92 protein-coding genes are annotated in these 91,887 nt (G+C 66.9%); 42 read left to right on the plus strand and 50 right to left on the minus strand.

What is annotated here, in order from left to right; genetic code table 11:
* Positions 1-87 precede the first annotated feature (87 nt).
* The 8 genes from mgtE (at position 88) to C6W92_RS03620 (ending at position 7,013) form a co-directional block, all read left to right on the plus strand.
* Positions 88-1,485 (plus strand): magnesium transporter, encoded by a 1,398-nt coding sequence (gene mgtE / locus C6W92_RS03585; protein ID WP_129431690.1) that lies wholly within the window; start codon positions 88-90, stop codon positions 1,483-1,485.
* A complete protein-coding gene (locus C6W92_RS03590) occupies positions 1,482-2,039 on the plus strand; it encodes a 5-formyltetrahydrofolate cyclo-ligase (protein WP_104018050.1) in 558 nt (185 codons plus the stop codon). Before mgtE ends, C6W92_RS03590 begins: the two co-directional genes overlap by 4 nt.
* Positions 2,040-2,077: 38 nt before the next feature.
* A complete protein-coding gene (locus C6W92_RS03595; protein ID WP_129431691.1) occupies positions 2,078-2,614 on the plus strand; it encodes an OsmC family protein in 537 nt (178 codons plus the stop codon).
* Between the two features lie 9 nt (positions 2,615-2,623).
* Complete coding sequence (locus C6W92_RS03600) at positions 2,624-3,436, plus strand: TIGR00282 family metallophosphoesterase (RefSeq protein ID WP_129431692.1); 813 nt, start codon at positions 2,624-2,626, stop codon at positions 3,434-3,436.
* A 155-nt stretch (positions 3,437-3,591) separates the two neighbouring features.
* Positions 3,592-4,332 carry a YebC/PmpR family DNA-binding transcriptional regulator gene (locus tag C6W92_RS03605; RefSeq protein ID WP_129431693.1) on the plus strand — a complete coding sequence of 247 codons (741 nt, stop codon included), beginning with the start codon at positions 3,592-3,594 and terminating at the stop codon, positions 4,330-4,332.
* Between the two features lie 55 nt (positions 4,333-4,387).
* Complete coding sequence (locus C6W92_RS03610; RefSeq protein ID WP_104018046.1) at positions 4,388-4,981, plus strand: LysE/ArgO family amino acid transporter; 594 nt, start codon at positions 4,388-4,390, stop codon at positions 4,979-4,981.
* 87 nt (positions 4,982-5,068) lie between these two features.
* On the plus strand, positions 5,069-5,995 hold the full coding sequence (locus tag C6W92_RS03615; RefSeq protein WP_129431694.1) for a pirin family protein: 927 nt from the start codon (positions 5,069-5,071) through the stop codon (positions 5,993-5,995).
* A gap of 97 nt (positions 5,996-6,092) precedes the next feature.
* Positions 6,093-7,013: a DMT family transporter gene (locus C6W92_RS03620; protein ID WP_129431764.1), complete on the plus strand. Its 921-nt coding sequence runs from the start codon at positions 6,093-6,095 to the stop codon at positions 7,011-7,013.
* A 297-nt stretch (positions 7,014-7,310) separates the two neighbouring features.
* Here the strand turns inward: C6W92_RS03620 and C6W92_RS03625 are convergent, their stop codons facing one another.
* From C6W92_RS03625 to C6W92_RS03660, 8 genes are all read right to left on the minus strand, one after another.
* Positions 7,311-7,649: a TfoX/Sxy family DNA transformation protein gene (locus tag C6W92_RS03625; RefSeq protein WP_129431695.1), complete on the minus strand. Its 339-nt coding sequence runs from the start codon at positions 7,647-7,649 to the stop codon at positions 7,311-7,313.
* A 3-nt stretch (positions 7,650-7,652) separates the two neighbouring features.
* Positions 7,653-9,242 (minus strand): FMN-binding glutamate synthase family protein, encoded by a 1,590-nt coding sequence (locus C6W92_RS03630; RefSeq protein WP_129431696.1) that lies wholly within the window; start codon positions 9,240-9,242, stop codon positions 7,653-7,655.
* A 108-nt stretch (positions 9,243-9,350) separates the two neighbouring features.
* A complete protein-coding gene (locus tag C6W92_RS03635) occupies positions 9,351-13,079 on the minus strand; it encodes a translocation/assembly module TamB domain-containing protein (protein ID WP_241691057.1) in 3,729 nt (1,242 codons plus the stop codon).
* The gene (locus C6W92_RS03640) at positions 13,079-14,884 is read right to left on the minus strand and encodes a BamA/TamA family outer membrane protein (protein ID WP_241691058.1); all 1,806 of its coding nucleotides are present in this window, start codon (positions 14,882-14,884) and stop codon (positions 13,079-13,081) included. The genes C6W92_RS03635 and C6W92_RS03640 overlap by 1 nt, the downstream gene beginning before the upstream one ends.
* Positions 14,885-14,970: 86 nt before the next feature.
* Entirely contained in the window at positions 14,971-18,069 is a 3,099-nt protein-coding gene (locus tag C6W92_RS03645) for an efflux RND transporter permease subunit (RefSeq protein WP_129431699.1), read from the minus strand.
* The gene (locus tag C6W92_RS03650; protein ID WP_129431700.1) at positions 18,066-19,178 is read right to left on the minus strand and encodes an efflux RND transporter periplasmic adaptor subunit; all 1,113 of its coding nucleotides are present in this window, start codon (positions 19,176-19,178) and stop codon (positions 18,066-18,068) included. Before C6W92_RS03650 ends, C6W92_RS03645 begins: the two co-directional genes overlap by 4 nt.
* An 89-nt stretch (positions 19,179-19,267) precedes the next feature.
* Positions 19,268-21,397 (minus strand): ATP-binding protein, encoded by a 2,130-nt coding sequence (locus tag C6W92_RS03655; protein WP_129431701.1) that lies wholly within the window; start codon positions 21,395-21,397, stop codon positions 19,268-19,270.
* Positions 21,398-21,411: 14 nt separating this feature from the next.
* Complete coding sequence (locus C6W92_RS03660) at positions 21,412-21,930, minus strand: oxidoreductase (protein WP_129431702.1); 519 nt, start codon at positions 21,928-21,930, stop codon at positions 21,412-21,414.
* Between the two features lie 181 nt (positions 21,931-22,111).
* On the opposite strand from C6W92_RS03660, the gene C6W92_RS03665 reads away from it, so the two are divergent.
* On the plus strand, positions 22,112-22,723 hold the full coding sequence (locus tag C6W92_RS03665; protein WP_104018036.1) for a response regulator transcription factor: 612 nt from the start codon (positions 22,112-22,114) through the stop codon (positions 22,721-22,723).
* A 64-nt stretch (positions 22,724-22,787) separates the two neighbouring features.
* On the opposite strand, the gene trpA is transcribed toward C6W92_RS03665, so the two are convergent.
* Positions 22,788-23,579, minus strand: a complete 792-nt coding sequence (gene trpA / locus C6W92_RS03670; protein WP_129431703.1) for a tryptophan synthase subunit alpha — start codon at positions 23,577-23,579, stop codon at positions 22,788-22,790.
* A 130-nt stretch (positions 23,580-23,709) separates the two neighbouring features.
* On the opposite strand from trpA, the gene ychF reads away from it, so the two are divergent.
* Positions 23,710-24,807, plus strand: a complete 1,098-nt coding sequence (ychF, locus tag C6W92_RS03675; protein ID WP_129431704.1) for a redox-regulated ATPase YchF — start codon at positions 23,710-23,712, stop codon at positions 24,805-24,807.
* A 48-nt stretch (positions 24,808-24,855) separates the two neighbouring features.
* Here the strand turns inward: ychF and mazG are convergent, their stop codons facing one another.
* A complete protein-coding gene (mazG, locus tag C6W92_RS03680) occupies positions 24,856-25,671 on the minus strand; it encodes a nucleoside triphosphate pyrophosphohydrolase (RefSeq protein WP_129431705.1) in 816 nt (271 codons plus the stop codon).
* Positions 25,672-25,734: 63 nt separating this feature from the next.
* Between mazG and C6W92_RS03685 the strand changes: the two genes are divergently transcribed.
* The 4 genes from C6W92_RS03685 (at position 25,735) to C6W92_RS17610 (ending at position 29,281) form a co-directional block, all read left to right on the plus strand.
* Entirely contained in the window at positions 25,735-26,901 is a 1,167-nt protein-coding gene (locus C6W92_RS03685; protein ID WP_129431706.1) for a M20 aminoacylase family protein, read from the plus strand.
* 163 nt (positions 26,902-27,064) lie between these two features.
* Complete coding sequence (locus C6W92_RS03690) at positions 27,065-27,970, plus strand: rhodanese-like domain-containing protein (RefSeq protein WP_164989165.1); 906 nt, start codon at positions 27,065-27,067, stop codon at positions 27,968-27,970.
* Between the two features lie 7 nt (positions 27,971-27,977).
* Positions 27,978-29,108: a YeeE/YedE thiosulfate transporter family protein gene (locus C6W92_RS03695; RefSeq protein WP_129431708.1), complete on the plus strand. Its 1,131-nt coding sequence runs from the start codon at positions 27,978-27,980 to the stop codon at positions 29,106-29,108.
* Positions 29,105-29,281 (plus strand): hypothetical protein, encoded by a 177-nt coding sequence (locus tag C6W92_RS17610; protein WP_164989161.1) that lies wholly within the window; start codon positions 29,105-29,107, stop codon positions 29,279-29,281. Before C6W92_RS03695 ends, C6W92_RS17610 begins: the two co-directional genes overlap by 4 nt.
* A gap of 54 nt (positions 29,282-29,335) precedes the next feature.
* Here C6W92_RS17610 and C6W92_RS03700 read toward each other — a convergent pair whose 3' ends face one another.
* From C6W92_RS03700 to C6W92_RS03715, 4 genes are all read right to left on the minus strand, one after another.
* On the minus strand, positions 29,336-30,517 hold the full coding sequence (locus C6W92_RS03700; RefSeq protein WP_129431709.1) for a LysM peptidoglycan-binding domain-containing M23 family metallopeptidase: 1,182 nt from the start codon (positions 30,515-30,517) through the stop codon (positions 29,336-29,338).
* A gap of 49 nt (positions 30,518-30,566) precedes the next feature.
* Positions 30,567-31,223 (minus strand): protein-L-isoaspartate(D-aspartate) O-methyltransferase, encoded by a 657-nt coding sequence (locus C6W92_RS03705; RefSeq protein WP_104018028.1) that lies wholly within the window; start codon positions 31,221-31,223, stop codon positions 30,567-30,569.
* A complete protein-coding gene (gene surE / locus C6W92_RS03710; protein WP_129431710.1) occupies positions 31,220-32,002 on the minus strand; it encodes a 5'/3'-nucleotidase SurE in 783 nt (260 codons plus the stop codon). The genes C6W92_RS03705 and surE overlap by 4 nt, the downstream gene beginning before the upstream one ends.
* 82 nt (positions 32,003-32,084) lie before the next feature.
* The gene (locus C6W92_RS03715; RefSeq protein ID WP_129431711.1) at positions 32,085-32,738 is read right to left on the minus strand and encodes an SDR family NAD(P)-dependent oxidoreductase; all 654 of its coding nucleotides are present in this window, start codon (positions 32,736-32,738) and stop codon (positions 32,085-32,087) included.
* A gap of 106 nt (positions 32,739-32,844) precedes the next feature.
* Here C6W92_RS03715 and C6W92_RS03720 point away from each other — a divergent pair, with 106 nt between their 5' ends.
* Complete coding sequence (locus C6W92_RS03720) at positions 32,845-33,411, plus strand: biotin transporter BioY (RefSeq protein WP_129431712.1); 567 nt, start codon at positions 32,845-32,847, stop codon at positions 33,409-33,411.
* 55 nt (positions 33,412-33,466) lie between these two features.
* On the opposite strand, the gene C6W92_RS03725 is transcribed toward C6W92_RS03720, so the two are convergent.
* From C6W92_RS03725 to hpt, 8 genes are all read right to left on the minus strand, one after another.
* Entirely contained in the window at positions 33,467-33,889 is a 423-nt protein-coding gene (locus C6W92_RS03725) for a DUF1284 domain-containing protein (RefSeq protein ID WP_129431713.1), read from the minus strand.
* Positions 33,890-33,920: 31 nt separating this feature from the next.
* Positions 33,921-34,181, minus strand: a complete 261-nt coding sequence (locus C6W92_RS03730; RefSeq protein ID WP_129431714.1) for a hypothetical protein — start codon at positions 34,179-34,181, stop codon at positions 33,921-33,923.
* Between the two features lie 102 nt (positions 34,182-34,283).
* Positions 34,284-35,738: an amidophosphoribosyltransferase gene (gene purF, locus C6W92_RS03735; RefSeq protein WP_129431715.1), complete on the minus strand. Its 1,455-nt coding sequence runs from the start codon at positions 35,736-35,738 to the stop codon at positions 34,284-34,286.
* Positions 35,739-35,876: 138 nt separating this feature from the next.
* Positions 35,877-36,434 carry a CvpA family protein gene (locus tag C6W92_RS03740; RefSeq protein ID WP_104018021.1) on the minus strand — a complete coding sequence of 186 codons (558 nt, stop codon included), beginning with the start codon at positions 36,432-36,434 and terminating at the stop codon, positions 35,877-35,879.
* Between the two features lie 24 nt (positions 36,435-36,458).
* Complete coding sequence (radA, locus tag C6W92_RS03745; protein ID WP_129431716.1) at positions 36,459-37,826, minus strand: DNA repair protein RadA; 1,368 nt, start codon at positions 37,824-37,826, stop codon at positions 36,459-36,461.
* 59 nt (positions 37,827-37,885) lie between these two features.
* Positions 37,886-38,650 (minus strand): DNA repair protein, encoded by a 765-nt coding sequence (locus C6W92_RS03750; protein WP_129431717.1) that lies wholly within the window; start codon positions 38,648-38,650, stop codon positions 37,886-37,888.
* Between the two features lie 137 nt (positions 38,651-38,787).
* The gene (locus tag C6W92_RS03755; RefSeq protein ID WP_129431718.1) at positions 38,788-38,967 is read right to left on the minus strand and encodes a hypothetical protein; all 180 of its coding nucleotides are present in this window, start codon (positions 38,965-38,967) and stop codon (positions 38,788-38,790) included.
* Positions 38,964-39,506: a hypoxanthine phosphoribosyltransferase gene (gene hpt / locus C6W92_RS03760; protein ID WP_129431719.1), complete on the minus strand. Its 543-nt coding sequence runs from the start codon at positions 39,504-39,506 to the stop codon at positions 38,964-38,966. Before hpt ends, C6W92_RS03755 begins: the two co-directional genes overlap by 4 nt.
* Positions 39,507-39,578: 72 nt before the next feature.
* Between hpt and C6W92_RS03765 the strand changes: the two genes are divergently transcribed.
* Positions 39,579-40,025: a type II toxin-antitoxin system RatA family toxin gene (locus tag C6W92_RS03765; RefSeq protein ID WP_104018017.1), complete on the plus strand. Its 447-nt coding sequence runs from the start codon at positions 39,579-39,581 to the stop codon at positions 40,023-40,025.
* 34 nt (positions 40,026-40,059) lie between these two features.
* Here C6W92_RS03765 and C6W92_RS03770 read toward each other — a convergent pair whose 3' ends face one another.
* The 4 genes from C6W92_RS03770 to C6W92_RS03785 form a co-directional block, all read right to left on the minus strand.
* A complete protein-coding gene (locus C6W92_RS03770) occupies positions 40,060-41,238 on the minus strand; it encodes an ammonium transporter (protein ID WP_129431720.1) in 1,179 nt (392 codons plus the stop codon).
* A 163-nt stretch (positions 41,239-41,401) separates the two neighbouring features.
* Positions 41,402-41,872 carry a CinA family protein gene (locus C6W92_RS03775; protein WP_129431721.1) on the minus strand — a complete coding sequence of 157 codons (471 nt, stop codon included), beginning with the start codon at positions 41,870-41,872 and terminating at the stop codon, positions 41,402-41,404.
* The gene (locus C6W92_RS03780; RefSeq protein ID WP_129431722.1) at positions 41,869-42,357 is read right to left on the minus strand and encodes a phosphatidylglycerophosphatase A; all 489 of its coding nucleotides are present in this window, start codon (positions 42,355-42,357) and stop codon (positions 41,869-41,871) included. The genes C6W92_RS03775 and C6W92_RS03780 overlap by 4 nt, the downstream gene beginning before the upstream one ends.
* Positions 42,354-43,487, minus strand: coding sequence for a bifunctional 2-C-methyl-D-erythritol 4-phosphate cytidylyltransferase/2-C-methyl-D-erythritol 2,4-cyclodiphosphate synthase (locus tag C6W92_RS03785; RefSeq protein WP_129431723.1), 1,134 nt, complete (start codon positions 43,485-43,487; stop codon positions 42,354-42,356). Before C6W92_RS03785 ends, C6W92_RS03780 begins: the two co-directional genes overlap by 4 nt.
* A gap of 160 nt (positions 43,488-43,647) precedes the next feature.
* Between C6W92_RS03785 and dusB the strand changes: the two genes are divergently transcribed.
* From dusB to C6W92_RS03810, 5 genes are all read left to right on the plus strand, one after another.
* Positions 43,648-44,631: a tRNA dihydrouridine synthase DusB gene (dusB, locus tag C6W92_RS03790; RefSeq protein ID WP_129431765.1), complete on the plus strand. Its 984-nt coding sequence runs from the start codon at positions 43,648-43,650 to the stop codon at positions 44,629-44,631.
* Positions 44,628-45,710, plus strand: a complete 1,083-nt coding sequence (locus C6W92_RS03795) for an ATP-binding protein (protein ID WP_129431724.1) — start codon at positions 44,628-44,630, stop codon at positions 45,708-45,710. Before dusB ends, C6W92_RS03795 begins: the two co-directional genes overlap by 4 nt.
* A gap of 3 nt (positions 45,711-45,713) precedes the next feature.
* Entirely contained in the window at positions 45,714-47,075 is a 1,362-nt protein-coding gene (locus C6W92_RS03800) for a response regulator (protein ID WP_129431725.1), read from the plus strand.
* Between the two features lie 98 nt (positions 47,076-47,173).
* Positions 47,174-49,438: a PAS domain-containing sensor histidine kinase gene (locus C6W92_RS03805; RefSeq protein WP_347232781.1), complete on the plus strand. Its 2,265-nt coding sequence runs from the start codon at positions 47,174-47,176 to the stop codon at positions 49,436-49,438.
* Positions 49,439-49,445: 7 nt separating this feature from the next.
* On the plus strand, positions 49,446-50,840 hold the full coding sequence (locus tag C6W92_RS03810) for a sigma-54 dependent transcriptional regulator (protein ID WP_129431726.1): 1,395 nt from the start codon (positions 49,446-49,448) through the stop codon (positions 50,838-50,840).
* Between the two features lie 16 nt (positions 50,841-50,856).
* On the opposite strand, the gene C6W92_RS03815 is transcribed toward C6W92_RS03810, so the two are convergent.
* Positions 50,857-51,243 carry a hypothetical protein gene (locus tag C6W92_RS03815; protein WP_129431727.1) on the minus strand — a complete coding sequence of 129 codons (387 nt, stop codon included), beginning with the start codon at positions 51,241-51,243 and terminating at the stop codon, positions 50,857-50,859.
* 55 nt (positions 51,244-51,298) lie between these two features.
* The gene (locus C6W92_RS03820) at positions 51,299-52,210 is read right to left on the minus strand and encodes a LysR family transcriptional regulator (RefSeq protein WP_129431728.1); all 912 of its coding nucleotides are present in this window, start codon (positions 52,208-52,210) and stop codon (positions 51,299-51,301) included.
* A 297-nt stretch (positions 52,211-52,507) separates the two neighbouring features.
* Between C6W92_RS03820 and trkA the strand changes: the two genes are divergently transcribed.
* From trkA to C6W92_RS03850, 6 genes are all read left to right on the plus strand, one after another.
* Entirely contained in the window at positions 52,508-53,887 is a 1,380-nt protein-coding gene (gene trkA / locus C6W92_RS03825) for a Trk system potassium transporter TrkA (RefSeq protein ID WP_129431729.1), read from the plus strand.
* A 4-nt stretch (positions 53,888-53,891) separates the two neighbouring features.
* On the plus strand, positions 53,892-55,415 hold the full coding sequence (locus C6W92_RS03830) for a potassium transporter TrkG (protein WP_129431730.1): 1,524 nt from the start codon (positions 53,892-53,894) through the stop codon (positions 55,413-55,415).
* Positions 55,416-55,531: 116 nt separating this feature from the next.
* The gene (gene hfq / locus C6W92_RS03835; RefSeq protein ID WP_104018005.1) at positions 55,532-55,771 is read left to right on the plus strand and encodes an RNA chaperone Hfq; all 240 of its coding nucleotides are present in this window, start codon (positions 55,532-55,534) and stop codon (positions 55,769-55,771) included.
* A gap of 17 nt (positions 55,772-55,788) precedes the next feature.
* Positions 55,789-57,051 (plus strand): GTPase HflX, encoded by a 1,263-nt coding sequence (gene hflX, locus C6W92_RS03840; RefSeq protein WP_241691060.1) that lies wholly within the window; start codon positions 55,789-55,791, stop codon positions 57,049-57,051.
* A 159-nt stretch (positions 57,052-57,210) separates the two neighbouring features.
* Positions 57,211-57,669 (plus strand): cytochrome c, encoded by a 459-nt coding sequence (locus C6W92_RS03845; protein ID WP_129431731.1) that lies wholly within the window; start codon positions 57,211-57,213, stop codon positions 57,667-57,669.
* A 68-nt stretch (positions 57,670-57,737) separates the two neighbouring features.
* Positions 57,738-57,893, plus strand: a complete 156-nt coding sequence (locus C6W92_RS03850) for a plastocyanin/azurin family copper-binding protein (RefSeq protein ID WP_241691064.1) — start codon at positions 57,738-57,740, stop codon at positions 57,891-57,893.
* A gap of 30 nt (positions 57,894-57,923) precedes the next feature.
* Here C6W92_RS03850 and mnmA read toward each other — a convergent pair whose 3' ends face one another.
* Entirely contained in the window at positions 57,924-59,069 is a 1,146-nt protein-coding gene (mnmA, locus tag C6W92_RS03855) for a tRNA 2-thiouridine(34) synthase MnmA (RefSeq protein WP_129431733.1), read from the minus strand.
* A 124-nt stretch (positions 59,070-59,193) separates the two neighbouring features.
* Here mnmA and C6W92_RS03860 point away from each other — a divergent pair, with 124 nt between their 5' ends.
* From C6W92_RS03860 to C6W92_RS18130, 5 genes are all read left to right on the plus strand, one after another.
* On the plus strand, positions 59,194-59,472 hold the full coding sequence (locus tag C6W92_RS03860) for a DUF1153 domain-containing protein (RefSeq protein ID WP_129431734.1): 279 nt from the start codon (positions 59,194-59,196) through the stop codon (positions 59,470-59,472).
* 96 nt (positions 59,473-59,568) lie between these two features.
* Positions 59,569-60,285 carry a response regulator transcription factor gene (locus C6W92_RS03865; protein ID WP_129431735.1) on the plus strand — a complete coding sequence of 239 codons (717 nt, stop codon included), beginning with the start codon at positions 59,569-59,571 and terminating at the stop codon, positions 60,283-60,285.
* A gap of 68 nt (positions 60,286-60,353) precedes the next feature.
* Entirely contained in the window at positions 60,354-62,486 is a 2,133-nt protein-coding gene (gene ligA, locus C6W92_RS03870; RefSeq protein ID WP_129431736.1) for an NAD-dependent DNA ligase LigA, read from the plus strand.
* Positions 62,483-64,573: an ATP-dependent DNA helicase RecG gene (gene recG / locus C6W92_RS03875; RefSeq protein WP_129431737.1), complete on the plus strand. Its 2,091-nt coding sequence runs from the start codon at positions 62,483-62,485 to the stop codon at positions 64,571-64,573. Before ligA ends, recG begins: the two co-directional genes overlap by 4 nt.
* 88 nt (positions 64,574-64,661) lie before the next feature.
* Entirely contained in the window at positions 64,662-64,784 is a 123-nt protein-coding gene (locus tag C6W92_RS18130) for a hypothetical protein (protein WP_276308243.1), read from the plus strand.
* Positions 64,785-65,061: 277 nt separating this feature from the next.
* On the opposite strand, the gene C6W92_RS03880 is transcribed toward C6W92_RS18130, so the two are convergent.
* The gene (locus tag C6W92_RS03880; RefSeq protein ID WP_129431738.1) at positions 65,062-65,517 is read right to left on the minus strand and encodes an iron-sulfur cluster assembly scaffold protein; all 456 of its coding nucleotides are present in this window, start codon (positions 65,515-65,517) and stop codon (positions 65,062-65,064) included.
* Positions 65,518-65,583: 66 nt separating this feature from the next.
* Here C6W92_RS03880 and hisI point away from each other — a divergent pair, with 66 nt between their 5' ends.
* Positions 65,584-65,952: a phosphoribosyl-AMP cyclohydrolase gene (hisI, locus tag C6W92_RS03885; RefSeq protein ID WP_129431768.1), complete on the plus strand. Its 369-nt coding sequence runs from the start codon at positions 65,584-65,586 to the stop codon at positions 65,950-65,952.
* A 22-nt stretch (positions 65,953-65,974) separates the two neighbouring features.
* Here the strand turns inward: hisI and gluQRS are convergent, their stop codons facing one another.
* The 3 genes from gluQRS to C6W92_RS03900 are packed head-to-tail and all read right to left on the minus strand — an operon-like array spanning position 65,975 to position 68,961.
* Positions 65,975-66,808 carry a tRNA glutamyl-Q(34) synthetase GluQRS gene (gene gluQRS / locus C6W92_RS03890; protein WP_129431739.1) on the minus strand — a complete coding sequence of 278 codons (834 nt, stop codon included), beginning with the start codon at positions 66,806-66,808 and terminating at the stop codon, positions 65,975-65,977.
* Positions 66,809-66,820: 12 nt separating this feature from the next.
* Positions 66,821-68,179, minus strand: coding sequence for a methylenetetrahydrofolate--tRNA-(uracil(54)-C(5))-methyltransferase (FADH(2)-oxidizing) TrmFO (gene trmFO, locus C6W92_RS03895; protein WP_129431769.1), 1,359 nt, complete (start codon positions 68,177-68,179; stop codon positions 66,821-66,823).
* Positions 68,176-68,961 carry an enoyl-CoA hydratase gene (locus tag C6W92_RS03900; RefSeq protein ID WP_129431740.1) on the minus strand — a complete coding sequence of 262 codons (786 nt, stop codon included), beginning with the start codon at positions 68,959-68,961 and terminating at the stop codon, positions 68,176-68,178. Before C6W92_RS03900 ends, trmFO begins: the two co-directional genes overlap by 4 nt.
* A 58-nt stretch (positions 68,962-69,019) precedes the next feature.
* Here C6W92_RS03900 and C6W92_RS03905 point away from each other — a divergent pair, with 58 nt between their 5' ends.
* On the plus strand, positions 69,020-69,457 hold the full coding sequence (locus C6W92_RS03905; protein ID WP_104020491.1) for a PaaI family thioesterase: 438 nt from the start codon (positions 69,020-69,022) through the stop codon (positions 69,455-69,457).
* 67 nt (positions 69,458-69,524) lie between these two features.
* Positions 69,525-70,322, plus strand: a complete 798-nt coding sequence (locus C6W92_RS03910) for a DUF2189 domain-containing protein (protein ID WP_104020490.1) — start codon at positions 69,525-69,527, stop codon at positions 70,320-70,322.
* On the opposite strand, the gene C6W92_RS03915 is transcribed toward C6W92_RS03910, so the two are convergent.
* From C6W92_RS03915 to guaA, 11 genes are all read right to left on the minus strand, one after another.
* Positions 70,277-70,867 carry a TetR/AcrR family transcriptional regulator gene (locus C6W92_RS03915; RefSeq protein ID WP_129431741.1) on the minus strand — a complete coding sequence of 197 codons (591 nt, stop codon included), beginning with the start codon at positions 70,865-70,867 and terminating at the stop codon, positions 70,277-70,279. The two genes, C6W92_RS03910 and C6W92_RS03915, sit on opposite strands and share 46 nt — an antisense overlap.
* Positions 70,860-71,729 (minus strand): polyphosphate kinase 2, encoded by an 870-nt coding sequence (gene ppk2 / locus C6W92_RS03920; protein WP_129431742.1) that lies wholly within the window; start codon positions 71,727-71,729, stop codon positions 70,860-70,862. The genes C6W92_RS03915 and ppk2 overlap by 8 nt, the downstream gene beginning before the upstream one ends.
* Positions 71,730-71,767: 38 nt before the next feature.
* Positions 71,768-72,736, minus strand: a complete 969-nt coding sequence (locus tag C6W92_RS03925; RefSeq protein ID WP_129431743.1) for an alpha/beta hydrolase — start codon at positions 72,734-72,736, stop codon at positions 71,768-71,770.
* A gap of 3 nt (positions 72,737-72,739) precedes the next feature.
* Positions 72,740-73,684, minus strand: coding sequence for a homoserine O-succinyltransferase (gene metA / locus C6W92_RS03930; RefSeq protein ID WP_129431744.1), 945 nt, complete (start codon positions 73,682-73,684; stop codon positions 72,740-72,742).
* A gap of 18 nt (positions 73,685-73,702) precedes the next feature.
* Complete coding sequence (locus C6W92_RS03935) at positions 73,703-74,566, minus strand: ATPase (RefSeq protein WP_129431745.1); 864 nt, start codon at positions 74,564-74,566, stop codon at positions 73,703-73,705.
* 129 nt (positions 74,567-74,695) lie between these two features.
* Positions 74,696-75,775, minus strand: coding sequence for an outer membrane protein transport protein (locus tag C6W92_RS03940; protein WP_129431746.1), 1,080 nt, complete (start codon positions 75,773-75,775; stop codon positions 74,696-74,698).
* Between the two features lie 139 nt (positions 75,776-75,914).
* Positions 75,915-76,811: a DMT family transporter gene (locus C6W92_RS03945; protein ID WP_241691061.1), complete on the minus strand. Its 897-nt coding sequence runs from the start codon at positions 76,809-76,811 to the stop codon at positions 75,915-75,917.
* Positions 76,808-77,083, minus strand: a complete 276-nt coding sequence (locus tag C6W92_RS03950) for a putative quinol monooxygenase (protein WP_347232782.1) — start codon at positions 77,081-77,083, stop codon at positions 76,808-76,810. Before C6W92_RS03950 ends, C6W92_RS03945 begins: the two co-directional genes overlap by 4 nt.
* Positions 77,071-77,892: an FkbM family methyltransferase gene (locus C6W92_RS03955; protein WP_164989163.1), complete on the minus strand. Its 822-nt coding sequence runs from the start codon at positions 77,890-77,892 to the stop codon at positions 77,071-77,073. The genes C6W92_RS03950 and C6W92_RS03955 overlap by 13 nt, the downstream gene beginning before the upstream one ends.
* 32 nt (positions 77,893-77,924) lie before the next feature.
* A complete protein-coding gene (locus C6W92_RS03960) occupies positions 77,925-78,647 on the minus strand; it encodes a sulfotransferase domain-containing protein (protein WP_164989164.1) in 723 nt (240 codons plus the stop codon).
* 166 nt (positions 78,648-78,813) lie between these two features.
* Complete coding sequence (guaA, locus tag C6W92_RS03965; protein WP_129431749.1) at positions 78,814-80,382, minus strand: glutamine-hydrolyzing GMP synthase; 1,569 nt, start codon at positions 80,380-80,382, stop codon at positions 78,814-78,816.
* Between the two features lie 210 nt (positions 80,383-80,592).
* On the opposite strand from guaA, the gene C6W92_RS03970 reads away from it, so the two are divergent.
* On the plus strand, positions 80,593-82,140 hold the full coding sequence (locus C6W92_RS03970; RefSeq protein ID WP_129431750.1) for a trimethylamine methyltransferase family protein: 1,548 nt from the start codon (positions 80,593-80,595) through the stop codon (positions 82,138-82,140).
* On the opposite strand, the gene C6W92_RS03975 is transcribed toward C6W92_RS03970, so the two are convergent.
* The gene (locus C6W92_RS03975; RefSeq protein WP_129431751.1) at positions 82,095-82,421 is read right to left on the minus strand and encodes a DUF6477 family protein; all 327 of its coding nucleotides are present in this window, start codon (positions 82,419-82,421) and stop codon (positions 82,095-82,097) included. The genes C6W92_RS03970 and C6W92_RS03975 overlap by 46 nt on opposite strands.
* A 269-nt stretch (positions 82,422-82,690) precedes the next feature.
* On the opposite strand from C6W92_RS03975, the gene C6W92_RS03980 reads away from it, so the two are divergent.
* From C6W92_RS03980 to lipA, 3 genes are all read left to right on the plus strand, one after another.
* Positions 82,691-83,791 carry a DUF6456 domain-containing protein gene (locus C6W92_RS03980; RefSeq protein ID WP_129431752.1) on the plus strand — a complete coding sequence of 367 codons (1,101 nt, stop codon included), beginning with the start codon at positions 82,691-82,693 and terminating at the stop codon, positions 83,789-83,791.
* A gap of 41 nt (positions 83,792-83,832) precedes the next feature.
* Entirely contained in the window at positions 83,833-84,768 is a 936-nt protein-coding gene (locus tag C6W92_RS03985; RefSeq protein ID WP_129431753.1) for a hydrogen peroxide-inducible genes activator, read from the plus strand.
* A gap of 138 nt (positions 84,769-84,906) precedes the next feature.
* The gene (gene lipA / locus C6W92_RS03990) at positions 84,907-85,851 is read left to right on the plus strand and encodes a lipoyl synthase (protein ID WP_129431754.1); all 945 of its coding nucleotides are present in this window, start codon (positions 84,907-84,909) and stop codon (positions 85,849-85,851) included.
* A gap of 24 nt (positions 85,852-85,875) precedes the next feature.
* Here the strand turns inward: lipA and C6W92_RS03995 are convergent, their stop codons facing one another.
* Positions 85,876-86,574, minus strand: coding sequence for a DUF502 domain-containing protein (locus C6W92_RS03995; protein WP_129431755.1), 699 nt, complete (start codon positions 86,572-86,574; stop codon positions 85,876-85,878).
* A 264-nt stretch (positions 86,575-86,838) separates the two neighbouring features.
* On the opposite strand from C6W92_RS03995, the gene rpsB reads away from it, so the two are divergent.
* Both rpsB and tsf read left to right on the plus strand, forming a co-directional pair.
* Positions 86,839-87,615 (plus strand): 30S ribosomal protein S2, encoded by a 777-nt coding sequence (gene rpsB, locus C6W92_RS04000; RefSeq protein ID WP_129431756.1) that lies wholly within the window; start codon positions 86,839-86,841, stop codon positions 87,613-87,615.
* Positions 87,616-87,696: 81 nt separating this feature from the next.
* Positions 87,697-88,569 carry a translation elongation factor Ts gene (gene tsf / locus C6W92_RS04005; protein WP_129431757.1) on the plus strand — a complete coding sequence of 291 codons (873 nt, stop codon included), beginning with the start codon at positions 87,697-87,699 and terminating at the stop codon, positions 88,567-88,569.
* 370 nt (positions 88,570-88,939) lie between these two features.
* On the opposite strand, the gene C6W92_RS04010 is transcribed toward tsf, so the two are convergent.
* The gene (locus C6W92_RS04010) at positions 88,940-89,698 is read right to left on the minus strand and encodes a LuxR family transcriptional regulator (RefSeq protein ID WP_129431758.1); all 759 of its coding nucleotides are present in this window, start codon (positions 89,696-89,698) and stop codon (positions 88,940-88,942) included.
* Positions 89,695-90,138, minus strand: coding sequence for a type II 3-dehydroquinate dehydratase (gene aroQ / locus C6W92_RS04015; protein ID WP_129431759.1), 444 nt, complete (start codon positions 90,136-90,138; stop codon positions 89,695-89,697). Before aroQ ends, C6W92_RS04010 begins: the two co-directional genes overlap by 4 nt.
* Before the next feature lie 226 nt (positions 90,139-90,364).
* On the opposite strand from aroQ, the gene C6W92_RS04020 reads away from it, so the two are divergent.
* Entirely contained in the window at positions 90,365-91,243 is an 879-nt protein-coding gene (locus C6W92_RS04020; RefSeq protein ID WP_129431760.1) for an IS1595 family transposase, read from the plus strand.
* A 62-nt stretch (positions 91,244-91,305) separates the two neighbouring features.
* On the opposite strand, the gene C6W92_RS04025 is transcribed toward C6W92_RS04020, so the two are convergent.
* The gene (locus tag C6W92_RS04025; RefSeq protein WP_129431761.1) at positions 91,306-91,656 is read right to left on the minus strand and encodes a hypothetical protein; all 351 of its coding nucleotides are present in this window, start codon (positions 91,654-91,656) and stop codon (positions 91,306-91,308) included.
* 35 nt (positions 91,657-91,691) lie between these two features.
* Positions 91,692-91,887, minus strand: a 196-nt coding sequence (locus C6W92_RS17835; protein WP_206735496.1) for a hypothetical protein, incomplete at its 5' end; no start/stop codon positions are given.

Raw genomic sequence — 91,887 nt, forward strand, 5'->3', positions numbered from 1 at the left:
GTGGTGAAAACGGGCTGTAACGCGATTGTTTTCACGTCCGCCAATCGCTAATCACGGGGTGCCGGAGCGGCGCAGAGGGAGGGCGGAATGGCCGAGACAGACAACGAACCGCTGCCCGGGGCCGAGACCGGCGAGGACGAGGGTCACCCGCTGAGCGAGGCGCGCATCGCGCGCATCATGGAGGCGCTCGACGCCGGTGACCGCACCCGGCTCTGGGCCGAGATGGAACCGCTCCACGCCGCCGACATCGCCGACCTGCTCGAACAGATCAGCGGCGGCGACCGGCGGCGGCTTATCGCGCTCTACGGGCAGGAATTCGACGGCGACATCCTGTCGGAACTCGACGAATCGATCCGCGAGGAGGTGATCGGCCTTCTGCACCCCGAGGTGCTGGCCGAGGCGGTGCGCGAGCTGGAATCCGACGACGTGGTCGATCTCGTCGAGGATCTCGAGGACGACCAGCAGGAGGCGATCCTCGACATCCTCGAGGCGTCCGACCGGCTCGCGGTACAGCAATCGCTCACCTACCCGGAATACTCCGCCGGCCGCCTCATGCAGCGCGAGGTGGTCATCGCCCCCGAGCATTGGCGCGTGGGCGACGTGATCGACTTCATGCGTGGCGCCGAGGATCTGCCCGAACAGTTCTATCACATCATTCTCGTCGATCCGCGCCTGCACCCGGTGGGCAACGTCATGCTGGGCCGGATCATGGCTGCGCGGCGCGCCACGCCGCTGCGCGACCTGTTGGAGGAGACCTTCCACACCTTCGCCGTGACCGAGGAAGAGGCCGACGTGGCCTATGCCTTCAACCAGTATCACCTGATCTCCGCGCCCGTCGTGGACGAGGAGGGGCGGCTTGTGGGGGTCATCACCATCGACGACGCGATGATCGTGCTCGACGAGGAGCACGAAGAGGACATCCTGCGCCTCGCAGGCGTGGGCGAGGAGGGCGGCTTTTCCGGCCGCCTGACCGAGACCATCCGCGACCGGGCGCTGTGGCTTTTCGTCAACCTGCTCACCGCGATCCTCGCCTCGGTGGTGATCGAGCAATTCGCCGAGACGATCAACCAGATGGTGGCGCTGGCGGTGCTGATGCCCATCGTCGCCTCGATGGGCGGCAACGCGGGCACCCAGACGATGACGGTGGCGGTGCGCGCACTGGCCACCCGCGACCTGACGCCACGCAACGCGCTGCGCATGGTGCTGCGCGAACTGGTCGTGGGCGGTGCCAATGGCTTGTTTTTCGGCGTGTTGATGGCCGGGGTGGTGGGCTTGTGGTTCGGCGTGCCGCTGCTGGCTGCCGTGATCGCGGTGGCGATGCTGCTGACGCTGGTGGCCGCCGCGTTGGGGGGCATCGCCATCCCGATGACGCTCGAGCGGTTCGGCATCGACCCGGCGCTCGCCTCGGGGCCGTTCGTGACCACGATCACCGACGTGGTGGGCTTCTTCGCCTTCCTCGGGCTCGCCTCGCTGGTGCTGCTGTGAGCGGGCTGGCAGAGCGCAAGGCCGAGGCGCGCAAGGCCGCCTTCGCCCGCCGCAAGGCGGCGCACGCGGCGGGGCATCCGGCCCCGGCGGCGCATCTCTCGGCGGTTCTGGCCGGCCATCGCGGCGTTCCGCTGGCCGGATATATGCCGATCCGCACCGAGATCGACCCGCTGCCCGCAATGGCCGAGGCGGCAGCGCACGGTCCCGTCGCCGTGCCGGTGATCGCGGGCGCGGGCCTGCCGCTCGATTTCTCGCTGTGGGAGCCGGGCTGCGCGCTGCGCGAGGGGCCATTCGGCGCGATGGTGCCCCAAGAGGACCGCTTCATCGAGCCGGAGATCGTGATCGTTCCGCTGGTGGCCTTTGACCGCAAGGGCGGGCGGCTCGGCTACGGCGGCGGTTTCTACGACCGCACGCTGGAGCGGCTGCGCGCCCGCCGCCCGACGCTGGCCATCGGCTTTGCCTGGGCCGCGCAGGAGGCGGAGGGGCTGCCGCTCGAGCCCACCGACCAACCGCTCGACATGATCGTGACCGAGGATGGTGTGATCGCGTTCTGAGCGGATGAGGACAGTCTGGAACGGAGGGGAACGCAGCCATGGCCGAGCACGATTATACCGCCCGCGTCGTCTGGACCGGCAACCGCGGCGAGGGTACGCGCCATTACCGGGGCTACGACCGGACATGGAATGTCGAGACCGAGGGCAAGCCGGTCATCCATTGCTCCAACGACCCATTGCTGGGGGGCGACCCGACCCTGCATAACCCCGAGGACATGCTGATCTCCGCGCTGTCGGCCTGTCACATGCTGTGGTTCCTGCACCTTGCGAGCGACGCGGGGATCGCCGTCACCGCCTATGCCGACGAGCCCGTGGCCGTGGGCGAGACCGACGCGGCCGGCGCAAGCCGCTTCCTGCGCGCCACGCTGCGGCCCCGGATCACGGTGGCGCGCGGCACCGATTTGCAACGGGCGGATGCGCTGCACGCCCGCGTGCACGATTATTGCTTCATCGCCCGGTCGGTGAATTTCCCGGTCGTGTACCGCGCGCGCTACCGGTCGGGGATTGAGTATTCGCGGCAAGATGAAGGGCGGACGGCCATTCACCCGCTTGCCCTCGCACGCGCCTGCGCCTAACAGGGGCGCATGAAGATACTCTTTCTCGGCGATGTAATGGGGCGCGCAGGACGCGCGGCGGTGGCAGAGCGGCTGCCCGGCCTGCGCGACGCCTGGGCGCTCGATTTCGTGGTCGTCAACGGCGAGAACGCCTCGGGCGGGATGGGGCTCACGGCGGCGCATGCCAAGGGGCTGCTGGAGGCCGGGGCCGACGTGGTGACGCTGGGCGACCACGCCTTCGACCAGAAGGACATGCTCCAGGAGGTCGAGCGCAACGAGCGGGTACTGCGCCCGCTCAACTATGCCAAGGCCGCGCCGGGACGCGGCGCGCGCGTGTTCTCCGACCGGCGCGGGCGCCGCGTACTGGTGGCGCAGGTGCTGGGCAACGTGTTCATGCGCCGCGCCTTCGACGATCCGTTCTCGGCCATCGACGCCACCCTGCGCAGCCACCCGTTGGGCGGCGCGGTGCAGGCGGCAGTGGTCGATATGCATTGCGAGGCGACCAGCGAAAAGATGGCGATGGGTCATTTCTGCGACGGGCGCGCGAGCCTCGTGGTGGGCACCCATACCCATATCCCCACGGCGGATGCGCAGATCCTGCCCGGTGGCACGGCGTTCCAGGGCGATGCGGGCATGTGCGGCGATTACCATTCGGTGATCGGCATGGACAAGACCGAGCCGATGCGCCGCTTCGTCACCGGCATGGGCCGCGAACGGTTCACCCCGGCGATGGGGGCGGTGACGCTGTCGGGGGTCTATCTCGAGACCGACGATGCCACCGGCCGCGCCACCCGCATCGAGATGGTGCGGCAGGGCGGGCGCCTGCCACAGGCCGGACCCTGAGGTGGCCGACCGGCTGCGCCTGACGGCCCTGCTGCAGCCGCGCCCGCGCCTGGCTAGCCCGCCGACCCGCCCGGCACAGTGAGTTTGGGGCGTTGCCCCGCGCGCCGACAGCGGATAAAAGACCTCAGATTTCCAGCATCCGACAAGAGGACCTCATGGCCGGCCATTCCAAGTGGGCGAATATCCAGCATCGCAAGGGGCGGCAGGACGCCGTCCGGGCAAAGCTCTTTTCCAAGTTTTCCAAGGAAATTACCGTCGCCGCCAAGATGGGCGACCCGGACCCGGAAAAGAACCCGCGTCTGCGCCTGGCCATCAAGGAGGCCAAGGCGCAGTCGATGCCCAAGGACAATATCGAGCGCGCCATCAAGAAGGCGAGCGGCGGCGACGCCGAGGATTACGAGGAAATCCGCTACGAGGGCTATGGCCCCGGCGGCGTGGCGGTGATCGTCGAGGCGATGACCGACAACCGCAACCGCACCGCGTCCAGCGTGCGCTCGACGTTTTCAAAGAACGGCGGCAACCTGGGCGAGACCGGCAGCGTCGGCTTCATGTTCGAGCGCAAGGGCGAGGTGATCTACCCTGCCGATGCCGGTGACGCCGACACGGTGATGATGGCCGCCATCGAGGCGGGTGCCGAGGATGTCGAGAGCTCCGAGGATGGCCACGTGATCTGGTGCACCGACACGGATCTCAATGACGTCTCGACCGCGCTCGAGGCCGATCTCGGCGAGAGCGAATCGACCCGCCTGGTGTGGAAACCCACCACCACGACCGAGATGGACCTCGAAACCATGCAAAAGCTGATGAAGCTGATCGAGGCGCTGGAGGATGACGACGACGTGCAGCGCGTCACCACCAATTTCGAAGCCTCCGACGAGGTGATGGCGCAGCTCTGACCATCCGTGCTGCGGGGCCTGTCCGGCTCGGTCCGCGGGCAAGAAGGGGCAGAACATGCAGGCAGCGGTGGCAGGCTTCGCCCTGGGGTTCTCGTTGATCCTCGCGATCGGGGCACAGAACGCTTTCGTGCTGCGGCAGGGCTTGCGGCGCGAGCATGTGCTCGCCGTGGTGCTGGTCTGCGCACTGTCGGACGCGGTGCTGGTGGCCGCCGGGGTCGCGGGCTTCGGCGCGCTGGCCGAGGCGGTGCCGGGGCTGGAGCGGGTGATGCGCTATGGCGGCGCGGCCTTCCTGCTGGTTTACGGCGCGCGCGCCTTCTTCGCCGCGTGGCGCGGCGGCGAGGTGCTCGAGGCGGGCCCGGGCGCGGGCAGCCGCGCACGCGCGGTGCTCACCTGTCTCGCGCTCACCTGGCTCAACCCCCATGTCTATCTCGATACGGTCGTGCTGCTGGGCTCGGTCTCTGCGCAATACGAGAACCGGCTGGGATTCGGCGCAGGCGCCGTCGGTGCAAGCTTCGTGTTCTTCTTCGGCTTGGGCTTTGGCGCGCGCCTGCTCGCCCCGTTCTTTCGCCGCCCCATGAGCTGGCGGGTGCTCGACGCACTGGTGGGGGCGGTGATGTGGACGATCGCGGCGGGGCTGCTGCTGGGCTGAGGGTTGCACAGGCGTTGTGCGGCGGCGGGGCTCAGCATGTTGGCGCGATCGTGCTAGCCTTGTCCCGTTCAGCAAGGAGGACACGCCATGAGCTGGAACCCCGGACTGGAACCGAAATGCCCCGCGGCGGACGAGGTGGACGCCATCGAGACCGTGATCGTTCCGCGCGCCCGCGATATCGGCGGCTTCGCGGTGCGCCGCGCGCTGCCCGCGCCGCGGCGGCAGATGGTCGGCCCTTTCATTTTCTTCGACCAGATGGGCCCGGCAGAGTTCCTGACCGGGCAGGGCATCGACGTGCGCCCGCATCCCCATATCGGCCTCGGCACGGTGACCTACCTGTTCGAGGGCGAGTTTCAGCATCGCGACAGCCTCGGCACCGACCAGATGATCCACCCCGGCGCGGTCAACTGGATGGTGGCGGGCCGCGGCGTCACCCATTCCGAGCGCACCAGCGCGGCCACCCGCCGGGGCGAGAGTCGCCTCTTCGGTATCCAGACATGGGTGGCGCTGCCTGAGCGCGAGGAAGAGCGGGCCGCCAGTTTCGAGCATCACGGGGCGGACGCGCTGCCGGTGCTGGACGATTCAGGCGCACAGGTCCGCCTCATCATGGGGCGGGGCTGGGGCGCGCGCGCGCCGGTGCACACCTTCTCCGAGATGGTCTATGCCGATGCGCGGCTTGACCCGGGGGCGGCGTTGCCGCTGCCCGACGATCACGAGGATCGCGGCATCTACGTGGTCGCGGGTGCGGTCGAGGTCGCCGGGCAGGTATTCGAGGCCGGGCGAATGATGGTGTTTCGCCCCGGCGACCGGATGTCCCTGCGCGCGGGCGAGGGCGGCGCGCGGCTTATCGTGCTGGGCGGCGAGACGCTGGCGGGACCGCGCTATATCTGGTGGAATTTCGTGGCCTCAAGCCGCGAACGGATCGAGGCGGCCAAGGCGGATTGGGCTGCGGGCGACCGCGCGCGCTTTCGCTTGCCGCCGGGCGACGCGGACGAGTATATTCCGCTGCCCTGAGCCATGCATTCGCGCAAGCCCGGCCTTGCGCTGCACGCATGGCAAACCGCGCCCCGCGCGCTCGACAGTTCGTGCAAGGCGTGAGTTAATGCCATCCATGAGCGCGAACGTGGGTATTTCGGCGGAGGACGCCGCGCGCCCCGGCTGGGGCGTATTCTGGATGGTGGTGACGGGGCTCCTCTTCGTGGGGGTCACGGCGCTCGTGAAGGTGCTGGGCACGCGGGTTCCCGCGCCGCAGGCGGCATTCCTGCGCTACGCGATGGGACTGATCTTTCTGTTGCCGATGCTCGCCACGCTGCGCGATCTGCGTCTTGACCGGGGCACATGGGGCCTCATCGGCGCGCGCGGGGCGTTCCACACGGCAGGGGTGGCGCTATGGTTCTACGCGATGGCGCGCATCCCGATCGCCGATGTCACAGCTATGAATTACCTCTCGCCCATCTACGTCACGCTGGGCGCCGCGCTCTTTCTGGGTGAGCGGCTGGCGGTGCGGCGGGTGATGGCGGTGGTGGTGGCGCTATGTGGGGCGCTGATCATCCTGCGCCCCGGCTTTCGCGAGGTCGGGGCCGGGCACATGGCGATGCTGTTCACCGCGGTGTTCTTCGGCGGCTCCTACCTGCTGGCCAAGATGATTTCGGGCCGTGTCAGCGCGGGGGTGGTTGTCTCGATGCTGTCGATCTTCGTCACGCTGGGCCTCGCGCCGCTCGCCTGGTCGGTCTGGGTGCCGCCCACCATGTGGGAGCTGGCCGTGCTCTTTTGCGTGGCCTGCCTCGCCACCGGGGGGCACTACACCATGACGCTCGCGTTCCGTGCCGCGCCGCTGACGGTGACGCAGCCGGTGACCTTCCTGCAACTGGTCTGGGCGGTGATCCTCGGCGCGGTGGTGTTCGGCGAGGGGGTGGACCCGTTCGTGGTGCTCGGCGGCACGGTGATCGTCGCCTCCGTCAGCTTCATCTCGTGGCGCGAGGCGATGCTCAAGCGCCGCGTGACGCCGCCGGTGTCGGCAACAAAGGTCTGAGCGCCGTCCCTTGGTGAATGTCGGTCAAAAGGGGCGGCGGGTCGCGACGGCTTTTGGTCTGAACCCGCCATTCGCCACCCACTCCGCGCGGAACAAGGTGTGCTTGCACACCGCCGCGCGAGCGCCCGACCGCCCGGACGGGCGGGCGCTTCTGCAACGGTTCAAGTAGCAGAAATATAGAAGGGTATCTTGCGTCATAAATCGCAGAGCACAGCCCGGTTTACGCCCACCCGCGGTCGGGCACTCGCGCGGCTCACCTCAACGACCGCTTCACTCCAAATCCCCGGCGTCAGCCCGCTACCTCCTTACGCCCGTCCCGATCCTGTCGAGCTCGGCCTCGATCGCGGCATCGGGCTTCTCGCCGCCCGCGGCGACCCGCGCCTTGATCGCGTCGAACCGGGCGCGAAGCGCCGTCTTCTCGGCACCCTGGCAATCGTTCCACGGCCGACCCTGAAGCCCCATCACCATGGCATAATAGGCGATGAAATGCGGTCGCGCGCCGCTGCGCAACAGTGCCTCATAGCCCGCGTCCGCCCCCATCCCGCGCAGCATCCCGGCACTGGTGATCCCGGCGCGGGCATAGGCGGCATCGGACGCGGGGCCGAGATTGCGGATCGACGAGACGGGATCGGGCATGGCTCAGGTAAAGGCAAAGGTATCGGCGTGGGCGCGATCCCAGTACTTGGCAAAAGCCGGGTGGCTCACCTCGCCCGACAGCAACTCTCCCGGCTCCAGCCACAGGTACTGGCTGGCGGCCGAGCGCACCTCGCGGCTGCTGACGCGGATCATCAGGTGATGCGGAGTGAAATCCAGCGGAGAGATCAGCCCCGAGGATTCCACCGCCTCCTTGAGTGCGATCATCGTGTTGCGGTGGAAATTGGCGACGCGCTGATACTTGTCCGCCACCACCAGCGCACGATACCGCCCCGGATCCTGCGTGGTGACACCCGTGGGGCACTTGCCCGAATGGCACACCTGCGCCTGGATGCACCCGACCGCGAACATGAACCCGCGTGCGATATTGCAGCCATCCGCGCCCAGCGCGAACATCCGGCACATGTCGAACGCGCTGATCAGCTTGCCCGACACGATGAGCCGGATGCGATCGCGCAGCCCCATGCCCACGAGCGTATTATGCACCAGCATCAGCCCCTCGCGAATGGGCGCGCCCTTGTGGTCGGCGAATTCCGCAGGCGCCGCGCCGGTGCCGCCCTCGGCCCCGTCGATGGTGATGAAATCCGGCGTGATGCCGGTCTCGTGAAACGCCTTGGCCATGGCAAAGAATTCCCACGGATGCCCGACGCAGAGCTTGATGCCCACGGGCTTGCCGCCCGACAGATCGCGCAGCTTTGCTATGAAGACGCACAGGTCCTTGGGCGAGGTAAACTCCGAATGGCCCGGCGGGCTGATGCAATCCTCGCCCACCTGCACGCCGCGCGCCTCGGCGATGGCCTCGCTTACCTTGGCCCCGGGCAGGATGCCGCCATGCCCCGGCTTGGCGCCCTGGCTGAGCTTTATCTCGATCATCTTGACCTGGTCGTCGGCGGCGGTTTCGGCGAAACGGTCAGGATCAAACGCGCCCTCGGGCGTGCGGCAGCCGAAATAGCCCGAGCCCACCTGCCAGATCAGGTCACCGCCATGCTTGCGGTGAAACCGCGAGATCGAGCCCTCGCCGGTGGTGTGGGCGAATCCGCCGATCCGTGCCCCCCAATTGAGCGATTCGATGGCATTGGGCGACAGCGCCCCGTAGGACATGCCCGAGATGTTGAGCGGCGAGGCATCGTAAGGTTTCGTGCAGTCCGGTCCGCCGATGCTGTGGCGGAAATCATGGCTGTCGAGATGCGTCGGCGCCATCGAATGATTGATCCATTCATGCCCGATCTCGTTCACGTTGCGCAGCGTGCCGAACGGGCGTAGACCCTCGATCCCCTTGGCGCGGCGATAGACCAGCGCGCGCTGCTCGCGTGAATAGGGGGTCTCTTCGTGGTCGCTTTCCAGGAAATACTGCCGGATCTCGGGGCGGAAATGTTCGAAGATAAAGCGCAGCCGCGCCGAGACGGGATAGTTCTTGAGCACCGCACTCCGGGTCTGGAAAAAATCGTAGAGCCCGATCAGTGCGACGATCCCGGCAATCCCCGCAAGCAACCCGCCCCAGAACGGCAGCGCGGTCGCGAGCCCGATCCCCGCCGGTATCAGGGCAAGACTGATGATGAGCGGAATATAACGCAAGTAACCCCTCCCAAGGTTCTGGTCGATCCGAATACTGTTGCAGATTGCCGCTCGGGAAGGCGAGTCATTTCTGCCCGGAAAACGGGCAGGTGGCAGGCAGGACGCGCCTCAGTAATCCTTCTCGAAGAACAGCCCGATCCCGGTATCCCCGTCATTCGACGCACTGCCCTTGGCAGTCAGGTTGCGTGTGAGGTCGAGGTTGAGGTTGATCATCTGCCGTCCGGCGCTGTCGGCGGTGACCTCGGTATAGACGTTGTCCGAGACATAGGCCCCGGCGCTCACCTCGGTGTCGCCCTCGGCGGTCTGCGTCACGTCGAGATCGCTCAGCCCGAAACCGCCGCGCAACCGCCCCACCAGATCGCTGCCCCCGCCCGAGAGCGTCGCCACCGCCGAGGCAAGCTGCGCGGCCTGCAACGGCGAGATATTGTCGAGCCCGCGCCCGAAGATGAGCCGCGCGACAATCTCTTCCTGTGGCAGGTCGGGGGAGGAGGCGAACGTCACCTCCGGTGCGCTCGCCAGCCCCTCGAGAATCACCCGCACCTCGACATCGTCGATCACCGTTTCCGCGACAAATCGCAGCCACGGGTCGAGCGAGCCCTGCATCGTCACGCGCCCCTCGGTCAGCTCCAGCCGCTTGCCCAGAATATCGAGCCGCCCCCGGCGCAACCCGAAGAAGCCCGCCGGCGCAACCGAAGCCGTGGTCCCGCCGACGCGCAGCCGCCCGCCAAGCTCGGCGTCGAGCCCGCGCCCGCGCACGAAGATACGGGCGGGCGCGCTGATCGTCAGATCGACCGCGTAGGGGCGGGCAGGGGTCGCGCGCGCGGCCTCCGTCTCGATCAGCCCCGCGCGCGCCCGCGTGATCCGCGAGGCGGCAGGCTCGTCCTCGTGGCGCAGCCCCGGCAGCGCGGCGGTCTCGGGGCCAAGGCCCGAGGGGATGCGAATCTCGGTCTCCTGCAGAAATATCTCGCCGCCGATGCGTGCCCCGCCGATGAGCGGGCCGCGCACAGTCACCGTGCCATCCGCCGTTGTGCTATAGACCAGCCGGTCGGTCAGCACCGCGTCGGCCAGCTCGATTGTCAGATCGGCGTCATACCCGGGGATGAGCGAGAGCGGCCCTGTCACGGCCACACTCCCACCCTCGCGCAGGCGCGCGGTGAAATCCGTTTCCACCCGGTTGCCGCCCAGCCGCGCGGTGCCGCTCAGGTCGTCGATGGCCAGCCCGGCACCGGGCACCGATACCTGCGCGCCGCGCGCCTCGACGGTGCCCGCCAGCGCCGCCAGCCCCGGCGCGCCCTCCGCCCGCAAATCGAACGCCGCACTCCCCGACAGCGCATTGGGCCGGATGGCACCGTTGGCCAGCGCCAGCGGCAGTTGCCCCGTGGCTGCAAGATCGAGCCGCGCGCCGTAATCGTGCACATCACCCGATACCCGCGCCGTGGTCCCGCCCGGCCCCGTGGCGTCGAGCGCCAGCACGATCCTCCGCGCCTCGGGTCCGTGTAGCGCGACCGTGCCCCCCGCCGACAGCGCGCCGGAAAACTCGGGCAGGAACAGGCCCAGATTGGCCAGCCGCGCCTCAACGTGCACCGGCCCGCCCGCACCGTCATCGTGCGCGCTCAGCTCCAGTTGCGGGGTGGTGAAGGCGACATCGGCGATCTCGATGCGCTCGGGTGTGCGGCGCGCCTCTGCACTCAGGTTCAGCCGCCCGGCGATTAGCCGGTCAAGGTCGGCGATCCCGGTGGCAAGGTCTTGCCCCTCGGCCTCCAGCGCGACCTCCAGCCGCTTGGCTTGCAGCGCGCCCTCGGCCTCCAGCGTGCCGGTGATCCGACCGCGCAGCGGCATACCGGCGAGCGCGGCAAAGCGCGCGAGATCCCCTGCCTCCATGCGCAGCCGCGCGGTCACCGGCAGGCCCTCGACTTCGGGCTTGACGCTGCCGGTGGCAGCGATCTCGGCCCCCATCGCCGTCAGTTCGACCTCGTCGAACGTGACCGCGCCGCCCGCCCGCCAGCCGATCCCGCCTTCGAGCCGCGCCGGGCCGTCGAGGCGGCGGTCGCTCAGCCCCAGGTCGGCGATCGCCGCTGTGATATCGAGTGCGCCGCTTTCGCTGTCCAGTCTGCCCGAGGCGCTTGCCTCCAACGCGCTGTTGACGATTCTGAGCCGCTCCAGCGTGGTGCCCTGCGTGTCGCGCCGCGCCCTGAGCGCGAGCCTGCCGGGGGGCGCGATGAGCGGGTCCACCTGCGCGATCCCGAGCGTCAGACCAGCTGTCCCGGCATCGAGCGCCACGTCGAAATCCCCGCCCAAAAGGCGACCCGAACCGGTGAGCGTAACCTGTGCCGCCCCCGCGAGGTCCAGCCCCGTCAGCTCGGCAAAGCGGGCGAGGTCGGTCGCGTCGATGCGGGCCGTGCCCTCGACGGGCAACCCCTCGGCCAGCGCCGCGATCTGGCCATTGGCCGCGAGGGTGGCGTTGCCCGAGGCGACGCGCAGGCCGCGCAGCAGCAGGGGCTCGCCTTGGGTCCATTGCAGGCTGGCATGGCCCGAGAGCGCGGTGCCCGCCGCGCGGGCGAGGGCGGGATCGGCGAGGTCCAGCCCCGTGAGGTCGAACTCGGCCAGGGCGGTCACGCCGCGCGGGGCGCTGCGCTGCAAGGTGCCAAGGCCCGACAGCGTGGCGCTGTCAAGCCTGAGATCGGCCTGCATGAAGTCGGTCAGGTCGATGCGCGCACGCCAGCGATCGCCTCGGGCGGCGTCATAACCGGCCTCGATCGTGGCCTTTTCCAGCGTGACGGCCGGGCCTGTAATGGGCAGGCGCACCGGGACCGTGCCATCGCCGATATTGCCGGTGAGGTCGAACCGCACGGGCCAGCCCGCCGCATCGAGCGCGAGCGTGCCGTCGAGCGCCAGTTGCGCCGCCGAGAGGCTGAGCCGGTCGATATCGAGCGCGCCATCCACGGCCCGTGCGCCGCTAAGCGCGAGTTCCGTGCGCCCGCCAAAGAAGGGCCGGTACTCCTCGGCCATGAGCGGTGTGATGTCGCCGTCGAGCGCGACATCGAAACGGGTGCCACCGGTCTCGTCCCCGTCGAGCGTCACGCGCCCCGTCAGCCGGTCGGTGCCGTCGGTGGCAAGCCGCAGGTCGGCCGCGTAATCGTCGATCGGGGCCTCGCCTTGCACCGAGAGCACGATGGCCGGGCTATCGGGCAGGTTGAGCAGCGTGGACGCGATGCCGCCCGGCGCCTCGTCGAGCAAAAGATCGAGCGCCAGCACGCGGGTTTCGTTGTCAAAGCTCGCATCGAGCGAGATTTCGCCGCGCCCGTCGAGGCGGGTGACGTCGATCTCTGCCGTGCCATCACCGCTGCCGAGCGAGAGGCTGCCGAACAGTTCCAGCCGGATTTCCTCGCCCAGAACGGGTGCGCCGAGGATCAAGGTATCGGCGCTGATCTCGCCGATATTGACCGACACGGGCAGGTCGGGCAGGGCAAAGGGCGTGGCCTCGGCATTCTCGGGGCTGATCGCGGGGCCGCCATCCGGCAGTCGTGCGAGCGTGATCTGCTCGGCGGTCAGGGCGTTGACCTCGACCCGGCCTGCCAGCAGGGCGGAGCGGCTCCAGTCCAGCGTGACGTTGCGCAGGCTGAGCCAGATGCCATCATCGTCGGCGATGGTCAGGCTCTGGAGACTGGCTCGGGACGAGAGCGCACCGGCAAAGCCGGTGATCCGCACCTCGCGCCCGGCGCCCGAGAGGTTGTCCTCGATCGTGCGTTCGAGAAAGCCGCCGCCGGTCTCCTCCTGCGCCACAAGCGGCGGGGCGAGAAGCGCGAGCGCCAGTGATATGCGCCACAGCAGTCGCATCAGAACGCCTGCCCGATGCCGACATATATCTCGAATGCCTGGAACGCGTCGTCGTCAACGGGCGTGGCGATATCGAGGCGGATCGGCCCGACGGTGGTGAAATACCGCGCGCCCAGCCCCGCGCCGCCACGCCATTCGCCCGTGCCGGTGCCGAGCGCGTCCTCGCCGACGAACCCGGCATCGGCAAAGGCCACGGCCTGCACGCGGTCATTCACCATTGCCCGCAATTCGCCCGAGATCCCGACAAAGGCGCGCCCGCCCACGGTGATGTTCGGGGCCAGATCGACGCCCAGCGATTGGTAGCCCTGTCCGCGCACCGTGCCCGCCCCGCCCGAGTAAAACAGCATGTCGGCGGGCACATCGACGATCCCCGCCCCGGCGACCGAGCCAAGCTGCGCGCGGCCCGCAAGCGTAAACCGCCCCGCATCGCCAAGCGTGAGATAGTCACGCAGATCGGCGTAAAATCGCGCGCCCCCTCCGCCCTGATCGAGCCCGGCGAATGGCGTGATCCCAAGCTCGAGATACAGCCCCTCCGTCGGGTTGAGCGGATCGTCGCGCCGGTCCCAGGTGGCGCTCGCCGGAAACAGCAAGTGCTGCACCTCGCGCTTGCCGAGGTCGTCGGTGATCTCGGAAAAGCGAAAGGTGACGCCCGCCTCGGCGCTCAACTCGTCGGAAAACACATGGGTCAGCCCGCCGCCGATCTCGGCCTTGCGCTCGCGGTAATCGGGCTCGTTGCGCTCCTCGACATCGGCGAGCAGAAATGCGCCGGTGTCCGGGGTGAAGGTGGCAGGCCGGTCAAGCCGCGCGCCGAGGCGGAAATCCTCGCCCCCCGAATCGCCGCCGATGCCCCCCACCAGCGCGTCGATGCGCAGCCGCTCGGCCCCGCCAAAGAGGTTGCGATGCAGCCAGAATCCCGACAGCGTCACCCCCTCGAGCGACGACAGCTCCGCGCCCACGCCGACGCGGCGGCGCTTGGCATCGGTCACCTGCGCCGCGATGTCGAGCGTGCCGTCGGCATTGTGCGTCTCCGCCTCGACCAGGCGCACAGAGCGGAACGCCCCGCTGCGGCGCAGGCGATTCGTGGCGTCCTCCACCTCACCGGGCGAGAATTGGCGGCCCGTGGGCAGACCGGCGATCTCGCGGATGCGCGCGGCGCGCACGCGGCTCGGGCGGTCGCCCTCGGTGATGCGCAACGCACCGAACCGCAGCCGCGGGCCGGGGTCGAGCGCAATGCGCGCATCGAGCCGCGCGCGCGGGTGATTGGCAACGATATCCTTGGCATCGACGCGCGCCTTGGCATGACCCGCCGAGCGCCAGCCTTCGATCCCCGTCTGCGTGGCCTCGGCGATGAGCCCCGCCTTGGCCAGCTCGCCCGACAGGAACTTGCCCGGCAGCCCGGTGCCGGGTGCGAGCGGCGTCACCTCGGCTACGCCGAAGCGGAACCCCGCCCCGCGCACCACCTCGATCGCCACCCGCCCGATCTCGTCGGGGGCCGACAGCGGCGGGATGTCGGCGGCCTCTTGGCCATCGACCCGGATCGAGATGATGCCGCCGTAATAGCCCTCGGCATAGAGAACGCTCAGCAGCCGCGCGTAATCGGCCTGCGCGGCGGCGAGCAGGTCCTGCGCGGTGCTGTCCTCCCGCGCCACCTCACTCACCGTGAGCGAGGCGGCGCGCAGCCGCTCGGTGAATTTCTCTGGTGCCCGTGGTGCCGACAGGCTCACCTCCGCCGCGTGGGCGGACGGGGTGCTCAGCGCGGTTAGCGCCACGATCACCAAGACGATTCGGGCCGACCATTCCCGCACGACAGCACCCCCCACGGACACCATTTCTCTATCGCACCCGGCGCCCCCGATGGCCAGACCCGTCGCCCGCCGCAACCGGCGAAAAATCACTCGGCGGGGTGCGCACGCTCCGAAATTTCGCGCTCCAGCGCCGCCTCCATCGCCCCGCGCGGGCGCGTGAACCGCGCCAGCAGGTCATATAGCACCGGTGTGACGACCAGCATCAGCACGGTGGCAAGGCTCAGCCCGGCGATGATGACCGTGCCCACGGCGATCCGGCTCTCGGCCCCCGCACCGCTGGCCAGCACCAGCGGCAGCGCGCCCAGCACGGTCGAGATCGCGGTCATCATGATCGGGCGGAGACGCAGCACCGATGCCTCGATCACCGCTTCGCGCACGGCGTGACCCTCGTCGCGTAGCTGATTGGCGAATTCCACGATCAGGATGCCGTTCTTGGCGATCAGCCCGATCAGCAGGATGATCCCGATCTGGCTGTAGACGTTGAGCGACAGGCCCCCCAGCGTCATCGCGTAGATCGCCCCCGCCACGCCGATGGGCACCGTCAGCATGATGACCACCGGGTGCAGAAAGCTCTCGAACTGCGCCGCCAGCACCAGGTAGACGATCACCAGCGCCAGCAGGAACACCACGTTGGCCCCGCCCGCGGTGTCCTTGTAGGTGCGCGACTGCCCGTCATAACCCAGTTTGGCCTCGGCGGGCAGGATTTCGGCGGCAATCTCTTCCAGGTGTTCAAGCACGGTGCCAAGCTCGGCGTCGGGGGCGAGCGCGCCCGAAAGCTGGATAGAGGGCAGCCGGTCGAAGCGCCGCAGCGATGGCGCGGCGGCGTTCTCCTCCAGCGTGACCAACGCGCCCAGCGGCACCAGCGTCTCGCCGTCGCCCGCGCGCACAAAGATATTCCCGATATCCGTGGGGGTGCGGCGGTCCTCGTCCTCGGCCTGCAGCAGAACGGGATATTCGCGCCCACGGCTGACAAAGGTGGTCACCTCGCGCGACGCGAGCATGGTCTGGAGCGTCGCGGCAATCGCCTCGGCCGAGATGCCGAGATCGTCGGCCCGCGCGCGGTCGATCCCGATATCGAGCTGCGGCAGGTTCTCCTCGTAATTGATCTCGGGATTGACCAGCCCCGGCACGCTCTCTGCGCGGGCGAGCAACTCGGCGGCCCAGTCCTTGACGCTCTCGAAATCGGGGCCGCCGATGACCACCCGCACCGGGGTGGAACTGCCGCGCAGGCCCAGCCCGGCGGGCGTCACCGGAAAGCCGCGCGCGATGGTAACCTGGCTCATCTGCGGGGCCAGCTCGCCCACCAGCGCCGAGACCGGGCGATCGCGCTCTTCCCACGGCGCAAGGCGGAACACCACGAAAGAGCGCCACGCCCGCCCGCCCCAGCCGGTAAAGGTGAACACGGTCGCGATCTCGCCCGAGGCGACATGCGGCTTCAGGATCTCCTCGACCTGCCGGGCGGCCATGTCCGAATGCGCCACGGTCGAGCCCTGCGGCGCAGTCAGCGGCACGAAGCCCACGCCACGATCCTCGCGCGGGGCCAGCTCGCGCGGCAACCCGTCATAGAACAGCGCCGCGCCCCCGGTGACCGCCAGCGCCACGCCCAGCACCACGAGTGGCATGGCAATACAGCGCGTGAGCAGCGCGCGATAGGCCCGCTGGATCAGTGGCGGGCGTCGCGGCGTGGCGTCGCCCGCCCCGCGCCGCGCCCGCGCGCGCAGCACCTTGGATGCCAGCGCCGGGCACGCAGTGAGCGCCACGAAGGTCGAGATCGCCACCGTGCCCGCCAGCACCCAGCCGAACTCCACGAACAGCCGCCCCACCTGCCCGGGCATGAACGACAGCGGCACGAACACCGCGATCAGCGTGAGCGAGGTGGCGATCACGGCAAAGGTCACCTGCCGCGTGCCGTTGAGGCTCGCCACCAGCGGCGTCTCGCCGTCCTCGATGCGGCGCTGGATGTTTTCCAGCACCACGATGGCGTCGTCCACCACCAGCCCGATGGCCAGGAGCAGCGCCAGCAGTGTCAGCGTGTTGAGCGAAAATCCCCAGATGCCGATCAGCAGGAACGTCCCGATGAGCGAGACGGGAATGGTAATCGCCGGGATCAGCGTGGCGGCACCCGAGCGCAGGAACACGAGGATCACCCCGATCACCAATGCGAGCGAGATGCCCAGCGCGATCACCACCTCGCGGATCGACGCGCCGACAAAGAGCGCGTCGTCAGAGCCCACGATGATCTCCATCCCCTCGGGCAGGGTCGGGGCCATCGCCGCGATCTCGGCGCGCACGGCGTTCGAGATGGCCAGCGTGTTCGACTGGCTCTGGCGCAGCACCCACATGCCCACCGCGTCGTTGCCATTGGTGCGCACCACGGTGGAATCTTCGGCCACGCCCGGCTCCACCCGCGCCACGTCGCGCAGCCGCACGGGATAGCCCGCCACCCCGTCGATCACCACGTCGCGGAAATCCTCGATACTGGCCAGCCGGCTGTTGAGCCGCACGGTAAGCTGCCGGTTGTCGGATTCCACGTCGCCCGCGGGCAGTTCGATATTGGCCCGGCGCAACGCCGCCTCGACATCGGCCACCGTCAGGTTGCGCGCTGCCAGCGCCCGCCGGTCCAGCCAGATACGCACCGCGAAGGGCCGGTCGCCCGCGATATCGACGCTCGCCACCCCCGCGACCGTGGCCAGCCGGTCGGCGATGAACCGGTCGATGTAATCGGTGATCTCGGCGGTGGTCATCCGGTCCGAGGTGATCGCGAGCCGCATCACCGGCGAGGCGTCGGCATCGCTCTTGACGACCTGCGGCTCCTCGGCCTCGTCGGGCAACGCGCCGCGCACACGCCCCACCGCGTCGCGCACATCGTTGGCGGCCACGTCGATATCCACCCCGGTCTCGAACTCGATGGTCACCCGCGACCGGCCCTGTCGGCTCTCCGACGAGATGGTGCGAATCCCCGCGATCGAGGCGACAGCGCCCTCCACCGCCTCGGTGATGTCGGTGTCGATGACTTCGGGCGCGGCGCCGCGATAGGTTGTGGTGACGGTGACGACAGAGTTGTCCACGTCCGGCAACTCGCGCACCGGCAGGTCGCGCAGGCTGGCCACGCCAAAGATGATGATCAGCAGGCTCGCCACCGCCGCGAGAACAGGGCGGCGCACGGCGATGTCCGACAGCGTCATGTCGGCGCCTCGCCGGTTCCCGCATCGTCCCCGGCGGTGGCGTCGCGGTCGCGCGCGAGGATATCGATCGGCGCCCCGTCGCGCACCCGCTGCAACCCGCGCACCACCACCTCGTCCCCGACGACCAGCCCCGAGGTCACCGCGATCACCCCGTCGCGGCGCTGCCCGGTCTCGACCGCGCGCCGCCGGGCGATACCGTCCTCGGCCACGAACACATAGGTTTGCGCGGCCTGGAACACGATCGCCTCCTCCGGCACGACGATGCGCTCCGCCTCGTCCAGCACCAGCGTCAGCGACAGGAACATGCCCGCGGGCAGCGTGCTGTCACGATTGGGAATAAGCGCGCGTGTCAGGAAGGACCGACTCACCGGGTCGATACGGCTGTCCACCTCCGAGATGGTGCCCTCGAAGCGGCGGTCGGGAAAGGCGGCGGCGTGCGCGATGATCTTTTGCCCGCGCGCCACCTGCGCAAAGACCGTTTCCGGCAGGCCGAATTCCACCTCGACCTCGCTCAGGTCGTCGAGCCGCGCCAGCACCTCTCCCTCGGTCACGCGCGCGCCCACGTCATAGGTGGTCAGCCCCACCACCCCGTCAAACGGCGCGGTGATCACCCGGTCGTCGAGCCTGCGTTGCGCGCGCTCGACGCGCGCCTGCGCCTCGGCGCGCCGCGCCACCGCCTCCTCCACGGCGGCAACCGAGACCGCGTTGGTCCTGCGCAACTGGCGCAACCGGTCGAGCGTGCTCGACTGTTCCTTGAGCACCGCCTCGGCCTCGGTGAGGTCCGACCGCTGGATCGAATCGTCGAGCCGCGCCAGCACGTCGCCCTTCTTGACCCGGCTTCCCGGCGCGATATCGAGCGCCACCAGCCGCCCGTCGGTCTCCGGCACGATCTCGATCGAGCGGCGCGCGCGGGTGGTGCCGACGGCCTCGACGGTGCGCTGCATCACCCGCGTCTCGGCGGTGGCTAGCTCGACCGTCGCCGCGCGCGGGCCGCCATCGCCCTGCGCCGCGCCGGGATCGGTGGCGTATTCCGATCGCCAGTAGCCATAGCCGCCATAGGCCAGCCCGCCCAGCACCGCGAGCACGATGAGTTGCCTGAATACGGACATGCGGTGACGGTCCCTTGCCGGTGCGCGTTTGGTCGTGGCCGATGAGTAAACCTACTGCGCCCGCGGCGAAAGGCAACTCCGCGTGAGCGTCAGGCCGCGAATCCGTGCTGCCGAAGCGCGGCGCGCGTCCGGCGCCACAGCGTCGGCAGCCCGTCGCACAGCGCCCGCGCCCGCGCCTCGTGCCCGGTCTCCAGTGCCGCTTCGACCTGCTCCAGCCGTGTGTGCAGGGCCGTGGCGCCACAGGCCCCGGCGGTCCCTGCGAGCCTGTGGATACGCCCACCCAGATCGTCCGGCATACCCGCCTCCAGATCGGCCAGCAGCACCTCTGCCTCGCGTCCCAGCGCCGCCATCGTCCCGGCCATCTGCGCCTCGGACAGGGCGGCCTGCATCTGCGCGATGTGCGCCGCGTTCACGAGCGCCTCGTCCCGTGGCACCTGCGCGACGAGCGCGCGTAGCGCGGCCCGCGACAGCGGCTTGACCTCGATTGCGCAGGCCCCGGCCTCCCGCAACCGCGCCACCGTGCGCGCGCCGTGATAGGCGGTCAGCGCAACGATCCGCGTGGCCGCATTGGGGCCGCCGCCCTCGCGGATGCGCCGGGTCGCCTCGATCCCGTCGAGCCGCGGCATGTCCACATCCATCAGGATCAGGTCGAAAGCGGCCTCGTCAGCAGCCCGGACCGCCTCGATCCCGTCCGCTGCCAGCACCACCTCGTGACCGTCGCGCTCCAGCATCGTCCCGGTCACCGTGCGGCTTGCCGGGGTGTCCTCGACGACCAGTACGCGCAGGGTGCGGGGCAGGGGGGCGGCATCCGCCTCGGGCTGCACCTCGCCGTCGCTCCTTGCCGGCGGCAGGGGCACCCGCACGGTAAAGATGCTGCCCGCGCCGGGGCTGCTCTCGACGTCGATATGCCCGCCCATCGCGGACACGATCCGCCGCACGATGCCGAGCCCCAGCCCGGTCCCGCCGGCCTCCTCCTCGGCACCCGCAACGTCGCGATGGGGCAGGCGGATGAAGTCCTCGAAGATCGCCGGTTGCTCGGCCTCGGCGATGCCGATCCCGGTATCGTGCACGGAGAATACCACCGCGTCGCCGGTGTCGCGCCGCGCTGATAGGGTGATTGTGCCCTCGCGGGTGAACTTGACGGCGTTGGCCACGAGGTTGAGCAACACCTGCCCCAGACGCCGCGCGTCGCCGACCGCGGTGCCCAGACGGGCCTGCGCGGGATCGAGCCGGAGCGTGTTGCCACGCGCCTCGGCGGCAATCCGCTGCCCCGCCACCAGATCGGCGAGCAGTGCGTCCAGATCGAACGGCGCCGGGCGCAGCACCGGCGCATCGCCGGGCGGTCCCAGCCCCCCCAGCGCCTCGTTGATATGGGTGCGCAGCGCCTCGCCGCTCAACCGCATGAGCCGCACGTGATCGCGCTGATCGCTGTCGAGATCGCTGTCCTCCAGCAATTCGAGCGCGCCCAGCAGGCCATTGAGCGGGGTACGCATCTCGTGGCTCGTCATGCCCAGGAACCGCGCGCGCGCCTGCTCGGCGGCCAACGCCTCCTCGCGCGCCGCCGCCATCGCCGCCTCGGCCCTGAGCCGCCCGCGATAGAGCCGCCACAGCAGCACCAGCAACAGGAACAGCGCCACGAACATCAACGTGCTTAGTGCCGTGAGGGTCACGATCTGCGTGGTCAACTGCCTGCGCTCGGCGTCCGAGCGGCGCGCGTCGATGGCCAGCGCGGCGGCGGCGATCCGGCGAATGGGCGGTGTCATCCCTGCCGCCTGCGCCTCCAGCACCCCACGGGCCGCCACAAGGTCCGCGTCGCCGCCGTCGATCAACGGGATCATCTCGTCGAGGATCGCCATCACCTGCGCCACGTCGCCCGCCGCCTGCGAGCGCGCCAGCATGGCGCGATAGGCGGGCGCGTTGCGCAGCGTCGTGGTACGGCTATAGAGCAGATCGAACCGCTGCCGCACGGCATCCGGCGCCTCCGGGTCAGCGCGGCCGAGAGTCTCCAGCGCCAGCCGGAACTTGAGCTGGTCCACCTCGATCTGCGAGATGGTCCATTGCAGGTTGTCATCGCGTGCCGTGCCATACTCGCCGATCCGCGCCAGCACGTGCGAGGTAATGGCCGCCGCCGCGATCATGCAGCCGATGGCGAACATCGCCAGCAGCGCCAGCGCGAGCCGCTCGCGCGCGGACAGACGGTGATCCTCGGTACCCTGCATTCGTCGCCCGGTCCTCACTCCGCCGCCGGATGCACGGTGATCCGGTCAAGCTGCCAGATGCTGCGCATGTAGACGGTCTCGCGTTGGAAATCGGGGTCGCTGTCGTAATTGTAGACCAGCCAGAACGGCCCCTTGTCGCGCAGGCTCATCGGCGCACCGTTTCGGCTGTGCGCGATCACCGGATAGACCGGTCCGATCTCGGCGGCCGGCAGCGAGACGGTGTAATCGTTCACCGCCACGAGGTCGAGCCGCCGGGCGCTGATGCCGGTCCGCGCGAGCAGCGTGGCCAGCGACACGCCTTCGAAACGCTGCACCCCCTCGGTCCAGATCGTATGCGTCGTGAACGCGGTCTGCGGCAGCGCGGCCAGGTCCGCGCGGTCGAGCGCGGCGAGCCGCGTGCCGTCGGGCGCGAGGATGTCCAGCCGTGCCTGCGCCTCCGCCTCCAACGGCTGCCACGTTGCCGCCCATGCCACGGCGAGGCACAGTCCGAACGCGCGGACGACCCGGACGATCGTGGCAATGCGGCGCGGCATGATCCCTCCCTGTTCGTGCACAACCAGTTTCGGCAATTTCAGGCGCGTGCCCAGCCCTCCTATGCTTTTGCCCGGGGTGACGTCTTGCGGTCCGGCGTGCAATCACGCATTTGTCATTCCTGTGACGCCAGACTACACTCGACCTTCTGTCAAGACGAACACTCACCGAACCGGAGACAAGATGAGCCGCGTTTTGCTCGCCGACGATCACGACCTCGTGCGCGACACGCTCGCCGCCTACCTGCGCAGCGAGGGGGGCTTTGACGTGGCCGTGGCCGGCAGGTTCGACGACGCCCTTGCAATGGTGCGCGCGCAGGACGGGTTCGACCTCGTGCTGCTCGACTACCGGATGCCGGGGATGGCGGCGCTCGCCGGCCTCGCGCGGATGCGCGAACAGGCCGGCTGCCCGGTGGCGATCCTGTCGGGCACCGCCCCGCCCGAGGTGGCGCGGCGCGCGCTGCGCGCGGGCGCGGCGGGCTTCCTGCCGAAAACGCTGGCGCCGCGCGCGCTGATCTCGGCGGTGCGGCGCATCCTCGGGGGCGACACCTTCGCGCCCTGCGATTTCCTGAATTCCGACCGCGACCCCGGTGCCGAGGCCGATATCGCCCTCACCGCCCGCGAACGCGACGTGCTGACCGGTGTCTCGGACGGCAAATCCAACAAGGAAATCGCCCGCGATCTCTCGATCCAGGAGGTGACGGTCAAGCTTCATCTCAAGACGCTGTCGCGCAAACTCGGTGCCCGCAACCGCACCCATGCCGCCATGCTCGCCCGCGACATGGGCCTGGCCTGAGGCGACTGCCCGCCCGCCGCGCGATGTGGCAAACGGTCCGCACGCGCCCGCGGTCAGCGGCACCTCACGCCTGGTGCGCGCCCTCCGCCAGTCCGCGCACGAACTCCAGCACCTCGGCCACCGGGCGCCCCGTGGCCATCTCGCCCACGATGGCCGAGCCAACCACGCAGCCATCGGCCACCCCGGCGATGGTCTGCGCGGTCTCGGGGCTGCGGATGCCGAAACCCACGATCACCGGCAGATCGGTCTGCGCCTTGATCCGCGCCACCTCGGGGCCGACATCCGTGGCCTCGGCCGCCGCCGCCCCGGTGATCCCGGTGATCGACACGTAATAGACAAACCCGCTGGTATTGGTCAGCACCTTGGGCAGGCGCTTGTCATCGGTGGTGGGCGTCGCCAGCCGGATGAAGTTGAGCCCCACCTTCGCCGCGGGAATGCACAGCTCGTCATCCTCCTCGGGCGGCAGATCGACCACGATCAGCCCGTCTATCCCCGCCGCCTTGGCATCGACGAGGAACTTGTCCACGCCGCGATTGTAGATCGGGTTGTAATACCCCATCAGCACGATCGGCGTGGTATCGTCCTCCTCGCGGAACGCACGCGCCATCGCCAGCGTCTTCTCCAGCGTCATGCCCCCCGCCAGCGCCCGCTGCCCGGCCAGCTGAATGGTCGGGCCGTCGGCCATCGGGTCGGTGAACGGCACGCCCAGCTCGATGATGTCCACGCCCGCGCCCGGCAGCCCCTTCATCACCTCCAGCGAGGTGTCGGCATCCGGGTCGCCCGCCATGATGTAGGACACGAACGCCTTGCGTCCGGCGGCGCGAAGCTCTGCGAATCTGGCGTCGATGCGGGTCATGGAGGCGGCCTCTCAACTGTCACGTTCGCGCGGGTTTGGCGCAATCGGCGGGGAAAATCAATGCCCGGCTTGACCTTGCCCCGCCCGGCCCCGTAGATGCCCCCGACCTATGCACCGAAGGGGGCCGCAGATGGGCTTCAAGATGGGAATCGTCGGCATGCCCAACGTGGGCAAGTCCACGCTCTTCAACGCGCTCACGCGCACCGCCGCCGCGCAGGCGGCGAATTTTCCGTTCTGCACGATCGAGCCCAACGTGGGCGAGGTCGCGGTGCCCGACCCCCGGCTCGACCGGCTGGCCGGGATCGCCGGGTCGAAACAGACCATCCCCACGCGCATGACCTTCGTTGATATCGCGGGCCTCGTGAAGGGCGCGAGCCGGGGCGAGGGCCTCGGCAACCAGTTCCTCGCCAATATCCGCGAGGTCGATGCCATCGCCCACGTCTTGCGCTGCTTCGAGGATGGCGACGTCACCCATGTCGATGGCCGCGTCGATCCGGTGGCCGATGCCGAGGTGATCGAGACCGAATTGATGCTGGCCGATCTCGATTCCATCGAGAAACGCCGCGCCGGGCTGGTGCGCAAGCTCAAGGGTGGCGACAAGGAGGCCGTGCAGGCCGACCGGCTCCTGGCCGACGCCCAGGCCGCGCTGGAAGAGGGCCGCCCCGCGCGCACCGTCGCCGTCGATGCCGAAGACGCCCGCGCGTGGAAGCTGCTGCAACTGCTGACAGCCAAGCCGGTGCTTTACGTCTGCAACGTCGATGAGGGCAGCGCGGCCACGGGCAACGCCCATTCCGCCGCGGTGGCAGAGATGGCCGCGGTGCAAGGCGCGGGCCACGTCGTCATCTCCGCCCAGATCGAAGAGGAAATCGCCCAGCTCGACGCCGAAGAGGCGGAAATGTTCCTCTCCGAGATGGGGCTCGAAGAGGCCGGTCTCGACCGACTCATAAAGGCGGGCTACACGCTCCTGCACCTTCAGACCTACTTCACCGTCGGCCCCAAGGAGGCGCGCGCCTGGACCATCCCCGAGGGCACCCCCGCGCCCCGGGCGGCGGGCGTGATCCACGGCGATTTCGAAAAGGGCTTCATCCGCGCCGAGACCATCGCCTACGAGGATTTCATCGCCTGCGGCGGCGAGACCCCGGCGAAAGAGGCCGGCAAGATGCGCGCCGAGGGCAAGGGCTACGTCGTCAAGGATGGCGACGTGCTGCATTTCCTGTTCAATACCTGAACGCACCGCGCGGTGAAACGCGCGAACCGTGCGGTTCGCGCTCTGAACCTACAGTTTCTCCTCGGCCTTGGCCGCGTTCCAGAGCGCGTCCATCTCGGCGAGGTCGCTCTCTTCGGGGCGGCGTCCGTCCTCGGCCAACAGCGCCTCGATGCGGGCAAATCGGCGGGTGAACTTGGCGTTGGCGCGGCGCAGCGCGGTCTCGGGACACAGCTTCATGTGCCGCGCGAGGTTGGCCATGACGAACAGCAGATCGCCGAATTCTTCCTCGATCTCATCCGGGTTACCCCCTTCCGACGCCTCATGTAATTCTTGAACTTCTTCTTCTATCTTTCTGAGAACATGCGAAGTTTCAGGCCAATCAAATCCAACCCGCGCGGCCCGTTTCTGCAGCTTCACCGCCCGCAGCAGTGCCGGCAGCCCCAGCGCCACCCCGTCCAGCGTGCCGTTTTCGCCCGACGCGGCGCGCTCGGCGGCCTTGACCGCCTCCCAGTCGCGGGTTTGCTGTTCCGCACTCTTGTCGCGGTTTTCTTCCCGGAAAACATGGGGATGGCGGGCAATCATCTTGTCGGAAATGGCATTCGCCACATCCTCGATGTCAAACAGCCCCTTGTCCCGCGCAATCTGTGCATGAAACACCGCCTGCAACAGCAGGTCCCCCAGCTCCGCGCGCAAATCCCCCCAGTCGCCCCGCTCTATGGCATCGGCAACTTCATAAGCCTCTTCAATGGTATAGGGGGCAATGCTCGCAAAATCCTGCTCGATATCCCAGGGACAGCCGGTCTCGGGATCGCGCAGCCGCGCCATAATCTCGATCAGCCGGGGCATCCCACCATCGGGGTCGTGCAGAAGGGTATCGTCGGCCATTGCAGCGCCCTTGAAATTGCTGTCTGTTGCCACCGTGACGACAGACGAAAGGGATGTCCAGACATGGCCGCAATCAATCGCATAGCCGGGTTCGCCGAGGAAATGACCGCGTGGCGGCGGCACCTGCACGCCCACCCAGAGCTTGGGCTGGATTGCTTTGAAACCGCTGAATTCGTTGTGGAAAAGCTGCGTGAGTTCGGCGTGGACCGGATCGAAACGGGGGTCGCCCGCTCGGGCGTTGTCGCGGTGATCGAGGGCCGCTCCCCCGGTCGGTCCATCGGTCTGCGCGCCGACATGGACGCGCTCGCGATGGACGACCTGACCGGTGCCGATCATGCCAGCACCGTGCCGGGGCGCTCCCATGCGTGTGGCCATGACGGGCACACGACCATGTTGCTTGGTGCAGCAAAATATCTCGCGGAAACAAGAAATTACGCCGGGCGCGCGGTGCTGTTCTTCCAGCCCGCCGAGGAAGGACCGGGTGGCGCACGGCTTATGGTCGAGGAGGGCACACTCGACCGCCATGAGGTGGCCGAGGTCTATGCCCTCCACACCCTGCCCGGCGCGCCCGAGGGCACGTTCGAGACCACGCCGGGGCCGATCATGGCCGCCGTCGATACCCTCCATGTCCATGTGATCGGGCAGGGCGGGCACGGCGCCATGCCCCACGAGGCGCGCGATCCCATCCCGGCGGCGGTGGCGATTGTCCAGGCAATTCAGACCATTATCACCCGCGACCGCGACCCGCTCGATGACCTCGTGATCTCGGTCACGCAGATCCACGCGGGCAGCGCCGACAACGTCATCCCCGAACGCGCCTATGTCGGCGCGACGATCCGCACCTTTGCCGAGGGCGTCCGGGACATGGCGCACCGCCGCCTGCGCGAGGTGGCCGCGGGCGTGGCGGCGGCACATGGCGTGCGCGCGGAAGTGGAGATCGAGTCCGGCTATCCGCCCACGATAAACGATCCGCAAACTACGGAATTTGCATCGAAAATCGCGCGTGAAGTGGTTGGAGACGCAGCCGTGATCGCGGATCGCACGCGCGAGATGGGGGCCGAGGATTTTTCCTATATGCTGGCCGAGCGGCCCGGCGCCTATCTGTTTCTCGGGCAGGGCGCGGGGCCAGCACTTCACCACCCGGCGTTCGATTTCAACGACGCGGTGGCGCCCCTCGGCGCCTCGTTCTTCGCGCGGGTGGTGGAACGGGCGCTGCCGCTCGATACCTGAGCCCGCGCGCCGGGACGTGACGGGGCTCAACAGCCCGTGAGATCGCTGTGACAGGCTTGTTGCCGACAGGCTCTGGGAATATGTCTCAAGCGATTGAAACAACCACAGGGATGGGAGAGGCCCCATGCTGACGAGATTGAAACAGGCGGCGTTGGTGCTTGGGATGGCGCTGATCCCGCTGGCGGCGCAGGCGTCGAACGGCCCGCTCACGACCCCCGCGGCGCTCGATGACGCTTTGGACGCCGCCGAGGCACCGGTCGTGCTCGATATCCGCGCGCCGACCGCCTACGAGGCTGGCCACATCCCCGGCGCGCGCAACGCACCCTATGGCCTCTTTCGCGGCCCGGCGGATAATCCGGGCAAGCTCGTGACCGAGGCGCATCTGACCGAGGTGCTGCGCAACCTTGGCCTCGAAACCGACACGCCCGTGGTGATCGTCCATCAGGGCAGCAACCAAACCGATTTCGGATCGGCAGCGCGGGTGTACTGGACGCTGAAATCGTCTGGTTTCAGCGATCTGGCGGTGCTCAACGGCGGCATGAATGCGTGGGAACAGGCCAAGGCCCCGATCAAGACCGGCGCGGCCCCCGACATCGCGCCGAGCGCGATCACCGTGAGCTTCTCCGACGAATGGCTGGCCACGCGCGCGGATGTGCAGGCCATTGTTGAGGGGCGTGAAGAGGCGACCCTCGTCGATGCCCGCCCCGAGGCGTTCTGGCGGGGCGAGACCAAGCATGGCGCGGCGGCGCGGCCCGGCACCATCCCGCAATCGCAGTATTTCACCCATGATCGCTGGTTCGGCGAGGACGAGCCGTCGCTTATCAAGCCGGACCATGTGCGTGAACTGGCCGCCGAGAACGGACTCATGCAGGGTGACCGGCTGGTATCCTTCTGCAATACCGGGCACTGGGCGGCGACCAACTGGTTCGCGCTGAGCGAGGTCGCCGGGATCGAGGGCGTGCGCCTCTACCCGGAATCGGTGGTCGGCTGGTCGCAGGCGGGGATGGAGATGGCCAACGTGCCGGGCCTCATCCAGAACCTGCTCAACAAGATCACCGGCAAGTATTGAGGCGCCCATGACACAAGCCACCGCGCACGCGGCCCCGCCCTCTGCCCCCGGTGCGTTGTCGCGCGCGGGGGTGATGGTTCTCGTCGCGGCGCTGGTGCTGGCGGTGGCGCTGAGTGCCGGGCCGCGCGCGGGTGCAATCCTTGCCATCGGGCTCGGCTTCGGCCTTGCGCTCGAGGGATTTCGTTTCGGCTTTACCGGCCCGTGGCGGCGGATGATCCTCGAACGTGACGCCTCGGGGCTTCTGGCGCAACTTCTGGCCATCGGTATCGTCGCCTGCGCGGCACTGCCGCTTCTCGCTGCGAACGGGACCGAACTGAAGGGCGCGCACGCCCCCATCGGATTTGCGATGGTGGGCGGTGCCTTCGTCTTCGGCGCGGCGATGCAGGTGGTGCTGGGCTGCGGCTCGGGCACGCTGGTGAACGCCGGGAGCGGCAATGCCATCGGCGCGGTGGCACTGCCCTTCTTCGCCATCGGCAGCTTTGCCGGGGCGTACCACCTGAGCTGGTGGACGGCGCTGGGCAGTTTGCCAGTGGCGACGCTTAACGGCACGGGTGGGCTCGCGATCACGCTCGCCGGGCTGGCGGGGATCGCGGCGTTGGCGCTTCGTCTGGGTCGCAAGGGCAGCCACCGTCTGCCCGCGCGTTACTGGGCGGCGGCGCTGGCGCTGGCGGTGCTGGCGATCCTGCACCTCGTGGTGGCCGGGCAACCCTGGGGTGTGGTCTACGGCCTCGGGCTGTGGGTGGCCAAGGCGGTGGTGGCCGTGGGCGGCGACCTATCCGGCTCGGTGTTCTGGTCTGCCGCGGCCAATGCCGCGCAGGTCGAGGCGAGTCTGCTCACGGATGTGACCTCGCTCACCGATCTGGGGCTCATCGGCGGCGCCGCGCTCGTGGCGTGGTGGCGGGCGGGGTTCGCCTCGCCGGTCGGCGTGCTTCCTGCGCGCGCCTGGGTGGCGGTGATCGTCGCGGGGCTGGTACTGGGCTACAGTTCGCGGCTCGCGTTCGGCTGTAATATCGGCGCGTTCTTCAGCGGTGTCGCCACCGGCTCGGCGCATGGCTGGGTGTGGTTCATAGCGGCCTTTGCCGGGTCCTGGGTGGGGATCCGGCTGCGGCCCGCGTTGGGACTGGAGGCGCGAAAATGAGGCGGGTGCACGTGGCAATGCTCGTGGGGCTGGGCATTCTGGGTCTTGTCGCCCTGGATCAGTTGCAGTCTGACCCGCTCAACCCTTACACGGCGCCGCCGATGCTTGCGCTCGGCTCAGGGCTTGCCGCCACAGGTGGGCATTGCGCGGCCCCGCCGCCGCCTGCGCGGTAGCGCGGGGGAGGGTGTCGGCCCCAAATGCGACTCCCGTTTGCCGTCCCCTCTCGCTCAACTTCCCAGAAACGAATTGGGGTCGAGGCTCTCGATCCCGTCGCGCACCTCGAAATGCAGCGCCGGGGTGCCAGAGTTGGGCAGTGTGCCGATGGTCTGACCGCGGGTCACTTGATCGCCCTTGGCCACGCTCAGCTCTGCGAGGTTGGAATAGACAGTCAGCAGGTTGCCATCGTGGCGGATGACGGCGATGGGGCGGCCGTCACTGTCCTCGATCACTGCCGCCACGGTGCCCGCGCCCGCGGCGCGCACCTCGGCGCCGGGCGCGCCGGCGATGTCGATGCCTTCATTGCGGCCCTTGTCATAGTCACGCACGATCGAGCCGTCGAGCGGTCGGGCGAGACGGGCCTCGCTTCTGTCGGTCTGCGACTGGCCAAGATCGGGCGTGGCCACCGGCTCGGGCGCGGCGGGCTCTTCTTCGGGCAGCGGGCGCGCGGCACTCGGTGGCTCGGGTGTGGGCGAGCCGGCGCCGGGCGCGGTGACGGTGTCCTCTTGCTGCTGCTCGGCACGCTCCGCGTCACGGGCCCGGGGCCGCGCGTCGGGCGCGGGTACGGGGATCAGCAGGAACTGACCCTCGCGCACGGTGAAGGACGGGCCAAGCCCGTTCCAATCGGCGAGGCTGCGCACCGGCACGTCGTAGAGTCGGGCAATGGAATAGGCGGTCTCTCCGCGCTCGACCTTGTGGCGTATGGGCTGCGCCCCGTTCTGGCCCGCCTCACTCTGCGCCGCCGGTTCGAGCGTGCTGGTCGCGATGCCATCGCCGTCGGCGCGTTCTATGGCGCGGTCGGCGAGGGCCGCGATTTCGGTGTCGGGCCGGATGGGTCCGCCCTCGGGTTCGGCCACCCGGCGCGGCAACGCCACGATCTCTCCGTCGCGCAGGATGTCGCCGGTCTGGATACCGTTGTAGCGGGCCAACTCGTCGGCATCGGTACCGATCCGTGCGGCGAGCGCGGCAAGGGTATCGCCGCGCCGTGCCACGGCAACCTGGTAGCCGGGATAGGAAATGATGCCGCGCGCATCCGGCTCGGGCCGCGTGGCGGTCGCGGTGCGCGCTGCCTCGGCCGTGCTCGGTGCATTGCCGAACCCGCCGCGCATGTCGATATCGAGCGGCCCGCTGCACGCCGCGAGTCCCGCCGCCATACCGATGCCGATCACCACCTGTCGTGGCAAATGTCGCATTGAGATACCCCTTGTCCCTCGTCCATTTCCTGCCTCTGCGCGGCCGGTTTCAACCGTCGCGTCCCAGCCCCTCGACCAATGGCACGAAACGCACCGGGCGTAGCTCGTCATATTCGTACCCGGTCTCGTGCCGGGTCACGCGGATGAGTTTCTGCACCGTGTCCGACTGGCCTACGGGCAGGACCATGATACCGCCGATCTTTAGCTGGGCCAAGAGCGGTCCGGGTGGGTCCTCGGCGGCGGCGGTCACGAGGATGCGGTCGAACGGCGCCTGGTCGGGCAGGCCGAAGCTGCCATCGGCGGTGAGCGCGATGATATTGGCCAGATCGAGCTCTCTGAAGATCGCGGTGGCCTCGTGCACCAGCTGGCGATGGCGGTCCACTGTATAGACACGGCGCGCAAGCTGGCTGAGGATCGCCGCCTGGTAGCCGCTGCCGGTCCCCACCTCCAATACCTTGTCGCGCGGCGAGAGCCGCAGCGCCTGCGTCATCAGCCCCACCACCGAAGGTTGGCTGATGGTCTGGCCGCAGGCGATCGGCAACGGCATGTCCTCGTAGGCACGCCCGGTAAAATAGCCCCGCACGAAGCGCCCCCGGTCGACTCGCTCCATCGCCGAGAGCACCCGCGCATCGGTCACCCCGCGGGACCGCAGCGCGAACAGGAACTGCATCTGGCGTTCGGCACTATGATCGGCCTCGTCGCTCATTCGATTGCCTTCAGCGCCTCCAGCGCGTCATGGGCCGTGAGGTCGGCGCGCATCGGCGTGACCGAGACATAGCCCTGCAGGTTCACATCCGCATCCGAGCCCGGGCTCGTCGGCTCATGCTGTGGCGCACCCGTCACCCACAGAAAACGTCGCCCCGAAGGCGCCACATGCGGCTGCACACCAAAGCCCATGTCGCGGCGAAAGCCCTGCCGCGCGGCGCGGATGCCCCTGACCTCGGATCCGGGGCAAGGGGGGAAGTTGATGTTGTAGAAGATGCCATAATCGTCTTGCGTCCATACCCCCTTGTCCAGCAGGCGGCGCAGCACCGGTAGGCCGTGGGTGCGGGCACACTCGAATGGGTCCTCGAGTTCGCGGATTTTTGGCCCGTAATACTGGCTGAGCGCCACCGCCGGCACGCCCTGGAGCGCCGCCTCCATGGCCCCGCCCACGGTGCCGGAATAGACCGCGTTCTCGGCGGCGTTGTTGCCGCGATTGACGCCCGACAGCACAAGATCGGGGCGGGCATCCTTCATCACGTCGTGCAGCCCCGCGAGCACGCAATCGGCAGGGCTGCCCTCGGCGGCAAACCGGCGCTCGGCCATCTGCGAGATCATCATGGGCCGCGTGTAGGAGATGCAGTGCCCGACCCCCGACTGCTCGAACGCCGGGGCCACGGTCCAGACCTCGCCCCCGTCCCCGGCGAGCGCGGTGGCAATCTCATCCAGCACGGCAAGCCCAGGCGCGTTGATGCCGTCGTCGTTGGTAATAAGAATGCGCATGTCGCCCGCCCTGTCCGCTGCTTGCCCTGTCCTGCGGCCTGTCTAACGCCTGCGCCGCGCGGCAACAAGCGGCCAGCGACGCTCAGCCGAGCGATGCCAGCAGGCGCGCCGCCTCGTCCCGGGGATGGGCGAGCGTCTCGCGGTCTTCGCCGGGGAAAAAGCGCGCGCGCGTCGCCGTGGCCATCGGTGCGGGCGCGAGGATATGAACGCGGGGGCCGGTCCGGGCAGTTTCGGCCTGCCAGCTTCGGGCGAGCGCGATCTGCGCCGCCTTGGTCGCCCCGTAGGCACCGAAGAATTTCTCGCCCGCGCGCGGATCGTCGAGGAACACCGCCTGTCCCTCGAGGCCCAAAAGTGGCGCGACATAGGGGATGAGAATGCCCGTGGCGCTGACATTGGTGGCGATGGAGCGCTCGAGGTCGCGCGCATCTACATGGTCGGCGGGGCTGAGGGGCGCTGCGTGAACGGCGGTGTGTATCCAAAGTGCCAACTGTCCCCAGCGGTCGTGGATCGAGCGGCAAAGCTGTGCCATCGCGTCGCGCGTGGTGATGTCCATGGGCGCGAGCGTGGCCTGTCCGCCAGCAGCGCGGATACGGTCGTCAAGCTCCTCGAGCCCGCCCACAGTGCGCGCCACGGCAACCACGTGATGGGTGGGGGCAAGCGCCTCGGCCATCGCGGCCCCAAGGCCCCGGGACGCGCCGGTGACGAGGGCGATCGGGAAATCATGCAGGTCTGTCATAAACGCCAAATCCCACTCTCGCGTGATCGGATCAAGGACAATCGCTTGACTTTTGACGCAGTGCGGCGAAAAAGTCGGTCCGGGACGGAAACAGGAGGGACGCGTGATGCGCGCACAAACACTGACGCAGGCCGTGATCGGCCACGAGGGCCTTGTACGCAAGGCGGGTCTGGTTCTGGGAGGATCGCTCTTCATCGCGCTGGCGGCGCAAGTGAGCGTGCCGTTCTTTCCGGTGCCGCTGACGCTCCAGACACTGGCGATCCTGGTCGTCGGGCTGACCTTCGGCTCGCGGCTCGGGGCGGCGGCGCTGCTGGCCTATCTCGCCGAGGGGGCGATGGGGCTGCCGGTCTTTGCGAACGGCATGAACGGTGCGGCGCTGGTCGGGCCGACCGCCGGGTTCCTCTATGGCTTTGTCGGTATGGCGTGGCTTGCTGGCCTCGCGGTCGAGCGCGGGCTCGCGCGCGGGGTGGTGAGCACCGCGATTTGCGGCGTCGCGATCTCGGCGCTGCTCTACCTGCCCGGGCTCGCCTGGCCTGCCGCGGTGATGGGCAAGACCATGCCGGAACTGTGGACCTACTGGATGAGCCCATTCTTGCTGGGTGACGCGGTCAAGGCCGTGCTCGCGGCGATGGTCGTCTGGGGTGGCTGGAAGGCGCTGTCGGCACGCGGCTGAGCTTGCGGTTAAAACCGATACTCAGGCCGCACCCGGGCAACCGGGGGCGGCCTTTTCATTTGGCCTCATGAAGGCGGGCGAGGGCTGCCTCGCACAGCCCAAGCTCCAGCCACTGGCAACCGGCACAGAGCTTGCACAGATCGCCGGGGGCAACTGCACGCCTGATGAGATCCTGCGCCTCGCCCCATGTCAGCCGCGAACCCGCGCGCAGCCCGAGCGCCGCCGCGTGACGCGTGTCGAGCGCTACGATCTTCTCCTGGCTGACGCAGAGCGCGCCGCGCCGCTTGGGGCAGGGGGCGCATATATCATCCGCCGCGCCCGCCACCTCGATCACCGTCTCGTCGCCACCCGGCGCGCGCAACCCGTCGCGCACGATCCGCGTCATGTTGGCGGTGAACGCGTCGGAATAGCCCGCGCCGGCAAAGCCGAGGGCACAGAGAAAGTGGTGCGGACGAAAGTATAGGGCAGGCCGTGTCATGCCCGTTTTTTGCGCGACGAAGGACAGGACGTCAAATCCCGGGCAGGGCGAGGCGCTCGGTCGTGCGTCCGCGGGCGAGAATCAGCACCCCGTCGCCGATCGCCGCCACGGTGCCCCCGTCAATGCGGTCGCCGCTGGTCACGGTCTCGACGCGCCCACCGACGCGCAACAGGGCCCGCGCGCTGCCGGGGCCGTGCATCGTACCCAGAAGGATCAGACGCTCATGGGGCAACGCGCTCTTCTGCGTGGCCGCGGCGAGGGTTGTCGCGGGGCTCTCTGTCTGGTCTGTCATGATGGTCCTGTGATCCGTCTACGGACCCGCGCCCTACGCCTGTCGACACGCGTGCGAAAGCGGAATTCTGCGCTGCGGCAGAATTCTGCCTGCTGCGAGGGCCTATTCGGCGGCCTTCAGCTCAAAGCCCTTCTCGATCATGTCCGTCGGTGCCACCGGGTAGTCGCCCGAGAAGCAGGCATCGCAGTATTGCGGACATGCGGCGTCGCGCCCACCCGCCTCGCCGACGGCGCGGTAGAGCCCGTCGAGAGAGATGAAGCGGATGCTGTCCACGTTGAGATGCTCGCGCATCTCGTCCTCGGACATGGTCGCGGCCAGCAGTTTCTCGCGCTGCGGCGTGTCCACGCCATAGAAACACGGCCATGCCGTGGGCGGGCTGGCGATACGGAAATGCACCTCGGCTGCCCCGGCATCAAGGATCATTTCCTTGATCTTGCGGCTGGTGGTGCCGCGCACAACGCTGTCATCGACGAGGATCACCCGCTTGCCCTCGATGAGGGCGCGGTTGACGTTAAGCTTGAGGCGCACACCCATGTTGCGGATCTGCTCGGTCGGCTCGATGAAGGTGCGGCCCATATACTGGTTGCGAATGATCCCCATGGCAAAGGGAATACCCGATTCCTGGCTGTAGCCAATGGCCGCAGGCGTGCCGCTATCGGGCACAGGACAGACGAGATCGGCCTCTACCGGGGCCTCGCGCGCCAATTCCACCCCGATCTGGTGACGCGTCTCGTAGACCGAGCGACCGCCGATGATCGAGTCGGGGCGTGAGAAATAGACATGCTCGAACACGCAGAACCGCGGTTTCTGGCGACGGAAGGGGAAATGGCTCTCGACCTCGCCGGTTGCGGAGATGACAACCATCTCTCCCGGCGCGATCTCGCGCACAAAGCGCGCGCCAATGATGTCGAACGCGCAGGTCTCGGAACTGAGTACCCAGCCTTCGCCCAACTGGCCCAGCACCAGCGGGCGAACGCCCAGCGGGTCGCGCACGCCCATGAGCTTGGAGCGGGTCATCGCCACCACCGAGAACGCCCCCTCGACCCGGCGCAGCGCATCCTCCATCCGCTCGGGGATATTGCGTTGCAGCGAGCGGGCCATCAGATGGATGATGCATTCGCTGTCCGAGCCGGATTGGAAGATCGAGCCGCGCTCGATCAGCTCGCGGCGCAGCGCGTCGGCATTGGTGATGTTGCCGTTATGGGCAATCGCCGCGCCACCCATCGAGAATTCGCCAAAAAAGGGTTGCACGTCGCGGATCGCCGCGCCTTTGGAACCGGCGGTGGAATAACGCACATGGCCGATGGCCAGCGGCCCCGGCAGCGCCTCCATGAGCGACTGGCGGGTGAAATTGTCGCGCACATAGCCGAAGCGACGAACCGAGTTGAAGCCAAGCTCTGGGTCGTGGCTGACGATGCCGCCCGCCTCCTGACCGCGGTGTTGCAATGCGTGCAACCCGAGCGCCACGAAGTTAGCGGCGTCAGTCAGGCCGATTACGCCGTAAACCCCGCATTCTTCGCGCAGCTTGTCGTCGTCGAACGGGTGGGCGGGAGGCATAGGTGCGGACGTGGACAAGGGCAGCTCCGAATCCGTGGATGTCGCTTGGCCCACCTCATACGCGGTTGGCCGGGTCATGTCACGAAACTATCACGAAAGGATCCTGATCGGCGCGCGGTCGAAGCGGCGTAGCTCGTTTCAGGGCGCGTCGCAATTGCCGACGAGCTGCTCGTACTGCGTGGTGATCCATCCCAGCGCCTGCTCGGGCTTTTGCGCGGCCACGGTATCGGTCAGTTGCGAGAACACCTGCGCCGATCGACTGTTGTCGATGATGGCGATGGATTGGGAGGAAATCACCGTCTCGTATACGAAATAGGCGATGGCAATGAGCAGCACCCCGCGCGCCACACCAAAGACGAAGCCCACCCCCTGATCGAGGCCGCCGAGTACTGAACGCTGCACCAGCGAGGAAAACAGCGGCGTGATGAGCGATGCGATGATGAGCGCCAAGGCAAAGACCACGGCAAACGCACCGATCATCGACAATTCGCAACTGTCGGCGATGAACTCGCCCACAACCGGCACTTCCTTGACCAGCGGTTCTACCTGCGGCGCAAAGACGAAGGCAACGATCCCTGCCGCCACCCAGCCCGCGATGGCTAGTGCTTCGCGCACGAAACCCCGCGAATAGGCGAGAAGCGCCGAGAGCACGATAAAGAGGGCAACGACCCCGTCGATGATGGTGAAACCGTCCATGCCTCGTCCTGTTCCTGCTGGCGCCTACCCTGCGCCGAAAACATCACCCACGAACGCGGTCAGATCACCCATCCGGGTCAGGCTGAGGCCGCTCTGGCCGCCGGTCTTGTCGTCCGACGGAAGGATTGCAGACGTGAAACCAAGTTTTCGCGCCTCTTTCAACCTGTTTTCGGTCTGGCCCACCGGGCGCAGCGCACCCGAGAGGCTTATTTCGCCGAATATTACCGTCTCGGGCGGTAGGGCCACATCTTCTCGCGCGCTGAGCAACGCGGCGGCGACAGCGAGATCGGCGGCTGGCTCGGAGATGCGCAAGCCCCCCGCCACGTTGAGATAGACATCGAGCCCGGCGAACGGGATGGCGCATCGCGCCTCGAGCACCGCGAGGACCATGGCAAGCCGGGCGCCGTCCCATCCTACCACCGCGCGGCGGGGTTGGGCGTGGGGCGTGGGGGCCACCAGCGCCTGCACCTCGACCAGCAGGGGCCGCGTGCCCTCGATCCCGGCGAACACCACCGAGCCGGGGGCCGGCGCGCCGCGCCCGGCGAGAAACAGCGCCGAGGGGTTGGCGACCTCGGCAAGCCCCGCGCCCGTCATCTCGAACACGCCGATTTCGTCGGCCGGACCAAAGCGGTTCTTGACCGAGCGCAGGATACGGAACTGATGCCCGCGCTCGCCCTCGAAATACAGCACGCAATCGACCATGTGCTCGACCACGCGAGGGCCTGCGATCTGGCCGTCCTTGGTGACGTGGCCGACGAGGATGACACTCGCGCCCCGCCGCTTGGCAAAGCTCGTGAGCTCATGCGCGGCGGCGCGCACCTGCGCGACGCTGCCAGGGGCCGACTCGATCGTGTCCGACCACATGGTCTGGATCGAATCGATGATCACGAGGTCGGGACGCTCGGTGTCGAGCGTGGTGAGGATGTCGCGCAGGCTGGTGGCGGCGGCGAGCCGCACCGGCGCGCTTTCCAGCCCCAACCGCTGGGCGCGCATCCGCACCTGTGCGCTGGCCTCCTCGCCCGAGACGTAGAGTGTCGATAGCCCCGCGCAGGCAAAGCGCGCGGCGGCCTGCAACAGTAGCGTGGACTTGCCGATACCGGGATCGCCGCCGACCAGCACCGCGCTCGACGGCACAAGGCCCCCGCCCAACACGCGGTCGAGCTCGGCCATCCCCGAGCAGGTGCGCGGCGGCGGAGCCTCCTCTGTTGCCAGATCGCTGAGCGCGAGCGCCGCACCGCGCCGCGCCCCGAGGCTCCGGCCTGCCGGTCCCGCCGACAGGGGCGACTCCTCGGCGACGGAGTTCCACGCGCCGCAGGCATCGCAGCGCCCCGACCAGCGTGCGTGGCTAGCGCCACAGGCCGTGCAGGTGAATGTGGTGGAAGGTTTGGCCATGCACGATCACATGCCCCACCCCGCGCGGCCCGTCAAACGCGAAACGCGGGGGCAGGGTGCTATTCCGCGGCCTTGCGGGGGATATCGATGACGGTGCCGTCGGCGCGCAACACCTCCTCGATGCCAAGCTCTGGCAGCACCGCCAGAAGATCCTCGCGCAACCGGGCAAGCTGGCTCGCCGCGACGCTCTCTTCAAGCTCGACCTCGTGCGCCCAGTGGCGCAATTCCTGAGAGACAGCCTTGGCACGCTCGATCCGGTCGTTGAACGCGGCCACCTCTTCCTGCCGCTGGTGCAGGAACTGGCGCGCGCGTGCCACCTTTTCCTCGGAATAGACATCGGCAAGCTCCTGGCTGATATGCGACATCTGTGCCGCGACCTCCAGAAGTCCGGGCTCCAGCCCGCCGAGATCAGGATGTTCACGCAGCCAAGCCAACCGCTCACGCACCGCGTCGAACTCCGAGGACAGGTGAAACACGCCCTCGCGGTCGGCGGCATGGGCGGCGTGATAGGCGCGGGCGATGTCCTGCATCCCGATATCAAAGCGGCGATGCGAGGTCTCCAGCGCCATGATCCGGGCATTCGATGGCAGGTAGAAACACAAAAGCACCGCCAGGACCGTCACGCCGATCTGAGCAATGTGCCCGGCGTTGGCGTAGGTTTCGCCGCCGAACGTGACCTCGAATTCCAGCCACGGCAGAGCACCGACGGCAGCGGCGGTGGTGGCCGCCACGAGCGCCAGGGCAGACAGGACGAGAATGATTGCAGCAAGCCGCTGGAACAGGGCCCCAATTAGGGCGAGGACGGATTTTACCTGCGTAAACATGGCTTCCCCCCGATGAAAAGACCAAGTCCAATATAGGCAAGTTTACGCCGATTACTCCGTTCTCAAAGTGATAATTCGCTCAACCGGCGGTCAAGTCGTGGAGATTGGCTCGTGAGCAACGCCTGCGTGCACCGCGTTTAGGGCCGCATGATCGAGCGGCGCGGCTCGAGCGTGAGCGCTTCGGGCCAGCCGAAGAAAAGCTCGATCCCGGCCAAGGCGAGGCCAATGCCGATGACGATGAGCCACAGCCGCACCGTGCGCGGCCCCGGCGGACGGCGTGCCCATCGCGCCATCCGCAAGAGCCAGTTTATGTTCATGGGTCGGTGAACCGCACGGCACCGATATGGGGCAGGTTGCGGTTGCGCTGCGCAAAGTCGATACCGTAGCCCACGACGAATTCGTCGGGGATCTCGAAGCCGATCCAATCGGCCCGTATATCCGCCTCCCGCCGCGACGGCTTGTCGAGCAGCGCAATGGTCTTGAGGCGCGCGGGCTTGCGGCTTTTCAGAAGGTTGAGCACGTGGGCGAGCGTGTGCCCAGTATCTACGATATCCTCGACCACCAGCACATCTCGCCCCGCGATATCGCCACGCAGATCCTTGAGAATGCGCACCTCGCGGCTCGATTCCATGGCGTTGCCGTAAGACGAGGTTTCCACGAAATCCACCTCCACGGGCAGATCGAGTTCGCGCACTAGGTCGGCGATGAAGATGAATGAGCCGCGCAACAGCCCCACCACCACGAGCTTTTCCGTCCCGGCGAATTCCGCCTCGATCTCCTCCGACAGCGCCTCGATGCGGGCGGCGATGCGCTTCGCAGAAATGAGCGTGTCGATCACGTAGCTGCGCTGCGGCATGTCTTCCCCTTGAAAATCCGCGCCCAGTCTAGGAGAAACCGCGCCACTGTCACGGGAAAACCGGGGGGCGCGATGCCGTCACATTCCGAAACGCGCCACCTGCCTTACACGGCAGACCAAATGTATGCGCTGGTCGCTGACGTGGCACGCTACCCGGAGTTCCTGCCGTGGACAGCGGCGGCGCGGGTGCGCAAGGTGACGCCGCAGGCGGACGGCTCAGAGGTGATGGAGGCCGATCTCGTCATCAGCTTCAAGGTGTTCCGCGAGCGATTCGGCAGTCGCGTGGTGCTATGGCCCGATGACAAGCGGATCGAGACCGAGTATCTCGACGGTCCGTTCCGGCACATGCGCTCGAATTGGTCCTTTGCCGAGGCCGAGGGCGGCTGCGAGGTCAGTTTCGACGTGGATTTCGCGTTCAAGAACAGATTTTTGCAATCCGCGGCCGAGATGTTCTTTCACGAGGCGATGAAGCGGATCGTGCGCGCCTTCGAGGTCCGCGCGCAGGCGCTCTACGGTTGAGCGCGGGCCGCGTGCCGCCCGCGCCCCAGCCGCCCTAGCTTGTCATGTCATAGGCCCTTTCGCCATGCACGCTCAGGTCGAGGCCGTTGGTCTCCGTTTCCGCATCGACGCGCAGCGGGGTGATCACACCCACGACCTTGATCAGGGCATAGGTCACCACGGCGGTGAATACGCCGACAATGGCAAGCGATCCCAGTTGCGCGGCCCAGCTTCCGGCGCCAAAGACCGCGATCATCACCGAGCCGAAGATGCCGCCGACGCCATGCACGGCAAAGACATCGAGCGTGTCGTCGATGTTCAGCCTGTCGCGGATCAGGTTGACCGCCTCCTGGCAGAGGATACCGGCCACGGCACCGATGATCAGCGCCTCGACCGGCCCGACAAAGCCACTGGCGGGCGTGATCGAGGCCAGCCCCGCGATTGTGCCGGTGACCATGCCCACAAGAGACGCGCGCCCGAACTTGATCTTTTCCCACAACGCCCATGAAAGCGATGCTGCGGCCGCCGAGATATGCGTGACGGTAAGGGCCATCGCCGCGCCACCATCGGCAGCAAGCTGCGAGCCACCATTGAAGCCGAACCAGCCCACCCAGAGCATCGCGGCCCCAACCATGACAAGGCCGGGACTGTGCGGTGGGGTGGTGCGGTTTCTGCGCGGCCCGAGCGTGATGGCGAGGATCAACGCGGCCAGGCCTGCGGTTTCGTGCACCACGATGCCACCGGCAAAATCCCGGACACCCGTGGCGCCGAAAATCCCACCATCCGCCAGGAACCCGCCGCCCCATACCCAGTGCACCACGGGCGCATAGCACAGCAGCATCCAGAGCGCCGAAAACAGCAGAACGAAGCCGAAACCGATGCGCTCGACATAGGCGCCCACGATCAGTGCCGGGGTGATGATCGCGAATGTCATCTGGAACATGAAGAACAGAACCTCGGGCAGGGTGCCCGAGAGGCTGTCAGCGGTGATGCCGCGCAGCAGCGCCTTGCCCGCGCCGCCCCAGATGGCGTTACCCTCGCCAAACGCGATCGAGTAACCCGCCACGAACCACAGAACGCTCATCAGACAGGCAATCGCGTAGCACTGCATGAAGACGCTGAGCACATTCCGGGCACGAACGAGACCGCCATAGAACAATGCCAGCCCCGGAAGAGTCATGAACAGCACAAGCGCCGTCGCGACGATAATCCAAGCAGTATCCGCTGCGTTCATTGGAAAATATCCCCATCCCATTTGCGTCGGATGTGGTGAAGCGCAGTCCGCTCGAGGAAAAAAGCGGCAATGTCATGGTAGCGCGATCAATTCACGGGCAAATTGCAAATTGGCGCTAATTTATGCAGAAATTTTACCGTCTGCGGTGACAAGAGGCAAAAAATCAACGCAGGCTTTCGGCCAGCAAGACCAGCGCGTGATCACGCGACAGGCGGCGGACCTCGGCGCGGCCCTGCGGTCCAAACTCCCGCGTCTCGGCCTGCGTCGGGTGGCCAGCCATGGCCAGCCCGAAGCAAACCCGACCTTCAGGTTTGTGCTCCGAACCTCCAGGTCCGGCGATGCCGGTGATCGCCACGGCAAGCTGCGCGCCGCTATGGGCGAGCGCGCCCTCGGCCATCTCGCGGGCGACCTCCTCGGATACGGCACCGTGGGCGGCGAGCGTGCCGGGTGAGACGCCCAGCATTTCGATCTTGGCGGCGTTGGAATAGGTGACGAAGCCGCGCTCCACCACCGCCGAAGAGCCCGCCACGTCCGTCAGCGCCACCGCTACCATGCCGCCAGTGCAGCTCTCGGCGGTGGCGATCATTACGCCACGTTCCCGCGCTATATCAAGAATTTGCGCGGCAATCTTCATGCGAATATCCCGTGCGCGACCCATGCCCCCAGTATCACGCAGAGCGCCGCCGCAAGGCCTGCGAGGATGTCGTCGAGCATCACACCCAGCGCATCGCCGCGCCGGTCGGCCCAGCCGATCGGACCCGGCTTCCAGATGTCGAACAGGCGAAAGGCCACGAAGGCCACCACCCAGCCTGGCCACAGCGCGGTCACCGCTACACCAGCATGGGCCGCGCCGACCGAGACGGGCAGGAGGGCGAGCCATTGGCCCGCCACCTCGTCGATCACGATCTCGGAAGGGTCGTGATCGTCTTTTCCTTGTGTTTCCAACGCGGTGGCCCACCATCCCGATACGAAGGCGACGAGAACGCCCAGCGCGAGCAACACCGGCCCGCCCAGCACGTGCAGCGCCCACGCCATCGGTAGAGCCGCCAGCGAGCCCCACGTGCCGGGGGCGGGGCGCAGGTGGCCGACATAGAGAAAGGTGGCAATGAGATGGGTCATGCGGGGCCTTTCATCAGCATGACGGCGGCCTGCGCGGCGATCCCTTCGCCGCGCCCGGTGAAGCCCAGCCGTTCGGTTGTCGTGGCCTTGACCGAGACGCGGTCAGGGGCCACGCCGGTCATCCCCGCGATGGCCGCGCGCATGACCCGCGCATGGGGGCCGATCTTGGGATGTTCACAGATTAGGGTTACGTCCATGTTGTTGATCCTGAACCCCTTGTCGGCAGCGAGCCTCGCCGCGTGGCGCAGGAAGACATGGCTTTCGGTGCCTTTCCATTGCGGGTCGGAGGGCGGAAAATGCCGCCCGATATCGCCCTCGGCGAGCGCGCCGTAGATTGCGTCGGTGAGCGCGTGCAACCCGACATCGGCATCGGAATGGCCCTGCAACCCGCGCTCGTGCGGCACGGCCACGCCGCAGAGCATGACATGATCCCCCGGCCCGAAGCGATGCACGTCAAAGCCTGTGCCAACGCGAATATCCATCGCAGCCCCCAATATCCGGTCCGCCCGCGCGAAATCCTCCGCGTGGGTGATCTTGAGATTGTCCGCATCGCCCGGTGTGATCGTCACTGGCAGCCCAGCGGCGCGGGCCACGGCGACATCGTCGGCGGCGGTGCCGTCATGGGCGCGGTGCGCGGCGAGGATGGCCGCGAAATCAAACCCCTGTGGCGTCTGCGCCGCATATAGCCCGGTTCGGTCCTGCGTGCCCGTCACATAGCCTTCCGCGCCGATCCAGAGCGCATCGGTCACGGGCAGTGCCGGGGCGGCGGCGGGTGCGCCCGCGTCGAGCGCGGCGATCACCCCCTCGATCACCCCGCGCGGCGGCGTGGCGCGGGCGGCGTCGTGGATCAGTACATGGCGCGGCATGATTCCGTGCGCCGCGAGGTTCTCTAGCCCCGCGCGCACCGAGGCGGCACGGGTGGCCCCGCCGGGCACGGCCTCGACGCCTGCGGGCGCGCGTTCCATGTCGTCAGGGTGCAGCACAAGGACGACACGCGCGACATGGGGGGTGAGCGCGGCCAGCGTCCAATCGACCACGCGGCGGCCCGCGAGCGGCTGCCATTGCTTGGGCAGGTCCCCGCCCGCGCGGGTGCCGCGGCCTGCGGCGACGATGAGGGCGGCGCGTGTCATGGCATCTTGATTACGTCGCGCCAAGCGCAAGCGCAATGGCGACGTAACTGCCCATTTAATAGGCACTCCCTCGGGCAAGATGGCCAAATCTCCCCTTGCCACGTTGTGCAAGCCGGGGCAGGCGGCTACAAGAGAGGCGTTGCACAGGGATTGGGCAAAGATGTTCTCACTAGCCGACAGAGTGATCGCACCGCCGGTGCTGCTGGCGCCGATGGCGGGAATCACGGACCTGCCGTTCCGCGACCTGGTGAGCGGCTTTGGCGCGGGCCTGGTGGTGAGCGAGATGATCGCCAGTCGCGAAATGCTGTCGGCGCGGCCCGGTGTGCGCGAAAAGGCCGAGCTGGGTCTTGGCGCCGCCGATACCTCGGTGCAGATCGCGGGCTGCGAGGCCGGACCAATGGCCGAGACGGCGCGGATGCTGGCGGGCGAGGGGGCGCGGATCATCGACATCAACATGGGCTGTCCGGCCAAGAAGGTGACGCGGGCGCGCGGCGCCGGCGCTTCCGGATCGGCACTGATGCGCGACCCCGAGCACGCGCTCCGGCTGGTCGAGGCGGTGGTAGATGCTGTTGACGTGCCGGTGACACTCAAAATGCGGCTGGGCTGGGATCACGTGAGCCTCAACGCGCCGCAGATCGCCGTGCGCGCCGAGGCGGCGGGGGTGTCGATGATCGTGGTGCACGGGCGGACGCGGTGCCAGTTCTACAAGGGCCATGCCGACTGGGCGGCGGTGCGCGCGGTCACGCGCGCGGTCAGCGTGCCGGTGGTGGTCAACGGTGATATCGTGGACAGCGCCTCGGCGCGCGCGGCGCTGAGGCTGAGCGGCGCGGACGGGGTGATGATCGGACGGGGCGCGCAAGGCAAGCCCTGGCTGCTGGCGCAGGTGGCGGCGGAACTCTGGGGCGCGAAGGCACCGGCGGTGCCACAAGGCGACGCGCTGGCGGAGATGATGGCCGCGCATCACGACGCGATGCTGTCCTTCTACGGGCGCGAGTTGGGCGGGCGCGTGGCACGCAAGCACCTGGGCTGGTACATGGACCACGCCGGCACGCCGCAAGTCCTGCGCCGCCAGGTTTTGACCGCCGCCCCGGACGCGGTGGCGCGGCTCCTGCCAGAGGCCATCGGCTTGCGGTGCGCGGCATGAGCACGGACACCGCAGAGGAGCCGCTCTGGGCGTCGCTGCCGGTTCCCGCACTGGTGGTCGATGCCGACGACCGGATCGTGCGGATCAATCCGGCGGCGGAGGGCTTCATGCTGGTGTCGCAGCGCGCCGTGGCGGGCGAGCCGATATGGGACCGGCTGGCCGTCGATGCGCCGCTGGAGGAAGCGTTCGAGCGCGCACGGGCCAGTGGCGCACCGCTTTTCGTCAACGATGTCGATATTGGCACCGGGGCGCGCGCGCCGATGCTGTGCAACCTGCAGGTCGCGCCGCTGGCGGGCGCACCGGGGCAGATGCTGATCCTGCTCGCCCCGCGTGAGCTTGCCGGGCGGATGGCGCAGAAAAGCGGCGTAAAGGCCGCCGCACGCTCGGCCATCGGCATGGCCGAGATGCTGGCCCACGAGATCAAGAACCCGCTGGCGGGGATCACCGGCGCGGCGCAGCTTCTGTCGATGAATGCAAGCGCGGCGGATCGCGAACTGACCGATCTCATCGTCGGCGAGAGCCGCCGCATCGTCGGACTGCTGGACCGGGTCGAGCAATTCGGAAATGTCACGCGCCCGGTGCTGCGGCGGGTGAACCTGCACGATGTGCTCGACCGCGCGCGGCGCTCCGCGATGGTGGGGTTCGCGGCGGGGATGCGCTTTGTCGAGGAATACGACCCCTCGCTGCCGCACGCGCTCGGCGATGGTGATCAGCTTTTGCAGGTGGTGCTCAACCTGCTGAAAAACGCGGCCGAGGCGGCACCGGACGGCAAGGGAACGATCCGGCTGCACACCTATTACGACGGTGCGCTGCGGGTGCGGCGCAACGACGGAGCGGGGCTGGCGCTACCACTGCAGATCGAGATCATCGACGACGGCCCCGGCCTGCCGCCCGACATCGCCGAGGAGATTTTCGAGCCCTTCGTCTCGGGCCGGGAGAACGGCACTGGCCTGGGGTTGGCGCTGGCGGCCAAGATCATCTCGGAGCATGGCGGCTGGATCTCCGTCAGTTCGGTTCCAGGCCGCACCGTGTTCCGCATATCGTTGCAACGCGCCGATGCGCAGGAAGAGGGAGACTGACCCATGGACGGCACGGTCCTGGTCGCCGATGACGACCGCACGATCCGCACGGTTCTGACGCAGGCGCTGACGCGGGCGGGCTGCCGGGTGCACGCCACCTCGAGCCTGACAACGCTGATGCGCTGGGTCGGTGAGGGACGTGGCGACGTGGTGATCTCGGATGTGGTGATGCCCGACGGAAACGGGTTGGAGATGCTGCCCAAGATCGCCGAGGACCGGCCCGGCCTGCCGGTGATCGTGATCTCGGCGCAGAACACCATCATGACCGCGATCAAGGCCGCCGAAGCAGACGCGTTCGACTACCTGCCAAAACCGTTCGACCTGCCCGACCTGATGAAGCGTACCGCGCGGGCGCTCGAGGCGCGCGAGCGGGCACCGGCGACGGCCCGCCAAGACGAACGGCCCGAGGAACTGCCGCTGGTAGGGCGCAGCCCGGCGATGCAGCGGCTCTACAAGGTGGTGGCGCAGGTCATGCACAGCGATCTGCCAGTGATGATTTGCGGTGAATCGGGCACCGGAAAGTCGCTGGTGGCGCACGCAATCCACGATTATTCTGATCGGCGCACACTGCCGTTGGTCACGGTGACGGCACCGGACCTGCACGATCTCGATGGGCCGTCGCAGGTGATGGCGCGCGTGCGCGGCGGCACGCTGGTGCTCGACGAGGTGAGCGATCTGCCGCAGGAGGCGCAGGGACGCGTAGTGCGGATGATGGACGCACCCGGCGAGCACGCACCGCGCTTCATGGCCACCAGCCGCATCTCGCCCGCCACCGCGCTCGAGGAGGGACGACTGCGCGAGGACCTGTATTACCGGCTGAGCGGGGTGACGATCGAGGTGCCATCCTTGCGCGACCGGATCGAGGATATCGAGCTGCTTGCCGGTCATTTCCTGGGCCGCGACCTCCGACCCGGCCAGCCCGAGCGGCATTTTTCCGAGGACGCGCTGGAGATGATGCGTGCCTACAGCTGGCCGGGCAATGTCCGCCAGCTCGAGAACGCAGTGCGCCGGATCGCGCTCACCGCCCAGACCGAGGAGATCGGCCGCGCCGAGATCGCCGCCATCCTCGGCAACCAGCCGCGCGCCGAGCCGGTGATGCAACCGGGCCGCAGCGAGACGCTGACCGGCGCGGTCACGGCGCATCTGCGGCGATATTTCGACCTGCACGGCGCCGACCTGCCGCCCCCTGGGCTGCACGGCCGGATCCTGCGCGAGATCGAGGCACCGCTCATCGAGATCGCGCTCGAGGCCACCGGCGGCAACCAGATCCGCTGCGCCGAGCTATTGGGGATCAATCGCAATACCCTGCGCAAGAAGATCACCGATCTGGATATTCGCGTGACTCGCCGCCGCAAGTTGATGTAAACCTGCAACAGCACTGTGACGATCAGGGCGCACACTCGGCCTCGCCCCTAGGTTTCGTGGTGAGCGTGGCTGCGCCCACTGTATGATGGGAGAGGATCGTGGCGCTGGCGACACGCGGATTGCGCGCGGGCAGGCGCGGCTGGCTCGGGCCACGCCGGTTGCGGAAGTTACGCAACTGGGGGGCGTTCGGTCTCGTTCTTACCGGCCCGGCGCTGGCGGTGCTGACCTACATGGTGATGGGCCCGCTCGACCGCGGCAGCGGGTCGGGGGCGCTGCGGCTGGTGCTGCTGGCCGACATGATCTACGTGCTGATCGTCGCCGGGCTGGTGCTGCAACGGGTAGCGCGGATGATCGCGGCACGGCGATCGCGCTCGGCGGGATCGAAGCTGCACCTGCGTTTGACCGGCGTGTTCGCAGTGATGGCGATCCTGCCGACAGTGGCGGTGGCGGTGTTCGCGATGCTGTCGATCAACATGGGGCTGGAGGCGTGGTTTTCCGAGCGGGTGGGCCGCGTCGTGGACAGCTCGGTCGCCGCCGCCAAGGCCTACGAGGACGAACACCGCCGCGACCTGCTGGCCGATGCGCGGGTGCTCAAACGGGTGATCGACGGCACGCGCCGCGCCTCGGTCTTCATGAGCGATGGCGATATCCGGCAGGTACTGTCCTCGGGCCAGCGCGAGATCCAGCGCGGCCTCAAGGAAGCGTTCGTGATCGACGGCACCGGCGAGATCCGCGCCCGCGGCGAGCGCTCCTACCTGTTCGACTACGAGGAGCCGACCGCGGACCAGATCGCGCAGGCGCGCGAGCAGGGTGCGCTGGTGATCCGCGACTGGGATAATAACGAGTTCCGCGCGCTTCTACCGCTCGCCGCCTTTGCCAACCGTTTGCTCTATGTGAGCCGCACGGTGGATGGCGACATCCTCAGCCTACTCGACGAGACGCAGGAGACGGCGGCATTTTACAATCAACGCGAGAGCGAGCGGGGGCGGGTGCTGTTCGAGTTCGGGATGGTCTATTTCGGCTTCGCGCTCATTCTCATGTTGGCCGCGATCTGGCTGGGCATGTGGTTCGCCGAGCGGCTGTCGCGGCCCGTCGGGCGGTTAACCTCGGCGGCGCAACGGGTGGGCGAGGGCGACCTCGACACGCAGGTGCGCGAGGAGGCGGGCGATGACGAAATCGCCGAGTTGGGGCGCTATTTCAACCAGATGACCCGCCAACTCAAGGGCCAGCGCGACCGGCTTCTGGCCAACACGCGGCAAATTGAGCAGCGGCGGCGGCTGTTTGATTCGGTGCTTGGCTCGGTGTCGTCGGGCGTGGTCGGGCTCGATGCGCAGGGGCGTGTGACCTTCGTCAACCGCGCCGCCGAGCGGCTGCTCGACTGGCGCGAGGACCAGCAATCGCTGGCGTTGGCGGCAGCGGTGCCGGAATTCGGGGCGCTGTTTGCGCGGCTCAGGCAGAGCCACGGCGGCTTCGTCCAGGAGGAAATCGCGGTGACACGCGGGCGGCGGCAGGAGAACCTCCTGGTGCGCATGTCCACCCGGACGGGCGAAAGTGGACGGCGCGAGGGCTATGTGGTGGCCTTCGATGACGTGACCGAGCTGGTGACGGCGCAGCGCATGGCCGCCTGGGGCGACGTGGCGCGGCGTATTGCTCACGAGATAAAGAACCCGCTCACGCCCATCTCGCTCAGCGCCGAGCGCATCAAGCGCAAGTTTGCCCGGCAGTTGCCCGCGGAGGAGGCGGCCAAGCTGGAGGAGCTGACCGACGTGGTGGTGCGACAGACCGCCGACCTGCGGCGCATTGTCGACGAGTTCTCGAAATTCGCGCGGATGCCACAACCCAAGACACGGGTCGAAAGCCTGTCCAAGGTGCTGCGCGAAGCGGTCATGCTGCAGGAAACCGGCCAGCCTGACACGCACTTCGATCTGGCGCTAAGTGACGACGAGCTGATGGCCGAGATCGACGCGGCGATGATCGGGCAGGCGCTGACCAACCTCATCAAGAACGCGGGCGAGGCGATCGAGAGTCTGCGCGAGGCGGGTGCGCCCGAAGGGCATGTGCCGACCATCCGCGTCGAAAGCCGGGTAGAGGATGGCGTGGCGGTAATCGCCATTTCCGACAACGGGATCGGCTTGCCGCAGGACAGCGCCCGGCTGTTCGAGCCTTACGTGACCACGCGCGAGAAAGGCACCGGGCTGGGCCTGCCGATCGTCAAGAAAATCATCGAAGAGCATGGCGGCACGCTGGTGCTGGAGGATGCCGACGCTTTCGTCCCGGGCGCACATATCGGGGCGCGGGCGGTGGTGCGCATGCCGCTGCACAGCAGCGAACAGACAAATGAAAGGGCCCCTGCGGCCGAGTGAGGATGGTATGAGCGACATTCTGATCGTCGATGACGAGCGCGACATTCGCGAGGTGATCTCCGATATTCTCGGGGATGAGGGCTTTGATACCCGCCTCGCCGCCAATTCCGACGAGGCGATGGCGGCGATCCGCTCCGATCCGCCGGGCCTGTTGATCCTCGATATCTGGCTCAAGGACAGCCAGATGGACGGCATCGACATCCTCAAGTCGGTCAAGCGTGACCATCCGGACATCCCGGTCATCATCATCTCGGGGCACGGCAATATCGAGATCGCGGTCGCGGCGATCAAGCAGGGTGCCTACGACTTCATCGAGAAGCCGTTCAACATCGACCAGCTCCTCGTGGTGATCCGCCGCGGCATGGAGACGAGCCGCCTGCGACGCGAGAACCAGGCACTCCGTCGGCGCGAGAGCGCGCCGTCGCAGATGCTGGGCAGCTCATCCTCATTCCGCGCGCTCCTGTCGCAGCTCGACAAGGTCACGCGCTCCAACGGGCGGGTGATGCTCACCGGGTTGTCGGGCGTCGGCAAGGAGCTGGCCGCGCGCTACATCCACGCCAACTCGTCACGCGCCGAAGCCCCGTTCGTTACCGTCAACTGTGCCGCCGTCGCCGCCGAGCGCATGGAGGAGGTGCTGTTTGGCCACGAGGCTTCGGAGACCGGGATCGCGCAGGGGCTGCTTGAGCAGGCGAATGGCGGCGTGCTCTACCTCGACGAGGTGGCCGACCTGCCGCCCGGTACGCAATCCAAGATACTTCGCGTGCTGGTGGATCAGACCTTCCTGCGTGTCGGCGGCGGCGACAAGGTCAACGTCGATGTGCGGGTGATTTCCTCGACCAGCCGCGATCTCGAGACCGAGATCGCCGAGGGCCGGTTCCGGCGAGAGCTTTATCACCGGCTGAACGTGGTGCCGATCCGGGTGCCGGGGCTGGAAGAGCGGCGCGAGGACATCCCGCAACTGGCCGAACATTTCATCGGGTTGCTGCACGAAACGCAGGGCCTGCCGAAACGCGCGCTGTCCGAAGAGGCGGCCGCGTTGCTGCAGACGATGAACTGGCCCGGCAACATTCGGCAGTTGCGCAACCTGATCGAGCGGGTGCTCATCCTGGGTGAAGGGGGTGACGCGATCTCGGCGGCGGAACTGCCCGGCGAGGCCGCCACCCCGTCCGAGGGCGCGCGCGTGATCGTGTCGGGCAGCGTGGCCACCCTGCCGCTGCGCGAAGCGCGCGAGGCGTTCGAGCGGGAATACCTCGTGACCCAGATCAACCGGTTTGGCGGCAATATCAGCCGCACGGCGGAATTCGTCGGAATGGAGCGAAGCGCGCTGCACCGCAAGCTCAAGTCACTTGGCGTGGTGCCGCCCGCACGCAGCGACCGCGACGATACCGCCGCGGCCGAGTGATCGATCAAAGTGTGGATCAGAGGCAGTCGCGAAGCCGCCAGCCGCCCGCGTGCAACCGAAGCCGCCCGCCGCCGGTAAAGCTCAGCACCAGCGTGGCAAGCACCGCGGCGACGAGGTCGGCCTGCAGAGCGGTGCCGTCGCCGAAGAGCGCGAACGCCGCACCGCAGACCACCATGCCGATGATTGCCACGATACGGCTGTAGATGCCCAGCAGAAGCCACAGCGCCACCAGCGCGAAAAACACGGCCGCAGCGACATCGAGCACGCCGGTGCCGGTCTCGATCCTGAGCCCGAACGTGCCGAGCACCCCGGGCGAGAGGTGATTGACCACATGGGTCATGAAGAAGACCGCGAGCGATAGCCGGGCGACAAGGCCGACGGTCTGAATAAGTGCCTGTTGCATGACTGCCTCGTGTTCATGTCTTTTAAACCGAAGGTGCCGCCATACGGGACAACAATCAACCCTGAATTGTGTAAAGGCGCCCTTGCGTTTCCGGAAACTCCTCTGCCGCATTCGGCAGATCGGCGAGGTGCCGGCAAATCCAGTCGACCACCGCGCGCAGGTCAGCGTCCTCGCTCCGGCTTTCGTGGTAGATGAGGTAGAGATCGCGCGTGGCATCAAGGCCGCTTCCCGGCACGCGGACGAGATCTGGCTCGTGCGCGGCCATAACGGCGGGTAGAACGGCGGCCAGCCCGAGGCTGTGCATCGCCGGTATCACCTGTGCGAAACTGTCGGCCTTGAGAATGGCGTCACTGCCGAACCATGCGCGACGGGCCTCGGCATACTGAGCGCTATAGCGGTCGGTGAGGCTCGCCCAGCCGTCTCCCTTCTCCCAGCCGCGCGGGGCGTAGAGCGCGAAGGGAAACGGGCCGCACCGGCGGGTCTTGAGCCGTCCCGTCTCCGGGAGGTTGAAGACGAGCGCGACATCCGACATGCCCAGCCCGGCCTCGTAGACGCGGCTCTCGAACACCGGGCGCAGATGGGCGCGCTCCTGCCACAGCTCTTTCACGGCAGGCACGAGCACATGCGAGATGATCGACGGCAGTGCGCCGATGCGAATGTCCCGGGCCTCGTCCGGGGTACTCTCGCTCACGCGGCTCAGCTCGGAAAAGATCATCCCGTCCGCATGCTCGAACGCCTCTATCAGTGAGGACAGGCGCGGGTTGAGAAGCCAGCCGCCATCGGATTTCACGAAAGGCGAGATACCGAGTTCCTCACGCAACCGCGCGATCTGCCGCGAAACGGTGGAGGTGGTGGTCTCCAACTCCTCGGCGGCGCGCGTCATGGACCCGCAACGATGCACGGCGAGCAGCACGCGCAGATCGTCGAACAGGCGGGCATAAGACAATTTCGAGCGCGAGGTCGCCAATCGGGTTTCTCTCCTTTCACGTATGACGGCATGATGACAGCCGTCCGGTCAAACGGGTCGCATATGGCACGCGTTTCACTGTATACAAGTGCATCCAATGCATGGCGGCCATGACATGACGCGATGGCGGGGCCAATGGAATGGCGCGGGCCGCACTTCCATCTTGCGCGGGTAGCGCAGCGCCTGCCACCTGTGCAGACGCATAGGAACGCGCCATGGCGGCAAGCCGGACAAAGCGATTGACCGGTCTGCGGGCTTCTGTCATGCAGCAGCTTCAGTCAGGTCGGGACAAGCGGCATGAAGGTTATAATCTGCGGCGCCGGTCAGGTAGGCTGGCAGATCGCACGCCACCTGTCGGGCGAGAACAACGACGTCGTCGTGGTGGACAACAACCCCGAGTTGGTGCGGCGTGCCACCGATACGCTTGACGTGCAGGGGGTGGTCGGCTTTGCCTCTCACCCGGACGTGCTCGACCAGGCGGGGGCGGGGGATGCCGAGATGGTTATCGCCGCGACCTATTCCGACGAGGTCAACATGGTCACCTGCCAGGTGGCGCATTCGGTCTTCGGTATCCGCCGCAAGATCGCGCGGCTGCGCAGTCAGACCTATCTCGACCCCGCCTATGCCGATCTCTATCGCCGCGACCACATGCCCATCGACGTGATGATCAGCCCCGAGCGCGAAGTCGCGCGCGCCGCGCTGCGGCGGCTGGCAATGCCGGTGGCGTTCGACACGGAAATGTTCATGGGCGGCGAGGCGCAACTTATCGGCCTGCGGCTCGACGAGGATTGCCCGGTACTCAACACGCCACTGCGGCAGTTGAGCGACCTCTTTTCGACGTTGCGGGTGGTGGTGCTGGCGGTGCGGCGCGACGGGCGGCTTTTCGCGCCGGAATCCGGCGATCAGCTTTTCGAGGGCGACGATTGCTATCTCTTCGCGCCGGTCGAGGATGTGCCGCGCACGCTCGAGGTGTTCGGCAAGGCGCAGACCCGTCAGGAACGCGCGGTCATCATCGGCGGCGGCAATATCGGCCTGTCGGTGGCACAGGCGCTGGAGACGCGGACCGGCGGGCGCATCCGCGCCAAGGTGATCGAAAAGGACCGCGCCCGCGCCGAACGCGCCGCCGACGCGCTCGAACGGACCATCGTGCTTCACGGCGATGGGCTGGGCGCGGCAATCCTCGCCGAGGCGGGCATCGCGCGGGCCGATGCAGTGCTTGCCGTCACCGACGACGACAAGACCAACATGCTCGCCGCCGTGCGCGCCAAGGCCGAAGGCTGTCCCTTTGCCATCGCGCTGATCAACGATCCCACGCTGGTGCCGCTGATGGAGCCCTTGGGCATCGACGCCTACATCGATCCCCGCGCCACAACGGTGAGCTCGATCCTGCGCCATATCCGGCACGGCAAGGTGCGCGGCGTCTATTCGGTGGGCGATGCCGAGGGCGAGGTGCTGGAGGCTGAGGTGCTCGACACCTCCTCGATCGCCGGGGTGGCGCTGCGCGACGTGGATTTCCCCGAGGGCGTTTTGGTGGGCGGCGTGCGCAAGGCAAAAGGGATCGTCAAGCCCACCGGCTCGATGCGGCTCGAGGCGGGCGACGTGGTGGTGATCTTCGCGCTGGCGGCGGATGTGGCGGCGGTGGAACGGCTGTTGCAGGTGTCAGTGGACTATTTCTGACGTCATGACCGCGCGGCTGCTCAGATTCCCGCTATTCCTGATCCTCACGGGGATCGCCGCCCTGATGATGATGCTGCCGGCGCTCGACGCGCTGATGCGCGACGATACGAGTGTCGCGCGAGCGTTCTTCTACGCCGGGCTGTTGGGGCTTGCGGCGGTGATCTCGACCGGGCTGGCGATCTCGGGCCACGTGGCGGGGCGCGAGCCCACCGATGCGCAGCATCTGGGCTCGCTGCTGCTGGCCTATCTCTTCCTTCCGCTCTACCTCGCACTGCCCTTCTACGAGGGCGTGCAGACCACCACCTTTCTCAACGCCTATGTCGAGATGATGTCGAGCCTGACCACCACAGGGGCCACCATGTTCGATGCGCCGGGGCGGCTCGCCGACAGCCTGCACCTGTGGCGCGGCCTCGTCGGATGGGGCGGTGGGTTGCTGATCTGGATATCGGCGTCGGCGGTGCTTGCACCGATGAGCCTCGGGGGCTTCGAGGTAACGGTGCGCGCCGAGCCGGGGCAGGACGATGCGATGCTTGGCCGCTTTCAGCGCGCACTGCCTTCGCGGCGTGTGGCACAGGCGGCGCGCGTGCTGACGCCGGTGTATCTGGGACTCACACTCGTGTTGTGGATCGCGCTGATGGCGGGAGGTGAGCGCGCCTTCGTGGCGCTGATCCACGCCATGTCGACGATGGCGACGAGCGGCATCTCGCCGGTCGGCGGGCTGCACAACGGGGCCTCGGGGCTGGGCGGCGAGATCGCGATATTCCTGTTTCTCGTCTTTGCGCTGTCGCGCCTGACATTCTCCTCGGACACCGTGCCGACGGCGCGGCCCGGCCTCGTCAACGACCCCGAATTCCGGCTGGGACTCGTGCTGGTGATGACGGTGCCGCTGGTGCTGTTCGCACGGCACTGGATCGGCTCCATTGAGCTGGCGGAGCCGGCGCACCCGGTCGAGGCGCTGCACGCGCTTTGGGGGGCGGTGTTCACGGTGCTGTCCTTCCTGTCTACCACGGGGTTCGAGAGCGCCGACTGGCAGGCATCGCGCGCGTGGTCGGGGCTGGGTGCGCCCGGCCTCATCCTGATGGGGCTGGCGATGATCGGCGGCGGCGTGGCGACCACGGCGGGCGGCGTGCGGCTGTTGCGCGTCTACGCGCTCTACCTGCACGCGCATCGCGAATTCGAGCGGCTGGTTCATCCCTCCTCGGTGGGCCGCGCCTCGGGGACGGGGCGGCGCATCCGGCGGCAAGGGGCCTACATCGCCTGGATATTCTTCATGCTCTTCGCGTTGACCCTGACCGCCGTGACCGCGGCTCTGGCCGCCGCCGGGCTCGATTTCGAGGCGGCGCTGATCGTCGCACTGGCGGGGCTCTCGACCACCGGACCGCTGATTACAAGCGCCACCGAGGACCCCATCCGACTGATCGAGCTGGGCAGCTTCGGCAAGCTGGTATTCTCGGTCGCGATGGTTCTGGGGCGGGTCGAGACGCTGGCGCTCGTGGCGCTCATCAATCCGGCGGCGTGGCGCGAATGAGCGGCGCCCGAAATTCGTGCTGGAAACTCGGCCCGCCTCGGGACATACTCGCCCTGACCTGAGGAAAGCCTGGTGCCGGATACGGTGCCTGCGAGAAAAAAAGGGCAGGGGATGTAATGGCTTCGGATCGTCAGAGTTTACAGGACGCGTTTCTCAACCATGTGCGCAAGGGCAAGATCCCGGTCACGATCTTTCTCATCAACGGCGTGAAATTGCAGGGTGTCATCACCTGGTTCGACAATTTCTGCATCCTGTTGCGGCGCGACGGTCAATCGCAGCTTGTCTACAAGCACGCGGTCTCGACCATCATGCCGTCGCAGCCGATTTCGCTCTACGAGGGCGACGGCGAGAATTGAGGGAACATGCTCGCCCCGTGACCCGGGCCCTTGTCCTGCATCCCGATATCGACTCCGGTACCGTCGGGCCCGCGCGCGACGCCGCGCTGGCCCTGGAGGAGGCGGTGTCGCTGGCGCATGCGCTGCCCGACCTCGAGGTCGTGGATGCGCGGGTCGTGCGCCTGCGCAAGCCCGATGCCGGGCGGCTCTTTGGCAAGGGCAAGCGCGAGGAGCTGAAGACAGCGATCGCCGCGGCGGAGGCGGATCTCGTGCTGGTCGATGGCCCGCTCACCCCTGTACAGCAGCGCAACCTCGAGCGCGACTGGGACATAAAGATTCTCGACCGCACCGGGCTGATCCTAGAGATTTTCAGCGACCGTGCCGCCACCCGCGAGGGCGTGTTGCAGGTCGAGATGGCGGCGCTCAGCTATCAGCGCACGCGGCTGGTACGCGCCTGGACCCACCTCGAACGGCAGCGCGGCGGCCTCGGCTTCGTCGGCGGGCCCGGCGAGACACAGATCGAGGCCGACCGCCGCGCCATCGACGAACAGCTCGTGCGGCTGCGCAGGCAGCTCGACAAGGTGGTCAAGACACGAACCCTGCACCGCGCCGCGCGCGCCAAGGTGCCTTATCCCATCGTCGCGCTGGTGGGCTATACCAATGCCGGGAAATCCACGCTGTTCAACCGCCTGACCGGGGCCGAGGTGAAGGCAGAGGACATGCTCTTCGCCACGCTCGACCCGACGATGCGCCGCGTGGCGCTGCCGCATGGCGGTCCCGAGGTGATCCTCAGTGACACCGTGGGCTTCATCAGCGATCTGCCGACCGAACTGGTCGCGGCCTTCCGTGCCACGCTCGAAGAGGTGCTGGAGGCCGATCTCATCTGCCACGTCCGCGACATCTCGCACCCCGAGACCGAGGCGCAGGCACGCGACGTCGAGACCATCCTCGACAGCCTGGGCGTGGCAGAAGAAACCCCGCGCATCGAGGTCTGGAACAAGATCGACCGGCTGGACGCGACGGCCCGCGACGCCGCGCTGACGCAGGCCGCGCGAAGCGAACACGTTCAGGCGGTCTCGGCGGTCACCGGGCAGGGGATCGAGGCGCTCGTGGCGACCATGTCCGAGGCGCTCGCCGAGACGCGGCACCTGAGCGAGCTGCACCTGCGATTCGATGACGGGCGCCGACGGGCCTGGCTCTACGAGAACGATCTGGTGGAGGATGAACAGCAGACCGAGGACGGCTTTGCCCTCACGGTGCGCTGGACGGCCCGGCAGGAGGCGCGTTTCCGCGAGATGTGAGGCGACAGAGGGCCGCGATTGGACGTGCCTCACGGTATGTCTTGACCTTCCAGCGCTGGAGACATGTCTGTCTCACCGAAACACGGGACCGCGTCGTCGCGGCGCCAAGCGGGCGAGCACGGCGACCGGTCCCGGCAGAGGCAAGAAAGCAGGTGAGAGATGAGCAAACTCGGCTGGATGATCGCGGCTGTGCTGGTTGCGGGGGCTGGTGCGTTCGTTTGGCAGAGCACACGTACCGGGCCAGGCCCGACCGGGCATTCCATGACCCCGCCCGACACCTCGGACATCGCGGACGGCGCGGCCATCGTCGCGGTCAGCGTGCCGGACGACTTGTCGTCCCTGGCGCAAATGGGAGAGCGCGCCTTCAACGCGAAATGCGCAGCCTGTCACGGGGGCGATGCCGCAGGTCGCGAAGGCAAAGGCCCGCCCCTGGTGCACAAGATTTACGAACCCAGCCATCACTCGGACATGGCCTTCGTGATGGCGGCTAAGAGTGGTGTCAGGTCGCATCACTGGCGCTATGGAAACATGCCGCCGGTGGACGGCGTGACAGATGCCGACGTGAAGGCGATCACCGCCTATGTGCGCGCCCTTCAGAAGGAGAACGGGATTTTCTGATGGATTCGGCGCGACGCATGGGGGCGGCCGCCCGGCTTGGCTGTGCGTGTTCGCGCCAGGCCGGCAAGATGTATGATCATGCCAACAGCGTTCTGTTGAAGCCCGGCCAGACCGCCAGGGTGACGTGGACGTTCGGCGAAAAGTCAGAGCTGGGTTTTGCTTGCAACGTACCGGGGCATCGCGCGGCCGGCATGGTCGGAGATATCACCTTCGCGAGGCCCTAGGCGTGGTTCGACGGCCCGGGATCGGGCGTGTTAATACCCGCGCCAGATCCAGCCGCCACCCAGCACGCGGCTGTCGCCGGTCTCGTAGACCACGCAGGCCTGCCCGGGCGAGACGCCTTCCTCGGGGCTGAGCAGTTCCACCTCGGCCTCGGTCTCCGACAACGGGCGCAGCACCGCCTCGCGCGGCGGGCGGGTCGACCGCAGCTTGACAGAGACGTGCCACTCGGACCGTGCGGTGATGGGCGCGTCACCCAGCCAGTTGATCTCGCGCACCGGCACGGTGCGGGTGGCCAGCATCTCCTTGGGGCCGACGATGACGCGGTGCGCGTCGACATCGAGCCGTACCACGTAGAGCGGCTCATCGAGCCCACCGATGCCGAGCCCGCGGCGCTGCCCGATGGTGTAATGAATCACCCCTTTGTGCGTGCCCAGAACACGCCCGTCCGCATGGACGATCTCGCCCGGCTCGGCAGCACCGGGGCGCAGCTTCTCGATCACGCCGGCATAGTTGCCGTCGGGGACGAAACAGATATCCTGGCTGTCAGGCTTGTCTGCCACGCGCAGGCCGTGGCGCGCAGCCAGCGCTCGGGTCTCGTCCTTGGACGCGAGATGGCCCAGCGGAAAGCGTAGATAGGCAAGCTGCTCCGGCGTCGTCGAAAACAGGAAATACGACTGATCGCGGCCTGCATCGGCGGCGCGGTGCAGTTCGGGGCCCTCTGCGCCCACCTTGCGCTGGATGTAATGGCCCGTCGCCATGCAATCGGCATCGAGATCGCGGGCGGTCTCCAGCAGGTCGCGAAACTTGACGCGCTCGTTGCAGCGGATGCAGGGCACCGGCGTCGCCCCCGCGAGGTAGCTGTCGGCGAACTCGTCGATCACCGCGTCGCGAAACACCGATTCGTAATCGAGCACGTAATGTGGAAACCCCATCTCCTCGGCCACGCGGCGCGCGTCGTGAATATCGCGCCCCGCGCAACACGCGCCCTTCCTGGCCAGCGCCGCACCGTGATCGTAAAGCTGGAGTGTCACGCCGACCACGTCGTACCCCTCAGAGGCAAGTTCTGCCGCCACCACGGACGAATCGACACCGCCCGACATCGCGACCACAACCCGCGTATCGGCGGGCGGTTTCGCGAAACCGAGGGAATTCAAGGGTCTGTTCTCGTCGAGGGGCATTATTGTCTCCGCAGCGTATCCGGCGGAATATAGGAAAATCCTAAGCACTCTCAAGGCCCGGTTTCACCCGCCGTTAAACCTGTACTCGCATCATCGGGTCCGCATCAGCGAAGGGGTGAGAGTGATGTATCTGAAGAAAGTGGACGGGCCAAGGGCGGTGACGTTGCCGGATGGCAAGGTATTCAGCAGGGCCGATCTGCCACCGCCCGACACCGCACGATGGGTGGCCTCGCGCAAGCTCGCGGTGGTGCGTGGAATCTCCCTTGGGTTGATTTCCCGGGAGGACGCACTGCGCACTTATGGATTGACTGAGGAGGAGCTTGACGGCTGGACGCGCGCTGCAAAAGAAAACGGTTTAAACGGTCTGAAAGTGACTTTTGACAAGAATGCGATACAACCATAGCATGTGTTAGCAAAATGTTCCGCGGTTGGTAACGCGCGATTAACCATTTCTGTTCAGTGTTGTGAACATGTCGATGCGATCGAACGGAGAAACGTTATGCGTGTATTGCTTGTCGAGGATGATCCCACCACCTGCAAGAGCATCGAGATGATGCTGAGCCATGCCAACCTCAATGTCTACACCACCGATCTGGGGGAGGAGGGGATCGACCTCGCCAAGCTCTACGATTACGACCTGATCCTGCTTGACCTGGGCCTGCCGGACATGAACGGGCACGAGGTGCTGCGCCAATTGCGCATGGCACGGATCGCGACGCCGATCCTGATCCTGTCGGGCTCCGACGATACCGAGAACAAGCTCAAGGGGTTCGGCTTTGGCGCGGATGACTACCTGACCAAGCCATTCCACCGCGAAGAATTGGTGGCGCGCATCCACGCCATCATCCGCCGCTCGAAGGGGCATTCACAATCAGTGATCCGCACAGGCAAGATCAACGTCAATCTCGACGCCAAGACCGTGGACGCGGGCGGACAGACGGTGCACCTGACGGGCAAGGAGTACCAGATGCTCGAGTTGCTCTCTTTGCGCAAGGGTACGACGCTCACCAAGGAGATGTTCCTGAACCATCTCTACGGTGGCATGGACGAACCCGAACTCAAGATCATCGACGTGTTCATCTGCAAGCTGCGCAAAAAACTGGCCGAGGTCACCGGCGGCGAGACCTATATCGAGACGGTCTGGGGCCGCGGCTACGTGCTGCGCGATCCCGAGCCCGATATCCGCGACGGCACGGCCCTGGCGATCGGGGCCTGAACGGCGGCATCTGGACCTCGCCGCGCGCGCACCCTATCACGTCAGACGGGTGACCGCGCGAGGGGGCGATGAGCGACCAGACCGACCAAAGTGCTGTTGAGGAACTGACCGAGGCACAGGCGAAGGACGAGCTTGCGCGGCTCGCGCAGGTGCTGGCAGAGGCCGATGCCGCCTACCACACCGACGACGCGCCGGTGATGAGCGATGCCGACTACGACGCGCTCAAGGCCCGGAACGTCGCCATCGAGGCGCGCTTTCCCGGTCTCAAGCGCGCCGACAGCCCCTCCGACCGGGTCGGCGCCGCCCCCGCCGAGACCTTTGCCAAGGTGCGCCACGCGCAGCGCATGCTCAGCCTCGGCAACGCGTTCTCCGATGACGAGATCACCGAGTTTGACGCCCGCATCCGGCGCTATCTCGGGCTCAACGACGACGCCCCGCTGGCCTATACCTCGGAGCCGAAGATAGACGGGCTCAGCCTCAGCCTGCGCTATGAGGCCGGTCGTCTCGTGCAGGCGGCGACGCGCGGCGATGGTGAAACCGGCGAGAACGTCACCGCCAACGCCCGCACCATCGACGATATCCCCGAGACGCTCGAGCGTGCGCCCGACCTGCTGGAGGTGCGCGGCGAGGTCTACATGAGCCACGAGGATTTCGCGGCGCTCAACGCGCGGCAGGCGGACCAGGGCGCCAAGACCTTCGCCAACCCGCGGAACGCCGCCGCCGGATCGCTCCGGCAACTCGATCCGGCGATCACCGCCGCACGCCCGCTGCGCTTCTTCGCCTATGGCTGGGGTGAGCTTTCCGCGCCACTGGCCGAGACGCAGATGGGCGCCATCGAGCGGCTGGCCGCGCTCGGCTTCGTCACCAACCCACTCACCACGCTTTGCGACGGCCCGCAGGAGTTGCTCGCGCATTACGCCCGGATCGAGCAGGCGCGCGCCACCTTGGGCTATGACATCGACGGCGTGGTGTGCAAGGTCGATGACCTCGCCCTACAGGCGCGGCTCGGCTACCGCGCCACAACGCCGCGCTGGGCCATTGCCCACAAGTTTCCAGCCGAACTGGCCTGGACCCGGCTCGAGGCCATCGACACCCAGGTGGGGCGCACCGGCGCGCTCAGCCCGGTGGCGCGGCTGGCGCCGGTGACTGTGGGCGGCGTCGCGGTCTCGAACGCCACGCTGCACAACGAGGATTATATCGCGGGCCTCGATTCCGGCGGACAGCCTATTCGCGACGGCAAAGACATCCGCGTGGGCGACTGGGTGCAGGTCTATCGTGCCGGCGACGTGATCCCCAAGATTGCCGATGTGGACCTATCCAAGCGGCCCCCGGATTCAGAACCCTACGCCTTTCCCGCTGCCTGCCCGGAATGCGGCAGCGACGCCGTGCGCGAACCGGGCGATTCGGTGCGCCGATGCGTGGGCGGCCTCGTCTGTCCCGCGCAGGCAGTCGAGCGACTCAAGCACTTCGTCTCCCGCGCGGCCTTCGACATCGAGGGGCTCGGCGCGAAACAGGTGGAGGCGTTTTACCGCGACGGCTGGATCGCGGAGCCCGCCGATATCTTCACGCTCAAGGACCGTTACGGCCCCGGCTGCCTGACTCAGCTCAGGAACCGCGAAGGCTGGGGCGAGAAGAGCGCGAAAAACCTCTTCGAGGCGATTGATGAAAAACGGAAAATCCCCTTCGGGCGGCTTCTCTTCGCGCTCGGTATTCGCCATGTGGGCGAACAGGCGAGCAATCTCATCGCGCGCAATTACGGCCGCTGGGACGCATTTACCGCCGCGATGGACGCCGCCGCCGGCCTCGACGGCCTCGAATGGGAGCGGCTGCTGGGCATCGACGGGGTGGGCGAGGTGATGGCGCGCAGCCTCGTTCAGACCATGACCGAACCGCATGAGCGCGCCGGCATTGAGCGGCTGGTGGCTCATCTGGAGGTGGAGGAGGCCGAGGTCCCCGATACCTCTGGCAGCCCGGTAGCGGGCAAGACCGTCGTCTTTACCGGCACGCTCGAGCGGATGACACGGGCCGAGGCCAAGGCACGGGCCGAGGCGCTGGGGGCCAAGGTCTCGGGCAGCGTCAGCGCGCGTACCGATCTGCTGGTGGCCGGGCCCGGCGCCGGCTCGAAGGCGAAGAAGGCCGCCGATCTCGGTATCGAGGTGCTGGACGAGGACCAATGGCTCGCTCTCATCGGGGCCACATGAGCACCCGGCCGGAGATCCTGTTCCCGCTGTTTGCCGGGATCGAGACGCTCGAGGGGGTGGGGCCGAAAACCGCAAAGCACCTCGCCGCGCTTGACATCACGCGCCCGCGCGACCTGCTCTTCACCCTGCCGCATTCGGGGGTGGACCGCCGCCGCCGCGCCACGGTGCAGGGTGCGGAGATTCCCGGCGTGGTCACGGTCGAGGTGGTGGTGGGCCGTCATCACGCGCCCGCGCGCCCCTCCGCGCCCTATCGGGTCGTGGTAGAGGATGCGGCGACGAGCTTTCAGCTGGTGTTCTTCCGCGCCCGCGAGGATTACCTGCGCCGCCTGCTGCCCACCGGTGCGCGGCGGATCGTGTCGGGCAAGGTGGAGCTTTTCGACGGGGTGGCGCAGATCGTCCACCCCGATCACGTCCTGCCGGTGGAGGAGGCAGGCGACATTCCCGATTTCGAACCGGTCTACCCGCTCACCGCGGGCCTGACGCAACGGGTAATGGCCAAAGCCGTGCACTCGGCACTGGCGCGCGCGCCGCAGCTCGACGAGTGGATCGACCCGGCACAGAAGGCACAGGCGGGATGGCCCGACTGGCGCGAGGCGATCGCGGCGGCGCACAGGCCGAGCGCGCCGGGCGATCTCGCCCCGTCGGCCCCGGCGCGCGAGCGGCTGGCCTATGACGAGCTGATGGCGCACCAGTTGACGCTGGCGTTGGCGCGCGCGCATCTGCGCCGGGCCAAGGGTCGCGCGACCGTGGGCACCGGGGCCCTGCAGGCGCGCGTTCTGGACGCGCTGCCCTACCGGCTCACCGGCGCGCAGACCCGCGCGCTGGCCGAGATCGCCGCCGACATGGCCGCCAATGCCCGGATGAACCGGCTGTTGCAGGGCGATGTCGGCGCGGGCAAGACACTGGTCGCGTTCAAGGCGCTGCTGATCGCGGTCGAGGCAGGCGGGCAGGGGGTTCTGATGGCCCCCACCGAGATTCTCGCACGCCAGCATTTCCAGGGTCTCCAGCCGCTGGCAGAGGCGGCTGGCGTGCGCATGGCCATCCTCACAGGGCGTGACAAGGGGGCGGCGCGCAGCACCAAGCTTGCCGCGCTTGCGGGCGGAGACACCGATATTCTTATCGGCACTCACGCGGTCTTTCAAAAGGATGTGGATTTTGCCGACCTGCGCCTCGCCGTGGTTGACGAACAGCACCGCTTCGGCGTGCGCCAGCGGCTGGAACTGGGCCGCAAGGGCGCGCAGGCCGATGTTCTGGTGATGACCGCGACACCGATCCCGCGCAGCCTCTCGCTGGCGCAATACGGTGACATGGACGTGAGCGTGCTGGACGAGAAGCCACCCGGGCGCAAGCCGATCACCACCGCGCTCGTCGGCATGGGGCGCATGGACGAGGTGGTGGATCACCTCCGCCAGGCCATCAGCGAGGGGCGGCAGGCCTACTGGGTCTGCCCGCTGGTGGAGGAAAGCGAGGCGGTAGACCTCTCGAGCGCCGAAGAGCGGTTCCGCCGGCTGCGCGCGGCGCTGGGCGACGGGCGCGTAGGGTTGGTGCATGGCCAGATGCCGCCCGAGGACAAGGACGCCGCGATGGCGCGTTTTCAGCGTGGCGAGACGGCGGTGCTGGTGGCCACCACGGTGATCGAGGTTGGGGTGGACGTGCCCAATGCCTCGATCATGGTGATCGAACGCGCCGAGAGCTTCGGCCTCGCGCAATTGCACCAGCTGCGTGGGCGGGTGGGGCGCGGCAGCGCCGCCTCGACCTGCCTGCTGATGTACCAGCCGCCGCTGTCCGAGGGCGGGCGGCGCCGGCTCGAGACCATGCGCGAGACCGAGGACGGGTTTCGCATCGCGGAGGTGGATCTCGAGATGCGCGGTGCGGGCGATCTCATCGGCACCGCGCAATCCGGGCTGCCGCGGTTTCGCGTCGCCGACCTGGAATCTCAGGCCGCGCTCATGGCCGTGGCGCAGTCGGACGCGCGCAAGCTTCTCTCCGACGACCCTGGGCTGGCCTCGCCGCGCGGGCAGGCGGCGCGCAGCCTGCTGTGGCTGATGGAACGCGATCAGGCGATCCGGCTGATTTCCGTGGGATGACGGTTTGTTCTCATTTGTTCTTATAATGTTCTTGACACATATCGTGCAATTGTGAGAACAATCAGGCAACATCAGATTGGAGGTCCGCATGTTACACCAGATCAAGCTGTCTGCCGCCCGCGCCGGTGACACGATCATTGGCGATGCCGTGGGGGCCTGCGCGCTCGCTGTCATGCTGGTGGGGGCGCTCTATTTGCCGGCCCTGGTCTGAAGAATTCGTTTCTGCCTGCCGTTGCGCGGCCCTGTGGAGCCCCCTGTCCCAAACGGGCTCCGACGCCTGCCTGTCCCTAGCTTTTGGGGGCTGCCTCTTGCCCCCGGTGTCCGCGACAGGGCCGCCCACGGCCACTACCCGCCGCCGTTCCTCTTGGAACGAGCGGCGGTTTTTTTGGTGGATGGCGAGACTGTTTGGGCGAGTGACGGGGTCAACGCAGCGCGGGCGTTCGGCAGCAGGTGGTGCGCCCGTTACCGCCCGGGCCGCCTGGCACCTCTCAGGCGCAGGGGCTGCGCGCCGCGATTTCGTCCATCGCTTCGGTCGTCGCCTCGAGCGTGAGCAGGATCGAGGCGTGGCGATTCTTGTAGTCGCGCGCGGGACGCAGCACCTCGAGCCCGTCGAAGGGCGCGGGCGGGGTTGGTCCGTCTTCCTTGAGCATCGCCTTGAGCGCGTCGCGTGCGGCCGCGATCTCTTCGCGCGTGCACCCGACGATGTTCGCTCCAACGACACTCGCCGCCGCCTGCCCGAGTGCGCAGGCCTTGACCTCGGCGGCATAGTCGCTCACCCGACCGTCCTCGCAGCACAGATCGACCGTCACGGTCGAGCCGCAAAGCGGCGCGCGGCGACGCACGGTCGCCTGCGGATCGCCGAGTCGCCCGTGCCGCGGGATGTCCGCCGCTAGCGCGAGGATGCGCGCGGAATAGAGCTTGATGAGGTCGGTCTCGCCGCTCATGGCTTTTCCTTCTTGCCGATGCCCCATAGATAGTCGGACGAGCCGCAGATGCAAAAGGATTTTGTCATGCCCTTCGACCCCGCCACGCTGCGATACGACGCCAATGGCCTCATCCCTGCGATCGCGCAGGAGCACGAGACCGGCGAGGTGCTGATGATGGCGTGGATGAATGCCGAGACCGTCGCGCGCACGCTCGAGACGGGCCGCGTGACCTACTGGAGCCGGTCACGACAGGCGTTCTGGATCAAGGGCGAGACGTCTGGCCACGTGCAGGACCTCGTTGAGATGCGCGTCGATTGCGACCATGATTGCCTGTTGCTGCTGATCCGTCAGACCGGCCCCGCCTGTCACACCAATCGCCGCTCGTGCTTCTACACCGCGCTGCGCGGGGGCGAAGAGACCGAGATCATGGCGCCGATGGCAGGGCCGGACTGAGTATTTTTCGCAGGGTGACGCCTCAGAGCCCCACTATGTTGCGGATATCCTGAGGGGTGGCTCCGGCGTCGCGATAGGTGGCGATGGCGCGGGCATCGTCGCGCTTGGCCAGCCGCTTGCCCGTCTCGTCGCGAATCAGCCGGTGGTGATGGTAGGCGGGGGTCGGCAGGTCGAGCAGGTGTTGCAGGGTCACGTGGATTTGCGTGGCCTCCGCGAGGTCTTGGCCGCGGATCACGTGGGTGACGCCCTGGTCGGCATCGCCGAGCACGACAGAGAGGTGATAGGACGCGCCCATGTCGCGACGTGCGAGCACCACGTCGCCCACCGTCCGGGGCAGGTCATGCGGGGTGACGATTTCGCCTTTCTCCTTGTAGACCAGCGGGTTGGTCAGCATCGCGCAGGCGCGCGCCATGTCGAGGCGCAGGACCGCGTCCCCGGGCATCGGCCCGGTCGAAGGGCTGGCAGGGCGACAGGTGCCCGGATAGATCACCCCGTCGGGGCCATGCAGCGGCGCGCCTTCCTGCGGCGCCGAGGCGGCGGCGCGGATGTCGGCGCGGCTGCATGAGCATGGGTAGAGAAGCCCATGATCCCAAAGCACTTTCAGCGCCTCGCGGTAGCGCGGAAGGCGGTCCGACTGGTGCATCACGGGCCGCGGCCAGTTCAAGCCCAGCCAGCCCAGGTCGTCGAAGATTTGCGCCTCCCATTCCGGGCGGCAGCGGCTCTGGTCGAGATCGTCGATGCGCAGCAGGAAAGTGCCTGCGCGCGCGCGTGCCATGTCATGGGCCAGCAACGCCGAAAAGGCGTGACCAAGGTGCAAGGGGCCGGTCGGCGAAGGCGCGAACCGGGTTATGAACATCGCGACAAAGGGTTACGAGGCACAGCTAATCTCGTCGATCGCGAGCCAACCCTGCCAAGCCGCCTTGGCGCGGTCGGTATAGGCCTTGTAGCGGTCGCGCCGCCCGCGCCGCCCGCCCTTGAGCCCGTCTACGGGCCGGAACAGGCCGAAATTGACGTTCATCGGTTGAAACGTCTTGGCATCCGCGCCACCGGTGACGTGATGGACGAGCGCGCCCATTGCGCTGTCTTGCGGCACCGGGGGCAGGGCAAGGCCCTTGATCTCGGCCGCGGCGAGCCGCCCGGCGACGAGCCCCATGGCGGCGGATTCCACGTAGCCCTCGACGCCGGTGATCTGCCCGGCAAAGCGGATGTGGGGCCGGGCGCGCAGGCGCAGCCGGTCGTCGAGCAATGTCGGTGAGTTGAGGAACGTGTTGCGGTGAATGCCGCCAAGCCGCGCAAAGCGCGCGTTCTCCAATCCTGGAATCGTCCGAAAAACAGCAGTTTGCGCGCCATACTTCATCTTTGTCTGGAAGCCCACGATATTGTAGAGCGTGCCAAGCGCGTTGTCGCGGCGCAATTGCACCACGGCGTGCGGTTTCACGTCCGGCGCGTGCGGGTTGGTCAGGCCCACGGGCTTCATCGGGCCGTGGCGCAACGTCTCGCGCCCGCGCTCTGCCATCACCTCGATGGGCAGGCAGCCGTCGAAGTAATTGGCGGTTTCGCCCTCGTGGAACTCGGTCTTGTCGGCGGCGAGAAGCGCGTCGATGAAGGCGTTGTATTGGTCCTTGTCCATCGGGCAGTTTAGATAGGCCGTGCGTTCGTCTTCGGTCTCGCCCTTGTCATAGCGCGACTGCATCCACGCCCGGGACATGTCGATGCTGTCGAAATGCACGATCGGCGCGATGGCGTCGAAGAACGCGAGCGCGTCGGTGCCGGTCTCGCGGGCGATGGCCTGTCCGAGCCCTTGCGAGGTCAGCGGTCCGGTCGCGATGATCCAGTGGCCATTCTCGGGAAGCTCTGTGATTTCACCGGGTTGCACGGTGATTTTCGGGTGCTGCGCGAGCCGCTCTGTTACCGCGCGCGAAAACGCGTCGCGATCCACGGCGAGCGCACCACCGGCAGGAAGGCGGTGGCGGTCGGCCATCTCCATGATCAGCCCGCCCGCCGCGCGCATCTCCCAGTGCAGGAGACCCACGGCGTTCTGCTCGTCATCGTCCGAGCGGAACGAGTTGGAGCACACCATCTCGGCGAGGTCGCCGGTGCGGTGTGCGAAGGTGCCCACGCTTGGGCGCATCTCGTGGATCACCACCGGCACGCCCATGTTTGCGGCCTGCCACGCGGCCTCCGAGCCTGCCATGCCGCCGCCGACGATATGCAGCGGCCCGGTCATTGCTGCCATTCGGGGGGGCGCTTTTGCAGGAAGGCGTTGATTCCCTCGTCGGTATCACGGTCGAGCATGTTCTCGACCATTACCGCGCCGGTATGGGCATAGGCGTCATCGAGCCCCATCTCTACCTGCTCGTAGAAGGCGCGCTTGCCGATGCGCACTGCTGTGCCGAGCTTGGCGGCGACGGTTTCGGCCAGCGCCATGGTCTCAACCTGCAGGTTCGCGGGCTCAACCGCACGGTTGATGAGGCCAAGCTCTTGCGCACGGTCAGTTTCGATGAACTGTCCGGTGGTGAGCATCTCGAAGGCTTGCTTGCGGGGCACATTGCGGCTGAGTGCAACCATCGGCGTGGAGCAAAAGAGCCCGATATTGACGCCGTTGACGCCAAAGCGCGTGCCATGCGCCGCCACCGCCATGTCGCAGCTTGCCACGAGCTGACAGCCGGCAGCGGTGGCGATGCCGTGCGGTGCGGCGATCACCGGTTGCGGCAGGTTGCGGATCGCCGTCATCACGGCAGTGCAGCGCGAGAAGAGGTCGGCGAAATAGGCGCGGCCCTTGTCCTCGGATTGGCGCGCGGCCTGCATTTCCTTTAGATCGTGTCCCGCGCAAAATGCCTTGCCCGCGCCTGTGAGGGTGACCACCCGGATCGAGTGATCCTCGGCCAGCCGCGCGAACTCGGCGCTGAGCGCCGCCAGCATCGCGTCCGAGAGCGCGTTAAGGTTGCCCGGTGAATTCATGGTGAGCCGCGCGATTGCGCCGCTGTCATCGCGGTCGAGAATTGCCATCTTGTCTCCCTTTCGGTGTTGTGGCCATTCTGGCACGAAACCGGGCAGGGAGAAAAGCATGACCGTCACGATGGACGCCGCCGAGCTCACGCATTTTCTCGGGCGGGAATTTCCGCAGGTGGCTGAGGATTTCGTCATCGAGGAAGTGGGCGAGCGGCGCATCCGCGTGCGCCTCGCAGTGGGCGAGCGACATTTGCGGCCCGGCGGGACGGTATCGGGGCCGTCGATCTTTGCGCTGGCCGACGTGGCGGTCTATCTCGGGCTTCTGGCGATGATCGGCCCCGAGGCGCTGGCCGTGACGACGAATTGCTCCATCGACTTCATGCGCAAGCCCGCGGCGAACACCGACTTGATTGCCGAATGCCGCCTGCTCAAGGTCGGCCGCGTGCTGGCCGTGGGCGAGGTGCTGATCTTCTCCGATGGAGTAGACGCGCCGGTGGCGCGCGCGAGCCTGACCTACTCGATCCCGCCGAACCCCGGCAGCGGCAAAAGCTGACTTCCAATTCGATCTTTGCGGCTGGCCCGGCCTTGGCTACCCTCCTCCCGGCAGAGGAGGATTGCCGATGACCGAAACGCAGACACGCCCGTTCGGCGTGCCGGAAATGGGGGAGGTGCGATTCGCCATGCTGGGCGAGGCGCTGCGGCGGGGCTGGGCGGACATGCGGCGCGCGCCGGGTTACGGACTCTTGTTCGCCGGGGTCTACGTGGCAATCGGGCTGGCGATGGCCGGGGTGACCTGGGCCACCGGCAAGAGCTACTGGCTGATCCTCGCCGCCGTCGGCTTTCCATTGGTGGGGCCGTTCGCGGCGGTGGGGCTCTACGAGGTGAGCCACCGGCTGAGCGAGGGCCGCCCGTTGGTGGCGGGCGAGATATTCGGGGTGATCGCGCAGCAGCGGCGGCGGCAACTACCCTCGATCTGCGCCATCATCATCATGGTGTTTTTGTTCTGGTTCTTTCTCGCCCACATGATCTTTGCCCTGTTTCTCGGTCTCTCGACAATGACCAACGTATCGTCATCGTTCGACATCTATTTCACGCCACAGGGACTCTCGATGCTGGTGGTGGGCACCGGGGTGGGCGCGTGTTTCGCGCTCCTCATCTACGCGATCACGGTCGTTTCTCTGCCGCTGCTGCTCGACCGAGAGGTGGATTTCGTCACCGCCATGCTCACGAGCCTGACCGTGGTGATGGAGAACCCGGTGCCGATGCTCGCCTGGGCCGTGCTTGTTGCGGGGCTGACGTTCCTGGCGCTATTGCCGGCGTTCCTGGGGCTGTTTGTGGTGCTGCCGCTTCTGGGACACGCCACATGGCATCTCTACCGGCTGGTTTGCGAGGCGGGAGGACCGAGCCCCGAGAGATAGGTATCGAGAGCGCGCGACAACGTCGCCCGTGCCTCGGGCGGATCGGTCAGCCCGGCGGAATTGCGCAGGTAAAGCTCTACCACCCCGTGGCTGAGCGACCAGATATGTGCGGCGACCTCCTCGACATCCGCACAGAGCCCGTCGCACGCGCCGTGCAGCAGGTCGCGCGCGCGCCCAGCCGCCTCGGCCAGCGCTGGGCGGCGGGCGAGGTCGATGCCGCTTTCGAACATGGCGATGTAATGGCCCGGATAGCGCTCGGCAAAGGCGAGATAGGCCCGCGCCATCGCCCGCACGCGCGGTGCGCCGCGCTCGGCCGACACGTCCGACAGCATCCCGGAGAACAGCTCGTACCCTTGCCGCGCCGTTTCGGCCACGAGATCGTCGCGCCCCGCGAAATGGCGGTAGATAGCGGCGGGTGTCACGCCCGCGTGCCGCGCCGCCTCGGACAGGGTAAAGCCCTGCGGCCCCTTTGCCACGATAAGCGCGAGCGTCGCCTCGACGAGGGCTTCGCGCAGGTTACCGTGGTGATAGCCCTGCTTAGCCATTCCAGATGTCGGGGCCGCCGATGATCGCTGGATCGGTCTCGCCCACCGCCGACGGATCCTTGCGCGCATAGTCGATTTGCGACAGGACGTGGCGGATCGCCGCCACGCGCGCGCGCCGCTTGTCGTCCGAGCGCACCACCGTCCAAGGCGCGTGGTCGGTGTGGGACCGCTCCAGCGTCTCGGCGATGGCGGTGGTGTAGTCAGGCCATTTCGCCAGCCCCTCCACGTCGATCCGGCTCAGCTTCCATTGCTTGAGCGGGTTGCTTTCTCGGGCGAGGAAGCGGCGCAACTGTTCGGCGCGGCCGACATTGAGCCAGAACTTGAAAAGGTAAATCCCCTCGTGCACCAGCATCCGCTCGAAATCGGGCACCTGCGCAAAGAAATACTCGCGCTGCTCGTCGGAGCAGAAGCCGAAGACATGTTCGATCACGCCGCGATTATACCAGCTCCGGTCATAGAACACGATCTCGCCCCCGGCGGGCAGGTGGTCGATATAGCGCTGGAAATACCATTGCGTCGCCTCCTTGTCAGAGGGCTTGGGCAGGGCCACGACGCGCGCGCCGCGCGGGTTGAGATTGGCGCGAAAACGCTTGATCGTGCCACCCTTGCCTGCCGCGTCGCGCCCCTCGAACACGATCGCCACCCGGGCGCCGGTGCGGCGCGCCCAATGCTGGAGCTTGACCAGCTCGATCTGGAGCCGGTCGAGATCACGCTCGTAGGTTTTGCGCGCCATGCGCTCTGAATAGGGAAAGCCGGGGTCGAGCACGTCGTCCTTGTCGGCGCGGGTGATCGCGTCGCGCACCTCGCGCGGCGCGTCCTCGTTAAAAAAGGCGCTGATCGCGCCGTCAAAGGGCAGGTCCATGCCGGGGCCTCGTCGCTCGGGGCCTCCACTATGGCCGCTCACTCGCGCGGGCGCAATCCGGCGCGATCGGCCGCGCGGTGGATGGCGGCGATCACCGCGTCGGGGGCGGCGTGGTGGGGCATGTGTCCGATCCCGTCGAGCACAGTCAGGTCCGCGTCCGGCACCTGATCGGCCAACGGGCGGGCATGGATCGACAGGCCCACCGTGGTGTCGGCGGTGCCGTGGACGATCTCCAACGGCATCCCGATTTCATCATAACGAATGTGCAGCGCCTCGATCTCGGCCAGCAGGCCCGCGCGTTGCAGTGCGTTCTCGCGCAAGGTTTCGCGCCGCAGGGTCAGCGCCGCGCCGACATGGCCGAGATAGCCCTCGGGCGGCGCCTGCGGCGCGAAAATCTCCGATACCGCGTTTTCCACGTAGCTGTCGGGCACGAAGGCGGTGATGATCGGCGCGGCAACCGGCCCCAGCACGGGATGCGACAGCACCCGGTAGAGCGGGGGCAGGGGGCTGTCCCACGGCTTGGCGGCCCCGGCCACCGACACCAGCGCCGACAGAGTGCCGGGCCGCGTCACCGCCCAGGCAAGCGCAACCGCACCGCCATAGCTGTGGCCCAGCACGATGGGGTGCGTCGCCGCCAATTTGGCCGCCGCCCGCTGCAACAGCGCCGCCTGTTCCGTGATCGTGGCCCCGCCGCGCCCGATCTGGTCACTATAGCCGAGGCCGGGCCGGTCGAACACGATCACGCGGTAGGGCCCCGCAAGCGCCGACGCGAGGTGAAACGTCATGTCCCGGGTGTTGCCCGACGCACCGTGCAGAAGCACCAGGTCGGGTGCCTCTCCTACCTCGGGCCCCATCACCACCGCGTGCACGCGGTGGCCGTCCACGGTGACGAACTGCCCGCGCGGTGGCCATGCCGCCTCGGCGCGGGTCTCGTGGACGCGCGCCTTCCACAGGGTCAGCGCCGCCAGTGCCGCGAGGCCGATCAGAAGCAGGAGGGTGAGCTTCATCCCTCAGGCCCGCAGATCGGTCGACTCCACACCGATCCTGGTGATGTCGTAGGGGGTGGTTTCGTAGATTTCGGATATCCAGTTGCCGTAGAGCAGATGCGCGTGGCTGCGCCAGCGATTCGAGGGCGCGCGGGTCGGGTCATCCTCGGGATAATAGTTGCACGGCACGTTGATCGATGTGCCGCTCTCGATGTCGCGGTCGTATTCCTGCTTGAGCGTGTCGCTGTCATATTCGAAGTGGTTGAAGATATAGAGCGCGCGGTGGCCCGTGTCCTCGACCATGCAGGGGCCGACCTCGTCGCTGTCGAGCAGGATGCTGAGGCCCGGCACGGCCTCGATCTCGTCACGCCGCATTTCGGTCCAGCGGCTGACGGGGATCACGCAATCGTCGGAAAAGCCGCGCAGATAGGGCGAGGCGGGCACCATGTTGCGGTGCCGGAAACAGCCGAACGCCTTGGCCGGCAGCATGTGTTTCTTGACCCCGTGGAAATAGTTGATCATCGCCATGCCCCCCCAGCACACGCCGAAGGTGGAATGCACATGGGATTGCGTCCAGTCGAACACGCGGCGTAGCTCGTCCCAGTAGGTGACCGCGTCGAACTCCAGATGCTCGATCGGCGCGCCGGTGATGATCAGCCCATCATACTTATCGCCAGAGGCCGCGACCTCGGCGAACGGGCGGTAAAAGCTCTCCATGTGATCGGCGGCGGTGGTCTTGGAATGGTGCTCGGTCATGCGGATGAGGTCGAACTCGATCTGCAACGGCGTGGCCCCGATGAGGCGGGCGAATTGTGTCTCGGTCTGGATCTTCTTGGGCATCAGGTTGAGCAGCCCGATGCGCAGCGGGCGGATATCCTGTCGGTCGGCGTGGCCGGGGTCCATCACCATCACGCCCTCGCGCTTGAGCACGGAATGGGCGGGCAGGTTGGTGGGGATCTTGATCGGCATGGTCGGTGGTCCTCGGGATCAGTCGGCGCGGCGCTCGATGGCGGTGGCGATGAGCGCGTCGAAACGGGCGGCGTCGGTCGCTTGCGCCACCTCGTCGGCACTCACGCGCACGCCCCATTTGGCCATTCGCTCGTAACGCGGCTGGCGGTGGGCGAGCGCGCGCGCGTAGGTCCAGCGGATGAAGGCATCGGGATCAACTTCGTCCGCTTTACACTTGTTTTCTCTCAGGTATCCTTCCCACATTCGGGCGAGAAACTCGGGCTGGTAGGCCATCGGCTTGGGCGCGCGATCGAAGCGGCGAACGAGTTCGGCGGTATGCGCCTCGGACCCCTCGATATAGACCAGCAGGCAGTGCCGCGACAGCTCCGTCAGCAGCGGATCGCCCGGGTCGTCTCCGTCCACCCATTCGCAGATCGACCCGCCGGTATCGCAGATGAAATTCGGATAGCCATAGAGCCGCTCCGCGCGCTCGATGAAATAGCCGGTATCCATCAGCGCGTTGATCTCCGCCTGCCGGAACTGTTCCTGCCGGCGGCGGTATTCGTCAATGGGCATGCCGCCCTTGGCCGGATCGCCCGGTTTGCCAAGGTAGGTCGAGACGGGGGCGAGGTTGTGAAACGTGATGTTGGAGCCGATATAGATCGAGTCCGACAACAGCAGATCGCGCAGGAACGGCACCTGCATGGCGTGCGTCTTGGCGTTATCGACGATCAGCTCGCCCATGTAGCGCGTGCCGATGCGGTAGTCTATCGAGTAGTGAAACCAGCCGCCCGCGTCGCGCAGCATCTGTGAGACATGGGTCTTGCCCAGCCCCGACATGCCATAAAACAGCACCCGCTTGCGGGGGGCACGCATCCAGGCTTGGGCGGTATCGTAGATCATGGGCCACCTTTGGTTATCGCGTGATGTGGTAGCCACAGCGGGGGCGGCGGTCAAACCCAAAGCCTGAAAGTGCAACGAAAAAACCCGGCAGTTACCTGCCGGGCCTTTGGAATACAGTTTTGGCTGCAATCAGAAGCGGAAGCCGACCTTGATGCCCGTGGCGAGCGCATCGTTGTTCGAGAATTCCGAGCCGATTGTCGTCGTGGTGGCCGAGCCAATATCATAGTACCGTACGCCCATGGTCACGTCGAATGCCTCGGCAGTATAGGTTATCGCAGCGCCGTAGCTGGTAAAACCGTCGCGGCCTTCGAGGTTGCCCGTCAGCTTTCCGTTGTCGGGCTCATAGCCCACGATGAGTGCCCCGGACCAGCTCTTGGAAAACCTGTGTCCGACACCGAGCTCATAGGTCCAGTAGTCCCCGGTGCCGGAGGCGATGGGCAGATTTTGCGGGTTCAGCGGGTTCGTCAAAAAATCCGGCGCGCCAACCTGGAACTTGGACCATTCCTGCCAGCGTGCAGAGCCGAAGACAATTGTGTCCTTGGCGACACCGGAGCGCGCATGCAGCGTGACCGCCTGCGGGATCTCCACGTCAAAGGAGGCCCCGTTATTGTCCTTGAACTCGTGCTCGATTTTGGATTCGTAGGTAACGGCCAGGCGCAGCGCGATCTCTGGCACCTCGTAGGCACCGCCAAGCACATAACCAAGCCGGTAGTCCTTGTCCACGTCCAGCGAGTAGACAGCCGGAGGAGCCACCCCGAGGTTCACGTTGCCGTCGAGTGACTGCAAGCGCAGGCCGCCGTAGACGCTGACCTTGTCGTTCATCTGGTACTTGAGATACCCGGTCAGGGCGAGTGAATTGATTTCCGCCGTTGACGTCGCGAACGGATAGGGCCTGGCCGGATAGGAAACGTCAGCGCCGACCGGATTTGTGCTTACGATCGCAAAGGTGAGCTTTTCGTTGATGTCCTGTTTGTAGCCGAAATGGTACGTCTGGTAGCTCGGTGTGATATCACCGGACTGAGCCCCTGCAAACGGTCCGGTGCCGGTGCCGCTGATACTGGGCGACACGTTCGTCACGGAAAACTCGAAGTAGCGCTCACCCTCTTCGAAGAGGATTTGCGACCGGTCCCCATGGCGCTGAATGCTGGCGGCATGTGCGCTCCCGGCTGCAAGGCAGGCCGCGGCGGCGGCCAATGTGAATTTCTTCATGATGTCCCTCTCCTCCTGGATGATTGGCGGTCACACTACCGTTACACCCCCCCCGGTCAATCTTTGACGCCGCGTCACAAATGCACATGAGTTGGGCGGTGGCTCGCACGACACAGTTTTCGCGCGAATCCGTTCACGTTCAGTAACGTTTTCGTGTTTCGACCCAAAGGTTGAGGTAATTCGCGCCAAAAATCACACCGGCGCCGATCAGCACCCATGCGTCTATTGCCTCGCCATAGGCCATGAGGCCGATCACCGCGATCAGCGGCAGGCGCAGGAAGTCCACCGGCGTGACCACGGTGGCAGGTGCGATGGAGAGCGCGGTTGTCAGGCACACATGCGCCATCAACCCCGCGCAGCCGATCACGACCAGCCAGGGCAGGGAGGCGGGCGAGGGCAGCGCGATATCGCCGTCAACGCCCGCGCAGACGAGGCCGAACACGATCTGCGTACCAGTCATCCAGAACAGGATACAGGTCAGGCTCTCGGTCCGCGTCAGCCGCTTGGTGGCGAGGATCGAGCCGGCAAAACCGATCGCGGCGGCAGCGGCGGCAAGGGTGCCCGCGTTGATCGTCTCGGCGGTCGGGCGTGCGACGATCAGGATGCCGGAGAAGCCGACGATCGCGGCCAGCGCGCGCACGCGCGTCATCCGCTCGCCCAGCAGTAGCGGCGACAGCACCAACACCCACAGGGGCGAGGTGAATTCCAGCGCGAAAACCTGTGCCAGCGGGATCATCGTGATGGCGTAGAACCAAAGGTTCTGCCCGGTGAAATGGCTGATGTTGCGCACGAGGTGCAGCCCCGGCGAGCGCAGGGTGATGCTGCGCGCCCGCCCCGTCATCCGCGCCACGCCGAGCACGAGGACAAAACCCACGACGCTGCGATACATCATGATCTCGAAGGTATCGAGCTCGAAGCTGACGGCGCGGCCGGCGACCGCCATCGACGAGAACGACACCACCGCCCCCAGCATCCACAGCCCCGCCCGCAGCACGGCAGCGGAATCGGTATGTGGCGGGGCAGGGACGAAGGTCATTCCCCGTCCAGTGCGAAATCGCGCGCCATGTGGCCCGTGACCTGCCACCATTCGCTTGCGCGGGTGCGGGCCTGATGGGCGTCGAACGCGGCGCGGTCGGCAAACCGCTCGGAGACCGAGAACACGCCCGGCGCGGTCTCGGAGATGTCGAAGGACAGACAGCCCGGCTCTTGCCGCGTGAGCCGGACATGGTCGGGCAGCGCGTCGCGTACGCCCGCGGCCTCGTCTGGCGCGCAGGACATGGTGCCGGTCAGGCGGATCACGCGCGCCACCAGATCTCGGGCATGGCGATATCGGGCGTGTCGGCCACGTTGGGCCGGTCGAGCGCGTGGGGCAGGTGCAGCGCGCCGGTCGCGGCCCCGGCGGGCAGGCGGTCGCGCCGCAGGTAGGTAATCTCGAACACCCGCGGGACGCCGATGCCCCGGCATTCGGCAATACCGCAGCAATTGTTGGCGTGCATGTGCACGATGGCGAAATCCCGGTGCAGCTTGGCGAACAGGGCGCGGATGAGCGGCAGGCCGTGACGTTCGAAGATGCGCTCCATGTCGTGGAACTCGATCACCATCATGCGAAACCGGCGCAGCAGGGCGGCATCGCTCTCGATCAGAACGTCAAATTCAGCCCCCTCGATATCCATCTGCAACAGCAGGTCGTCATCCGCCTCTTCGCCCAGCTTGTCGCGCACCCAGTCGCCCAGGGTAATGAAGGTCTCATCACTCTGCGCCCCCAGAAAGCGGCGGTCGAACTCGAAGAGCGGGTTTTCGAGCGGCGCGCACTCGACGCTTGCATCGGCCATGAAGGATCGGATGCCGTGGTTGCGCGCGATCTCTTCTTCAAAACGGGCGGTGACGTCGACGCCGGGCGAGAAACAGTGGCGGATGCCCTCGAAATCATCGGGCAGCAAATAGCCCCCGTCACCCCCGCCGCCGACCCGCACCAGCGGCACCGCCGCGCAGGCGTCGCGTATCGAGGCCGCGAAGCCCTGCAAGGCGTCCGGGTCCGCGGCACGCTGCGCAACGCGCCCGCGCGCCAGCCGCGCCACCTCGATTCCCCACCGCCATCTTGCGATTACGTGCCGCATCGCATGTCCCCTCAGTGCCCCGAGACTACTACTCAGGATTCGTAGCCCAGAAGGGCGCATTCATCACGGCAACTCCGTTCGATGCGTCGCTCGACGGACCTCGGTGCTGCCTCATACGCCGCTGCGGAGACGAATTCCAGAGCATAGCCAGGGTTGCGCTGCCGGGCGAGCGCCTCCTGCTCGCGCATTTCCGAGCGCGAGGACAGGTCCACCGCCCGCGTGATCGCGTCGTCCTCGAAATACCAGCCGAAATTGCGTGCCAGCGCGCGCAGCTCGCCGGTGGTGTCCGACAGCAGATCCTCGTACCGCACGAGATGCAGGAACCGGTTGCCGAAATTGACATGGGTGGAGCACCACGAATGCACGTGCCGTTTCCACGCCTCGATCCCGAAATCCGGATGATTGCAGAACGCCTCGAGGCTGTCCGAATACCGGTCTAGCCCGGTCATGTAGCGATGGTAGCTTCGCATCACGTTCAGGGGATGGCGTACAACGTAGATGACATGGGCCATCTCTGCTTCAAAGCTGCTGTGCGACTTGTAGAAGCGCACTTGGGGCGACGCGAATTCATGGGCGAGCGTGTCCGGTGTCGCATCCAGGTCGGGGATGTAGGAGCGAACCGAGGAAAAGGTCGCCCGATGCGACGAGCCACCATTGCGCAGGCACATATTGGCCAGCAATACGGTCAGCCACGTGATTCCCGATTTCGGAAACTCCACGAGGTGGAAATCGTTCGAGTACTGCTGTCGCGGCAAGCATGTCCGGCGCGCCCGCAACCGGCGGGACGTGGTTCGTGTGCGGGATAGCGACCGCGCTTTACGGATCAGCTCCATGTTCGCACCCCCGTGGCTTCAGGATAAACAACATACAAGGTCGGACGTCGTTTGAGAATTCCTGTCGCGCGCCCGGGCTAATGGGCCGTCATTCCCACTCGATGGTCCCCGGCGGCTTCGAGGTCACGTCATAGGTGACGCGGTTGATGCCCTTGACCTCGTTGATGATGCGCGTCGCGGTCTCGCCGAGGAAGTCGTGGGAGAACGGGTAGTAATCCGCCGTCATGCCATCCACGCTCGTCACCGCGCGCAGCGCGCAGGCGAAATCATAGGTCCGCCCGTCGCCCATCACGCCGACGGTGCGCACCGGCAGGATGGCGACGAACGCCTGCCATATCTCGTCATAGAGCCCGTGCTTGCGAATCTGGTCGATATAGACGGCATCGGCCTTGCGCAGGATTTCCAGCTTCTCGCGGGTGATCTCGCCGGGGCAGCGGATGGCAAGGCCGGGGCCGGGAAAGGGGTGACGACCGATGAAATGGTCCGGCAGGCCCAGTTCGCGGCCCAGCGCGCGCACCTCGTCCTTGAACAACTCGCGCAGCGGCTCGACCAGTTTCAGCCCCATCTTCTCGGGCAGGCCGCCGACGTTGTGGTGGCTCTTGATCGTGACCGATGGCCCGCCCGAGAAGCTGACGCTTTCGATCACGTCGGGGTAGAGCGTGCCTTGGGCCAGGAACTCCGCGCCGTCAATCTCGCCCGCGTATTTCTGGAACACGTCGATGAACAGCCGACCGATGATCTTTCTCTTTGTCTCCGGGTCGCTTACGCCGTCAAGTTCACCCAGAAAAAGCTCTGACTCGTTGGCATGGATGAGCGGGATGTTGTAATGGTCGCGAAACATCGAGACCACTTCCTCGGCCTCGTTGAGGCGCAATAGCCCGTGATCCACGAACACGCAGGTCAGTTGATCGCCGATCGCCTCGTGCAGCAGCATCGCCGCGACCGAGCTGTCGACCCCGCCGGACAGCCCGCAGATCACCTTGCGGTCGCCCACCTGCTCGCGGATCTTGGCAATCGCCTCCTCGCGGTAGGCGCCCATCGTCCAGTCGCCGGCAAAGCCCGCCAGCCGCACGAAATTCTCGTAGAGCCGCCGACCATTGGGCGTGTGGTGCACCTCGGGGTGGAATTGCACCGCGTAATAGCGGCGCTCGCGGTCGGCGGTGATGGCAAACGGCGCGCCGGGAGAGGTGCCCAGAACCTCGAAACCGGGCGCGATTTCAGAGACATGGTCGCCGTGGCTCATCCAGACCTGTTCGCGCGTGCCGTCCGCGAACCAGCCGTCGAGAAACTCGCTTTGCAGCCCCGATGGCGTGACCCAGGCGCGCCCGAACTCGGCGGTTGCGTGCTCGCCCGCCTCGACGCGCCCGCCGAGGTCCTGCATCATCACCTGCTGGCCATAGCAGATGCCAAGAATCGGCACGCCCAGATCATAGACGGCCTGCGGCGGGCGCGGGCTGCCTGTGCGCGTGACGCTATCGGGTCCGCCGGAAAAAATCACCGCGCGCGGCGCGATCTCTGCGAGCAGCGCCTCGGTCACGTTCTGGTAGGGGTGGATTTCGCTATAGACGTTCAATTCGCGCAGGCGGCGCGCGATAAGCTGCGTCACCTGGCTGCCGAAGTCGATGATGAGAAGGCGGTCGTGCATGGGCTGGCTCATGGCCAGCCTAGTAGAACGCGCGCCATGTCTGCGCAAGAGGATGTCATCGTGCCGGCGGTGGCTCAGCCCGGCAACGATGTCGCTTTTCCCCCCAACGCGCCGCTATACGCCTCCGGACACGTCAGGCAACAAGTTAAAAACGCACAAATACCCGCTGGAACGCGGGCTGGACGGTTTGCGTGGACAGGCTCGAACACAAAGGGGGCACTCATGGCAGAAGCATCAGCGCGCAGCAGGCGGGCACGGGGCGGTGGCGGGGCCGCGCGCCGCGCAGAGCGCACCGCCGTGAGCGTCGAGACGGCGCGGTATATCGAGCGCAACATTCCCAATTTCGAGATTCTCTCCGAAGAGGCGCTCGAGATCATCGAGCACAACGCCGAGACCGTGCTCGAGGAGATCGGCGTCAATTTCGTGCAGAACCCCGTCGCGCTAGAGCGTTGGCGGCAGGCGGGCGCCGACGTTCAGGGCGAGCGGGTGCGCCTGCCCCGCGGGCTGGCGCGTCAATTGATCGCCACCGCGCCCTCGCAATTCTCTCAGCACGCGCGCAATCCCGCCCGCTCTGTCGAGATCGGCGGGCGCAACCTCGTGCTCGCGCCGATCTACGGCCCGCCCTTCGTGCATGACATGGAGCATGGCCGCCGCTATGCCACGCTCGAGGATTTCCGCAACTTCGTGCGGCTGGGCTACATGTCCAAATGGCTGCACCATTCCGGCGGCACGGTGTGCGAGCCCACCGACGTCCCCGTGAACAAGCGCCATCTGGACATGCTCCACGCGCACATGATCCTGTCGGACAAGCCCTTCATGGGCTCGGTCACCGAGCCCAGCCGCGCGCAGGACAGCGTCGATATGGCAGGGCTGCTCTTCGGCGAGGACTTCGTGCGCGACAACACGGTGATGACCAACCTCATCAACGTCAACTCGCCGATGACCTTCGACGACGTGATGATGGGCTCGCTCGAAGTCTACGCCTCGAACAACCAGGCCTGCATCATCTCGCCGTTCATCGTCGGTGGCGCGATGGCGCCGACCACGGTCGCGGGCACGCTGACGCAGGTGCTGGCCGAGGTACTCGCCGGCATCGCCTATTCCCAGCTCATCCGCCCCGGCGCGCCGGTGATCGCGGGGGCCTTTGTCACCTCCATCGACATGAACAGCGGCGCGCCCACGTTCGGGACGCCCGAGGCCGCCCACATCACCTATGGCATGGGCCAGCTCGCGCGGCGGCTGCGGCTGCCATACCGCTCGGCGGGCTCGTTCACCGGCTCCAAGCTGCCCGATGCGCAGGCCGCCTACGAGACCGCCAACAGCCTCAACATGGGGCTGCTGTCGGGTGTCAATTTCATGCTGCATTCCTGTGGCTGGATGGAGGGCGGGCTGGTTGCCTCGTTCGAGAAATTCGTGATGGACGCCGACCAGCTCGGCGTGCTGCACCATCTCGCCAAAGGCGTCTACATGGACGAGAACGGCCAGGCAATGGACGCGATCCGCGAGGTGGGGCCGGGCGGCCACTATCTCGGTTGCGCGCATACCCAGGCCAATTTCAAGACGGCGTTCTGGCGCTCTGACCTGCTCGATTACAAGCCTTACGAGACGTGGATCGACGAGGGCGGGCGCGACACGATGGCGCTCGCCAACGCGCGGGTCAAGAAGCTGCTCACCGACTACCAGCAGCCCGCGCTTGACCCGGCCATCAACGAGGCGCTCTCCGATTACGTGGCCAGGCGCAAGGAATCGATGCCCGACGCGTTTTCCTGAGCTTCGCGGTCCAGCAGTCGCGCCTCGCCCATCACCGCGATGAGCACCGCCACGTGATGCGCGGCGCGGTACGTCACCGCGCCGCCCCGGCGCGCCGCATCCTGCGCGCGCTCGATCTCGATCAGCCGGGCCAGCGCCTCGCGCGCCGTTGGCAGCGGCCCCGGCCCGATCAGCCGCGGCAGCGCCGTGCTCCGCACGTAGCCCGGCACGCCCAGCCGCGCGGCGCGCACCAAGAGCGGCGGGCGGCGCAGCGCGCCTAGCTTCCGATTAATTTCCTGCATGGCCCGAACTCCCTTATCGCGAACGTGTCCGGTCACCGTGGCACGGTTGGACGGGGTGTTGCGCGCAGGCCGGATGCAGCGTGCGGCGGGCACGGGCATTGTTCATGGTTTGTCAACGAAAGTTTAATTTCTTGAAACAGTTAACGAACCGGTAATCTTTGCACGTTTAAGTTGATCTGACCATGTGGATAAGCCTGTGGACAAATTGTCCCGGTGCCCGGGACCGTCCTCAGGCCGTAAATCGGGGAACCGCGATGCAAGAGCAGCTTATGACAAAACCCACCTTGCCAAGGGTGCCCTCCTGGGTGCCCGAGGCCGCGGTCCACTACCTTGCGCATATCGAGAGCGGCGCGTCCATCCGGGCGCTGGCGCGGCGGTCGGGGCGGCATGCCTCGACCGTGCTGCGCCAGATCCGGGCGTTCGAGACGCGGCGCGACGACCTGCTGGTGGACGATGCGTTGCGGCGGCTAGGCTGCATCGTCGGTCATGCAAGGAAAGCCGGTTCCCCAACCTTGGAGGCCCGCATGACCGCCACCCACCACAGCCCGACCGAAGACGACAGCACGACCCTCAGCGAGGCGCGGCTCAGGCGCGAGGCACGGCGCGTGCTGCGTCGGCTTTGCGAAACCGGCGCGCGGCTCGCCGTGGCCTCGGAGATGGACAAGGCCGTGGTGGTGCGCGACACCGGCACAGGCCAGCCCACCCGCACCGCCGTGGTCGATCGCGAGGTGGCCGAGGCGCTGGCGCTCAAGGACTGGATCGCCTGCGACAATCCCGGCCGCATCTCGCGCTACCACGTCACTGCAAGGGGCCGCGCCACGCTCGGGGAACTGCTTGCCGAGGAGGAAAACGCCGCCTCTGGCCTGTGCGAGGCGACGGTACTCGACGGGGCGGATGCGGGCGGCGATCCCGCTACGGGCGCGCGGCAGATGCGCTTTGCCCATGGCGACACGCCGCTCGCGGCGCTGGCGCGACGGCGCGACAAGGACGGCAAGCGGTTTCTCGACCCCGATCTGGTCAACGCAGGAGAACGCCTGCGCGAGGATTTCGAACTGGCACAGATGGCCCCGCGCACCGCGCAGAACTGGGATCACTTCCTCAGCCATGCGGGCGAGCCGCCCGCGCCTCCCGACGCGCCAGGCTTCGGTGCCGAGGCGGCGCGCGCGCGCCTCATCGGCGCGCTGCGCGAGCTCGGCCCCGGGCTGGGCGACGTGGCGCTGCGTTGCTGCTGCTATCTCGAGGGGCTGGAGGCCGCCGAGAAGAAGATGGGCTGGTCGGCGCGGTCGGCCAAGATCGTGCTGCGCATCGCGCTGCACCGGCTCAAGCGCCATTATGAGCGGCTGGGCAGGGACGCGAGCCTCATCGGCTGATCGCCCTTGCACCCGCGCCGGGAAGGCCCGATTATACACGCATGAGTATAACGCTGCGCCAGATTCGCTATTTCCGCGCCCTCGCCGAGCATCGCAATTTCGGGCGCGCGGCGTCCGAGATGAACGTCTCGCAGCCCGCGCTCTCGGTGCAGATCCGCGAGTTGGAGGCCGCACTCGGCGCGCGGGTCGCCGAGCGGCGCGCCCGTGACGTGTCGCTCACCCCGTTTGGACGGCGCGTCCTGCACCACGCCGGGCGCGTGCTGGAGGAGATGCAGGCGCTCTCGGAGGCCGCGCGCTGGCATGACGGGCTGTCGGGCGAGCTGGCGCTGGGCGTCATCCCGACCATCGCGCCCTATATCCTCCCCGGCGTGCTGGCGTCGCTGCGCACGCGCGACATCGCGCTCGACGTCCGGGTGCGCGAGGCCCGCACCGAGACCCTGGCCTCGGACCTGCGCACAGGGCGAATCGACGCGGCGCTGATGGCCTTGCCGCTGCCCGGCAACGATCTCGAATCCACCGGCCTGTTCGAGGATCGCTTCCTGCTGGCGGGCAGCGCTGCGCGGCTGGCCGCGCTCGGAGAGACGGTGCCCAACCCAACGGCGCTGGGCACCAGCCCGCTGTTGCTGCTGGAGGACGGGCATTGCCTGACCGACCAGGCGCTCGAGGTCTGCGGGCGGGGCAGGGGGCACGCCCAGATCGACACCGGCGCCTCGTCGCTGGGCACGCTGTCGCGGCTGGTGGCGGCGGGGTTCGGCCTGACGCTCATGCCCGAGATCGCCGCCCCCACCGAGGCGCGCGCTGCGCCGGGGCTGGTGCTGCGCCGGTTCGATTCGCCAGAGCCCGCGCGGCGTGTGGCGCTGGTGCGACGCCGGGGCGCGGAAAATGCACAATGGTTCGACGACCTTGCGCAGGTATTGCGCGCGGCGGGCGAAAGCCTGCTGGCGACGGCCCGCGCCGATTGGGGCACGGGCCGCTAAACACCAAACCACTCGTTACCACGCGATGGCACCGTTGACCCCGGCGCATACCGGCACGCGGCGATGCGCCACTGGAACTCGCCATCCCTCTCACCTATACTCCCCCCAAGTTACCAAATCATTCGCGGGGATTATATCGTGCGCGATCTCAAGATACCCGGGCAGCGCCACCCCGAGAAGGCGCGCCGCCCCGACAGTGCCCAACCGCGCAAGCCCGACTGGATCCGGGTCAAGGCCCCGAGTTCCAAGGGCTATTTCGAAACCCAGCGAATCATGCGCGAGCACAAGCTGGTGACCGTCTGCGAAGAGGCGGGCTGCCCCAATGCCGGCGAATGCTGGGGGCAGGGGCACGCCACCATGATGATCATGGGCGAAATCTGCACCCGTGGCTGCACCTTCTGCAACGTGGCCACCGGCAAGCCGCAATCGCTCGATGCGTTCGAGCCGGGGCGCGTCGCCGATGCCGTGCAGAAGCTCGGGCTCAACCACGTCGTCGTCACCTCCGTGGACCGCGACGATCTCGACGATGGCGGGGCCGAGCATTTCGCCCAGACCATTCGCGCCATCCGCCACCGTGCGCCCGGCACCACGATCGAGATCCTGACACCCGATTTCCTGCATTGCGACGCGAGCGTTCTGGAAACCGTGGTCGCGGCGAAGCCGGACGTGTTCAACCACAACCTCGAGACGGTTCCCGGCCTATATCCGGCGGTGCGCCCCGGCGCGCGCTACTTTCACTCCCTGCGGCTGTTGCAGCGGGTCAAGGAGCTCGACCCGTCGATGTTCACCAAGTCGGGCATCATGGTGGGCCTCGGCGAGGATCGCCAGTCGGTGCACCAGGTGATGGACGACATGCGCGCGGCGGATGTCGATTTCCTGACCATCGGCCAATACCTGCAACCCACGCCCAAGCACCACGCGGTCGCCCGTTTCGTGCCGCCCGACGAATTCGCCGCCTATGAAAAGGCCGCCTATGGCAAGGGGTTCCTGATGGTGTCGGCCACGCCGCTCACCCGGTCGAGCTATCACGCGGGCGACGATTTCGCGCGGCTGCGCGAGGCCCGGCAGGCGCGACTGGCCTGACCGGAACGCTAAAGGGCACGGTGGTCAGGCGCGCTTGCGGGGCTTGCCCGCGGGTTCGGGCTTGTGCTCGGGCGGATAGACCAGCCCCGCCGAAATCACCAGCTTGGCGGCGTCCTCGATGCTCATATCCAGCTCGATCACGTCCTCGCGCGGAAAGAACAGCAAGAACCCCGACGTCGGGTTGGGCGTCGTCGGCACGAACACGCTCAGAAGGTTGCTTCCGGTTTCGGCCTTGGCGTTCACCTCGCCACGCGCCTCGGTCGAGATGAAGCCGATGGCCCAGATATCCTTGCGCGGATACTGCACCAGGCACGCCTTCTCAAAGCTGCGATCGGATTGCGCGAACACCGTCTCGGCGATCTGCTTCACCCCCGAGTAGATCGAGCGCACCACCGGCATCCGGTTCACCAGCGATTCGGCAAAACCGATCATCGAGCGGCCGATCAGCCCCTTGGCGATCCACCCCACGACGATGGTGAAGATCAGGAAGATGATCACGCCGACGCCGCGCAGGTTGACGCCGATATACTGCTCGGGCTGATAGCCTGCGGGGATAAGCGGCAGCACCATGCCATCGACCCATCCCGCCACCGTCCAGATGAGCCACAGCGTCAGCGCGACCGGCGCGATCACCACGATCCCGGTCAGAAAACTCGCCCGCAACCCCACAAGGCGCCTCGGTTTCTTCGGCTCGGGTGGCAATTCGTCGAAAGGCGTGTTCATCTCGGATCCATGCGGCGGCCACGCACGTATCTAGGCATGTTGGCCGTGGGCCACAATGGGGCAAAATCACGGGGCCGGAGCGCCGCCCCACGCCGGGGGCGGCCGCGAGGGGTTGCGCCCGTCCGTCACCGGGGCTATACGCGCGCCACTGATAATCCCGCAGGCATGGGCGGGCCGCCAGGGGGAGACATCCCCGACGGTCCACCGGTTGAAGTATCCGCTTCTCTCCCCGTGCCGAGGCGCAAACCGGAAAAGGATACGATAATGGCTCTTCCCGAGTTCAATCTGCGTCAGCTTCTCGAAGCCGGCGTTCACTTTGGCCACCAGACGCAGCGCTGGAACCCCCGCATGGGCGAGTTCATCTACGGCGCGCGCAACGGCATCCACATCATCGACCTGACGCAGACCGTGCCGATGCTCGACGCGGCGCTCAACGTCATCCGCGAGACCGTGGCCAAGAACGGCCGCGTGCTGTTCGTCGGTACCAAGCGGCAGGCCAGCCAGCCGATCGCCGACGCGGCCGAAAAATGCGCGCAGTACTACATGAACCACCGCTGGCTCGGCGGCACGCTGACCAACTGGCAGACCGTGTCGAAATCCATCCAGCGCCTGCGCGAGATCGACGAGATTCTCGAGGCCGGTGGCGAGGGCCTCACCAAGAAGGAGCGTCTCGGCATCGAGCGCGACCAGACCAAGCTTCAGTCGAGCCTCGGCGGCATCCGCGAGATGGGCGGCGTGCCCGACCTCCTGTTTGTGATCGACGTCAAGAAAGAGGCGCTCGCCGTGGCCGAGGCCAACAAGCTCGGCATCCCGGTCGTGGCCGTCGTCGATACCAACTGCTCGCCCGACGGGATCGACTATATCATCCCCGGCAATGACGACGCCGCGCGCGCCATCGCGCTCTATTGCGATCTGGTCAGCCGCGCCGCGCTCGACGGGATGTCGGCACAGCTTGGGGCCGCGGGCGTCGACGTGGGTGCGCTCGAAGAGGCGCCGGTCGAAGAGGTCATCGCCGAGGCGACCGAGAGCACCGACGCCTGAGCCGTCACGAAACCGTCACCGGGGCAGGGCTATCCCTCGCGCCCCGGGAACACCCGCTGATATTTTGAGGAGAGCCGAGAGATGGCGATCACTGCTGCAATGGTGAAGGAACTGCGCGACAGCACGGGCGCAGGTATGATGGACGCAAAGAAGGCGCTGACCGAGACGGGCGGCGACATGGAGGCCGCAACCGACTGGCTGCGCACCAAGGGCCTGTCCAAGGCCGCCAAGAAATCCGGTCGCACCGCCGCCGAGGGCCTCGTGGCGCTGAGCGTTGACGGCGGCCGCGGTGTCGCGGTCGAGGTCAATGCCGAAACCGATTTCGTCGCCAAGAACGCCGAGTTCCAGGACATGGTGGGCGCCATCGCCGGGGCCGCGCTTGACGTGGCCGACGTGGACGCGCTCGCCGCCGCCGAGATCGGCGGCAAGACCGTGGCCGACACGCTGACCGACAAGATCGCCACCATCGGCGAAAACATGTCGCTGCGCCGCATGGCCCGCGTCGAGGGCAAGGGCGTGGTCTCCTACGTCCACAACGCCGCGCGCGAAGGCATGGGCAAGATCGGCGTTCTCGTGGCATTCGACGGCGACGAGGGCTTTGCCCGGCAGGTGGCAATGCACATCGCCGCGTCCAACCCCGCAGCCCTCGACGAGGCCGCGCTCGACCCGGCCATTGTCGAAAAGGAGCGCGCGGTCCAGATCGATATCGCCCGTGAATCGGGCAAGCCCGAGGCCGTGATCGAAAAGATGATCGTGGGCCGGATGAAGAAATTCATCGCCGAGGCCACGCTCATGGGCCAGGCCTTCGTGATGAACCCCGATCTTACGGTCGAGGCCGCCGCCAAGGAGGCCGGCACCGCGATCACCGGTTTCGTCCGCCTCGAGGTGGGCGAGGGGATCGAGAAGAAGCAGGAAGATTTCGCCGCCGAGGTGGCCAAGGCCGCACAGGGCTGATCCTACCCCGATCAGGACGCATCGAGAGGCCCCCGGTTTCCGGGGGTCTTTTCGTTTCGGGACACGCGATCAGAAAGGCGGCGGTGCGCCCGAAGACGCACCGCTATGACCGATCGCAATTGGGGATGAACGAGGGTCAAACCGAATTCGACTGCCGACACCGAAATGGGTGCCAACAGCCGAAATCCGGCAATGCCGGAAGAAAACGGTCCCCCAGAAACGCTTGGGGCTAGCGCCGCCTTCCGATGTTCCAAGCCAAAAAAGGCCATCACTCACGGAACACATCTCTTGTGCAACTTTACGCTGCGCAAGGAAAGTAAGGGATTCCTTACCGGGCAGCGAAGCCATTGATGCCCCAAGGTCTTCTGAATCACCCTCGGGCGAGGATGAATATCTGGTTCTGGAAAGCCGCCTTGAGGATCGCCTGCGCCGTCGTCTCTACCGACAATGCGCGACGCGCCAGCCTCAAGTGTTTTTCCACCGTGGCGGGTGTCAGCCCCATCAGCACCGCGATGTCCTGCACCGTCTTGCCGTCGCCGACCCACTCCAGCACCTCGCGCTGCCGGTCGGTGAGCGGGCGGCGCGGCGATTCGTAGGGCAGGGACATGACGCAGCGATGCACCACGTTGTTGAGCGCGAGAATCGCCTCGCCATCGCGTCGCCAACACGCATCCACCTCGGCCTGCGTCATCCCCGGTCGCGCGGTCAGCGCGATCGCCGCCTTCATTCGCGGACGTAGCGAGCGAAAGCTGATCGAGTAGCCCGCCGTCACCCCGTGCCGCCGGTTGAAGGCGATCACTGCGCGTTCCTCGGGGGTGAAATCATCCGCCGCCGCGCGTGTATCGAGCACCGACCACGAGCACGCGCCGTCATTCTCCAGCGACCAGCGCACCATCGGCGCGTGGAAATACAGCCCCTCGTTGACAAACGTCTCGGCATAATCGGAATCGTGGTTCGTCAGCACGATGAAATCGTCGGGGCTGCCCAGCGAATGCGCGGTGCGGTGTTGCGTGCAGCCATAGAGCAGCCGGTCAAAGCCGTATTCGCCCATCGTCCGGGTGTGGATGTTCCACAGCTCTTCCATCGTGGTCGCGTCCAGCAGCCGGTTCAGGACTGCCGACTCGATCATCCACGACGCTCCAGATGCGCGCGCAGCGCGTCGATGGCCAGAACATAGCCCTGCGCGCCAAACCCGCAAATCACGCCGAGCGCCACCCGTGCGATGTAAGAGCGGTGGCGAAACGACTCGCGCGCATGGACGTTCGACAGGTGCAGCTCGATGGTCGGCACCTCCGCCGAACTGATCGCGTCCATCAGCGCGATGGAGGTATGTGTATAGGCGCCGGCGTTGAGGATGATCCCGTCATGCTGTCCGCGCGCCGCGTGGATGGCATCAATGAGGGCACCCTCGTGGTTGCTCTGCGCGAAATCGAGCGCGAGCCCCAGCGCCTCGGCATGCGCGCGGCACATCGCCTCGATATCGCCAAGCGTCTCGTGGCCATAGACCTCGGGCTGCCGCTTGCCCAGCAGGTTGAGATTGGGGCCGTTCAGGATCAGGATGGAAGCCATGCGGAAATCTCCTCAATGCATCTAGATAACCCCGGGGCGCGCGATCTGTCGAGGGCTCGCGTGCATCTGAACTTCGTCGTTCAAATACATGATTTCCAATTGAAATCGGAACGGGCTAAGCTGTCGGTAGGTTGTGTTGGTCATTCTGGCGTGATGTTATTGGGGTGTATCCCCTTGACATACGGTAACTGGATTCCCATCTGTGTATTAGCAGAGGGATACGACCATGAAACCGACAAACGTTCGCCAGTTCTTCCAGAAGTTTCCGAATGACGACGCGTGTTTAGAGCACCTTTTTGATGTGCGGTTTGGCCAAGGCCATGCCTGCCCCAAGTGTGAGCGCGCTGCCAAGTGGTATCGCCTGCAATCCGAGCAAGCCTATTCGTGCCAGTGGTGCGGCCACCACATTCACCCGATGGTCGATACGATCTTTGAAAAAAGCCGCACCCCTTTGCAGCTTTGGTTCTATGCGGTTTTCCTGTTCACCACATCCAAGCATGGCGTGAGCGGCAAAGAGCTACAGCGCCAGCTTGGAGTTACTTACAAAACCGCATGGCGCATGGCCGCGCGCATCCGCAAGCACATGGCCGATGTGGACGGCGAAGCGCCCCTTGGCGGTGCCGGGAAGATCGTAGAGGTCGATGAGACCTATGTGGGCGGCAAGACAAAAGGCATGGATTGGCGCGACCGCAAGACTGTTGTCATGGGCATGGTCGAGCGCGGCGGTGATGCCATGCTCAAAGTAGTGCCGGATCAAACCCACTTGTCGCTGATCCCTCGGATCATGCAGAACGTGAAGCAGGGATCGGAAATTCATACTGACGAACTGCGGACTTATCAGAAGAAGTTCAATCCTGCGGAATACACGCACAAGACGGTAAACCACGGCAAAGGCGAGTATGCCAAGCTGGACGGCACCAGCACCAACCAGATCGAGAGCTTTTTCAACCACCTGAAAAAGTCGATTGCGGGCACGCACACGAGCGTATCGCGCAAACACTTGGAGAGCTACGTGAAAGAGTTCGAGTATCGCTTCAATCGTCGCTCTCGCCCTCAGACGATGCTGGACGAGTTGCTTTCGTCTTTTCCCGAGCCGGACGCTTGATAGTCTCATCTAGCTTATCGAGGTCGCCCTCCGGGTCGGCCTCGTGCTCCTTGATGAAGTCTTCAATCTTCCCCGTCTTCCGGGCTTTTTTGAGATTCCATCTGCTCATCTTCCAGCACCTTTACAAAATTCCTGATGGAGTCTCTGCTCACCTCAATGCTCTCGTAGATACGGTGATCGCTGCCTCGAATTACCGAGTCAATATCGTCAGCATTTTCCACAAAATAAATGGGCCGATCAAGGTTTACAATGGCGCTCCCATTGTTTGGCTTGCCTCTTGCCTTGAGCACGCCGAGGTTTACGCCTCGACGCAACAAGCTGGCAAAAAACATCGCATATGGCGTTTCGCTGCCGCACTCTGCGCCCCAAACATCATATTCTGCGCGGTCTTCCTCGAGAGCGGTGGTGCCCAATTCATCACGATAGAAAGCCGCCGCGTCTGGAAGACTTAACCAATCTGGGTCTTTTTCGGGTTGCAGCCGACGGATTTCTTCAATTGCCTCATTTCGCTGCCTAAGGAAAGTCTGAACAACGCCTTCTGCTGCGCCGACGCGCCGATGTGAGGGCCATGCCGGGCATCAGGCAGCTTGTTTCCAGCGGCTTTCGGGCTGCTTCGGCCGCTCGGTTGGTGGACAGGCCAATTC

It is taken from the genome of Roseovarius sp. A46 (genome assembly GCF_004126395.1).
In the GTDB taxonomy this organism is placed as follows: Bacteria; Pseudomonadota; Alphaproteobacteria; order Rhodobacterales; family Rhodobacteraceae; genus Roseovarius; species Roseovarius nitratireducens.

Coding starts and splice junctions, on each gene's coding strand:
- mgtE (WP_129431690.1), top strand. CDS start 88: ATGGCCGAGACAGACAACGAACCGCTGCCCGGGGCCGAGACCGGCGAG.
- C6W92_RS03595 (WP_129431691.1), top strand. CDS start 2,078: ATGGCCGAGCACGATTATACCGCCCGCGTCGTCTGGACCGGCAACCGC.
- C6W92_RS03600 (WP_129431692.1), top strand. CDS start 2,624: ATGAAGATACTCTTTCTCGGCGATGTAATGGGGCGCGCAGGACGCGCG.
- C6W92_RS03605 (WP_129431693.1), top strand. CDS start 3,592: ATGGCCGGCCATTCCAAGTGGGCGAATATCCAGCATCGCAAGGGGCGG.
- C6W92_RS03610 (WP_104018046.1), top strand. CDS start 4,388: ATGCAGGCAGCGGTGGCAGGCTTCGCCCTGGGGTTCTCGTTGATCCTC.
- C6W92_RS03615 (WP_129431694.1), top strand. CDS start 5,069: ATGAGCTGGAACCCCGGACTGGAACCGAAATGCCCCGCGGCGGACGAG.
- C6W92_RS03620 (WP_129431764.1), top strand. CDS start 6,093: ATGAGCGCGAACGTGGGTATTTCGGCGGAGGACGCCGCGCGCCCCGGC.
- C6W92_RS03625 (WP_129431695.1), bottom strand. CDS start 7,649: ATGCCCGATCCCGTCTCGTCGATCCGCAATCTCGGCCCCGCGTCCGAT.
- C6W92_RS03635 (WP_241691057.1), bottom strand. CDS start 13,079: ATGCGACTGCTGTGGCGCATATCACTGGCGCTCGCGCTTCTCGCCCCG.
- C6W92_RS03645 (WP_129431699.1), bottom strand. CDS start 18,069: ATGACGCTGTCGGACATCGCCGTGCGCCGCCCTGTTCTCGCGGCGGTG.
- C6W92_RS03650 (WP_129431700.1), bottom strand. CDS start 19,178: ATGTCCGTATTCAGGCAACTCATCGTGCTCGCGGTGCTGGGCGGGCTG.
- C6W92_RS03655 (WP_129431701.1), bottom strand. CDS start 21,397: ATGCAGGGTACCGAGGATCACCGTCTGTCCGCGCGCGAGCGGCTCGCG.
- C6W92_RS03660 (WP_129431702.1), bottom strand. CDS start 21,930: ATGCCGCGCCGCATTGCCACGATCGTCCGGGTCGTCCGCGCGTTCGGA.
- C6W92_RS03665 (WP_104018036.1), top strand. CDS start 22,112: ATGAGCCGCGTTTTGCTCGCCGACGATCACGACCTCGTGCGCGACACG.
- trpA (WP_129431703.1), bottom strand. CDS start 23,579: ATGACCCGCATCGACGCCAGATTCGCAGAGCTTCGCGCCGCCGGACGC.
- ychF (WP_129431704.1), top strand. CDS start 23,710: ATGGGCTTCAAGATGGGAATCGTCGGCATGCCCAACGTGGGCAAGTCC.
- mazG (WP_129431705.1), bottom strand. CDS start 25,671: ATGGCCGACGATACCCTTCTGCACGACCCCGATGGTGGGATGCCCCGG.
- C6W92_RS03685 (WP_129431706.1), top strand. CDS start 25,735: ATGGCCGCAATCAATCGCATAGCCGGGTTCGCCGAGGAAATGACCGCG.
- C6W92_RS03690 (WP_164989165.1), top strand. CDS start 27,065: ATGGCGCTGATCCCGCTGGCGGCGCAGGCGTCGAACGGCCCGCTCACG.
- C6W92_RS03695 (WP_129431708.1), top strand. CDS start 27,978: ATGACACAAGCCACCGCGCACGCGGCCCCGCCCTCTGCCCCCGGTGCG.
- C6W92_RS17610 (WP_164989161.1), top strand. CDS start 29,105: ATGAGGCGGGTGCACGTGGCAATGCTCGTGGGGCTGGGCATTCTGGGT.
- C6W92_RS03700 (WP_129431709.1), bottom strand. CDS start 30,517: ATGCGACATTTGCCACGACAGGTGGTGATCGGCATCGGTATGGCGGCG.
- C6W92_RS03705 (WP_104018028.1), bottom strand. CDS start 31,223: ATGAGCGACGAGGCCGATCATAGTGCCGAACGCCAGATGCAGTTCCTG.
- surE (WP_129431710.1), bottom strand. CDS start 32,002: ATGCGCATTCTTATTACCAACGACGACGGCATCAACGCGCCTGGGCTT.
- C6W92_RS03715 (WP_129431711.1), bottom strand. CDS start 32,738: ATGACAGACCTGCATGATTTCCCGATCGCCCTCGTCACCGGCGCGTCC.
- C6W92_RS03720 (WP_129431712.1), top strand. CDS start 32,845: ATGCGCGCACAAACACTGACGCAGGCCGTGATCGGCCACGAGGGCCTT.
- C6W92_RS03725 (WP_129431713.1), bottom strand. CDS start 33,889: ATGACACGGCCTGCCCTATACTTTCGTCCGCACCACTTTCTCTGTGCC.
- C6W92_RS03730 (WP_129431714.1), bottom strand. CDS start 34,181: ATGACAGACCAGACAGAGAGCCCCGCGACAACCCTCGCCGCGGCCACG.
- purF (WP_129431715.1), bottom strand. CDS start 35,738: ATGCCTCCCGCCCACCCGTTCGACGACGACAAGCTGCGCGAAGAATGC.
- C6W92_RS03740 (WP_104018021.1), bottom strand. CDS start 36,434: ATGGACGGTTTCACCATCATCGACGGGGTCGTTGCCCTCTTTATCGTG.
- radA (WP_129431716.1), bottom strand. CDS start 37,826: ATGGCCAAACCTTCCACCACATTCACCTGCACGGCCTGTGGCGCTAGC.
- C6W92_RS03750 (WP_129431717.1), bottom strand. CDS start 38,650: ATGTTTACGCAGGTAAAATCCGTCCTCGCCCTAATTGGGGCCCTGTTC.
- C6W92_RS03755 (WP_129431718.1), bottom strand. CDS start 38,967: ATGAACATAAACTGGCTCTTGCGGATGGCGCGATGGGCACGCCGTCCG.
- hpt (WP_129431719.1), bottom strand. CDS start 39,506: ATGCCGCAGCGCAGCTACGTGATCGACACGCTCATTTCTGCGAAGCGC.
- C6W92_RS03765 (WP_104018017.1), top strand. CDS start 39,579: ATGCCGTCACATTCCGAAACGCGCCACCTGCCTTACACGGCAGACCAA.
- C6W92_RS03770 (WP_129431720.1), bottom strand. CDS start 41,238: ATGAACGCAGCGGATACTGCTTGGATTATCGTCGCGACGGCGCTTGTG.
- C6W92_RS03775 (WP_129431721.1), bottom strand. CDS start 41,872: ATGAAGATTGCCGCGCAAATTCTTGATATAGCGCGGGAACGTGGCGTA.
- C6W92_RS03780 (WP_129431722.1), bottom strand. CDS start 42,357: ATGACCCATCTCATTGCCACCTTTCTCTATGTCGGCCACCTGCGCCCC.
- C6W92_RS03785 (WP_129431723.1), bottom strand. CDS start 43,487: ATGACACGCGCCGCCCTCATCGTCGCCGCAGGCCGCGGCACCCGCGCG.
- dusB (WP_129431765.1), top strand. CDS start 43,648: ATGTTCTCACTAGCCGACAGAGTGATCGCACCGCCGGTGCTGCTGGCG.
- C6W92_RS03795 (WP_129431724.1), top strand. CDS start 44,628: ATGAGCACGGACACCGCAGAGGAGCCGCTCTGGGCGTCGCTGCCGGTT.
- C6W92_RS03800 (WP_129431725.1), top strand. CDS start 45,714: ATGGACGGCACGGTCCTGGTCGCCGATGACGACCGCACGATCCGCACG.
- C6W92_RS03810 (WP_129431726.1), top strand. CDS start 49,446: ATGAGCGACATTCTGATCGTCGATGACGAGCGCGACATTCGCGAGGTG.
- C6W92_RS03815 (WP_129431727.1), bottom strand. CDS start 51,243: ATGCAACAGGCACTTATTCAGACCGTCGGCCTTGTCGCCCGGCTATCG.
- trkA (WP_129431729.1), top strand. CDS start 52,508: ATGAAGGTTATAATCTGCGGCGCCGGTCAGGTAGGCTGGCAGATCGCA.
- C6W92_RS03830 (WP_129431730.1), top strand. CDS start 53,892: ATGACCGCGCGGCTGCTCAGATTCCCGCTATTCCTGATCCTCACGGGG.
- hfq (WP_104018005.1), top strand. CDS start 55,532: ATGGCTTCGGATCGTCAGAGTTTACAGGACGCGTTTCTCAACCATGTG.
- C6W92_RS03845 (WP_129431731.1), top strand. CDS start 57,211: ATGAGCAAACTCGGCTGGATGATCGCGGCTGTGCTGGTTGCGGGGGCT.
- C6W92_RS03850 (WP_241691064.1), top strand. CDS start 57,738: ATGTATGATCATGCCAACAGCGTTCTGTTGAAGCCCGGCCAGACCGCC.
- mnmA (WP_129431733.1), bottom strand. CDS start 59,069: ATGCCCCTCGACGAGAACAGACCCTTGAATTCCCTCGGTTTCGCGAAA.
- C6W92_RS03860 (WP_129431734.1), top strand. CDS start 59,194: ATGTATCTGAAGAAAGTGGACGGGCCAAGGGCGGTGACGTTGCCGGAT.
- C6W92_RS03865 (WP_129431735.1), top strand. CDS start 59,569: ATGCGTGTATTGCTTGTCGAGGATGATCCCACCACCTGCAAGAGCATC.
- ligA (WP_129431736.1), top strand. CDS start 60,354: ATGAGCGACCAGACCGACCAAAGTGCTGTTGAGGAACTGACCGAGGCA.
- recG (WP_129431737.1), top strand. CDS start 62,483: ATGAGCACCCGGCCGGAGATCCTGTTCCCGCTGTTTGCCGGGATCGAG.
- C6W92_RS18130 (WP_276308243.1), top strand. CDS start 64,662: ATGTTACACCAGATCAAGCTGTCTGCCGCCCGCGCCGGTGACACGATC.
- C6W92_RS03880 (WP_129431738.1), bottom strand. CDS start 65,517: ATGAGCGGCGAGACCGACCTCATCAAGCTCTATTCCGCGCGCATCCTC.
- hisI (WP_129431768.1), top strand. CDS start 65,584: ATGCCCTTCGACCCCGCCACGCTGCGATACGACGCCAATGGCCTCATC.
- gluQRS (WP_129431739.1), bottom strand. CDS start 66,808: ATGTTCATAACCCGGTTCGCGCCTTCGCCGACCGGCCCCTTGCACCTT.
- trmFO (WP_129431769.1), bottom strand. CDS start 68,179: ATGACCGGGCCGCTGCATATCGTCGGCGGCGGCATGGCAGGCTCGGAG.
- C6W92_RS03900 (WP_129431740.1), bottom strand. CDS start 68,961: ATGGCAATTCTCGACCGCGATGACAGCGGCGCAATCGCGCGGCTCACC.
- C6W92_RS03905 (WP_104020491.1), top strand. CDS start 69,020: ATGACCGTCACGATGGACGCCGCCGAGCTCACGCATTTTCTCGGGCGG.
- C6W92_RS03910 (WP_104020490.1), top strand. CDS start 69,525: ATGACCGAAACGCAGACACGCCCGTTCGGCGTGCCGGAAATGGGGGAG.
- C6W92_RS03915 (WP_129431741.1), bottom strand. CDS start 70,867: ATGGCTAAGCAGGGCTATCACCACGGTAACCTGCGCGAAGCCCTCGTC.
- ppk2 (WP_129431742.1), bottom strand. CDS start 71,729: ATGGACCTGCCCTTTGACGGCGCGATCAGCGCCTTTTTTAACGAGGAC.
- C6W92_RS03925 (WP_129431743.1), bottom strand. CDS start 72,736: ATGAAGCTCACCCTCCTGCTTCTGATCGGCCTCGCGGCACTGGCGGCG.
- metA (WP_129431744.1), bottom strand. CDS start 73,684: ATGCCGATCAAGATCCCCACCAACCTGCCCGCCCATTCCGTGCTCAAG.
- C6W92_RS03935 (WP_129431745.1), bottom strand. CDS start 74,566: ATGATCTACGATACCGCCCAAGCCTGGATGCGTGCCCCCCGCAAGCGG.
- C6W92_RS03940 (WP_129431746.1), bottom strand. CDS start 75,775: ATGAAGAAATTCACATTGGCCGCCGCCGCGGCCTGCCTTGCAGCCGGG.
- C6W92_RS03945 (WP_241691061.1), bottom strand. CDS start 76,811: ATGACCTTCGTCCCTGCCCCGCCACATACCGATTCCGCTGCCGTGCTG.
- C6W92_RS03955 (WP_164989163.1), bottom strand. CDS start 77,892: ATGCGGCACGTAATCGCAAGATGGCGGTGGGGAATCGAGGTGGCGCGG.
- guaA (WP_129431749.1), bottom strand. CDS start 80,382: ATGAGCCAGCCCATGCACGACCGCCTTCTCATCATCGACTTCGGCAGC.
- C6W92_RS03970 (WP_129431750.1), top strand. CDS start 80,593: ATGGCAGAAGCATCAGCGCGCAGCAGGCGGGCACGGGGCGGTGGCGGG.
- C6W92_RS03975 (WP_129431751.1), bottom strand. CDS start 82,421: ATGCAGGAAATTAATCGGAAGCTAGGCGCGCTGCGCCGCCCGCCGCTC.
- C6W92_RS03980 (WP_129431752.1), top strand. CDS start 82,691: ATGACAAAACCCACCTTGCCAAGGGTGCCCTCCTGGGTGCCCGAGGCC.
- C6W92_RS03985 (WP_129431753.1), top strand. CDS start 83,833: ATGAGTATAACGCTGCGCCAGATTCGCTATTTCCGCGCCCTCGCCGAG.
- C6W92_RS03995 (WP_129431755.1), bottom strand. CDS start 86,574: ATGAACACGCCTTTCGACGAATTGCCACCCGAGCCGAAGAAACCGAGG.
- rpsB (WP_129431756.1), top strand. CDS start 86,839: ATGGCTCTTCCCGAGTTCAATCTGCGTCAGCTTCTCGAAGCCGGCGTT.
- tsf (WP_129431757.1), top strand. CDS start 87,697: ATGGCGATCACTGCTGCAATGGTGAAGGAACTGCGCGACAGCACGGGC.
- C6W92_RS04010 (WP_129431758.1), bottom strand. CDS start 89,698: ATGATCGAGTCGGCAGTCCTGAACCGGCTGCTGGACGCGACCACGATG.
- aroQ (WP_129431759.1), bottom strand. CDS start 90,138: ATGGCTTCCATCCTGATCCTGAACGGCCCCAATCTCAACCTGCTGGGC.
- C6W92_RS04020 (WP_129431760.1), top strand. CDS start 90,365: ATGAAACCGACAAACGTTCGCCAGTTCTTCCAGAAGTTTCCGAATGAC.